This window comes from Duganella phyllosphaerae (genome assembly GCF_001758785.1).
Taxonomy (GTDB): Bacteria; Pseudomonadota; Gammaproteobacteria; order Burkholderiales; family Burkholderiaceae_D; genus Rugamonas; species Rugamonas phyllosphaerae.
In genome coordinates this window covers 1-83562 of the sequence record NZ_LROM01000081.1, presented here as the reverse complement: position 1 = coordinate 83562, position 83562 = coordinate 1, and the positions used below count along the sequence as shown (strand labels likewise).

Annotated in this window: 65 protein-coding genes; 23 read left to right on the top strand and 42 right to left on the bottom strand. The window is 64.7% G+C overall.

Going from position 1 to position 83562, the window contains the following annotated elements:
• The 7 genes from DUPY_RS11335 to DUPY_RS11305 form a co-directional block, all read right to left on the bottom strand.
• Positions 1 to 813 (bottom strand): FAD binding domain-containing protein (locus tag DUPY_RS11335; protein WP_070248064.1); only part of this gene is annotated, 813 nt, incomplete at its 3' end.
• Entirely contained in the window at positions 810 to 1460 is a 651-nt protein-coding gene (paoA, locus tag DUPY_RS11330) for an aldehyde dehydrogenase iron-sulfur subunit PaoA (protein WP_070248083.1), read from the bottom strand. The genes paoA (DUPY_RS11330) and DUPY_RS11335, both read right to left, overlap by 4 nt.
• Positions 1461 to 1472: 12 nt before the next feature.
• Entirely contained in the window at positions 1473 to 2681 is a 1209-nt protein-coding gene (locus tag DUPY_RS11325; protein WP_070248062.1) for an MFS transporter, read from the bottom strand.
• A 111-nt stretch (positions 2682 to 2792) separates the two neighbouring features.
• Entirely contained in the window at positions 2793 to 4055 is a 1263-nt protein-coding gene (gene pelA, locus DUPY_RS11320) for a pectate lyase (RefSeq protein ID WP_229255330.1), read from the bottom strand.
• Positions 4052 to 5662, bottom strand: coding sequence for a DUF5060 domain-containing protein (locus tag DUPY_RS11315; RefSeq protein ID WP_229255329.1), 1611 nt, complete (start codon positions 5660 to 5662; stop codon positions 4052 to 4054). The genes pelA and DUPY_RS11315 overlap by 4 nt, the downstream gene beginning before the upstream one ends.
• 2 nt (positions 5663 to 5664) lie before the next feature.
• Positions 5665 to 7494 (bottom strand): glycoside hydrolase family 28 protein, encoded by a 1830-nt coding sequence (locus DUPY_RS11310; RefSeq protein ID WP_070248057.1) that lies wholly within the window; start codon positions 7492 to 7494, stop codon positions 5665 to 5667.
• 5 nt (positions 7495 to 7499) lie between these two features.
• A complete protein-coding gene (locus DUPY_RS11305; RefSeq protein WP_070248055.1) occupies positions 7500 to 10361 on the bottom strand; it encodes a TonB-dependent receptor domain-containing protein in 2862 nt (953 codons plus the stop codon).
• 444 nt (positions 10362 to 10805) lie between these two features.
• On the opposite strand from DUPY_RS11305, the gene DUPY_RS11300 reads away from it, so the two are divergent.
• Positions 10806 to 14711: a beta-galactosidase gene (locus DUPY_RS11300; protein ID WP_229255328.1), complete on the top strand. Its 3906-nt coding sequence runs from the start codon at positions 10806 to 10808 to the stop codon at positions 14709 to 14711.
• A gap of 173 nt (positions 14712 to 14884) precedes the next feature.
• Here the strand turns inward: DUPY_RS11300 and DUPY_RS11295 are convergent, their stop codons facing one another.
• The 5 genes from DUPY_RS11295 to DUPY_RS11275 form a co-directional block, all read right to left on the bottom strand.
• Positions 14885 to 16435: a TerC family protein gene (locus DUPY_RS11295; protein ID WP_070248053.1), complete on the bottom strand. Its 1551-nt coding sequence runs from the start codon at positions 16433 to 16435 to the stop codon at positions 14885 to 14887.
• A gap of 201 nt (positions 16436 to 16636) precedes the next feature.
• Entirely contained in the window at positions 16637 to 18835 is a 2199-nt protein-coding gene (gene paoC / locus DUPY_RS11290; protein WP_070248051.1) for an aldehyde oxidoreductase molybdenum-binding subunit PaoC, read from the bottom strand.
• Between the two features lie 3 nt (positions 18836 to 18838).
• Positions 18839 to 19792, bottom strand: a complete 954-nt coding sequence (locus DUPY_RS11285) for an FAD binding domain-containing protein (RefSeq protein WP_070248049.1) — start codon at positions 19790 to 19792, stop codon at positions 18839 to 18841.
• Complete coding sequence (gene paoA, locus DUPY_RS11280; RefSeq protein ID WP_070248078.1) at positions 19789 to 20457, bottom strand: aldehyde dehydrogenase iron-sulfur subunit PaoA; 669 nt, start codon at positions 20455 to 20457, stop codon at positions 19789 to 19791. Before paoA (DUPY_RS11280) ends, DUPY_RS11285 begins: the two co-directional genes overlap by 4 nt.
• Positions 20458 to 20592: 135 nt before the next feature.
• Positions 20593 to 21441 carry a ferritin-like domain-containing protein gene (locus tag DUPY_RS11275; protein WP_070248047.1) on the bottom strand — a complete coding sequence of 283 codons (849 nt, stop codon included), beginning with the start codon at positions 21439 to 21441 and terminating at the stop codon, positions 20593 to 20595.
• Between the two features lie 207 nt (positions 21442 to 21648).
• Between DUPY_RS11275 and DUPY_RS11270 the strand changes: the two genes are divergently transcribed.
• The 6 genes from DUPY_RS11270 to DUPY_RS11245 all read left to right on the top strand — a co-directional run bounded on the left by DUPY_RS11270 (position 21649) and on the right by DUPY_RS11245 (position 26604).
• Positions 21649 to 22167 carry a PRC-barrel domain-containing protein gene (locus DUPY_RS11270; protein WP_070248045.1) on the top strand — a complete coding sequence of 173 codons (519 nt, stop codon included), beginning with the start codon at positions 21649 to 21651 and terminating at the stop codon, positions 22165 to 22167.
• A gap of 155 nt (positions 22168 to 22322) precedes the next feature.
• Positions 22323 to 23753: a circularly permuted type 2 ATP-grasp protein gene (locus tag DUPY_RS11265; protein ID WP_070248043.1), complete on the top strand. Its 1431-nt coding sequence runs from the start codon at positions 22323 to 22325 to the stop codon at positions 23751 to 23753.
• A 10-nt stretch (positions 23754 to 23763) separates the two neighbouring features.
• Positions 23764 to 24717: an alpha-E domain-containing protein gene (locus DUPY_RS11260; RefSeq protein WP_070248041.1), complete on the top strand. Its 954-nt coding sequence runs from the start codon at positions 23764 to 23766 to the stop codon at positions 24715 to 24717.
• A gap of 35 nt (positions 24718 to 24752) precedes the next feature.
• Positions 24753 to 25556: a transglutaminase family protein gene (locus DUPY_RS11255; protein ID WP_070248039.1), complete on the top strand. Its 804-nt coding sequence runs from the start codon at positions 24753 to 24755 to the stop codon at positions 25554 to 25556.
• Between the two features lie 101 nt (positions 25557 to 25657).
• Complete coding sequence (locus DUPY_RS11250; RefSeq protein WP_070248037.1) at positions 25658 to 26059, top strand: Hpt domain-containing protein; 402 nt, start codon at positions 25658 to 25660, stop codon at positions 26057 to 26059.
• 194 nt (positions 26060 to 26253) lie between these two features.
• Positions 26254 to 26604, top strand: a complete 351-nt coding sequence (locus tag DUPY_RS11245; protein WP_070248035.1) for a hypothetical protein — start codon at positions 26254 to 26256, stop codon at positions 26602 to 26604.
• 82 nt (positions 26605 to 26686) lie between these two features.
• Here the strand turns inward: DUPY_RS11245 and DUPY_RS11240 are convergent, their stop codons facing one another.
• Complete coding sequence (locus tag DUPY_RS11240) at positions 26687 to 27760, bottom strand: SDR family oxidoreductase (protein ID WP_070248033.1); 1074 nt, start codon at positions 27758 to 27760, stop codon at positions 26687 to 26689.
• A complete protein-coding gene (locus tag DUPY_RS11235) occupies positions 27760 to 29040 on the bottom strand; it encodes a nucleotide sugar dehydrogenase (RefSeq protein WP_070248031.1) in 1281 nt (426 codons plus the stop codon). Before DUPY_RS11235 ends, DUPY_RS11240 begins: the two co-directional genes overlap by 1 nt.
• 222 nt (positions 29041 to 29262) lie before the next feature.
• Between DUPY_RS11235 and prsT the strand changes: the two genes are divergently transcribed.
• Positions 29263 to 31971 (top strand): XrtA/PEP-CTERM system TPR-repeat protein PrsT, encoded by a 2709-nt coding sequence (gene prsT, locus DUPY_RS11230; RefSeq protein WP_070248030.1) that lies wholly within the window; start codon positions 29263 to 29265, stop codon positions 31969 to 31971.
• Entirely contained in the window at positions 31898 to 34057 is a 2160-nt protein-coding gene (locus tag DUPY_RS11225) for a hypothetical protein (protein ID WP_070248029.1), read from the top strand. Before prsT ends, DUPY_RS11225 begins: the two co-directional genes overlap by 74 nt.
• Here the strand turns inward: DUPY_RS11225 and DUPY_RS11220 are convergent.
• Both DUPY_RS11220 and DUPY_RS28640 read right to left on the bottom strand, forming a co-directional pair.
• Positions 33994 to 34701, bottom strand: a complete 708-nt coding sequence (locus DUPY_RS11220; RefSeq protein ID WP_229255327.1) for an N-acyl amino acid synthase FeeM domain-containing protein — start codon at positions 34699 to 34701, stop codon at positions 33994 to 33996. The genes DUPY_RS11225 and DUPY_RS11220 overlap by 64 nt on opposite strands.
• Before the next feature lie 126 nt (positions 34702 to 34827).
• Positions 34828 to 35361: an XrtA/PEP-CTERM system exopolysaccharide export protein gene (locus DUPY_RS28640; protein ID WP_229255332.1), complete on the bottom strand. Its 534-nt coding sequence runs from the start codon at positions 35359 to 35361 to the stop codon at positions 34828 to 34830.
• A gap of 1033 nt (positions 35362 to 36394) precedes the next feature.
• Between DUPY_RS28640 and nadB the strand changes: the two genes are divergently transcribed.
• Positions 36395 to 38008 (top strand): L-aspartate oxidase, encoded by a 1614-nt coding sequence (nadB, locus tag DUPY_RS11205; protein WP_070248027.1) that lies wholly within the window; start codon positions 36395 to 36397, stop codon positions 38006 to 38008.
• A 4-nt stretch (positions 38009 to 38012) separates the two neighbouring features.
• Positions 38013 to 38555 (top strand): GNAT family N-acetyltransferase, encoded by a 543-nt coding sequence (locus tag DUPY_RS11200; protein WP_070248026.1) that lies wholly within the window; start codon positions 38013 to 38015, stop codon positions 38553 to 38555.
• On the opposite strand, the gene nadC is transcribed toward DUPY_RS11200, so the two are convergent.
• The 4 genes from nadC to DUPY_RS11180 all read right to left on the bottom strand — a co-directional run bounded on the left by nadC (position 38552) and on the right by DUPY_RS11180 (position 42804).
• Entirely contained in the window at positions 38552 to 39418 is an 867-nt protein-coding gene (gene nadC, locus DUPY_RS11195) for a carboxylating nicotinate-nucleotide diphosphorylase (protein WP_070248025.1), read from the bottom strand. The two genes, DUPY_RS11200 and nadC, sit on opposite strands and share 4 nt — an antisense overlap.
• Positions 39418 to 40563 (bottom strand): quinolinate synthase NadA, encoded by a 1146-nt coding sequence (nadA, locus tag DUPY_RS11190; RefSeq protein WP_070248024.1) that lies wholly within the window; start codon positions 40561 to 40563, stop codon positions 39418 to 39420. The genes nadC and nadA overlap by 1 nt, the downstream gene beginning before the upstream one ends.
• A gap of 2 nt (positions 40564 to 40565) precedes the next feature.
• The gene (locus tag DUPY_RS11185; protein WP_070248023.1) at positions 40566 to 42167 is read right to left on the bottom strand and encodes an ABC-F family ATPase; all 1602 of its coding nucleotides are present in this window, start codon (positions 42165 to 42167) and stop codon (positions 40566 to 40568) included.
• 94 nt (positions 42168 to 42261) lie between these two features.
• Complete coding sequence (locus tag DUPY_RS11180) at positions 42262 to 42804, bottom strand: PEPxxWA-CTERM sorting domain-containing protein (protein WP_141749513.1); 543 nt, start codon at positions 42802 to 42804, stop codon at positions 42262 to 42264.
• 459 nt (positions 42805 to 43263) lie between these two features.
• Between DUPY_RS11180 and DUPY_RS11175 the strand changes: the two genes are divergently transcribed.
• Positions 43264 to 46998: a TonB-dependent receptor gene (locus tag DUPY_RS11175; RefSeq protein WP_084640660.1), complete on the top strand. Its 3735-nt coding sequence runs from the start codon at positions 43264 to 43266 to the stop codon at positions 46996 to 46998.
• Positions 46999 to 47140: 142 nt separating this feature from the next.
• A complete protein-coding gene (locus DUPY_RS11170) occupies positions 47141 to 47704 on the top strand; it encodes a hypothetical protein (RefSeq protein WP_070248020.1) in 564 nt (187 codons plus the stop codon).
• Here the strand turns inward: DUPY_RS11170 and DUPY_RS11165 are convergent, their stop codons facing one another.
• The 4 genes from DUPY_RS11165 to queE form a co-directional block, all read right to left on the bottom strand.
• Positions 47705 to 48625 (bottom strand): LD-carboxypeptidase, encoded by a 921-nt coding sequence (locus DUPY_RS11165; protein WP_070248018.1) that lies wholly within the window; start codon positions 48623 to 48625, stop codon positions 47705 to 47707.
• A gap of 101 nt (positions 48626 to 48726) precedes the next feature.
• On the bottom strand, positions 48727 to 49227 hold the full coding sequence (tadA, locus tag DUPY_RS11160) for a tRNA adenosine(34) deaminase TadA (protein WP_070248016.1): 501 nt from the start codon (positions 49225 to 49227) through the stop codon (positions 48727 to 48729).
• Positions 49220 to 49666: a 6-carboxytetrahydropterin synthase QueD gene (gene queD, locus DUPY_RS11155; RefSeq protein WP_070248014.1), complete on the bottom strand. Its 447-nt coding sequence runs from the start codon at positions 49664 to 49666 to the stop codon at positions 49220 to 49222. Before queD ends, tadA begins: the two co-directional genes overlap by 8 nt.
• Positions 49666 to 50301 (bottom strand): 7-carboxy-7-deazaguanine synthase, encoded by a 636-nt coding sequence (queE, locus tag DUPY_RS11150; protein WP_070248010.1) that lies wholly within the window; start codon positions 50299 to 50301, stop codon positions 49666 to 49668. The genes queD and queE overlap by 1 nt, the downstream gene beginning before the upstream one ends.
• Before the next feature lie 201 nt (positions 50302 to 50502).
• On the opposite strand from queE, the gene DUPY_RS11145 reads away from it, so the two are divergent.
• Positions 50503 to 51357 (top strand): sensor histidine kinase, encoded by an 855-nt coding sequence (locus DUPY_RS11145; RefSeq protein WP_070248008.1) that lies wholly within the window; start codon positions 50503 to 50505, stop codon positions 51355 to 51357.
• A 35-nt stretch (positions 51358 to 51392) separates the two neighbouring features.
• Positions 51393 to 52376, top strand: a complete 984-nt coding sequence (locus DUPY_RS11140; RefSeq protein ID WP_070248072.1) for a sensor domain-containing diguanylate cyclase — start codon at positions 51393 to 51395, stop codon at positions 52374 to 52376.
• Here DUPY_RS11140 and DUPY_RS11135 read toward each other — a convergent pair.
• From DUPY_RS11135 to DUPY_RS11125, 3 genes are all read right to left on the bottom strand, one after another.
• Positions 52373 to 52621, bottom strand: a complete 249-nt coding sequence (locus tag DUPY_RS11135; protein ID WP_070248007.1) for a hypothetical protein — start codon at positions 52619 to 52621, stop codon at positions 52373 to 52375. The two genes, DUPY_RS11140 and DUPY_RS11135, sit on opposite strands and share 4 nt — an antisense overlap.
• Complete coding sequence (locus DUPY_RS11130) at positions 52621 to 53406, bottom strand: DNA/RNA non-specific endonuclease (protein WP_070248006.1); 786 nt, start codon at positions 53404 to 53406, stop codon at positions 52621 to 52623. The genes DUPY_RS11135 and DUPY_RS11130 overlap by 1 nt, the downstream gene beginning before the upstream one ends.
• A gap of 80 nt (positions 53407 to 53486) precedes the next feature.
• Positions 53487 to 53705 (bottom strand): hypothetical protein, encoded by a 219-nt coding sequence (locus tag DUPY_RS11125; protein ID WP_070248005.1) that lies wholly within the window; start codon positions 53703 to 53705, stop codon positions 53487 to 53489.
• 198 nt (positions 53706 to 53903) lie between these two features.
• Here DUPY_RS11125 and DUPY_RS11120 point away from each other — a divergent pair, with 198 nt between their 5' ends.
• Complete coding sequence (locus DUPY_RS11120) at positions 53904 to 55850, top strand: diguanylate cyclase domain-containing protein (RefSeq protein ID WP_070248004.1); 1947 nt, start codon at positions 53904 to 53906, stop codon at positions 55848 to 55850.
• A gap of 70 nt (positions 55851 to 55920) precedes the next feature.
• Positions 55921 to 57225 (top strand): NCS2 family permease, encoded by a 1305-nt coding sequence (locus DUPY_RS11115; protein WP_070248002.1) that lies wholly within the window; start codon positions 55921 to 55923, stop codon positions 57223 to 57225.
• Here the strand turns inward: DUPY_RS11115 and DUPY_RS11110 are convergent.
• The gene (locus DUPY_RS11110; protein WP_070247999.1) at positions 57216 to 57464 is read right to left on the bottom strand and encodes a hypothetical protein; all 249 of its coding nucleotides are present in this window, start codon (positions 57462 to 57464) and stop codon (positions 57216 to 57218) included. The genes DUPY_RS11115 and DUPY_RS11110 overlap by 10 nt on opposite strands.
• Positions 57465 to 57589: 125 nt before the next feature.
• Here DUPY_RS11110 and DUPY_RS11105 point away from each other — a divergent pair, with 125 nt between their 5' ends.
• Complete coding sequence (locus DUPY_RS11105) at positions 57590 to 58048, top strand: Lrp/AsnC family transcriptional regulator (RefSeq protein WP_070247997.1); 459 nt, start codon at positions 57590 to 57592, stop codon at positions 58046 to 58048.
• A gap of 20 nt (positions 58049 to 58068) precedes the next feature.
• On the opposite strand, the gene DUPY_RS11100 is transcribed toward DUPY_RS11105, so the two are convergent.
• On the bottom strand, positions 58069 to 59085 hold the full coding sequence (locus tag DUPY_RS11100; protein WP_070247995.1) for an NAD(P)H-binding protein: 1017 nt from the start codon (positions 59083 to 59085) through the stop codon (positions 58069 to 58071).
• 91 nt (positions 59086 to 59176) lie between these two features.
• Here DUPY_RS11100 and DUPY_RS11095 point away from each other — a divergent pair, with 91 nt between their 5' ends.
• A complete protein-coding gene (locus tag DUPY_RS11095) occupies positions 59177 to 60100 on the top strand; it encodes a LysR family transcriptional regulator (RefSeq protein WP_070247993.1) in 924 nt (307 codons plus the stop codon).
• Here DUPY_RS11095 and DUPY_RS11090 read toward each other — a convergent pair.
• Positions 60090 to 60515, bottom strand: a complete 426-nt coding sequence (locus tag DUPY_RS11090) for a DUF4124 domain-containing protein (protein ID WP_070247991.1) — start codon at positions 60513 to 60515, stop codon at positions 60090 to 60092. The two genes, DUPY_RS11095 and DUPY_RS11090, sit on opposite strands and share 11 nt — an antisense overlap.
• A gap of 186 nt (positions 60516 to 60701) precedes the next feature.
• On the opposite strand from DUPY_RS11090, the gene DUPY_RS11085 reads away from it, so the two are divergent.
• Both DUPY_RS11085 and purT read left to right on the top strand, forming a co-directional pair.
• Positions 60702 to 61472 carry a DUF481 domain-containing protein gene (locus tag DUPY_RS11085; protein WP_229255326.1) on the top strand — a complete coding sequence of 257 codons (771 nt, stop codon included), beginning with the start codon at positions 60702 to 60704 and terminating at the stop codon, positions 61470 to 61472.
• A gap of 13 nt (positions 61473 to 61485) precedes the next feature.
• Positions 61486 to 62697 carry a formate-dependent phosphoribosylglycinamide formyltransferase gene (gene purT, locus DUPY_RS11080; protein WP_070247989.1) on the top strand — a complete coding sequence of 404 codons (1212 nt, stop codon included), beginning with the start codon at positions 61486 to 61488 and terminating at the stop codon, positions 62695 to 62697.
• A 3-nt stretch (positions 62698 to 62700) separates the two neighbouring features.
• On the opposite strand, the gene DUPY_RS11075 is transcribed toward purT, so the two are convergent.
• Genes DUPY_RS11075 through DUPY_RS11060 form a run of 4 tightly spaced genes read right to left on the bottom strand, consistent with a single transcriptional unit; the run spans position 62701 to position 66578 of the window.
• Positions 62701 to 63498, bottom strand: coding sequence for a LytR/AlgR family response regulator transcription factor (locus DUPY_RS11075; protein ID WP_070248068.1), 798 nt, complete (start codon positions 63496 to 63498; stop codon positions 62701 to 62703).
• A gap of 23 nt (positions 63499 to 63521) precedes the next feature.
• Positions 63522 to 64658 carry a sensor histidine kinase gene (locus DUPY_RS11070; RefSeq protein WP_070247987.1) on the bottom strand — a complete coding sequence of 379 codons (1137 nt, stop codon included), beginning with the start codon at positions 64656 to 64658 and terminating at the stop codon, positions 63522 to 63524.
• Positions 64655 to 66139: a carotenoid oxygenase family protein gene (locus DUPY_RS11065; RefSeq protein WP_070247985.1), complete on the bottom strand. Its 1485-nt coding sequence runs from the start codon at positions 66137 to 66139 to the stop codon at positions 64655 to 64657. Before DUPY_RS11065 ends, DUPY_RS11070 begins: the two co-directional genes overlap by 4 nt.
• A gap of 13 nt (positions 66140 to 66152) precedes the next feature.
• Entirely contained in the window at positions 66153 to 66578 is a 426-nt protein-coding gene (locus DUPY_RS11060) for a DUF2141 domain-containing protein (RefSeq protein ID WP_070247983.1), read from the bottom strand.
• Between the two features lie 161 nt (positions 66579 to 66739).
• Here DUPY_RS11060 and DUPY_RS11055 point away from each other — a divergent pair, with 161 nt between their 5' ends.
• Complete coding sequence (locus DUPY_RS11055) at positions 66740 to 70456, top strand: CHASE domain-containing protein (protein WP_070247981.1); 3717 nt, start codon at positions 66740 to 66742, stop codon at positions 70454 to 70456.
• On the opposite strand, the gene DUPY_RS11050 is transcribed toward DUPY_RS11055, so the two are convergent.
• Both DUPY_RS11050 and DUPY_RS11045 read right to left on the bottom strand, forming a co-directional pair.
• Positions 70433 to 72001: a methyl-accepting chemotaxis protein gene (locus DUPY_RS11050; RefSeq protein WP_084640664.1), complete on the bottom strand. Its 1569-nt coding sequence runs from the start codon at positions 71999 to 72001 to the stop codon at positions 70433 to 70435. The two genes, DUPY_RS11055 and DUPY_RS11050, sit on opposite strands and share 24 nt — an antisense overlap.
• 86 nt (positions 72002 to 72087) lie before the next feature.
• Positions 72088 to 73038, bottom strand: coding sequence for a 2-hydroxyacid dehydrogenase (locus DUPY_RS11045; protein WP_070247979.1), 951 nt, complete (start codon positions 73036 to 73038; stop codon positions 72088 to 72090).
• Between the two features lie 135 nt (positions 73039 to 73173).
• Here DUPY_RS11045 and DUPY_RS11040 point away from each other — a divergent pair, with 135 nt between their 5' ends.
• The gene (locus tag DUPY_RS11040) at positions 73174 to 78276 is read left to right on the top strand and encodes a response regulator (RefSeq protein ID WP_229255325.1); all 5103 of its coding nucleotides are present in this window, start codon (positions 73174 to 73176) and stop codon (positions 78274 to 78276) included.
• Between the two features lie 72 nt (positions 78277 to 78348).
• Here the strand turns inward: DUPY_RS11040 and DUPY_RS11035 are convergent, their stop codons facing one another.
• The 6 genes from DUPY_RS11035 to DUPY_RS11010 all read right to left on the bottom strand — a co-directional run.
• A complete protein-coding gene (locus DUPY_RS11035) occupies positions 78349 to 78915 on the bottom strand; it encodes a response regulator transcription factor (RefSeq protein WP_070247977.1) in 567 nt (188 codons plus the stop codon).
• The gene (locus DUPY_RS11030; protein WP_070247975.1) at positions 78905 to 80266 is read right to left on the bottom strand and encodes an ATP-binding protein; all 1362 of its coding nucleotides are present in this window, start codon (positions 80264 to 80266) and stop codon (positions 78905 to 78907) included. Before DUPY_RS11030 ends, DUPY_RS11035 begins: the two co-directional genes overlap by 11 nt.
• On the bottom strand, positions 80253 to 81080 hold the full coding sequence (locus DUPY_RS11025; RefSeq protein WP_070247973.1) for an SURF1 family protein: 828 nt from the start codon (positions 81078 to 81080) through the stop codon (positions 80253 to 80255). The genes DUPY_RS11030 and DUPY_RS11025 overlap by 14 nt, the downstream gene beginning before the upstream one ends.
• On the bottom strand, positions 81077 to 81484 hold the full coding sequence (gene cyoD / locus DUPY_RS11020) for a cytochrome o ubiquinol oxidase subunit IV (RefSeq protein ID WP_070247971.1): 408 nt from the start codon (positions 81482 to 81484) through the stop codon (positions 81077 to 81079). The genes DUPY_RS11025 and cyoD overlap by 4 nt, the downstream gene beginning before the upstream one ends.
• The gene (gene cyoC, locus DUPY_RS11015) at positions 81481 to 82110 is read right to left on the bottom strand and encodes a cytochrome o ubiquinol oxidase subunit III (protein ID WP_070247969.1); all 630 of its coding nucleotides are present in this window, start codon (positions 82108 to 82110) and stop codon (positions 81481 to 81483) included. Before cyoC ends, cyoD begins: the two co-directional genes overlap by 4 nt.
• Positions 82103 to 83562 (bottom strand): cbb3-type cytochrome c oxidase subunit I (locus tag DUPY_RS11010; protein WP_070247967.1); only part of this gene is annotated, 1460 nt, incomplete at its 5' end. The genes cyoC and DUPY_RS11010, both read right to left, overlap by 8 nt.

Genomic DNA, 83562 nt, shown 5'->3' with positions numbered 1-83562 from the left:
TCCGGCCGGCACGCGCCACGGCTGGTGCGCCACGCCGCCAACGGCCACACGGCCGGTGCCGTCCTGATGCACCACGGCCGCCACCGAGACCAGCGCGAATGCGTACGAGGCGCGGTCGCGCACCTTGCGGTACACATGGCGGCCGCCGAGCGGCTTGGGCAACGTCACGGCGGTGATCAGTTCCGCCGGGCGCAGGTTGGTGTCCAGGTTGGGCGTAGTGCCGGGCAGGCGATAGAAGTCGGCGATGGGAATGGCCCGGTTGGCGCCGTCCGGGTTGACCGTTTCCACCACCGCGTCCAGCAGCCGCATGGCCACGGCCATGTCGCTCGGGTGCGTGGCGATGCAGGCGTCGCTCTGGCCCACGATGGCGTGGCCACGGGTAAATCCGCCGAGGGCGGCGCAACCGGTGCCTGGCGCACGCTTGTTGCAGGCCTGGTTGGTATCGTAGAAATATGGACAGCGGGTGCGCTGCAGCAGGTTGCCGGCCGTGGTGGCCTTGTTGCGCAGCTGCGCGCTGGCGCCGGCCAGCAAGGCCCGCGACAGCACGCCGTAATCGCGCCGCACGGTGGCATCGGCCGCCAGGTCGGTATTGCGCACCAGGGCGCCGATGCGCAGGCCGCCCTCGGGCGTGGCTTCGATGCGGTCCAGGCCCAGGCCGTTGACGTCCACCAGGTGGGCCGGCGTTTCGATCTCGAGCTTCATCAGGTCGAGCAGGTTGGTGCCGCCTGCAATGAAGCGCGCGCCGGGAGTGCGGGCCGCGACGGCTGCCGCTTCGGCAACTGTGGCGGCGCGTTGATAGGTAAAGGCTCTCATGAACGGCTCCCTGCCACCTCGGTGATGGCGTCGATGATGTTGGAATAGGCGCCGCAGCGGCAGATATTGCCGCTCATCCGCTCACGTAGTTCATCCGAGGACAGCAACGGCTGCACCGTCAGGTCCGCGGTGACGTGGCTCGGTACGCCGCGTCGGATCTCGTCGATGGCCGCCACGGCCGAGCAAATCTGGCCGGGCGTGCAGTAGCCGCACTGGAATCCGTCGTGCTTGACGAACGCGGCCTGCATCGGATGCAGCTTCTCCGGCGTGCCCAGGCCTTCGATGGTGGTCACCTCCGCCCCTTCGTGCATCACCGCCAGCGACAGGCAGGAATTGATGCGGCGGCCATCGACGATCACCGTGCAGGCACCGCACTGACCGTGGTCGCAGCCCTTCTTGGTGCCGGTCAGGTGCAAGTGCTCGCGCAACGCGTCGAGCAAGGTAGTGCGGGTGTCCAGCGACAGCGTGTGCGGCTGGCCGTTGATGCGCATGGTGACGGTGGACTGCACCGGGGCGGGCGTGGTGGCGCTGTTTTCAACCGCTGCGCCCTGCCCCGCCGCCATGGCTGGCAGCGCGGCGGCAGTGGCCGTGAGTGCGCCGCCGATCAGGATTCCGCGCCGGGTGTTGTCGATCTCTTGGTCGTTCATGGTCATCCTTGTTTATTTGATTGAAGTGGCCAGCGCCACCGAAGTTTGTGCGCCGGCGCGCGCCGCCAGCACTGATGCGACACTCGCGACCACCAGGATCACGGCAGCGAGTTCGAACGTGCCGCGATAGCCGCTTGAGTCGAACACCAGGCCGCCCGCCATGGCGCCGAGCATGATTGCCAGCTGCACCACGGCCACCATCAGGCCGCCGCCGGCTTCCGCGTCTTGCGGCAACGTCCGGGCCAGCCAGGTCCACCAGCCGACCGGCGCCGAGGTGGCCAGCAAACCCCACAGCGCGAGCAGCACGGCGGTGGCGGCGACCGACGCGCCGAAGGTCATCAGCGCCAGGGCCACAGCGGCCATCAGCAGGGGAATGGCAACCAGGGTGCGGTACAGGTGATTGCCCAGCAGGCCGCCGATCAGCGCAGTGCCGGCAAAACCGGCCACGCCCAGCGTCAGCAACAGCAGCGACAGGGCCGAGACGCTGGCGTGGGTCACGGTTTCCAGGAACGGGCGCAGGTAGGTAAACAGCGCGAACTGCCCCATGAAGAACAGGCTCACGGCCAGCATGCCCAGCGCCACCTCGGGGCGCTTGAGCAGGCTGGGAAGGCTGGCCGGTTTGACGGTGGTATCGTTGCGCATGGGCGGCAGCGTCACCAGCTTCCACACGAATGCGATGAGCGCGACCGGGATCACGCACAGGAAAGCGCCGCGCCAGCCGATCAGGGAACCGAGAAAACTGCCGGCGGGCGCCGCAATCACCGTGGCCAGCGCGTTGCCGCCATTGAGGATGGCCAGCGCGCGCGCGATCTTGTCCGGCGCTACCAGCCGCATCACCGTGGCCGCCGACAGCGACCAGAAGCCGCCGATGGCCACCCCGATCAGCGCCCGGCCGACCATGAACACCAGGTAATTGGGGGCGAACGCCACCACGGTACCGGAGATGATCATCAACATCGACATCCCCAGCAGCAGCAACTTGCGGTCCATCTTGCCGGCCATGCTGGTGATGAACAGGCTGGTGAGCAGGGCAAACGCGCCGGAGATGGCGATGGCCTGGCCGGCCTGGCCTTCGGTGATGTGCAGGTCGGCGGCGATCGGCGTGAGCAGGCTGACCGGCATGAACTCGGAAGCGACCAGTGCGAACGCGCCCAGCGACATGGCCAGCACAGCGCCCCAGGACGATGCGCCAGCGGGGGCGCGACGAGATTTGATGGGCATAACAGGATCCTTTGACTGCACAACTCGGAGAGCCTGTATGCTAAATGCTCATTCATGCGGAAAACGGCATGAATATTTGATGCCCTTATGAGCTTAATTCATCAATTGCTGTTACTTGACTGCCGTCGAAACCTTGCCCGTCCACTTGGCATACTTGTCCAGCGTCGATGCCGGATTGTTCACGTACCACGCGTAGCCGGCGCGGCGCTCGGGCGAGAGTTCGTTGACGTCGGTGTGGATGGTGCGGTCGCGGTCACCAAAAATCGGGCGCATGGTGGCGACGTCGTAGAACCGCGCCCACAGGGGGCCGGCGCCCGCTTTCGGTGCCAGGCTGGCGCCTTCTTTTGTCCGCGTCCATTCCTGGTCATGGATGGCCACGCGCTTGAGCCAGGCCGCGCCGGCGTCCACCGCCGTGACGATGGCGCCATTGGGCGCCGGATCGCGCATCAGCACATTGAGCAGGCGTGCGCTCTCCACGCTGGTGAGCGCGATCGGCTCGAAGTTGCGCGCGCCGACCGGGGCCAGTGTCAAGGGGTCGTGCTGCTGGCACCAGGCGGTCAGTACGCCCCCCGCCTTGATCTGGCTGGCGACGATCACGCGCTCGGCCTGGTCGCGCGCCTGCGCGGCGCGCGCGGCCAGTTCCGGCGCCACGAAACCGTAGTCGCCCTGGCGCAGCGCCACGTCTTCGAGCAGGTCGGTGACATTGGCCAGCGCATTGTCGTTGTAGGTGATGGCGTCGTGGTAGCCGCCTGCCAGCGGATATACCTGCGGGAAGCCGCCATTGGGATACTGCGACGTGAACAGGTATTCCATGCCGCGCGCGAAGGCGGCCTTGTACTCGGCCTTGCGCGCGCCATGGCCGGCGGTGATCACCCGCGCCAGGAAACGCAGTTCCGTGATGGTGGCGTCATTGTCAATGGTGCCGACGTACGACCACCCCTCCGGCTTGCCGGCGTCGCCGTGCACGTACGCTTCGCCTTTCTGGCGCGGCGGACCGCTGCGGTTGACGTTCTTGCCCCAGCCGCCGGCCGGGGTCTGGTAGCTGACAATGTTGTCGGCCACGCGCAGCGCGTCGGCGGAGCCGTACCAGGGGGCCGGATTCTTGAGCGGCATGCCGTTGCCAGGTTTTGGCTCGGCAGCCGGCACGGCGGCCGAATCCACGCGTTCGGCCGCCAGCGCCGCCTTGTCGGCCGCCATCAGGCCGCGCGACCGATCGAGATACCCCTGCCACACCGCGCGCTGGTCGGGCGGGAGCGCCGTCAGGCGCGATTCGGTCAGCGCCTGCGGGGTTTCCATCTTGCCGATCACTTCGGCGTGAACCGTGCCGGTGGCCAGCACAATAGCAATGGCCGCAGCCAGCATCTGTCGTTTCATTTATCAGACTCCTCAGGGACGCGCACGATGCGCAGCGCCATGTACGGACGGCCCGGCAGCGCAACGCTGCGGCCATCCCTGTCGGCGAACGTGTAGTCGTCGCGTTTTTTAATCTCGAACACGCCAGCCACTGGCGTCACCGTCATGTTCCAGGTATCGATCACTTCCACCCTGAAGCGCATGCCATCCTTCAAACCGGTCTTGAACAGTGCAAACGGCCAGCTGGTCGGCTGCGCGTGGTTGAAGTACCCGAGATAATACTCGCCATGCTTGCCGGCGAACGGATAATCCTGCCACTTGTCGATCGGCTCCAGGCCCTCGGCCGGGCTGGCGGCCAGGATCTTGCGGAAGAACGCCAGCCGGGGCGCGCTCTGGCCGCGCAGCACGCCGCCCTTCCCCAGCCAGATTTCGCCCTTGCCGCTGGTGTCGGTATAGATCTCGCTGTGGCCCACGTAGGTGCCGGCGACCGCGCCATTCCAGAAGCGCAGCACCATTTCTTCGGGCGTGAGCTGGCCCCAGCGCTTGGTCCAGTTGCCTTCGTATTTCACTTCGTCGAACACCACCGGCTTGTTATACACGTCGCGCAGCAGCACTGCGCGCTCCGGGTCTTCGGTGGCGGCGCCGTGCTGGATGCTCACGTGCGTGACCCACGGCTTGTTGTGGTCGTAGAAGCGGAACGCGTTATGGATCGAGCGCAGGTGATTGTACGGATCGGCCGCCTGCACGATGCGGAAGTAGCGGTCCCAGTCGTCGGTCTTCTTCTCGGTGAGGAAATCGTACTCGTTGGCCATTGACCACCAGACGTTGCGGTACGCGGACAGGCGCGCCACCACGTAGCGCAAATAGCGGTCGTCGACCGCGGCCGGCATGCGGTCGAAACCCCAGCGGCCCTTGTCATAAGGGTGGAACAGGATCAGGTCCGCCTCGATGCCGAGCGCGCGCAACTGCGCCACGCGCTGATCGAGGTTGCGGAAGAAGACCGGATCGAAACGGCCAAAGTCCCAACCGTGCGGCGGTTTGCCGGCGAATGGAAAATGCTGGCCCGCCACCTGGTCGTCATTGTTGGGGAAGATCGCCATGCGGATCTTGTTGAATGGCGCCCCGGCCAGGGTTTTCAGGGTTTGTTCCTGCAATGCCGGGCTTTGGTGGGTCCAGGCATAGCTGGTGGTGCCCACCTGCCAGAACGGCGTACCGTCGGCGTAGCCGAAGTGGAAGGTGTTGCGCACCGTGACCGGGCCGTGGTTGCCCGGCGCCGGTTGCACCGCCGTGAACTCGCCGCGCTTGCCGTGCAGTGCGGGCGCGTTGGAGCGGGTAGCGTAGCGCCAGGCGCCCACCGTGTCGGGCATGAAGCGGATTTTATAGACGCCGTCCCCGTCGTAAAAGCCCGGCACCAGCAGTTCGCGCCCGTCCTGGCGGAATACGGCCGACAGTTCCACGTCCGTGAAAGGATTGCCGGTGGCGGGTCCGGTGAAGGACAGTTCGAGCGTCCCCCAGCGCTCCACCGGCCCGGCAGCCGGCGCCACGCCATATTGGTTGTCCGCTGCTGGCGCGGCGATAGCACCGGCGGCCAGCGCCGCCAAGAACATCATGCAAACACGTCGCTTCATGCCTACCCCGACAGGTTTTCGTCGTAACGCTTGTCGCCGATGACCACGTTGCGCAGCGCGATATTTTTGGCGTTATGGATGAACCACGGCTGCGCCGCATTGACCGGCGTGCCGAAGTCGCAATCGCTGATGGTCACGTCGGTGACCGGCAGGATCTGCTTGCTGTCCGGGCCGTTGTAGCTGTGCCCCACGGGACCCAGCACCACGAAGGCCTGGTAGCAGCCAAACGCGCCTTCGGCGGTTTTGACGTTGGTCACCCGGATTTCCGAGATGTGCACGTGCGAGACTTCCGGTGGCCGGCTGCGGATCAGGTCGAATGCCGGTGCGTAGTCGCAATCGAAGGTGATCACGGCGCCGCCACCGGTAGGCACGGTGCCCGCCTTGACCGGGCCGCCGGCAATCGGCTTGTAGAAGCCGGGTTTGAGGCGCACACCATTGGGCAGCTTGACGTCCCGAACGTAGAAATGGCGCAGGAAGCCGCCGCGGTTCATATTGGTTTTCAAGCGCACCACGGTGTTGAGCGGGTCGGTCTGCCAGTGCTGGTTGCGCACGTCCAGGTGCTGGGCGTACACGTGCTCGATCCCGGCCGACATTTCGCTGCCCAGGGTGACGGCGCCGTGGCCACTGTTCATCACCGAGTTCTGGATCACGACATTGCGGGTAGGCCCGTAATTGGTGTCGAGGTTCTTGCCCGCCTTGATGGCAATGCAGTCGTCGCCGGTATTGAACCAGCAGCCGTCCACCAGCACGGTGTCGCACGATTCCGGGTCGAAGCCATCGGAGTTCGGGCCGATGCTCTCCATGCGCACTTTGGAGAAATGCACGCGGCGGCAGTCAACCGGGTGGTGGATCCAGAATGGCGTGTTGATCACCTGGTAGCCCTGCATCAGCACATTGTCGCAGTCGATGAATTCGACCATGCACGGGCGCAGGTAGTGACCGAGGCCGAAGATGCGTCGTTCGACCGGCACGCCGGCTTCGGACAGCGCAGGCAGGAATTTTTCGTCGCTGCGCCAGTCGGGCGCATCGCCCTGGATGCGCGCCAGCACGGCGGCGTCCAGCTTCGGCGCCAGCTTCGCCAGCGATTCGGGATTGAGCGGGTTGTTGCGGCCCTGGTGCATGGCGTCGGGGTTCGGACCTTGCCGCGCACCTTTGGGGTTCATGCCCCACCAGCCGTTGCCGCTGCCGTCTTCGAACGGCACGCCGGCCTGGCCATCGAGTTCGCTGGTCCAGTCGGCGCCGGTAATGGCGATATTGCGTTGGCCGCGCGCGTACACGAGCGGCGAGAAATTGAGGCAGTCGTTGCCCTGCCAGCGCGACAGCACCAATTTACCATTGGCGCCGCAGTCGTAGTCGCCATCGCGTGCGTAGTCGCGCGGATCGGCGGAAAAACGCACCCGCGCCCTGGCCGCCAGGTGCACGCACACGTTCGACAGCAGCACGATCGGGCCCTTGCAGTACCAGTCGCCGGCAGGTACCAGCACGGTGCCGCCGCCGGCCCGGTGCACGGCCGCAATGGCAGCACGCAGCGCTGGGTAGCAGTCGTGGGAACCTGGTACGGGGGTGAGGACTTTGCCTTTGGCGTCGATGGTGGGAAAGCCATCGACCGCATGCAGCTGGCACGGCTTGGCGCCGTGACTGGTGATGGAAACTTCGCGCTGCGAAAAATCGAGCGGCCTGGAAAATTGATCGATGATGCCCTGGGCATAAGCCCAGGGATCCGCGGGGGCCGACCTGGCGGCTGACGGCGCGCCCGCCACCGAAGCGGCGGCCATGGCGGCCGCCCCTTTCAGCAAACGGCGCCGTCCCTGGTATGGAGACGGTTGATTCATGATGCTTAGAACTTGTATTCCACCGACATGCGGTAAACACGGCCCAACATGTCGGCCATACTCGTCACGTAACCGCCGCTATAGGTGCTATTGGAGGTCAGTGGCGGGAATTCCTTGGTGATGTTGTTCACACCGAGGGTGATGGTAGCGTTGGCAATGCCGGTGTAACGCACGTTCATATTGAACTGGCTATAAGCATCGACCTTGGTCAGGGTCGAACCAAGACGCGGCGTCAGGTCGCGCACGCTGGTGTTATAGCGGTGCGACAGCGTGGTGCGGAAGTCGCCATAACCCCAGCCGATCGACGCCGTGTGCTTCCAGCGTGGATTGATCTGTGGCAGACCGGCCAGGCCGGCGTTCGGACCAGCGCTGCCGTAACGGCCGTCGTTGGTGATCACGCCGACGTTCTGCAGCCAGACGCCGTCTTTCTCGCCCTGGAATTCGTTCTTCTGGTACCAGGTGCCATCGAGCTTGGCGTCGAACGTGCCGGCGGCCGTTTTCGGGAACCGGTAATTGGCCGAAATGTCGGCGCCGCGAATGCGGGCCATGCCACGGTTGGCCTGGCTGGCGACGATGTGATCGATCAGGCCATCGGGACCGCGCAGGATCTGGTCCTGGTACTTGCCCGGATTTTGCTGGATTTCGGCGATCGACACGGCGCCCAGCACGTCACGCATTTTCAGGCCCCAGTAATCGACGGTGATCGACAGGTTCTTGATCGGTTCCAGCGCGAAGCCGTACGAGAACCCACGCGATTTTTCCGGTTTCAGGAAGCTGTTGTTCGGCGACTTGGTCCAGTAGCTGGTCAGCACGTTACACACCTGGTCGGCGGAACGGCCTGCTACCGGCGTGCCGGTGCCCGCAACGGTCGGCTGCGCGCTCGGGCACAGGACCGGATCGTCCATCTGCTGGGTGCGCACTTCGGCGGTCGGGTTCTGGATGTCCATGATCGACGGCGCCCGGAAACCGGTCGACACCGAACCACGCAGCACCAGCGGCTGGTATGGCTGCCAGCGTGCGGCCAGCTTCGGATTGATGGTGGTCGTATCGAGGTCGTCGTACTTGTCGGCACGGACGGCGGCGTTCAGCAGGAAGGTGTCGGTCAGTGGCGCATCGACTTCGGCCAGGATCGAGGAGATCTTGCGCTTGAGCTTTTTGGCCACGCCTTGCGGCACTTCGCCAACCAGGTCTTGCTGCAGCACGTTACCGGCGGCGTCGAGGTTGTAGGTGCCATCGGCGCGGCGGGACACGTAGTCGAGCGGCGCATTGAACGTGCGGGCGCTGTCTTCGCGCAGTTCGCCGGAGACGGCCAGCGTCAGGTCGCCGCCACCGAGCTTGTACAGGCCCTTGGACAGGGTCAGGTCGATGCTCTTGTTGTAGGCCTTGTTCAGGCGGTACGTGTAGTCCTTGGCGACGGTACTTTGCAGGTAAGCGGCGCCGGCTGCATCCTGGGCGCCGAACGGATTGATGATGCCACGGTTGATGCCGTCCTGTACCTTCGAATACAGGACGTAGCCGTCACCGGCCATGGTGTTACGCTCGGCCACGCCGTAGTTGGCGCCGGCGCGGTAGTCCCAGCCCAGCACTTCGCCTTCGGCCGTGAGCACCAGCCGCTTGTTGGTCTGCTTGTCGTTGCGGTAGGCCGAACCGAGTTCCGCCGGACCCCACTGGAAGTAGATCGGACGGTTGGCCATGTTCAGGTTGGCGACGGTGCCCGGCGTTTTGGACTGGTCGATATACATGGTCGGGGTGCCGGTGGCGCCGTTGTTGCTGCCCGCTGCATTCAGTACTACCGGAACGTTCGGCGTGATGCCGCGGCCAGGATAGAAACGGCTGGTCGATGGCATCGAATACGTGGTGAACGGATTGGTTGAACCCGGAACCTGCATTCCGCGGAACTTCTGCACGGTGAACTCGGAGTTCAGCACGTCCATGTCGATCTTGTGGCCGCCGGACAGGTTGAAGCTCAGGCGACCGGACATGGTGGTGATCTTGCTGCCGTCGGTGACCGCGTTGAAGTACAGCGGATTGCGGTAGCAGCCAGGCGCGTAGGTCGGCGCTGCGGCGGTGCTGAGGTTGCCCAGCGTTGGCAGCGAGGCAGGCGAGTTACAGCCCGAGGCATACGCGGGGTTGTAGTTCGAGTTGGCAGCGCGGGTGAAGCCGAAGTTGGCCAGCGGATTGGCGTTGCGGCCTTCCGGCTGGATGCCCAGGCCCAGCGACCGCAGGATTTCCGGATCGTGCTGCTCGGGACGGTCGCCCTGCATCAGCGCCGATTTTTCCTGGTGGTCGATGGCGAAGTAGGCATTGAAACCATCCTGGCCCAAGTCGCCGAAGCCGCCGATGGCGCCGAACGACTTGGTGGTGCCGCCGCCGTGCATTTGCGGTGCGGCGAATTCGCCCTTGAGCGCCAGGCCTTTGTAGCCGCGCTTGGTCCAGAAATTCTGCACGCCGCCGATGGCGTCGGCGCCATAGATCGACGCGGCGCCGCCGGACAGGGTTTCCACGCGATCGAGCGCCATGCGCGGAATCACGTTGACCGAGACGTACTGGTCCTGCAGCGGTTCATTGGCCAGGCGGCGGCCGTTGAGCAGGGTCAGGGTACGCATCGGGCCCAGGCCGCGCAGGTTGGTGACCGGGCCGGCCGCGCCGGTGTTGGTGCCCAGCGACAGCGACTGCGGCTGTTCGAGGACCAGGTCTTTCAATTCGGTGTGGCCGCGTGCTTCCATTTCGGCCGACTTGATGGTGGTCAAAGGGGTGGCGCCTTCGTCCGCAACGCGGCGGATCAGCGAGCCGGTCACGACGACCGCTTGTACCTGCGCCGCCGGGGCTTCGGCTGGAACGGTCTGGGCGTAGGCCTGGCCGCTCATTTGAAGCAGTGCTACAGAAATGCAAACTGCCATCGTCGCCCGACGCAGTGGTGGGGTGGATTGATACTGCATGTGTCTCCTCCGTCCTGGATTTTATAAATTGGTTGGATCGGTTTAATCTTCTGGTAAACCAATCTTAGAATTGGTCGGACCAGTTTTTTTAGTATGCACGTAGTTGCTCAATAGGTCATTAGTCTTTGCAAGGTTGTTGTGGAAATGCATCACTAAATTGGAAAACGATTAACCCAGTGCGCTGCCGTGGCGTGTCTGGCGTAATTCGGGCTGGAGATGAAATACGTTTTTCACGGATTTTTACTATCTTCCGGGTAGTTACCGGTTGGGCTGGCTGTTCAAATCACTCAACTAATTGATCGGCGGGCCAATTTTTCATGCTCTGTAACCATTTATCATGAGCGCTCGGTATCTATCACTATCACAGGATCCATGCTCATACTTCCTCCACGCTTTTCCGGACGTCGCGTCCCCGTCTCCCGGCTGTTCCATACCGGCCTGACCGCCCTCGGCGGCATGTCGCTCGCACTTGGCTGCATGGCGCAGGAACTCGGCATTCCGCAGGCATCGGATGCCAACCGCCCGGCCAACGCCGCCAGCACCACTGCCAGCACCACCGTCCAGGCCGCCAACGCCCAGGCGTTCGTGCTGGCCGCCGTCAACCTGGCTTCGAACAATGCGCTGAGCATATTTTCATCGAACGACGGCGTGACCTTCACCTCGCTCGCTTCCGAGGCGTTCCAGCCCGGCCAGGGCGCCGGTGGGGCCAGCAGCGCCACGCTGCGCGATCCGGCCATCGTGCGCCACAGCGACGGCTATTATTACGTGGTGTATGCCACCGGCAGCGGACTGGCCCTCACCCGCTCGCAGGATTTGAAGCGCTGGCAGTTTGTGCGCGACTTGCCGGGCACCGCCGGCACGACGCGCTGGTTGCGCGACAAGGATGGCGCCCTCAAGCTGGTAGCCACCTCCGGCACGGGCAAGGTACAACTGCTGAGCGCCAATGCCGACCTGTCGCAATGGTCGGCCCCGGCCCCGCTGGCGGGCTTGCCGGCTGCCAGCGATGCGGTGGTCGTGGCGACGGACGACGGTTATGCGGCCCTGCTGCGCGATGACAAGACCGGCTTGCTGCGGCTGGCCACGGCCAAGGTACTGGCCGGCCCCTGGACCGTGGTTTCGCTAGCCGACGCCGAGAGCTGGGGCGGTACGGCAGGCGGCCAGTCGCTGGTCAGGCTGGCCAACGGCAACTGGCGCGTGTATTTTACCGACGCGGTCGGAGCCAAATTGTGGTACGCCGACAGCGCCGACGGCCTGCGCACCTGGACCCCGAAGAAGGAGCTGGGCGGCGTCTCCAGCCTGCTGAGCAAGACCGCCGTGATGGCCGAAGACGGCAAGCAGTTCGCCGCGGCGACCAGGCCGAAAGGCCAGCCTAAAAAAATAAGCTGGGACGAGCATTCGATGATGGTCGATGGCAAGCGCATCGTGGTGTGGTCGGGCGAGATCCACCCGTTCCGCCTGCCCAATCCGTCGCTGTGGCGCGACGTCATCCAGAAGATGAAGGCGCTCGGTTTTAACGGCGTCGCCTTCTATTTCGACTGGGGCTACCACTCGTCGGCGCCGGGCGTGTACGATTTTTCCAATGTCCGCAACGTCGAGCGCGCGCTCGAGATCGCCGAAGAGGAAGGCATGTTCGTGATCGCCCGCACCGGCCCGTACGTCAATGCCGAACTGACCGGCGGCGGTTACCCGGGCTGGATGTTCCGCAACCGCGCCGAGGCCCGCACCGACGACCCCGTGTACCTGGCTGCCGTCGATGAATGGATGACCCAGATTAACGCCATCATCAACCGCCACCAGGCCACGACCGGCGGCGGCAACGTCATCGCCTACCAGCTCGAGAACGAACTGGGCAAGGTGGAACCGAAGCACGTGCGCCAGATGGAGCACCTGGCGAAAAAAGCCCGCGCCGACGGTTTGACGGTGCCGTTCTTCCACAACTCGGCCGGCCGCCTGCCCGACTGGACGCCGAAGAATTCCACCGCGCCATGGGCCAATCCCGGCCCCACCGATATGTATGCGTTCGACGGCTATCCGGGCGGCACCTGCAATGTGTTTGCCAGCGCGGCCGGTCCCAACCGCGCGCCCGACTGGGGCATCTACGGCAAGAATTCGCCGAAGATCGGCTCGCTGTCGTCGCCGAAGACGCCGGGTTTCGCGGCCGAACTCGGCGGCGGCTGGTTCGATTACTGGGGTTCCAACGGCACGTATCACTGCACCGCCGAGCGCCAGGGCACCGGCTACCAGCGCGTGTTCTACGGCACCAACCTGATCAACCGCATTACCATCCACAACGTGTACATGACCTTTGGCGGCACCTCGTGGGGCTGGCTGGCAGGCCCGGTGGTGTACACGTCCTACGATTACGGCGCGCCGATTTCCGAGGACCGCGGCTTGCGCGCCAAGGCGCTGTCGCTCAAGCAGCAAGGCATGTTCGTGCAGGCGGCCGAGCAGGCGCTGGCCAAGATGGACAAGGGGCCGGACATCAAGACCTCTTCGAACAAGGCCAAGGTCTATCACAACATCAACCCGGACCTGGGCACGCACGTGCTGTTCGCCGTGCACAGCCCGTCCGATCTCACCACCGACGACAGTTTTACCTTCGACCTGTCCACGGTTGACGGCAAGTACCAGGTGCCGCTGCGCCTCAATGGCCAGGACGCCAAGATGCTGCTGGCGAACTACCAGCTCGAGCGCCAGCACCTGGTGTATTCCACCTCGGAAATCCAGACCCATTTCGCCAACGGCGAGCGCGATATCGCGCTGCTGCACGGCCGCGATGGCGAAGCCGGTGAAACCGTGCTGCGTTTCAAGGGCGAGCCGAAGGTGGAAGTGCTGGCCGGCCAGGTGGTGTCTCGCTTCGACGCCGCCACGGGCGACCTCAAGCTGACCTACACCCACGACGGCCTGGCGCGCGTGCGCATCACTGGCGGTGGCCGCGCGCCGCTGCTGTTACTGCTGGCCGATAACCGCCACAGCCTGCAGTTCTGGACCCAGAAAACCCCGGCCGGCCAGGTCTTGCAGCTGACGCCAGCGATGGTGCGCACCGCCACGCTGGCGGACGGCAAGCTGGCCCTGACCGGCGACACCGCCGCCGCCAGCGAGTTGACCGTGTGGGGCCCGGCCTTTACCGCCGCCAGTTTCAATGGCGAAACCCTGGCGCTGGCGCCGCAGCCCGATGGCAGCATCAAGGCTGGCGCCCTGGCCGGTCCGGCAACGATCAAGCTGCCGGACCTGGCCGCCCTGCCCTGGTCGCGCCGGGTGGATAGCCTGGAAGCCCAGCCCGCTTTCGACGACAGCCAGTGGGCCAAGGTGGACAACCGCCCTTCTGCCGCGCAAACCTGGACCATGCCCGAGCGCGGTCAGCCAACCCTGGCGATGAGCGATTACGGTTTTCACCACGGCGACGTCTGGTATCGCGGCCGTGTCAACATCGTGGACCCGAAAACCAACCAGCTCGAACTGTTCTACGGGGCCGGCGGGGCGGGCATGGTGCAGGTGTGGGTCGATGGCAAGTTTATCGGCCAGGACGAGATGGACGTCGGCCGTTCGTTCCCGGAGACCACCGACAGCGTCAAGCTGTCGCTCGGCGACAAGTTAACGAAGGGTGAGCACATCATCGCGGTGATGGTGCGCAACAACTCGCACAACTGGAACCTGATGGCCGACGATTACCACCGCGAAGCGCGCGGGCTGATCGCCGCCTCCTTGACCAGGCGCGGCGGCCAGCGCTTCGGCGTGCCGATCGCGTGGCGCATCCAGGGCAACCTGGGCGGCGAACAGATCGCCGACGTGGTGCGCGGTCCGATGAACAACGGCGGCCTGTACGGGGAGCGGGCCGGATGGTACCGTCCGCTGTGGGAGCAGCAGGACAGCAAGACCGGCTGGGCGGCAGCCAGGCCGACCGCCGCGCCACCGGCTGCGGGCACCTACTGGCTGCGCACGTCGTTCGATCTCGATTTGCCGAAGGACCATGATGTGCAGCTGGGCCTGGCGTTCGGCGATACGACCGTACCGCGCTCGGAACGCGAGAACCGCGCGCTGATTTTTGTTAATGGCTGGAATATGGGGCAGTTCATTGCCCACATCGGCCCGCAACGGGTGTTCGTGGTGCCGCCTGGCATCTTGAACCCTAACGGCGCCAACACGATTGCATTGGCGGTGACTACCGATGGCAAGCCTGGCAATGCGCTGGAGCCGGTCAAGCTGGTGAATTTGCGGACGGTGCGCGGTGGCGTGAAGCTGGAAGTGGTGCCGGGGTCGATGGCGCCGGCGAAGTAATCACAGTTAAGGGTTGTATACCCGTGGTACCCGCGAAGGCGGGTACCCAGGTTCCGTACAACGCGTCGAGATGCGTGCAAAATTGGATCCCCGCCTGCGCGGGGACGACGTTTTCAGCCTCAACGACGTTTTCAGGCTCACCGCACTCGGCGGCGATTTTCTTGCATGACAGTTCAGGCGGTTTCGCCTTGCGGATCGACACGGGTCACCAGCACCATCGCAATCCTGCGCTCCGACAACTCCGCCACCTCGAACCGCAAGCCATCGACCTCGATGGCCTGGCCCAGTTCCGGCAGCGTGCCGAATTGCTCCAGCATGAAGCCGCCCAGCGACGAGTAGTCGTCGGTTTCGCTGACCAGGGCATCGGTTTCCAGCACTTGCTGCAGGTGGTGCAGGTCGGCGCTGCCGGCCACGCGCCAGCGGCCCGGGCCTTCCACTTGCACTTCCGGCTGCTCGTCTTCGTCCGGGAACTCGCCGGCGATCGCCTCCAGGATGTCGATCGGCGTGACCAGGCCCACGATGGTGCCGTACTCGTCGGCGATCAGCACCAGCTGGCGCGAGCGCTTGAGCGTTTCCATCACTTTCAGCACGCCGCCGGCTTCCGGCATGATGATCGGCGCGCGCACGTATTCGTCGGTGATGTCCTGACCGGCGGCCAGGCAGGCCACCAGGTCCTTGGCGCGGACGATGCCGACCACGTTGTCCAGCTGGCCACGGCTGACCGGGAAAAAGCTGTGCGGCGTTTCCAGCAACTGGCCCTGGATGGTGGCGCTGTCCTGATCGAGGTCGATCCACGAAATGTCCGAGCGGTTGGTCATCACCGAACGAATCGAGCGTTGCGACAGGCTCAGCACGCCACTGACCATATTGCGTTCCTGCTCCTCGAACGCCGGCAATTCGACCGTGTCGCTGGTCGCTTCCGGCTCTTCACCGGCGACAGCGCGCTTTTTGCTGCCCAACAGGCGCAGCACGGTGTCTGCGGTACGGTCGCGCAGCGGCATGTGGGCATCCTTGCGCAGGAAGTTGCGGCGAGCCAGCTGGTTGAGGAATTCGATCACGACCGAGAAACCGATGGCAGCGTACAAATAACCTTTAGGAATGTGGAAGCCCAGGCCTTCGGCGATCAGGCTCAAGCCCACCATCAGCAGGAAGCTCAGGCACAGCACCACGACGGTCGGGTGGGCGTTGACGAAGCGCGTCAGCGGCTTCGAGGCCAGCACCATCACCGCCATCGAGATCACCACGGCAGCCATCATCACGGCCAGGTTGTCGACCATGCCGACGGCAGTGATCACGGCGTCGAGCGAGAACACGGCATCGAGCACGACGATTTGCGCCACGACCGCGCCAAAGCCGGCGTATTCGCGGTTGCCGGTGTGGACGTGGACCTTGCCCTCGACCCGTTCGTGCAGCTCGGTGGTGGCCTTGAACAGCAGGAACAGGCCGCCAAGCAGCAGGATCAGGTCACGGCCGGAGAATGGTTGCGAGGCGATATGGAATAGCGGCTCGGTCAGGGTGACCAGCCAGGACATGACAGACAGCAAGCCGAGGCGCATGACCATCGCCAGGCTCAAACCGATCAGCCTTGCCTTGTCGCGCTGCTCGGGCGCGAGTTTGTCCGCGAGAATTGCTATGAAGATCAGATTATCGATACCGAGGACGATTTCGAGTACGATCAGTGCGAACAAGCCGACCCAAATATTTGGGTCGAATAGCCATTCCATGCCTTGCCTTCCAGAGTTAAGAGGAGGCCATTGTAAACGATTCTGTCGGTACCACTACTTGTACCGGGTGCATGAAGGTCAGGAGATTGCTTTGAAAATCCTTAAATTTCACGCGTTCGGTCGCCAACTCTCCTTCAACTGACCCAGTTGAAAGAAAAATGGCGAGCCCCGAGGCTCGCCATCATGCGGACACCGCTGCGATCAGGCTTGCTGCGGCAGCTTGTCGATCAGCTTGTCCAGCGTGATCGGGTAGTCGCGCACGCGCACGCCGGTGGCGTTGTAGATGGCGTTGGCGATTGCCGCGCCGACGCCGCAAATACCGAGCTCGCCCACGCCCTTGGCTTTCATCGGCGACGAGATCGGATCGGTCTCGTCGAGGAAGATCACGTCCTGGTGCGGAATGTCGGCGTGCACCGGCACTTCGTAACCGGCCAGGTCGTGGTTGACGAAGAAGCCACGGCGCTTGTCCACCACCAAGTGTTCCATCAATGCCGCCCCGGCGCCCATGGTCATGGCGCCGATCACCTGACTGCGGGCCGATTTGGGGTTGAGGATGCGGCCGGCAGCACAGACTGCCAGCATGCGGCGGATGCGGGTCTCGCCGGTGTCGGCATCGACGCCCACTTCGACGAAGTGCGCGCCGAACGTCGATTGCTGGAATTTTTTGTCGAGGTCGCCGTATTCCATGGTGTCTTCGGCCATGATGTCGCCGCCTTCGGCTGCCTTGGCCAGGGAGGCGGTCTTGCCGCCGCCGCGCACGGCGCCGTCGATGAATTCCGCATCAGCCGGCAAGCCCAGTTTTTGCGCCACCGCCTCGCGCAGCTTGACGCAGGCGGCATACACGCCGGCGGTGGAGCTGTTGGCGCCCCACTGCCCGCCCGAACCGGCCGACACCGGGAAGTCGGAGTCGCCGAGCTTGACCACCACCTTGTCGATGGTCACGCCCATCATTTCGGCTGCGGTCTGGGCGATGATGGTGTAGCTGCCGGTGCCGATGTCGGTCATGTCGGTTTCCACCGTGACGATACCCTTGCTGTCGAGTTTGACGCGCGCGCCCGACTTCATGACCATGTTGTTGCGGAAGGCTGAGGCCACGCCATAACCGACCAGCCAGCGGCCGTCACGGACCTGGCCCGGTTGCGCATTGCGCTTGTTCCAGCCAAAGCGTTCGGAACCCACGCGCATGCACTCGACGAAACGGCGCTGCGAGAACTTGCGCTCGCGCTTGGCCGGGTCGTGGGTGATGTCGTTGATGATGCGGAAACGCACCGGGTCCATCTTCAGCTTTTCGGCCAGCTCGTCGATCGCAATTTCCAGCGCCATCAGGCCAGGCGCCTCGCCCGGCGCGCGCATGGCGTTACCTTCGGGCAGGTTCAGGACAGCCAGGCGCATCTTGGTCATGCGATTGGGGCCTGCATACAGCAGCTTGGTCTGGGCGGTGGCGGTTTCCGGCTGGCCGTCCGGCAGGTCACCGGACCAGCTTTCGTGGCCGATGGCGGTGATCTTGCCTTCGCGGCTGGCGCCGATGCGCAGGCGCTGGATGGTGGCCGGACGGTGGGTGGTGTTGTTCATCATGAACGGGCGCGGCAAGGTCAGCTTGACCGGACGGCCGGCCGCCCTGGCGCCAAGCGCAGCCAGTACGGCTTCGCAGCGCACGAACAGCTTGCCGCCGAAGCCGCCGCCGATGTACGGCGACACCAGCCGTACCTTGTCTTTCGCCAGTCCCAGCGTTTTGGCAACGTCGCCCTGGCCCCAGGCGATCATCTGGTTCGAGGTCCAGATGGTGACCTTGTCGCCATCCCATTTGGCGATCGACGCGTGTGGTTCCATCATCGCATGCGACTGGTCGGGCGTGGTGTAGGTCAGGTCGATGGACACCGGCGCGGCCTTGAAGGCGCCGTCGAAGTCGCCGACCTTGCTGTCGGCGTTGTCTTTGCCCGATGGCAGCTTGGCGCTGTCCTTGACCTTGGCCAGGTCATAGTCGCCCGCAGTTTCAGCGTATTTGACTTGCACCAGCTGGGCGGCGGCGCGCGCCTGCTCCCAGGTGTCGGCCACGACCACGGCCACGGCCTGGTGGTAGTGCTCGACGTCGGGACCGGCCAGCAGGTGGGCGGTGTTCATCTTGCCTTTGCCCAGCTTGCCGGCGTTTTCGTACGTGACGATGGCCAGCACGCCCGGCGACTTGCGGGCGGCAGCCAGGTCGATCGACGTGATCTTGCCCTTGGCGATGGCGGCGCCAACCACGTAGCCGTAGGCGGCATTCGGCGCCACCGCGTGCTGCTCGTAGGCATACGGCGCGGTGCCGGTGGTTTTCATGGGGCCGTCGATACGGTCGAGCGGCTTGCCGACGACCTTCATCTGGTCGATCGGGTTGGTGGTGGCGGGAGTGGTAAATTTCATGGCTTAGGCTTTCTTCGCTTCCGCCAGCACCGACGTAATCGTGCGCTGGACCAGGGTGATCTTGAAGGCGTTGTCTTCGGTGGTGCGGGCGCCGGCCAGCAGCTGGTCGGCCACCGCCTTGCCGCCTTGCGCCACGCTGGCGTCGCCGGCTGGCAAGCGCCACGGCTTGTGCGCCACGCCGCCCAGCGCCACGCGGCCGGTGCCGTCCGGCAGCACCACGGCCGCCACGGAAATCAGGGCGAACGCGTACGACGAGCGGTCGCGCACCTTGCGGTAGTAGTGCTTGCCGCCCAGGGGCTTGGGCAAGGTCACTGCGGTGATCAGCTCACCCGGTTCCAGTGCGGTTTCGATGTGCGGGGTCTTGCCCGGCAGGCGGTGGAAGTCGGCCATGGCGATGGTGCGCGTGGCGCCGTCGGCTTTCATGGTTTCTATCCGGGCGTCGAGCAATTGCATGGCAACGGCCATGTCGCTCGGGTGGGTGGCGATGCAGGCGTCGCTGGTACCGACGATCGCGTGCTGGCGGGAAAAGCCGCCGATGGCCGAGCAGCCGCTACCGGGCTGGCGCTTGTTGCACGCCTGGTTGGTGTCGTAAAAGTACGGGCAACGCGTGCGTTGCAGCAGGTTGCCGGCAGTGGTGGCCTTGTTGCGCAGTTGCGCCGAGGCGCCCGACAGCAAGGCGCGCGACAGCACCGCGTAGTCGCGCCGCACGCGCTGGTCGGCAGCCAGGTCGGTGTTGCGCACCAGGGCGCCAATGCGCAGGCCCCCTTCCGGCGTGACCTCGATTTTGTCGAAGCCGATGCCATTGACGTCCACCAGGTGGGTGGGCGCTTCGATTTCCAGCTTCATCAGGTCCAGCAGATTGGTACCACCGGCGATGAATTTCGCAGTCGGATGGCGGGCGATGGCCTTGGCGGCGTCGGCCGGCGTTTTAACGCGTTCGTAGCTGAAGGCTTTCATGCGCGGCTCCCGGCAACGTCGTTGATGGCGTCGATGATGTTCGAGTAGGCGCCGCAGCGACAGATATTGCCGCTCATCCGTTCACGCAGTTCTTCGCTGCTGAGCAGTGGCTTGGTGTTGAGGTCGGCGGTGACGTGGCTCGGGATGCCCTGCTTGATTTCCTCGAGCGCCGAGACGGCCGAACAGATCTGCCCGGGAGTACAGTAGCCGCACTGGTAGCCGTCGTGTTTCACGAACGCTGCCTGCATCGGGTGCAGTTTGTCTGGCGTGCCGAGGCCTTCGATGGTAGTGATCTTGTCGCCGTCGTGCATCACCGCCAGCGACAGGCAGGAATTGATGCGCCGGCCTTCGACGATGACGGTGCAGGCGCCGCACTGGCCGTGGTCGCAGCCCTTCTTGGTGCCGGTCAGGTGCATGTTTTCGCGCAGCACATCGAGCAAGGTGGTGCGGGTATCGACCTCCACCGCACGCGACTGGCCGTTGACGATCAGCGTGACCTTGTTCATCACCGGCGCAGCTGCTGCCGGGGCTGGGGCGCCAGCGCCGCCGCCGTTGCTGTTGTTTTGGGCGCCAGCCACCGAGGGTACGGCGGCCGTGGTGGCGGAAATGGCGCCTGCGATCAGCAGATCGCGCCGGGTGATTTTTACATCGCTGAGGTCGTTCATCATCGATTCGTCCTGTGGCTAGAGTGTGTTGGTGGTTCATCGACGACTTGTGGCCGGATGAGTCAAAACATCTTAATCGCATTGCCAGGACGACATCCGCACTATTGACTTGCGGTTGGTGCGACCTACGTAGAATTACTTGTTCGCGCAAAGGTCGGCGATTTCTTCCTCGGTAAAACCGGCCAGACGGCGCGCTTCGATGTTGAACGGTCCGCGCGGCACCGGCGCCCAGTATTCTTCGCACAGGGCGGCAAAGGTCGCGCGCGGTGCCAGCCCGCGCTGCGCACACAGGTGGCGGTACCAGCGGTTGCCGACCTCGACGTGGCCGATTTCGTCGCGCAGGATGATGTCGAGAATGGCTGCGGCCTGGTGGTCGCCGGCCTGGGCAATCTTGGCGCGCATCGGCGGGGTGGCGTCCAGGCCGCGCGCTTCCAGCACGCGCGGCACCAGGGCCATGCGGGCCAGCGCGTCGCCGGTGGTCTTGGCTACCATTTCCCACAGGCTGCCGTGGGCGGTGAAGTCGCCGTAGGCATAGCCGAGCGTGACCAGGTGCGCGGCCACCAGCGAAAAATGCAGGGACTCTTCTTCTGCCACCTTCAGCCAGTCGGTGTAGTAGGCGGCGGGCAGACCGGGAAAGCGCCATAGCGCGTCGAGCGCCAGGTTGATGGCGTTGAATTCGATGTGGGCCAATGCGTGGATCAGCATGGCGCGCCCCTCGACCGTGTTCATCGAGCGCTTGCCCAGGGCCGAGGGCAGCACCAGTTGCGGCAGGTCTGGCCGGCCCGGGATTGGACGGTCTTGCGGCGCTTGCAACTGCGCCGAAGGATCGGGTGTGCAGGCGTTGGCGCGCACGGCGTCCGCCATGGCGTTGACGGCGGCAACCTTCTCGAACGGGTCGGATTCCAGCAAGCACAGCAAGGCGCGGGCGCGCAGTTCGCCGCTGGCGGCGTGGGCGGCCTGGTATGCGTTGGATAGGGAGGGCATGGAGAGGCGAAGAGACAAAGCCGCGAGTGTAGCATCTTGCTATGTGCCGCAGTTACTCATCCTGGTCCTACAAGTCTGCCGCGCGTGCACCTATAGCCGATTGGGCAAGCGCGCCGCATCATAGGTCCTGTGCTGCGCTAAACATCGGCGAACAACGCCGAAGCCAGTGTGACTTCCCCCCCATCATCAGGACACCAGGAGACCACCATGAGCTACCTCGACCGCGACACCTATGGCATCTACAACACCGACTATGCCGACGCCGACAACGGCCCCGGCCCGCGCCTGATGGGCGCCGACACGCTGATCGGCGAAGACGTGTATAACCTGCAGGAAGAAGACCTGGGCGACATCAAGGAAATCATGCTCGATATGCGCCAGGGTAACGTGGCTTATGCCGTGTTGTCGTTCGGCGGCTGGCTGGGCATGGGCGACAAGCTGTTTGCCGTTCCATGGCAGGCGCTGCAACTGGACACCGTCAACAAGCGCTTCCTGCTAAATGTTTCCAAAGACCATCTGAAGAACGCCCCTGGTTTCGACAAGGACAATTGGCCCGATATGGCCAGCGCCGAATTTTCGACGCAAATCCATGACTTCTACGGTACCCAGCAAGCAATGCCAGGCAGCCGCACGGCCAGCGGCAGCGTGATGAGCGCTGGTACCGGCAGCCTGCAAAGCGATCCTGGCTACTCGAGCAGCCGTGGTACCGGGTTAGGCAACCTTTAAATCTCGGTCTGCCCATATAAAAGCACGCGTTATTCGCGTGCTTTTTTTTACTTTATGTACGCGCGGGTGGCATACTCTTCGTTTGCACCATAATTGTGCGGGACCTCTGGCATGTTTCTTGATATAACTGCTCCCAACACGGGAGAAGTTATATTATGGGAAAATTTTTTAATGAAATGACGGCCGATGGCCTGGCGCACAATGCCAGCGCCGAAGTGCGCGAGCATTACCGCGAGTTTTGTGGCTGGCTGCAACGGCAATCGCCCGACACGATCGAACGCAAGCGGGCCGAGGCCGATCTGACCTTCCGCCGGGTGGGCATTACCTTTGCGGTGTATGGCGACGACGCCGGCACCGAGCGCCTGATTCCGTTCGATACCATTCCGCGCATTATCACTGCTGCCGAATGGAAGCAGATGGAAGCCGGTCTGGTACAGCGTGTCAAAGCGCTCAATATGTTTATCCATGATATTTATCACGACCAGAATATCGTCAAGGCCGGGCTGATTCCGGCCGAGCAAATCTACAAGAACGCCCAATATCGACCGGAAATGCAAGGCATTAACGTTGCCTCCGACATCTATGCCCATATTGCCGGCGTCGATATCGTGCGTGCCGGCGAAGGCGAGTTTTACGTTTTGGAAGACAATTTGCGGGTGCCGTCCGGCGTGTCTTACATGCTGGAAGACCGCAAGATGATGATGCGGCTGTTCCCTGAGTTGTTTGCGCGCAACAAGATCGCCCCGGTCGATCACTACCCCGACATGTTGCTCGATAACCTGCGTTCGGTCGCACCGATGGGCATTACCGACCCGGTCGTGGTGGTGATGACACCCGGTATGTACAACTCGGCCTATTTCGAACACGCTTTCCTGGCCCAGCAAATGGGCGTGGAACTGGTCGAGGGCAAGGATTTGTTTGTCAGCGATAACACGGTATTCATGCGTACCACGCGCGGACCCAAGCGGGTCGACGTGATTTATCGCCGCCTCGATGACGATTTCCTCGATCCGCTGGCGTTCCGTCCCGATTCGTCGCTGGGCGTGCCGGGCTTGCTGTCGGTCTATCGCGCGGGCCGCGTCACGCTGGCCAATGCCATCGGCACCGGCGTGGCGGACGACAAGTCGATCTACCCGTTCGTGCCCGACATGATCAAGTTCTACCTGTCGGAAGAGCCGATCCTCAACAACGTGCCCACGTACCAGTGCCGGAAGAAGGAAGATCTGGCTTACACGCTGGCCAACCTGCCCGACCTGGTGGTGAAGGAAGTCCACGGCGCCGGCGGTTACGGCATGCTGGTGGGACCTGCATCGACCAAGCAGCAGATCGAAGACTTCCGCGCCCGCCTGCTCGCCAATCCCAACGGCTATATCGCCCAGCCCACGCTGGCCCTGTCGGCCTGCCCCACGTACGTCGAGAATGGCATCGCGCCGCGCCACATCGACTTGCGGCCGTTCGTGTTGTCCGGCAAGACCATCTCGATGGTGCCGGGCGGACTGACGCGCGTGGCACTGCAGGAAGGCTCGCTGGTGGTGAACTCGTCGCAAGGCGGCGGCACCAAGGATACCTGGATTTTGGAACGCTAAGGAGACACCCATGTTAAGCCGCACCGCCGATCACCTGTTCTGGATGGCGCGCTACACCGAGCGCGCAGAGAACACTGCCCGCATGCTGGACGTCAATGTGCAGACCTGCATGTTGCCGCAGTCCGATGAAGAAAACGCCCAGGTCTGGCGCGCCCTGCTCGGCATTTCGGAGCTGGAAGACCGCTTCGCCGAGCACTACGACACCCTGGCCGCGCGCGAAGTCATCGACTTCATGGTGCGCGACCCGGCCAATCCGTCGTCGGTGGTCTCGTGCCTGACCGAAGCGCGCGAAAATGCCCGCGCCGTGCGCGGCACCCTCACCACCGAGGTCTGGGAAACCCAGAACCAGACCTGGCTCGATATGCAGAAGCTGCTCAAGGGTAATATGCTGGAGGACGATCCCAGCAAATTCTTCGAGTGGGTCAAGTACCGCTCGCACCTCTCGCGCGGCGTCACCTTGGGCACCATGTTGCGTGACGAAGCGGTGCATTTCATCCGCCTGGGTACGTTTTTGGAGCGCGCCGACAACACGGCGCGCATCCTCGATGTGAAATTCCACAGCGGCACTGCGGCCCCGGCCGCGCGCGACGCCATGAACCAGCGCGATTTTTACTATTGGGGCGCGCTGCTGCGCTCGGTCTCGGGCTTCGAGATCTATCGCAAGGTGTACCGCGATGTGATCACTCCCGCGCGCATCGCCGAATTGCTGATGTTGCGTGCCGACATGCCGCGTTCGCTGCTGGCGTGCATGGACGAAGTGGTGCAGAACCTGGCCGAGGTACGCAACGATGTCTCGGCCGACACCGAGCGCCTGGCGGGCCGCCTGCGCGCAGCGCTGCAATTTGCCAAGATCGACGACATCCTCGAGGCGGGCCTGCACGACACCCTCACCCGTTTCCTGGCCGACATCAACCAGCTGGGCAATCGCGTCAGCCGCGATTTCCTGGTGCCACTGGCGGCCTGAGTGGCGAAAAAGGCGAAAAAAGCGAAAGGCAAGCAATGCAACTGACCATACGGCACGAAACGCGCTACCTCTACACGGCGCCGCTGGCTTACACCATCGAGCAACTGCACATGACGCCGCGCAAGGAACCGCAGCAACAGGTGCAGTCCTGGCACCTGAATGTGCCCGGTCATGTGCACGCTTATACCGATGCTTTCGGCAACCTCTCGCACATGATGACCATGGATGTGCCGCACCGTGGTCTCGATATTGTCGCGTCAGGCATCGTCGAGACCACGGCGCCGCTCAAGGGCCGGGTGCCGAACGGCGACGCGTTGTCGCCGCTATTATTTACCGCGCCTACCCGGTTGACCGGGGCCACGCCGGGTATTCTCGAGCTGGCGGCCTCGTGCCTGCCGGACGGCCGCGCGCAATCGCGCGACCTCATGAGTTTAGCCGAGCACATCTTTGGTGCGGTCCGGTATCAAAGCGGTGCAACGGCGGTGACCACCACTGCCAGCGACGCGTTGGCGCTGGGCCAGGGTGTGTGCCAGGATCATGCCCACCTGTTCCTGGCTTGTTGTCACGCCCATGGTATTGCGGCGCGCTATGTTTCCGGCTACATCGACCCGGAAGAGAGCGACCACGCGGCCAGCCATGCCTGGGTAGATGCGTGGGTGGAAGACAAGGATTACCACGGCTGGATCAGCATCGACGTCACCCACGCGCGCCTGATGACCGATGCCTATTGCCGCTTGGCTATCGGCCGCGATTATGACGGTGCAGCGCCGATACGCGGTGTGCGACGCGGTGGCGGTATCGAGTCGATGGAGGTGAAGGTCGATATTTCCGCGCGCTAGCCGGTGGCAAAGGCCATTAATTTGTAACAATGTGTGCGCGGCTGGCCGTCGCAGCTGCGGTTAGCCGGGGTATACTGGGCTTTCAACCTCTGGAGTGACGCATGTCCGATACCCCCCGGTCACACGCCGATGAAAACGTATTCTCGGTTACCACTTTGCTCAAGTACATGGGCAACGACGACAAGGCGCTGGCCATCGTCACCAAGATCGTACGCGATGCCTGCGCGCCGCGCCGGACTCCGCTCGACCAGGCCCGCGCCGCCATCGAAGACGGTCGCCTGACTGAGGCCGGCAAGGTGTTTCACGGCCTGCGCGGCTCGGTGGGAAGCCTCGGCGCCAAGCGCCTGGTCGCTGCCGCGCTGGCGCTCGAGCAGGCACTTGGCGCGCACGACGCCGCCAATATCCCTGCCCTTCTGAGCACTGTCGAGGCCGAATACGATGCCGTGATGGCAGCGGCCGACGACTGGCTTGCTCAGCAACACCCCCCGCTCGCACCCGGTTGACGGGGCTAACGACTGGTTACAATTGTTACCGCCGGCCATGCTTGAAATGGCCAAAGTTGATTAATCTGCATGCTACTATCGCCATCGCTGATCACCGATGGCTTGCTCTTTTATTGCGCCAGACGTGCGACGCCGCAGTGCACCCGATTGTAAGATCGGGAAATCGAATGGCAAGCAAGGGGGTAGTCGAGCGTATGGATTTATTCAACAAGTCTGGAGTGCTGGTGGCGTCGGTACTGGTGATGGTCGGTACCGCTATAGGCTGGCAGGCACAGGATAGCCCGATACCCGCTCCGACCGAGATTGAAGCCGTGGCCACCCGCATTGGCGACGCCGGCCACGTGGCTGCCGAACGCCGTTTGCAGGAATGGGCCGACCTGGGTTCCCCGGTGGCCCAGCGCGAACTGGCGCTGCGTTACCTGTCCGATCCCGCCAAACGGGATCAAGCGATGGTCTTGTTCCAGCGCGCCGCCAACGGTGGCGACGCGCGTGCGGCCGGCCTGGTCGGGCTGGTGCGTGGCGGTTCCAGCCACATGCCGCGCTGATTGTCTTACCCGGCCCCCTACTTCCACCTGCTTCCCCCGAGTTCTCCGCTACGCGTGCCTGACCGGCACTGCCGTTCGGGTCTCAGGCGCGCCGGCCATGGTCGAGCTGTTCGATGTACCAGCGCAGCGCCTGGCGCAGTCCGCGCCGCAAGTCGTGAGTAGGTGCGTAGCCAAGCAACTCGCAGGCCTTGGCAATGTCGGCCTGAGAATGGCGCACGTCACCTGGACGGAAATCTGCGTACACCGGCTGGAAATCACGCAGGTGGCCGTAGCGGTCCACCAATAATTCCTGCAGTAATAAATACACTTCGTTGAGACTGGTGCGCGCCCCCAGCGCGACGTTGTACACCTGGTTGGCGGCGGCCGGCTGGTCGCCCAGCGCGGCCAGCAAGTTGGCCTGGACCACGTTGGCCACGTAGCAAAAATCGCGGCTGCTCTCGCCATCGCCGTGGATCACCACCTGGCGCTGCGCGATCATGGCGGCGATCCATTGGGGAATGACGGCGGCGTAGGCGCCGCACGGGTCCTGGCGCGGGCCAAACACATTGAAATACCGCAACCCGATCGACTGCTGGCCGTAGCTGCGCGCATACACTGCCGCGTACAACTCGTTGACATGCTTGCTCACCGCGTACGGCGACAGCGCCCGGCCGATATGCGGCTCCTGCTTGGGCAACGCCGGATGATCGCCGTAGGTGGCGCTGGACGCCGCATACACCACGCGCCGCACGCCGGCCAGCCGCGCCGCATCGAGCACATTGAGAAAGCCGCCGACGTTGATATCGTTGGTAAGCAGCGGATCGTCAAGCGAGCGCGCCACCGAACCGAGCGCCGCCTGGTGCAGTACGACATCGGCCCGCTCGCAGGCGCGGCGGCACGCCAGCGCGTCGCGGATATCGCCTTCGACCAGTTCGAAATTGCGCCAGATCGCCGGGCCCACCTGCTCGCGCACCTGCTCGAGGTTGTGGCGATAGCCGGTCAGAAAGTTATCCAAGCCGACCACCCGCTGCCCCAGCTCCAGCAACGCTTGCAGCAGGTTGGAGCCGATAAACCCGGCCGCGCCGGTGACCACCCAGCGGTATTGCTGCTGTGCCAGCTGTTCGCGCACGTGCTGGTAGGCGCCGGAGGCCGGCGTGCCATTCTCGTAGGCAATCATCACAGCCTCCAGACCGACAGGCCGCTGGCGCGCAGCGCCGCCTCATCGAACTGCGACTTGAGATCGATGAAGCAGCCGGCCGGGGCGACCTTGTCGCGCACCTGGGCCAGCGGCCGCGCGCACAGCTCGCGGTGGGCCACGGCGGCAATCAGCGCCTCGGCGCACGGCAGTTCGTCCCAGCTCGACAGTTTGACGCCGTATTCGTGCATGGCTTCGCCGGCGTCGGCCACCGGGTCGTGTACGTGCACTTGCAGGCCGTACGATTCGAGCTCGTGGATCATGTCGGCCACCTTGGAGTTGCGCAGGTCGGGGCAGTTTTCCTTGAAGGTCAGACCCAGCACGTTGACCCGGCAGCCCTTGAGCTTGAAGCCGGCCTGCACCATCTGCTTGACGGTCTTTTCCGCCACGAACTTGGCCATGCCGTCGTTGATGCGGCGCCCGGCCAGGATCACGTGCGGATGGTAGCCGAGCATTTCGGCCTTGTGCGTGAGGTAATACGGATCGACGCCGATGCAGTGGCCGCCCACCAGGCCCGGGCGGAACGGCAGGAAATTCCACTTGGTACCGGCCGCTTGCAACACTTCCAGGGTGTCGATGTGGAGCCGGTCGAAGATGATGGCGAGCTCGTTCATCAAGGCGATATTGAGGTCGCGCTGGGTGTTTTCGATGATCTTGGCCGCTTCGGCCACCTTGATGCTCGAGGCCCGGTGCACGCCGGCATCGACCACCTGCTCGTACAGCTGCGCCACGCGTTCCAAGGTGGCGTCGTCGTCGCCGGAAACCACCTTGCGGATCGAGGCCAGCGTGTGTTCCTTGTCGCCGGGGTTAATCCGTTCGGGCGAAAAGCCCACGTGAAAATCGCGCTTCCAGGTCAGCCCGGAATGGTGTTCCAGCAGCGGGATGCAGATTTCCTCGGTGGCGCCCGGGTACACGGTCGATTCATAGACCACCACCGCACCCGGCTTCATGTAGCGCCCGACCGACTCGCTGGCCCCGACCAGCGCCGAAAAATCGGGGTTGTGGGCGCTGTCCACCGGCGTGGGCACGGCCACGATAATCACATCGGCCGCGCCGATGGTCGCCGGGTCGCACCCCATTTCCAGCCAGCGCGAGGCCTGGAACTGCGCGGCGGTCACTTCGCCGGCGGGGTCGACGCCCATCCGGTAGCTGGCGACCTTGCGCTCCGATAAATCGACACCGATGGTGCGCCGGCTGGCGCCGAATGCCACCGCCAGCGACAAGCCCACGTATCCCAATCCCACCACTGCGACCACTTCCATTTGGCACCTCGTCTGTAGAACGTTGGCCGGACTGTCCCGGCTTACCCGCGTCTGGCCGATTCTACGGAGGGGTGCTGACCCACCATTGAGGTGGCACAAACGGCCCGTCCATTGCCCCGACGGCGCCCACGATCGCCACATCGGGCGCAATCTTGCGTGACATCAACGAAGCGCTTGCGCAAGCTCCTACGCTGGAAGGTCCCATCCGCCCAGGAGTGCGCCATGCCCAAGCTGCCCCCGATGTTGTGTGCGTTGTTGTTGTCCGTGCTGTTGCCTGCGTTGTTGGCCGGCTGCGGCAGCAAGTCCAGTCATGACCAGATGCTGACCGAAGCGCGTCAGCTCGAAGCGCGCGGCGAAACCAGGTCGGCCATCATCATGCTGAAAAACCTGGTGCGCGACGCGCCCAAGGACGCGGGCGCCCGGATGAACCTGGGACGCCTGTACCTGGACACCGGCGACATCCTGTCGGCGGAAAAGGAAATGCGACGCGCGCTGGAACTGGGCATGCCTGCCACCGAAGTCATGCCATGGCTGGGCAAAGCCATGTTGCTGCAGGGGCAGTTCGACCAGATGCTGGCGCAACTCGGCGCCGATCCGCGACAACCACGGCTGCTGGCCCTGCGCGGCCACGCCCTGCTGGGGCTGCAACGCAACAACGAGGCGGCCAGGCTGTTCGCACAAATACTGGTCGATCATCCCGAACACCCGGCGGCCCTGGTCGGCCAGGCGCGCATCGCCCTGCAAGCGCCGGACCAGGTGCTGGCTCTGGCCCTGGTCGAGCGGGCGCTGGTGGGTTTTCCCGATGACGTCGATGCCTGGCGCCTGAAAGGCGACCTGCTGCGGCTCAAGGGCGACAACCCCGGTGCGCTGGCAGCGTACCGGCGCGCACTGGCGTTGCACCCGGCGCTGGTGCAGGCCCATGTCGATATTGCCAGCCTGCACATTCAGTCGGGCCAGTTCGACCAGGCCGGCAAGGAGTTGGCGATTGCCCGCAACGTCTCGCCAAGCAGCCTGATGCTGATCTATACGCAAGCCTTGCTCGACTTCCGCCAGGGCAGGCTGGAAGCGGCGCGCGAACAGTTGCAACTGGTATTGCGCGCCGCGCCCGAGCACCTGCCCAGCCATTTATTGATGGGCGTGGTGATGCGCGGTGTGGGTTCTTACCCGCAGGCGGAGCAGCACCTGCGAAAATTTCTCGAAGCCAACCCGGGCCATGCCTACGCCAGCAAATTGCTGGCCTCGGTATTACTGCATGGCGGCGACGTCAAACAGGCGCTGGCGGTGATCGCACCGCTGTTGCCGCAAAATGAGAACGACGGCGAACTGCAGGCGCTGGCTGGTGAATTGTCGTTGCGGCTGCGGCGCTACGACCAGGCCGCCGCGTATTTCGACAAGGCCAGCGCGCTGGCGCCCAACACCACGATGCTGCGCACGGCGCTGGCCATGAGCCACCTGGGACAGGGCGACAGCACACGCGCCGTTGCCCAGCTTGAGCAGGCGGTGAGCCTGGACGAAAAATCGTCGCGCACTGGCGTATTGCTGGTGCTCACGCAACTGCGCAGCAAGGACTACGATGGCGCACTGGCAACGGTCAAGCGCATGGAAGCACACCATGTTGACAATCCCATGGTGCAAAACCTCAAGGGCGGCGTACTGCTGATACAGCGCGACAACGCGGGCGCACGCGCCAGCTTCGAGCGGGCCTTGAAAGCCGATCCGCTGTTCCTGCCGGCATACGACAACCTGACCCGGCTCGATCTCATCGACAAGCAGCCGGAGCGGGCGCGCAAACGGCTGGAGGCCACACTGGCGCGCGACCCACGCAACCTCGACTTGATGGTATCGCTGACCAACCTGGCGCTCTCGACCAAACAGCCGGCGCTGGCGCTGACCTGGCTCGAGCGGGCGGTGCGCGAGTATCCCGAGGATGTCGATGCGAGCTTGCGGCTGGCGCGTTTCCTGGCGCGCGGCGACACCCTGCCCCGCGCCCTCCTGTTACTGGAAAAACTGGCGGCCACACATCCTGCCAACTCGCAAGTACTGGGCCAGCTGGCGCAGTTGCAGGAGCGCAGCGGCAAAACCGACGAGGCGCTCGACAACTGGGTGCGCTTGTCCATCGTGCAGCCGAACGCGGCAGACGTGCAACTGCGCATCGCCGACCTGCGCATGCTTGCCGGCGACTTCGACGGCGCCCACAAGGCGCTCAACAAGGTATTGGCGCCCGGCGCCATGGCCGCCACGGCGCCAGTGCGCGCCAGAGCGCAAGTCGCGCAAGTACGGCTGCTGATACGGCAGCGGTCGTGGGGACCAGCGCTGCAAGTGGTGCACGGTTTGCAGAAGGCCCGGCCCGCCGACGCACTGGGCTACCGGCTCGAAGCCGATATCGCGCTGGCGCGCAAGCAATTGGTGCCGGCCACCAAGCTGTACCAGAAGGCGTACGACCTGCAACCGGGCGCGCCGATGCTGATTCCGCTGTACAGCGCCCTGGTGCAAGCGGGCCAACCCGATCAAGCCCGGCAACGGATGCAGCAATGGCTGACCAGCCACGACGACGACCATACCACCCGCCTGTACTACGCCAACAGCCTGCTGGCCGAAAAGGATTTCGTTGCCAGCATCGCCCAGTTCGCGCACCTACACCGGCAAATGCCCGGCCAAGCGCTGGTGCTCAACAACCTGGCCTGGTTGTACCAGCAAGTACAAGACCCTCGGGCCCTGGCAACCGCCGAGCAGGCCTACGCGCTGGCGCCCGACAACCCGGTGGTGCTCGACACCCTGGGCGCGCTCCTGTCCGGACAAGGCCAGCACGGCCGCGCCATCGGCGTTCTGAAACGCGCGGCCGTGCTGGCGCCAAACAATGCCGACATCCGCCGACACCTGGAGGCGGCGCAAGCCGGGGCCGGCGCGCCCGGTGCCGTCGCCAACCGCTAGCGTGGGCACTGGCGTGGGCATCAAAGGCAGGTTGCTGGCGCGCGGGACCACGTGGCCAACCGCTGGCGAGGGCCTCAAAGGCAGGTTGCTGCTGCGGTCGATGGTCGCGGCATTGGCGCTGGCCGCGCTGGTGGCAGCCCTGGCTGTCTATCCGCTGCGCGGGCATTGGCTGGCGCCGCTGCTGCTGTGCTACGTCGGCTTGCTGTGCTGGCGTCCGGCGCTGTGGCTGTTGCTGCTGCCGGCACTGCTGCCTGCCGTGGACCTGGCGCCGGTCACCGGCTGGTTCTTCCTCGAAGAAATCGACCTGCTGTTGCTGGCGACGGTGGCCTGTTGTACAGTCCGCTTGCCGCATGAAGAATCCGCCTTGCCCGCCTGGGCGCCGTGGTTTCGCTTCGGTATGGTGCTGATGACGATCGCCTGTCTGGCCGGCCTGTGGCGCGGCCTGCAGCCGTGGCCCAGCCTGGCCGCGCTGCACGATCCCAATGCCTTCAGCCAGTATGTGAGTCCGTTCAGTGCCGTACGCATCGCCAAGGCCTGGCTGTGGACGCTGCTGCTGTTGCCGTTGCTGCGTCGCACCGCCGGCCCTCAACTGCAACGCTTGGCGAGCCACTTCGTGCCCGGCATGCTGGCCGGGTTGCTGCTGGTTTCTGGCGCGGCGGTGCAGGAGCGGGTGCTATTCCCCGGCTTGCTCAATCTGTCTACCGATTACCGTATCACCGCGCCATTCTCTGCAATGCACACGGGCGGCGCGGCGCTCGATGGCTACCTGGCGCTGTGCACGCCGCTGGCGGCGCTCTGGTTGCACCAGGCCAGGCGCTGGTGGCAGGCGCTGGCGGGGCTCGGGCTGCTGGGACTGGCCCTGTACGCGGGACTGGCGACGTTTTCACGTGGCCTGTATGCGGCGTACGCGGTATCGCTGCTGGTCGTGGCGGCCGGCTGGCGGCTGGCGACGCCGCCCATGCCAGGCCGGTCCCGCCGGCTTACGGCCGCGTTCGCCCTTTTGCTGGTGGCAGCAGCGGCCGCAGCCTTTCACGACAGCTATTACGTCGAGCAGCGCTTTGCCTCTACCGCCGCCGATGTCGATCATCGCCGCCAGCATTGGCGCGAGGTGCTGGCCATGATGGATGACGACGACGTGACCACCGCGCTGGGCATGGGCCTCGGCAAATTTCCCTCCGTCTATTACTGGCGCAATCACGGCCAGGAAACCCCGCCCGGCTACCAGTATCTGGACAAGGAGGACGACCGTTACCTGGAAGCCAGCAATCGCGGCGGGAACGTCCCCGGCGACCGTGTTCACGGCGACCGCTTCCACGGCGGCCGCTTCCTCCGCCTGTCCGCCGGTCAATACAATGCGGGGTTCGGCGAGCTGCTGCGGATCTGGCAAACCGTGCCGCTGATCGCCGGCCGCGAGTACCAGCTGGCGGTGGACGTGCGCACAGCGTCACCGATGGCGTTCCTGCACCTGCGCCTGTGCGAACGGCAGCTGCTGTACCCGATCCACTGCATCGCCGTGCCGCTGCGGCGGCTGTCGGCTCGGCCGGACTGGCAGCAGCTGCGCCTGAATTTCAACGCTGGCAAACTCGGCAGCCGCAGGGCGCCGGTCCGGCTGGAACTGGCCGCAGAAGGCCAGCACGCCGTGGTCGATGTCGATAACGTCAGCCTGCGCCTGATGCCGGACGACCGCGAACTGCTGCGCAATGGCGACTTTACCGAGGCCAACGATTACTGGTTCTTTAGCAGCGACCGCCATCACCTGCCCTGGCATATCAAGAACCTGGCGCTCAATGTCTATTTCGAGATGGGCTGGTTGGGACTGCTGGCTGTTGCAGCGCTGGCGCTGGGCACCAGCGCCCTGTTGCTCGGCCGCGCCTTGAACCGGCCGCGCGCCTTCGATGCAGCGGCCTGGCTGGCAGCGCTGATCGGATTGCAGGTCGTGGGCCTGTTCGACAGCCTGGTCGATGTGCCGCGCATCGCCCTGTTGACCATGCTGGTGCTGGGGGCGGCGTCGCTGCGCCCGTCTCACGTCTTGCCTTCTACCAGGCGGCCGGTAATGCCGGGTTCGTCCCAGCGCGGGAAAAAATAGGGGTAGAACGAGCGCTCGGCGGCGTCGTGCTGTTCCATCTGGCCGCCGAACTTGCGGATTTGCTCGCCCATGTAGTCGAGCTCTAACCGTAACAGCACCGCTGGCGCACCCACCCGGGTGCAATCGCGCTGGCCGCCAAAGTTGCGGAAACCCAGCATGCGCTTGTAAAACATGACGTGGCGTGGATTGACCTCGATGATGTAGTCGGTATAGCCGTGAATGTTGTGGGCATAGATGTAGGAAATGTGGATCAGCGCGGCAAACACGCGCTTGGAAACGCCCTTGTCGATGGCCAAACGCGACGGCTCGCACAGGCGCCGTTGCTCGCTGCGCAGTTCGTCGAGCTTGTCGCGGTAGTTTTCGTCGGCAGGCAGGCCCATCCCGGTGCTGTCGAGGCACAGCGACATGGTGCCGACGGTATTGCCACCGGTTTCCGCGAACAGGGTGATCTTGTTCGGCGAGGGTATGGTGCCGGGCTCGACGCTATACCCGCGCCAGCCATACATTTTTTTCAGCAGTAGGCTGGCCGCTTCGCGCCGCCCTGCCGAGTTGGCCATGCGGATATGAAACACCTGCTGGTCCAGCTGGTGGTCGAGCAGGGCTTCGCCTTTGCCTTCTCCCACCACCATGTCGCGCAGGTCCATGCCAGCTTCGAAAGATATGATTGCATCGTCATCGTGCACTTTGGCTCCCGTCTGATCTCCAAACATGGTTCAGACAGAACTACTTTCAAAAAGTTCCCTTAAATTAAAAAATATAGTTCGAACTTTTTAGAACCAGCCTTCCGGGATTACCAATATGTCGCCCGGCAAGACGATTACGTTGGCTGAAATGTCGCCGTTGCGCAGCAAATCGTGCAGGCGGACCGGCAGCGCCAGCCGCTGGCCATCGACGGTGCGGATGATGTTGGCCTTGTTGCCTGCGGCAAAGTCGGTGATGCCACCAACCGAGATCAGCACATCCATCAGCGACATGCCTTGCCGGTAGGCCAGTGCCTGCGGCCGCGCGGCCTGGCCGATCACGCGGATCTGCTGGGCATAGGGGCCGACAAAGCTGGTAACGATCACGGTCACCAGCGGTTGCTGGATGTATTTTTCCAGCGATTTTTCGATGTCGCGCGCCAACTGGGTAGAGGTCTTGCCAGCGGCTTGCAGGTCTTCCACCAGCGGCGTGGTGATCTTGCCGTCGGGCCGCACCGGCACGCTGATCGACACTTCCGGGTTGCGCCATACATTGATGTTGAGCACGTCGCCTGCACCGATCTGGTACGCCACGTGAGCAGCGATCGGCTGCGGTTCCAGCAGCGATGGCGCACTGCCGCACCCTGCCAGGTTAGACAAGTAGATGAATCCCCCCACAAGCTTCAGATAGCTCGGTTGCAGCGAGTCGAGCCGAATCTGGCATGCCTCGCGCTCGAAAAAAGTGGCGGCGTCGGTGATGCGCACGCCGCCGACTGCGCATTCGAGCAGCTGGCGCACCGGGAACGCGCCGTTGCGGCGATCCGCCACCGAGACGATGATTTCCTCGGCTGCGTAGCGCCGCGCCAGGATCAGCAGCGATACGTCCGGTGTCAGCACCATGGCAGGCGGCACGCGCCGGTCTTCGCCATCGACGGGCACGCAGCCCACCACCCGAAATCGGTGAAAGCCGCCACCGCTGGCCAAGTCCAGGCATTCGCGCGCGGTGGGGCCGTCGCCCACGATCATCAGGCGTTTTTCCAGCATGCGCGAGCCGGCCGACGTGAACACCACCAGCCGCGCCAGCAGCACCGCTGCGCCGCCCAGCACGAACACCATGCTGCCCAGGCGTCCGAACTGCGGCGCCGGCAGCAGCATCGCCAGGAGGCTGAACAGGCAAAAGCCCAGCAAAAAAGATGGCAAGATACGGCGCAGGGTATTGTGCAGATCTTCGCGCGCCTGCTGGTGCTGGTACATGCCCAATGCCCCCATCGAAAACACCAGCACCAACGCGAATGCGGCAGCCGGCAGGTAAAGGGAATCGGGCATAGGCGCTTGCCCGGGCAGCAGCATGGGCGCGCTGGCCAGAGCAGCGGTGACCAGTAGCAGCACTTCCATCAGCAGCAGCAGGAAGGCCATTTTCGATACATAGTGATGAAAAATACGGATCACGGTCGGCTCCCTGGCAGGCAAAAACGCGCAAGCCTCCATGATCGCAAGAACGAGTCCGCCTGCTTTTGCGCCGCCACAATGGCCGCCAGGCGCAATCACGACGGTGAGCGAAGCAGCGCAAAGCCTGTGTAAATAGCAGGGGTATATGACCAAACTGTGACAAATCGACTATAGTCATGGTTCCCTACTGCATTCAGCCATGTAAATCATGAAATTTGATGTTGCCATCGTCGGCAGCGGACTGGCCGGCCTCTCGGTCGCGCTGCACCTCGCCGAAACCCGTACTGTCGCCATTATTTCCAAACGTGCCTTGAGAGATGGCGCCAGCAACTGGGCCCAGGGCGGCATCGCCGCAGTGCTCGATTCCGGCGACAGCCACCACCAGCACATCGACGACACCCTGGTCGCCGGCGGCGGCCTGTGCGACGAAAGCGCCACGCGCTTCATCGTCGAACACGGCCGCGAAGCGATCGAATGGCTGATCGCGCAAGGCGTGCCCTTTACCCGCGACGCCACCGCCGAAATGGGCTTCCATCTCACTCGCGAGGGTGGCCACAGCCAGCGCCGCATCATCCACGCGGCCGACGCCACCGGCCACGCGGTGCAGGTCACGCTGGAAGAGAAGGTGCGCGCGCATCCGAACATTTCGCTGTTCGAACACCACTGCGCGATCGACCTGATCACCTCCGACAAGGTCAACCCGGATGCAAAAGGCCACTCGCAACCGAAATGCCACGGCCTGTACGTGCAGGACGAACGCAGCGGCCAGGTACATACGTTTGCGGCCGAGCACACGGTGCTGGCCACCGGCGGCGCCGGCAAGGTGTACCTGTACACCACCAACCCGGACACCGCCAGTGGCGACGGCATCGCCATGGCCTGGCGCGCCGGCTGCCGTATCTCCAACATGGAGTTCATCCAGTTCCATCCGACCTGCCTGTACCACCCGTACGCGAAATCGTTCCTGATCACCGAAGCGATTCGCGGCGAAGGCGGTTTGCTCAAGCTGCCGCCCGAGGCCGGCGCCGCCGCCGGCACCCGCTTCATGCTGGCGCACGACGACCGCGCCGAACTGGCGCCACGCGACGTGGTGGCCCGCGCGATCGACTTCGAGATCAAGAAGCGCGGCCTCGATTACGTTCACCTCGACATCAGCCACAAGCCGGCCGACTGGCTGATCGAGCATTTCCCCACCATTTACGCGCGCTGCCTGGAGCTGGGCATCGACATCACCCGGGAGCCGATCCCGATCGTGCCGGCCGCGCACTACACCTGCGGCGGCGTGGTCACCGACCTGCAAGGCCGCACCGACCTGCCGGGCCTTTACGCAGTGGGCGAAACCGCCTGCACCGGCCTGCACGGCGCCAACCGCCTGGCCAGCAATTCGCTGCTCGAATGCGTGGTGGTGGGCAGCGCCTGCGCACGCGACATCGCCGCCAAGGAAAAGGGCGAGATCCCGTACCTGCCCGACTGGGACGAAAGCCGCGTGACCGACGCCGACGAGGAAGTGGTGATCGCCCACAACTGGGACGAACTGCGCCGCTTCATGTGGAACTACGTGGGCATCGTGCGCACCACCAAGCGCCTCGAACGCGCCCAGCACCGCATTGCGCTCCTCAAGGAAGAAATCGACGAGTACTACCGCAACTTCCGTATCACCCACGACCTGCTGGAGCTGCGCAACCTGGTGGACGTGGCGAGCCTGATCGTCAACAGCGCGCTGCAGCGGCGCGAGAGCCGTGGCCTGCACTTCAGCCGCGACTATCCCGAGACCTTGCCCAAGGCGCTGCCAAGCATCCTCACGCCGCCGCACCGCAAGTAAGGCCATGCCAACCGTCCGCGCCGCCGTTCACGACGACATCGCTGCGATGGAAGCGCTGATTTGCCGCTCGGGCATCGACCTGAGCGCAGGTTTTTACACGCCCGAACAGGCGCGCGCGATCACCGACCACGTATTCGGCGTCGATACCCAGCTGGTCACGGACCGGACGTACTTTATCGTGGAAGAAGCAGGAAAGATGGTGGCGTGCGGGGGTTGGAGCCGCCGCGCCACGCTGTTTGGCGCCGACCGCATCAAGCAGCAGGCCGATCCCCTGCTCGACCCGGCAATCGAACCGGCGCGCATCCGCGCCTTCTTTGTCGAGCCGTGGGCAGCGCGGCGCGGTTACGGCAGGCTGCTGCTGACCTGGTGCACCGAGGCTGCCGCCGCTGGCGGCTTTACCACGCTGGAACTGGCAGCCACACTGCCAGGGGTGCCGCTCTATGCTGCGTGCGGCTTCGAGAAGGTGGAGAATATCGACATCACGCTGCCCGGACCGGCGAACCGGCCATTGCAGGTGCCGCTGGTACGGATGCGCAAAACGATTTAACCAATTATCCGCAACGAGAAATCGGTCGCCCGAATATCCTTGGTCAGGCTGCCGATAGAGATGCGGTCAACGCCGGTTTCCGCAATCGCCCGCACGGTATCGAAGTTGATGCCGCCAGACGCTTCCAGCAGCGCCCTGCCCGCATTCATCGCCACCGCTTCGCGCATCAAGTCGGTGCTGAAGTTGTCGAGCAGGACCGAGACCGCGCCGGCGTCCAGCGCCTCTTTCAGCTCGGCCAGATTTTCAACTTCCACCTGGATCGTCACGCCCGCGTCGAGGCGTTTGGCTGCCAGCACCGCGTTGGTGACGCCGCCGGCTGCTGCGATATGGTTTTCCTTGATCAGGATGCCGTCGTACAGCGCCAGGCGCTGGTTCTGGCCCCCGCCCACACGCACCGCGTACTTTTGCGCCAGCCGCAGGCCGGGCAAGGTTTTGCGGGTGTCGAGGATGGCGGCGCGGGTGCCGGCAATCACGTCCACGTATTTGCGGGTGGCAGTGGCCACGCTTGAGAGCAGTTGCAGGAAGTTCAGCGCAGAACGTTCGGCCGTGAGCAGCGCGCGCGCAGGCCCGGTCAGGGTGCAGACCACGCTGTCGGCCGTCATCAGGTCGCCTTCGGCGTACTGCCAGTCGATCTCGATGCCGGCCTGCAGGCAGTTCATCACGCCCTCGAACCACGGGGCGCCGCACAGCACGGCGTCTTCGCGCACGATCACGCGGGCCGTCACGCTCCCGCCGTCCGGCACCAGCAGGCCGGTCAGATCGCCGGTGCCCACGTCTTCCAGCAAAGCTGCCAGCAGGTTGGCCTCGAAAGCGGTGCGCAGGGCGTCGTCGAACGGCGCAAAGGTATTCTTGAGGGTGCTCATCATGCCGGTCCAATTCCCGAAAACAGTTGCGCTTCCTGGCCCAGGTCCGGGCCCGGCTGCACCTTGGCTTTTTTGGCTGCCGCAAAGTCCAGCATGCGGTTGATCGCCACCACGGCCTGCTGGCCGATTTCAGCGTCAACGAAGATTTCGTTCGAGGTCACGGTGTCCATGTTCTCCAGCAGGTCGGCCAGATTTTGCAGACCGTTCATCGCCATCCACGGACAATGTGCGCAGCTCTTGCACGTGGCGCTATTGCCGGCCGTGGGCGCGACGATGAATTTTTTACCTGGCGCGGCGGCCTGCATCTTGTGCAGGATGCCGTTGTCGGTGGCGACGATGAAGGTGTCGGCGTCCATCTCCACGGCAGCGTTGATGATCTGCGTGGTGGAACCGACCACGTCGGCCAGCGCTACCACGTTGGCCGGCGACTCCGGGTGCACCAGCACTTTCGCGTCCGGGTACTGCTCCTTGAGCAGGTCCAGTTCCACGCCCTTGAACTCATCGTGCACCAGGCAGGAGCCCTGCCACAGCAGCATGTCGGCGCCGGTTTCTTTCTGAATGTAGCCGCCCAGGTGTTTGTCTGGCGCCCACAGGATTTTCTTGCCCTGCGCATGCAGGTGCTTGACGATATCGAGGCCGATCGATGACGTCACCATCCAGTCGGCGCGCGCCTTGACGGCCGCACTGGTGTTGGCGTACACCACCACCGTGCGGTCCGGGTGCTGGTCGCAGAACGCCGTGAACTCGTCCACCGGGCAGCCCAGGTCGAGCGAACAGGTGGCGTCGAGGTCCGGCATCAGGATGCGTTTTTCAGGGCTGAGGATCTTGGCGGTTTCGCCCATGAAGCGCACGCCGGCCACGATCAGCGTCCTGGCGGCATGATCACGGCCGAAGCGCGCCATCTCCAGCGAATCGGACACGCAGCCGCCGGTTTCCTCGGCCAGGTCCTGCAGGTCGGCATCGACATAGTAATGCGCGACCAGCACCGCTTCGCGCTCGACCAGCAGCTGCTTGATGCGGGCCTTGAGCGCGGTGCGCTGGTCGGCCGTGGGAGTGGCTGGCGTACGGGCCCAGGCATGGGCCACGCAGCTGGCGCCGTCTTGCGGATGCTCGTACTCGACCGGTTTGATTTCCAGGGTTTGCATGATCAGTCGATGCCCTGGCTGGTCAGGTACTCCTCGTAGTTGCCACGGAAGTCGACAACTTCGTTTTCCTTGATTTCGATGATGCGGTTGGCCAGCGACGACACGAATTCGCGGTCGTGCGAAACGAAGATCAGCGTGCCCGCATATTTTTCCAGCGCGATGTTGAGCGACTCGATCGATTCCATGTCCATGTGATTGGTCGGTTCATCGAGCAGCAGCACGTTGTGGCGGCCCAGCATCAGCTTGCCGTACATCATGCGGCCCTTCTCGCCACCGGACAGCACCTTTACCGATTTTTTCACCTCGTCGCCGCCGAACAGCAGGCGACCCAGGATCGAGCGCACGGCCTGGTCGTCGTCGCCCTCTTGGGTCCAGTTGCCCATCCAGTCGGTCAGCGTAATGTCTTTGGCAAATTCTTCGGTCGGGTCTTGCGGCATGTAGCCGACGTTGGCGTTTTCCGCCCACTTGACCATGCCGTGGTCCGCGTGCAGGTGGGCGATGTCGTCGCCGCCAATGCAGCGCAGCATGGTGGTTTTACCGGCGCCGTTGGCGCCGATGATGGCGATGCGTTCGCCTGCTTCGACCATGATGCTGAAGTTGTTGAACAGCGTGCGGTCGTAGGTCTTGGAGATGCTGTCCACCTCGACTGCCAGGCGGTGCAGCTTTTTCTCGCCGTCGAAGCGCACGAACGGATAGGCGCGCGACGATGGCTTGATGTCGTCGACCTTGATCTTGTCGATCTGCTTGGCGCGCGACGTGGCCTGGCGGGCCTTGGACTTGTTGGCAGCGAAGCGGCGCACGAAGTCTTGCAGCTCGGCGACCTTTTCCTTGGCCTTGGCATTGTTGGCCAGTTGCTGGTTGCGCGCCTGGGTGGAGGCGAACATGTACTCGTCGTAGTTGCCCGGGTAGATTTTCAGCGTGCCGTAATCCATGTCGGCCACGTGGGTGCACACCTGGTTGAGGAAGTGGCGATCGTGGGAAATGATGATCATGGTGGAGTTGCGCTCGTTGAGCACGTCTTCCAGCCAGCGAATCGTGTTGATGTCCAGGTTGTTGGTCGGTTCGTCGAGCAGCAAAATGTCCGGGTTCGAGAACAGCGCCTGCGCCAGCAGCACGCGCAGCTTCCAGCCTGGCGATACATTGCTCATCGGTCCCTGGTGCAGCTCGATCGCCACGCCGGCGCCCAGCAGCAGTTCGCCGGCACGCGACTCGGCCGTGTAGCCGTCGTACTCGGACACTTTGCCTTCCAGTTCGGCGGCCTTCATGTAGTCGTCGTCGGTCGCTTCCAGGTTGGCGTAGATGGCGTCGCGCTCCTGCATTGCCGCCCACATCTCGGTGTGGCCCATCATCACTACGTCGAGCACGCGCATGTCTTCAAAGGCAAACTGGTCCTGGCGCAGCTTGCCCAGGCGTTCGTTGGTGTCGAGCATGACGTTGCCGCCGGACGGGTCGAGATCGCCGCCGAGGATTTTCATGAACGTCGATTTGCCGCAGCCGTTGGCGCCGATCAGGCCATAACGGTTGCCATCGCCGAACTTGACGGAGATGTTTTCAAACAACGGCTTGGCGCCGAACTGCATCGTGATATTGGCTGTAGAGAGCATCTGTAATGAGGTTTTTCTATTGAAATCATGCCGTTAGGCGGAATGCCATGATTATACAGCACCCGCCCCCTGCGCTATGTCCGCAGCCCCGGCCTCAGCCCGGTCGGCGCCGACGTGCTGCCAAGCCCAACAGTGCGAGGCCGCCCACCATCATGGCCCACGCATGCGGCTCGGGGACCACGCCAAGATTTACCACCACGCGCGTACCCTGATCGAAGCTCAATCCCTGCCAGTTGATGCGCAGTGTATTGCCCGAGATGACGACGTTGTCAGCGCCGAAGCCCGCCATATTGGTTGCTGGAGCGACCGAAAACACGGGCGTAAAACTGTCGCTCAGGTTGGCGACGACCAGTCCATTGAATGCGGCAGGCAACCAGAATGCGGAAAAATTGAAGTCGGTGGCGATTATCTGCGTATCGGTCACGCGCAGGGTGAACACACCGCGCGGGTCGACGAAGTCGGTGCCGGCGCCGGAAATGACCGATGTGCCGAAATCGGTAGCGGGCGTATCCAGGTCGGGATAGAAATACGTAATCCTGACCGCATCGCCAGCCAAACCGGCGCGGGCCGGATTGATGGCGGCTAGCGCCAATACAAAAACAATCATCAGGTTCCTTGCAACGCGGAGCATGTTCATGATGTATCCCTCTGTGTGGAAGTTGAGCTTGGAATCACGCCGAATCAGCTGCGGCGATCACGCTGCCACAGTCAACAAAAGAATATCATTAAGATAATTCCAGGACCCCTACTCCGGCACTGACGGCGGCATGCCGAATCCGCTCGATGTCGCCTATGCGGGACGCCGCATCATGCTCGGCAGGCACGACCGCAACTAAATAAGCACACCAGGTCAATAAACAATCAACGCAGTGCGCGATCGCCGGGCGATTTTTTTGCGCCGCAATACAGAGCGATATCAAAATGCCGCAGGTAATTCGCGCATTTGCGTTAAAGCGACAGTACTGATCACGCCGGTGATTCTTTCTCTTCTTGCAATCCACTGCCCAAATTTCGACACTAGACTACTACTCAAATATCAGCGGGCGATCACAGCCGCATATCAAAACAGGCCATATGGCCACTCAGGGAGACAGACATGATCATCACCGATTACGGCACCCGCCGTAAGCCGCTCAGCTACGCCATTTCGATTGCACTCGCTTCGTTCTTTGCCAGCGGTTATGCCGCTGCGCAGGATATGCAACCGACGCAACCGACCCAGCCAGCGCAGGGCGCCGTAGCTCCAGCTTCCGCCGAAGGCGAAGTCAAGAAAGTCGTGGTGCAAGGCACCCGCGCTTCGCAGCAGTCCGCCATCGAACGCAAGAAGAACGCCGCCACCGCAATGGATTCCATCGTCGCGGAAGACGTCGGTTCCTTCCCTGACCGTAACATCGGCGAAGCGATTTCGCGTATCTCCGGCGTGGCGCTCGATCGCGGCGATTTCGGTGAAGGCGTCAGCGTGGCGATTCGCGGCAACTCGGCCGATCTGACCCGGGTCGAGATCGACGGCCAGGGCGTGCAATCGGCAGGCGGTACCGACATGAACGGTGGCGGCAGCGGCCGTGGCACCGAGTTCCGTTCGCTGTCGGCCGACCTGATCAAGAGCGTCGATGTGGTCAAGGGTTCGACTGCCGACATGACCGAAGGTTCGCTCGGTGGCGGCATCATCATCAAGACCCGCACCAGCCTCGATTTCAAGGAGCCGTTCGTCTCGCTGCGCGTGGCCGGCTCGCAAAGCTCGATCAACGAGAAATGGACCCCCGACGCCAACCTGATTGCCACCAAAAAGTTCCTGGACAACCGCCTGGGCGTGATGGTCAATGCCTCGACCTCGCGCGTGGTCAACGAGTCGCACTCTTCCCAGATCGCCACGTCCGGCAATGCCGGCTATGCGCGCGCGATCGACTTCGACAATTCGCCGAACAAGACCTTCACGTACCAGCCGGGAACCTTGTCGCGCAACGACGTGTCAGTCAACCAGCCTACCTTGCAGTCGGGCCTGAACGGCGGCGGCTTCTTCAACGCGTCGACGCCGATGGAACTGCTGACCAAATCGGCGGCCGCCAAAACCAAGGCCGACTGCTATGCAGCCTTCCCCAACCTGACGACCGCGCAGCGCAACTCCATCGTCTCCAACTCGGTTAACGCTGCGGTCAACCATCGTGGCAACGAGCTGCTGTCGTGCCTGAACCAATGGAATGACTACACGCCATCACTGGTGCGTTTCATTCAAAAGCGCCAGGAAGACGAACGCAAGAACATCGACCTGCGGTTCGACTTCAAGGTCAACAACGAGTTGAGCGTATATGGCAAGGTCAACTACTCCAAGCGCGAGGTGGACGATACCTTCATGACCTACGGCCTGGGCGGACTCAATGTCAATCCGACGCTCACCAACAGCCCGACCTATAACAATATCGCCTTCCGGGATACGGTCACCGGCGTCAACGGCATCCGCCGCCCGGTCGCCGGCTCCGGCTACTACCTGTACGACAACGCCAGCTTTGTCACCAACGCCTATCCGTACCAGGGTGCGGTGGCGAACGTCGATCCTCGCTCGGTGGTGGTGGACGCCAACCACCACGTCACGCAAATGACGATCACCGACGGCAATGTCAATACCGACCAGATTTTCAATGCGATGGAAACGTCGACGCGCTACCTGCAAACGGGCGGTACCTACCGCAACGGTGGCTTCACCGCCGAATTCTTCGTCGGCGACTCCAAGTCGGACTGGCGCCGTGGCGACAAGCGCACCAACTGGAGCTACAACTACGGACCAGCCACCATGAAGGTCTTGCCGAACGGTTTGTGGACTTATGAATTCGCGCCGGGCAGCACTTTCAATCAGGCAGATCCGAGTATTTACTCAGTCGCACGTCCCACCATCAATGGCACCGCAGCAGTTCCTGCCGGACCGAACAATCCGGTGGCCACTCCGGCCTACACCGCTGGGCAATTGCCGGCCGTCACCCAATCGCCGCAAATTACTTTCAGCCCCAAGATGGCGGAAACCGAAGAGAAAACCGCCAAGGCAGACTTCAGCTACGCCCTCGGCGAGGCGATTCCTTTCTTCAACCGCATCAAAGCAGGCTTTAACTTGCGCAATACCTCGGGCAGCACCTGGGGCGGCGGCGGCAACACCGTGCAGAGTGCGGTGGGCGAATTCGGCAAGGCCGGCTATGTCCCAGCGGTGATACTCCCGAGCGCCAATGTGCGCAGCTTCTTCACCGGCTGCACCAACACTGCGGGCTCGCTGGGCGCGGGCGGCAGGCCTTGCCAGACCGGTTACGTGGCCAGCACCAACCCGGCGTCGGCCAATTCCGGCACGACGTACATGTCCCAGCAACAGTTCCAGGACATCATCGCGCAATCGATGAAAGCGCCAAACTCGACGTTCTTCAATGGCATGCCGGACCGGCCTGCCGGCATTATCAACGGCTGGAACCAGATCGACGTGGAAAAAGTGTTCAAGCTGGTGGGGTCGCCAAATGTCAATTTCGACTGCGTCAAGGAATGCATGGCCAGCGACGGCAAGGTCTATGCGCAGCCGGTCAACAAGTTCAAGGAAAAAGTCACTTCCGGCTACCTGATGACCGACTTTAGCATGAGCGAAATCCCTTTCACCAACTGGTCGCTGCCTTTTGGCATGGAGCTTGACGGCAATTTCGGCTACCGCATGGTGCGCACCAAGATCACCGCCACCGGCAACATGGGACTGACCTCGGTCTTGATCGTGCCTGGCGTCTACAACAAGGAACGGCCTAACGAACAGGGCGGTACAGTGTCGGCTACCACGCGCAAACCCACCACGTTCCACGCCAAGACCACCGATTACCTGCCGGTGCTGAACCTGTCGATGTGGCTGGTGCCGGACCAGGTGGTACTGCGCTACAACCGCGCCAAGACCGTGGCACGGCCACCGGTAGGCGCGCTGATCCCGGTCGGTGAATGCACCTACGACCAGCGTAAGCTGGCCGACGATGGTACCGAGGCTCAGGACCAGACTTGCAGTGGCACCATCGGCAATCCGGCGCTGCGTGCACAAACCAACAAGAACCAGAATCTGGCGCTCGAATGGTATCCGAACAATGACACTAACCTGTCGATCGCCGGCTTCCGCCAGGTCGGCGTTGTAGGTGGTAACACCGTGGTTGGCCGCAGCGATGTGCGCATCTTCGACGGCACCGGCATCGTCGATCCGCAAACCGGTCGTCCGGTCGACAATCTCGACTTCGACTATCGCACCTACGAAAACGGCCCGACTATCACCCGCAAGGGAGTGGAAGTGGGCGGCAAGACGGCCTTCACGTTCCTGCCATGGCTGCTGCGCTACACCGGTTTCGACTTCAACTACACCAAGCTGAAATCGAGCAATACCACGGCGCGCGTGGTTGACCTGCTGACCGGCGAAGAACTGCCGCCGATGGGCGAGTCGAAGTACACCTATAACGCCGCCCTCTGGTACGACGACGGCAAGTTCTCGGCGCGGATTGCATTGCAGGCAGTGGGCCAGAAGTTCAACTGCATCGCCGCCTGCGGCCAGAACTCGGTCAACAACTATCCGAGCGAAGGCGGCGGTCGCACCACCTTCATTCCCTACAACCCGGGCTCGCCAACCTTCAAGGACGCCACCCGCTACGTGGACGCCAAGATCTCGTACCGCATCAACCAGAACCTCGAGATCTTTGCCGAAGGCCGCAACCTGAACCTGTCGTCCACCTCGAACAGCCAGGCACACTATGCGCCGTTTGCCGACGGCACGCCGAACCTGCTCGACTCCGCGTACGCCGGCCGCCGCATCATGATCGGCCTGAATCTACGCAACTAAGTTACGCAAACAATTCACGTGCAACTCCACGGAGGGTGGCAACATCCTCCATGTCTTTTGGCCCGGCCGCGCAAGCGCTCCGGGCTGTTTTTTTTCCTGCGAGAACCGATATAATCAGCCAACTCAACCTGGAAAGCGCCCCATGAAAGCCCTGTTTGCCCTGTCTGCCGTATTCGCGTCCATCGCCACCCACGCCATGGCCGCCGACGCCGATCTGCTGCGTTGCCGGGCACTGGCCGCCGCCAGCGCCAAGCTGGCCTGCTACGACGCCATTCCGGTCGGTGCAGCCGCAGCAGGCGGTCCGGCCGCAACAGCAGCGGCGGTAACAGCATCGGCGCCAGCGACTGGCAGGAACCCCGGCCCGGAGGCGGCCATGGCAACCATGCCAGCCACGCCAGCCACGCCACCAACGGCGTCTGCCACGCGCACACAGGATGCCACGTTCGGCCTCACCGCGGGCCAGCTGCGCAAGTCCGACCAACAGGATGGCGTGGAAAGCACGCTGGTCGGTACCTTCAGCGGCTGGAGCCCGACCACGACGTTCCGCCTGGCCAACGGCCAGGCCTGGCGCGTGGTGGACGACAGTTCGGCCTCGCTCTACAGCAGGGAGACGCCCAAGGTCGCCATCAAGCGCAACTTCTTCGGCACGTATTTTCTGGAAGTGGAAGGCGTGAACCAGGCGCCGCGCGTGCGCCGCCTGGAGTAATTACAGGGTGGGATAGCCGTCGATGGTCAGCGTAAAGGCGCGCGCGGTCGAGGCCAGGCGCGCCATGCCGCCGAACGGCAGCGTGGCGTGGCGCCGTACATGGCCCAGCGGCAGCCCGGTCAGCACCGGCAGCGGCAGCGTGGCGCGCAAGTACGCCAGCATGGCCGCGAAGTCGTAGCCGTTCTCGAAGTTGCCCAGCTTGTAGCCGGTAAATTCGCCGAACACCACGGCGCGCTGGCGGTCGAGCACGCCGGCGTACAGCAGTTGCAGCAGCATCCGTTCCACCCGGTACGGGTGCTCGCCGACGTCTTCCAGGTACAGGATGCCGTCGGCTATGGTCGGGAAATACGGCGTACCCAGCAAGCTGACCAGCATCGCCAGGTTGCCGCCCCACAGCGGCCCCGCCACCTCGAGTTCTGGATTATCTGGCCCACCGTCGGCCACCGCGCCCAGCACCTGGTGCTGCGGGCCGCGCAGGCAGTCGAAGAACTGGCCGATGGTGTAGTCGTCCAGCTCGGCAGGAGTGAAGTCGGCGCAGAACAGCGGGCCGGCAAAGCTGATGCGGCCGGTGGCCTGCATCAAAGCCATCTGGAACGCGGTGAAATCGCTGTAGCCGACGAACAGCTTGCCGCTGTCGGCCAGCAGCTGATAATCGATATGCGGCAGCAGCCGGGTCATCCCGTAGGAGCCGCGCAAGGCCATCACCACCTGCACCGCCGGGTCGGCGGCAGCGGCGTGCAGTTGCGCCACGCGCGCCGCGTCGGTGCCGCCGAAGCGCTGGTGGCGCGCGTCGTGATCGTAGTAATTGTGGACAATAAAGCCCTGCTGTTCCAGGCGGGCGATGCCGGCGTTCAGGGCGTCGAGGTCGGGCGCAAAGCCGCCCGGCGCAACAATGGCGATGCCTGTCGGTGATTGTTTCAAGATGCCTCGGATGGTGACGGGATGGCCGCCGCCGCAGGGCGCGGCCGGCGGGAAGTATCCGCCGCCATCTTACCAAGCAGCCGCTTGCCGGGCAAGGCAGCCTAGGGTAAGGCCGCCAGGGCGGCGCGGCGCGCGGCAGCGGCTTGCGCGCGGCGGTCGGCAAAGAAGCGCTTGAGCAGGTCGGCGCAGGCCTCGGCCAGCACGCCGCCGGTCACTTGCGCGTGGTGATTGAGCTGGTCGTGCTCGAACAGGTTGACCACCGAGCCGCAGGCGCCGGTCTTGGGGTCGGGCGCGCCGTAGACGATTTTCGCCAGGCGCGCGTGCATCATGGCGCCCGAGCACATCACGCACGGCTCGAGCGTGACATACAGCTCGCAGCCAGGCAGCCGGTAGTTGCCCAGCACCTCGGCGGCCGCGCGCAGCGCGACGATCTCGGCGTGCGCGGTGGGGTCGTGGCGGCCGATCGGCTGGTTGTAGCCGGTGGCGATCACCACGCCGTCCCTGACCACGACCGCGCCCACCGGCACCTCGCCCAGATCCCATGCGTGCTGCGCCTGTTCGAGCGCGCGCTGCATGAAATCTTCCGGTTGGGCGTCAGGCATCGGTGATCTCGGCCCAGCAGTTGGGGGTTTCGTGCAGTACCAGCTTGTGCAGGCGCAGGCCGGTGCCGAAACGGTCGGTAAATGCCGCCTTGAGGATGCCAAACGCCACGTACGCCAGGTTTTCCACGGTAGGAATGCGGTCGATCACCACGGTTTTATGGTCGGGCAGGCTGGCCAGGAACTCGCGCACCGCCGTGTCCTTCTCATAAACGATAAAGGCGTGGTCCCACACGTCGACCAGGTGCTGCTTGGCCAGCGTCTTGACGTCTGAAAAGTCCATGATCATGCCGTTGTCGGAATTGCCTTCGGCCGTGATGATCTCGCCGGTCAGGGTGATTTCCAGCGTGTAGCGGTGGCCGTGCAGGTTGCGGCACTGGCTCTTGTGGTCGGGAATACGGTGGCCGGCGTCGAACTCCAGCTTGCGGGTAATGGTCAGCATTATGGTATCTGTAAAAGTTTATGGGTTTGCAAGCTCAGCTTCCATTTCGGGTTGCGCTTGCAGGTCTCGATGGCCAGCGTGGTGTTGAAGGCGGCCAGCGGGCCATCCATCGCCTGCACGTAGAAATGCTCGAAATCGAGGTGTTCGTACGCAGCCAGGTCCTGGCCGGTTTGCGGAATCACCACCTTCAGCTCGCTGCCCTTGGCCACCACCAGGGTAGAGCCCATCTTGGGGCTGACGCAAATCCAGTCCACGCCGTCGGGGACCGGCAAGGTGCCGTTGGTTTCGATGGCAATCGTAAAGCCCTGGTCGTGCATGGCGTCGATCAGCGCCGCGTCGAGCTGCAGCAGCGGCTCGCCGCCGGTAAACACCACGTATTTGCTGGCAGCATGGCTGGCTGGCCATAGCGCGTTGATGGTGGCGGCGAGCTCCTGCGGCGACTTGAACTTGCCGCCGCCCTCGCCGTCGGTGCCGACGAAGTCGGTATCGCAAAACTGGCAGACGGCGCTGGCGCGATCGGACTCACGCCCGGTCCACAGGTTACACCCGGAAAAGCGGCAAAACACCGCCGGCCGCCCGGCATGCGCGCCCTCGCCCTGCAAGGTGTAGAAAATTTCTTTGATGCTGTAAGTCACGATAGTTCCTGATTGGACAACCCTCGATTATATCGCACCCGTCGGCACCTGTCCGGACCTGTCCCATTTTTCGTGCATTGCAGCATAAGTTGACCTAACACAAACATGCATTTAGACAAGCACGTTATTTTCGTTCCAACGCGTCCTGCTTTTGTGCAAGCAATTTATCACCTGAACAACATTTTGAAGGAGACCCCGAGCATGGAAACCGCAGCATTGCTGTTCGAAACAGAACTCCTCGTTGCCGGCCTGTGCCTGCTGGCCGGGCTGAGCCTGTTCATGTACTGGCGCCAGCGGCACCAGTACATGGCACTGCATCGCCTGCAAGCGCGGCTGGGTCGCGAACGCGCCACGCGCGAGCAGGCCGAACAGGCGCTGGCCGACACCCGGCGCCAGGTATGCCACCTGAGCGCCAGCCAGCAATCGCTGCGCGACGCCGAACGGCGCCGCATCGCCCGCGACCTGCATGACGACCTGGGCCAGCACCTGCTGACCCTGGGCCTGGAACTGCGCGCACTGGGCGCCAGCCAGCCGGCCCTCGGAGAAATAGTGGACCGGATCGACGGCCATGTCCAGCACACCTTGCGCGCCATGCGCTGCGTGGTACGCGACCTGCAGCCCGAGGCCCTGGAAAACGGCCTGGAGGCGGCGGTCAACGGTCAACTGGCGCAGTTTTCGCGCCTGTCCGGCATACCGTGCCAGCTCGACGCCCGCCCGGACGCGTTCACGGCTGCCCAAGACTGCCGCGACGCCGGCGTGGACAAGATGGTGTACCGCATCTTGCAAGAGTCGCTCAGCAACATCGCCCGCCACGCCCATGCCACCCAGGTCTCGGTGGCGATCGCCCGCGCCGCCGGTCGCCTCGACCTGACCGTGCAAGACAACGGCGTTGGCTGCCAGCAGTCGCCACAGCCCACCGATCGGACCGGCGCCAGCACCGGCTTGCGCGGCATCGCCGAGCGGGTTGCCGAAGCCGGTGGCCGCTTCGATGTGGCCAGCGCGCCCGGCCAGGGCACGGCGCTGACCATGTCGCTCCCGCTCACCACCTTGCACTGAAGATGCCCACCACCCGCCTACCAGCAAAGGCCGTCATGAACCGACCGCACCCGACTTTTCAACCGATATTGCACACCACCGAATTCCCCCACGCAAAAGAGCAGCACGGTTTCGCACTCAATATGCTGCAATCGCTGGTGATCCCCACCTTCGTGATCGATATCGACGGCAAGGTCATCCTCTGGAACGCCGCCTGCGAACGCCTGACCGGCGTGCTGGCGCGCGAAGTACTGGGCACCGACAACCACTGGCAAGCGTTTTACGAAGAGCGCCGGCCCACCCTGGCCGACCTGGTGATCGAAGGCAGCCGCCGGCCGGTCGATGCCGACGCCAGCCTGGAGTCGCAAAACTGGTGCGAGATGCCGCGCGTGGGACGGCGCTGCTTCCTGGCCGCCGACGCCAGCCCCATCCGAGACGCCAGCGGCAAGTTGCTGGCGGTGGTGGAAACCCTGCGCGACGTCACCGACGAAAAGCGCGCCCAGATCGCGCTCGAACAGCTGGCCACGCGCGACGGCCTGACCGGCCTGGCCAACCGCCGCTGCTTCGACGACACCCTGCACGCCGAGTGGCAACGCGCGCTGCGCCAGCAGCAGCCGCTGTCGCTGCTGATGGTCGACGTGGACAATTTCAAGCAATACAACGACGCCTACGGCCACCTCGGCGGCGACGAGTGCCTGCAACGGATCGCCACGGCCGTGGCCAACGAGATGCGCACCAACGACCTGGTGGCGCGCTATGGCGGTGAAGAGTTCGCGGTGATACTGCCCAACCAGTCATTGAAAGGCGCGGCCATCGTCGCCGAACGGATCCGCTGCCGGGTCGAACAACTGCACCTGCCCAACCTGGGCAGCCAGCCGCACGTGGTCACGGTGAGCATTGGCGCCGCCACCGCCCTGCCCTCGCACGACACCGAGCCCAGCCAGCTGGTGGCGACGGCCGACTCGGCGCTGTACCGCGCCAAGCACATGGGCCGCAACCGCATCAGCCTGCCCAATACCGACCTGCCCGGGAAGGCTTAAGCGAACGGGTTGTCCACCGTCTCCACGGCCGGCGGCGGCAACTGCTGCGGCAGATCTTTGTGCGCCTCCAGTTGCTTGACCACGTCGCCCAGCAGCCGGTGCAACGCGCGGGCATGGGCCAGCCCCGCCTGGTCGGCGGTCAGGTCGATGTCGCCGCTGACGGTAATGCGGTCGAGCCGGTTCTCGATGGTGAGGCCGCCGATGGTGAGCACATCGGCTTCGTTGGCATACGGGATGAAGTTCATTATTTATTCCGTTCCTTGCGTTGACGCACATTGGGCAGGCGCAGCATGACTTGTTTTTCACGCGGCGTCAGCGACGGTAGCAGATTGATGCCAACGCGGCTTTCCAGTTGCGCCACGGTCAGGGTCTCGTAGGTGGCGCCGGCCTTGTTCTCGACAAAGTACGCGCCGCCGGCACGCTGGCGCGGGCTGTACACCAGCTTGTACAAGTGGGTGGGCACCAGCACCCTGCCGACTTTTTGCAAGTTGCCGCCGATAAAGGCCGGCCCGGTCAGCACGTACAGATTGCCTTCTTTTTTCGCCATGCCGCGCACCACGCCTTCGATACCGGCCCACAGGTGGCGGTTGATCTCGCTGTCCTGCGGCACCATGTTCGCCAGCGTAAAGCTTTCGCGCTGGGTGGCGCGGTCGGGCATGTCGGCGTTGGGCGCCATGTGGCCACGGTCGTAGCCGCTGCGTGCATAGTCGGCCAGCTCGGCCCGGCCATTGGCCGGCAACCGCTGTTCAGCGTGAAAAGAATTCTCGCGTGACAAGTCCTTGGCGTCGGCCAGGTTATCGACGGTCAAATGTTCTGCCGACCACAACGGGGTGCGGGTGACGCCGGAATGCATGACGCCGAACACGCCGTAGCAAAGCTCGGTGGTGGCGGCTTCCATCTTGGGGTTGAGAATGTCGGGCGCGCGGCCATCGACATAGTGGGCGGGGCACTGGCTGGCAGCGGCCAGGCCGGCGGCCAGCAGGCCACCGGCAATGAACACGGCGGCGGCCGAACGCTGAATCAAATTCATTGGTACTTTGAGAAATATCGTGGGGGCACGATACTAGCAAAAAAATAGCCGGACTCCACAGGGAACCGGCTATTTTTTTATCACGAGGCTTTGGCGCGTCTCACTGTATTTCTGCGCCGATAGCCGGTACCGGTGCGGCCGCCCTGCGGCTCCCGGGTTTCACCGGCGTCCGCGCGCTGCTGGTTGACGATGCGCGCGGCGACTTCTTCCTCGCGGCCCGGATAGCGGCCTTCCTGCTTGAATTTCTGCTGCAGTTCCTTGAATTCGCGCTCGCGCTTGGGGTTGGCACCTCTGGGCATGTCGTACTCCTTAAACAATTACATGGCTTATCCTAATGAATGCTGAGCGCGGAAGTCGCACGACTGCGAACCGTATTGCCACAGTACATCAACACTTACTGGTCTAAGTCTGTCTGCTATGCAATACTGGCAACAGCCCCCCATAAAAAGCGCACCATGGCCGTATCTGTCTCACTTCCACGGAGCCTGAAGTTCCGTATGACCCTGGTGGTCATTTTACTGGTGCTGGTCGCCACCATGATCGTGACCTGGGTTGCGTTGCTGCTGGCCGAGCGCGACATGAAAGCCGTGATCGGGGACCAGCAGTTTGCCCTGCTCTCCTCCTCGGCCGCCCAGCTTGACGCCCAGCTCAATGCCAAGAAACTGCTGCTGGCCAGCCTGGCCGAAGCCGTGCCGCAGTCGGCCGGGGCCAGCGCGGCCGGTATGCTGGAGTTTGTCAGGCAGCATCCGATCGCCCGCCGCGAGTTCCGCAACCTGGCCCTCTATAACCGGCAAGGCGACCTGCTGCACACCCAGGGCGACGCCATCGCCACGCTCGACGCCCCCGCCCGGTTGCGCGCGTACCTGGACCAGGTGCGCGCTGGCGGCAAGGCAGTCGTCTCGCCGCCGTTCAAGAGTTTTCTGACCGGGGCGGCTGCGGTGGTGATCATGCAACCGGTGACCGACGCCGATGGCCGCACCACCATGCTGCTCGGCGGCAGCCTCGACCTGGCCGATTCCAGCATGCTGGAACAAGTGGCCGGACAACGCTCGGGAAAAACCGGCTATTCCTTCATCTTCACGAAGGACGGCGTGGTGGTCCAGCATCCTGACCGCTCCCTGCTGCTGGGCAACCTGACCGAACGCGCCAACCCCAACCTCGCCACCCGGCGCGCGCTGGCCGGCTTCGAAGGCTGGACCGAAGCGGTCGGCAAGGATGGCACGCTGTCCATCTATTCTTACAAGCGCTTGCAGGGCGCCGACTGGATCGTCGGCGCGCGCTACCCGGTGGCGGAGGCGTTTGCACCGATGATCGCCATGCGCCACCAGGGCATGATCGCTGCGGCCGTGTTCGCGGCAGTGGCCGGCTTCATGACCTGGCTGGCGATCTGCGCCATGTTACGGCCACTGAACCTGCTGCGCCAGCATATCGGCGAAATTCGCAACGGCAGCGCCGAGATCGCCGTGCTGCAACGCTCGCGGCCCGACGAGATCGGCGAGCTCAGCGGCGCCTTTCACCAGCTGATGGCCGAACGCGAGGCGGCGCAACAGGCCATCCGCGACAGCGAGGCTTTGATCAGCAGCATCCTCGAACGGGCGCCCGACGCCTTCGTCAGCTGCGCGGCCGACGGCGCCATCACCAACTGGAACGCCGCCGCCGAACGCACCTTCGGCTGGCGCCGCGCCGACGTGCTGGGCCGCGACATCGCCGAGCTGATCGTGCCGCCAGCCATGCGCGGCGCCCACCAGGCGGGCATGCGCGCGTTTGGCGAAGGCAATATGGGCCGCCTGATGAACGCCCGGGTACGCATCAGTGCCGTGCACCGCGACGGCCACGAAGTGCCGGTGGAATTGTCGCTGGGCTCGATCCGCCATGCGGGCGAGTACTATGCCACCGCGTTTTTGCACGACATCACCGAACGGCTGGCGTTCGAGGCGCAGCTCACCCAGCTGGCGCGCATCGATCCGCTGACCGGCATCGCCAATCGGCTGTGCTTCGAGGAAACACTGCAGCAAGCCGTGCTGCGGGCCCGCCGCAACCGCGTGCCGCTGGCGCTGGCCTACCTCGACATCGATCGTTTCAAAGCCATCAACGACAGCCTGGGCCACGCTGCCGGCGACCAGGTACTGTGCGAATTCGCTGCCCGCCTGGGCGCCAACGTGCGCGCTGCCGACACCGTGGCGCGCATTGCCGGCGACGAATTCGTGATCATTTTCGAACAGGTGGGCCAGGCCGACGAAGCGGCCCGGCTGGCTGACAAGATCGTCGCGGCGATCCGCGCGCCGTTCACCGTGGCCGGTTCACCCCGGCAAGTGACCACCAGCATCGGCATCGCCCTGCTCGACGGCGACGACCTGACCCCGGCCGCGCTGGTGGCCCGCGCCGACGCCGCGCTGTACCAGGCCAAGCACCAGGGCCGCGACGGCTATGCGCTGGCGCCGTAAAGAAACAAAGCGCCCATCCGTGCTATTGTTCGCCCTCGCAAAAAAACGCCGTTCACCGCAGGAGCCCCCCGTGTCCTCTCATCAGTCGCCGATTTCCCGATTTTTCCAGCTGCCCGAGCATGGCAGCAATGTCCGCACCGAAGTGGTGGCCGGCCTGACCACCTTCCTGACGATGGCCTACATCATCTTCGTCAACCCCACCATTCTCGGCGACGCCGGCATGCCGCGCGACGCGGTCTTCGTGGCCACCTGCGTGGCAGCCGCGATTGGCAGCCTGATCATGGGCCTGTATGCCAACTACCCGATCGGCATGGCGCCCGGCATGGGCCTGAACGCATATTTTGCCTACGCCGTGGTGCTGGGCATGGGCGTGCCGTGGCAATCGGCGCTGGGCGCGGTGTTCATCTCCGGCTGCCTGTTCTTCCTGGTCAGCATCTTCAAGGTGCGCGAGCACATCGTCAACGGCATCCCGCATTCGCTGCGGGTGGCCATTACCGTGGGCCTGGGGCTCTTCCTGGCGCTGATCGCCATGAAGAGTTCGGGCCTGGTAATAGGCAGCCCAGCCACCCTGGTCACGGTGGGCGACATGCACAACCCGCACACCATTATGGCCGTGTTCGGTTTCCTGCTGATCGTCACGCTCGACCGACTGAAGGTGCCGGGCGCGCTGTTGATCGGCATCGTTGCCGTCACGGTGCTCAGCTTCTTCTTCGGTGGCAATACCTTCAAGGGCTTCATGTCGCTGCCGCCGTCGATCGCACCGACCTTCTTCCACCTCGACCTGTCGGGCGCGCTGTCGATCGGCCTGTTTAACGTGGTGCTGGTGTTTTTCCTGGTGGAACTATTCGACGCCACCGGCACCCTGATGGGCGTGGCCAGCCGCGCCGGTCTGCTGGTCGGCGGCAAGATGGCGCGCCTGAACAAGGCGCTGATGGCCGACAGCGGCGCCATCCTGGCCGGCTCCATGCTGGGCACGTCCAGCACCACGGCTTACCTGGAAAGCGCCGCCGGCGTCCAGGCAGGGGGCCGTACCGGGCTGACCGCCGTGGTGGTGGCCGCGCTGTTCCTGGCCGCGCTGTTCTTCGCGCCGATCGCCGGCGTGGTGCCAGCCTACGCTACCGCGCCGGCGCTGCTGTTCGTCGCCTGCCTGATGCTGCGCGACCTGGTCGACGTGGACTGGACCGAAACCACCGAAAGCGTACCGGCCGCGATTACCGCGCTGGTAATCCCCTTCACGTATTCGATCGCCCACGGCATCGCCTTCGGCTTCATCACCTATGCCGGCCTCAAGCTGCTCACCGGCCAGGCGCGCCAGGTCAAGCCGGTAGTCTGGATCATTGCCGCGGTGTTCCTGGTCAAGTATAGCTACACCTGACTTTCGCGGATCGGCAGCACGCCGACCAGGTTGTGCAGCCGCATCCGGCACAGGGTCAGTGGCTCCGGCTCCATGCTGGCCAACCGCAGCAGCACTTCCACGCCGCCCGGCGTAGCCGTGGTGCGCAGCGCCTGCAAGTCGAGATCGAGCCGGCGCACGATGGCCAGCACCTGCTCCAGCGTGGCGATGGGAGCGTCGGGCTCGAGGCAAAAACGGTAGCTTTTTTCGGTAGGTTTCATGCCATTCAGAATAGCGCCTGCACCCGGGAATAGGCTCCCTGGTTTTCTGCATTGAACGGTGTTTGGCGGAAGGTTCTGCTGTGGCTAGTAAAATACCTGGAATAAACTTCTTTTCAGGATTGATCATGGAAATCGATGAGATCGACCGCCGCATCCTGCGCGCGCTGCGGCGCGACGGCCGCCTGTCCAACACCAAGCTGGCCGAACTGGTCGGATTGTCCACCACGCCGTGCTGGAACCGGGTACGCGCGCTCGAGCAGGCCGGCCTGATCGAGGGCTACACCGCCCTGCTCAACCAGACCGGGCTGGGCTACCCCGACACGGTGATCATCGAAGTCACGCTCGACCGCCACGACGACGAGATCTTCGATAAATTCGGCCAGGCCCTGGCCGAACTGCCCGAGGTGATGGAAGCGTACCTGCTCACCGGCGACTACGACTACCTGATCAAGGTGGCGGTGGCCGGCACTGCCGGCTACGAGGAATTTCTGCGCCGCAAACTCTACAAATTGCCAGGACTCAAGCATAGCCGCTCGACGTTCGTGCTGCGCTGCCTGAAAAAGACCCACTCGGTCGAACCCTGACGCTGGCCTGCAGCGCTCCCTTATCGTTGCGCCGCTGCGTGACTGGAAGCACCGGCAGTATCGGCAGCATTGCTGGGAATCGGCAGGCAGCCCAGGCCCGCCAGCGTGGCGTGCACGGCCACGTCCAGCGGTGTGTGCGGTTCGTGGCCCAGCAGCTCGAGCAAGCGCGCGTTGGGCATGCGTACCGGCTGTCGCCATAAATACGCCATTTCGCGCATCTCGCGCATCAGCGGCACGAACGGCGCCGCCAGCGTGGCCAGCCACCACGGAAACGACCGTGTCCGCAGGCCGGGGCGCCCCGCTGCGCGGGCGATGGCGGCAATCATTTGCGTGCCATCGGCGTCCCAATGGCCCGCCATGTGAAAGCACGCGAAGGTGTCCAGCCGCGCTTCCTGCTCCAGCAACCGCAGCATGGTTTCCGCGACGTCGGGCAGGTATGCCCATTGGTGGCCGACGCCAGGGCGGCCCGGATAGCTGATCGCCGTCACCGGCAGCCCCGGTTTGACCAGGCCCTGGGCGAACCAACTGTTACCAGCATCGGGCCCGAAGAAGTCGCCGGCGCGCACGATCAGGGTGCGTACGCCATCGGCCGCCGCCGCTTGCAGCCGCGTCTCGAGCGCCACCCGGATCCCGCCCTTGCGCGTAACCGGGTGCTGCGGCGCGTCTTCGGCAATCCCGGGCAAGGCGTCCGGACCGAAGTTGTACACCGTGCCCGGGAGCAAGATGCGCGCGCCACCGGCCCGCGCCGCCGCAATGGTGTTGTCAATCATCGGCAGCACCAGTTTGTCCCAATCGCGGTAGCCGGGCGGGTTGACCGCATGGACAATCAGCGCGGCGCCTTGTGCCGCCGCCACTACGTCCTGGCGCTGCATGGCGTCGCCGTGCAGCCATTCGAAGCCGTCGCCGCTGCGCTGCACCTGCGCTGGCTCCCGGTGCAGCGCCCGCACGCGCCAACCGCGCGCCACCAGCAACCGTGCCACCGCGCCGCCAATGCCGCCGGTGGCGCCCAATACCAATGCCGTTTTTTGCTGTTCCATCATGGTCTCCCGGTAAATGATGGAGCCAGTGTGCGCTCGACGGCGTCAAAAGAAAATCGACCAAGACTGTATAGCTGCTATACAATTTAGTATGACTGAATTTGATCCGGGCTGGAATTTATATCGCACCCTGCTGGCCGTGTTGCGCGAAGGTTCGTTGTCCGGCGCGGCGCGGGCGCTGGGCCTGACACAGCCTACGGTTGGCCGGCATATCGACGCGCTGGAGCAGGCGCTCGGCCTGACCCTGTTCGTGCGTTCTCCCGCCGGGTTTGCCGGCACCGAAGCGGCGCAGGCGCTGCGCCCATACGCGGAGACGCTGGCGGCCACGTCGGCCGCGATGTTGCGCGCCGCCTCGAACCTGGGCGCCGGTCCGGACATTACCGGCACGGTGAGGTTGACGGCCAGCGAGGTGATCGGAGTGGAAGTGTTGCCGCCAATCCTGGCGGCGCTGGCGCGCAGGCATCCCGGCATCACCGTGGAGCTGGCGTTATCGAACCGGATTGAAAACCTGCTGCGCCGGGACGCCGACATTGCCGTGCGCATGCAGCGCCCGGACCAGGACGCGCTGGTGGCGCGCCGGCTGGGCGTGATCGAGGTGGGATGGCATGCGCGACGCGACTATCTCGAGCGAAGCGGAACCCCGCAAACGTACGAAGACCTGGCGCACCACGCGCTGATCGGCGTGGACACGCACAACGCCTTTACCCGCAAGCTGATGGAGCAGATGGCGCCGCTGAACGAGGCCCACTATGCGCTGCGCAGCAACAGCGACCTGGTGCACCTGGCGGCGATCCGCGCCGGGTTGGGTGTGGGCATCTGCCAGGTGCGCCTGGCGCAGCGCGATCCCGCGCTGGTGCGAGTCTTGCCCGACTTGTTGACGATACCGCTGGAAACATGGTTGGCCATGCATGAAAACCTGCGCGGCAATTCTGCCTGCATGGCCGCCTTTGGCGCCCTGGCCGAAGGGTTAAGCGCCTATATCAACAGCGCTGCCGACGAGAAACTTAACGGTTAGCGATGGAACGGTTCTGGCGCCGCAGTTCGTCCTGCATCAGCATGGTGGTACGCGCGCTTTGCAGGGTAGCGGCGTCGGTGCCGACGGTTTTGCGCGTCAGCGGGCGCGGCAGGTCGGCCCAGCGGCTGCGCGTCAGACCGGTAACCACAGGGGCAGGTTCCGGCGGATAAGCGGCATCGGCCAGGTGCGCGGATTGGGCGCCAGTGGTAACCACCAGTCCGACCGCGCCGCTGTCGCTGACGTCGTCTTTGACGGCGCGGCTATTGCCGGGGCACGGTTCGTCGGTAAGCGTGACCCGTCCGCCGGCATCGACGCAACGATTCACCTGGGCTTGCGCGCTGCCGGCAACTGCGGCCAGTGCGGCGCAAAGCAGGACGGCGACGGTCGCGCCCGTGATCGGATGGTTGGTGTTCATGGCCGCCTCCTGGCGTGTTCTGTAACGATGCGCCATGTTCGCCGAAGGACCGCATGAAATCTGTACGGAACCACACGCAAGGAGTCGTCAGGTACAATAGCACCTCATCCGTAAACCTTTAGCAATGTTGCCTGGCGCGCGCTTATTGAGCCAATAACCCGATAGGCCATCAAGCCATCAAGCGCCATGAACCTGCTCACCATGCCCATGAAATCTTCCCTGCTCGTTACCCCGCTCGCCCTGACCCTGCTGTGCGGCAATGCCGCCGCATTCGACACGCCGCCGCCGTATGGCTGGAGCACCTCGGCCGAACTGGGCGCCATTTCCACTTCCGGCAACACCGTCGGTACCTCGGTGACCGGCAAGATCGATGCCAAACAGGAGTTGCCGGACTTTAGCAACGAATACGTGCTGTCCGGCTTCTTCAAGGATGAGCAGGTCACCAACGACGACGGCAGCAAATCGCGCGAACGCTCGGCGCAGCGCTACGCGGTATCCGGCAAGACCGCCTACAAGCTGTTGGAAGACAACGACCGGCTGTTTGCGCTGGCCACCCACGTCAACGATAAATTCGGCGCTTACACCAAGTATTCGACCGTTGGCGTCGGTTACGGTACCCGCCTGTATGGCGCGGAAAACCTGACACTCGACGGTGAACTCGGTCCGGGCTATTTCCGTGGCGAGCGCTCCACTGGCGAGACCGAAAACGGCATGACGGTGCGCGCTGCCGCCAACCTGAAATGGCGCCTGAGCGAATCGGCCTTGTTCAGCCAGCTGGTCACGGTGGAACGCGGCACGTCGAACACCCACTCCACCGCCGAGACCTCGCTGGCCACCAAGATCAACAGCACCATGCAGATGAAGGCGGCGTTCAGCGTGCGCAACGACACCAGTGTCCCGGACGACAAGAAAAACACCGATACCCAGACCTCGGTCACCCTGGTCTATTCGTTCTGATATTTTTACAACCATGAACACTGCACGCATTATCGGCACGCCGCTCTCGCCGTCGGCCACCAAGGTCATGCTGCTCGGCTCCGGCGAGCTGGGCAAGGAAGTCATCATCGCCCTGCAACGGCTGGGTGTGGAGACCATCGCGGTGGACCGCTACCCCAACGCGCCCGGCCACCAGGTGGCGCACCGCTCCCACGTGATCGACATGACCGACGGCGCCGCGCTGGCCGCGCTGATCGAACGCGAGCAGCCGCACCTGGTGGTGCCTGAAATCGAGGCCATCGCCACCGACACACTGGCCGCGCTCGAGCAGGCCGGCAAGATCACCTGCATCCCCACCGCGCGCGCCGCCCAGCTGACCATGAACCGCGAAGGCATCCGCGTGCTGGCCGCCGAGACGCTGGGCCTGGCCACGTCGCCGTACCGCTTTGCCAGCAGCCTGGCCGAGCTGGAACAGGCCACCGCGCAGATCGGTTTTCCGTGCGTGATCAAGCCGGTGATGTCGTCGTCGGGCAAGGGCCAGTCGAAAATCGACAGCGCCGCCGAAGTGGCAGCCGCCTGGGACCATGCCGCCGCCGGCAGCCGGGTCGATGCGGGCCGGGTGATCGTCGAAGGCTTCATCGATTTCGACTACGAGATCACGCTGCTGACGGTGCGCTCGGTCGATCAACACGGCCAGGTGACCACGCAGTTCTGCGCGCCGATCGGCCACGTGCAGGTGCAAGGCGACTACGTGGAATCGTGGCAGCCGTGCGCCATGCATCCGCTGGCGCTCGAACGGGCGCAGGACATCGCCGCCAAGGTCACTGGCGACCTCGGTGGCCTGGGCCTGTTCGGCGTGGAGCTGTTCGTCAAGGGCGACATGGTGTGGTTCTCGGAAGTGAGCCCGCGCCCGCACGACACCGGCATGGTCACCATGGCTACCCAGACCCAGAGCGAATTCGAGATCCACGCCCGCGCCATCCTCGGCCTGCCGGTCGATGTGTCGCTGCGCGCACCCGGCGCGTCCGCCGTGATCTACGGCCGGCACGAGGCACAAGGCATCGCTTTCGACGGCCTGGCCGACGCACTGCGGGTGCCCGGTGCGGACGTGCGCCTGTTCGGCAAGCCGGAGTCGTTTGCAAGGCGGCGCATGGGCGTGGCGCTGGCGACCGCTTCGGACACCGACCTTGCGCGCGAACGCGCCAAACTGGCCGCGTCGAAAGTAACGCCGGTCATTGCCTCCTGACCGTCACATCTGCCTGAACAGGTCCGCGTAAGCGCGGCTCACCACGAGCTGCTCGGCGCGGTCCTTCAGCTGCACCATCAACCTGCCCCGAAAATCGTGGCGCGTGCCCGCCACGTGGCGCGCCGCCACGATCACGCTGCGATGGATCTGCCAGAACTGCTGCGCATCGAGCTGCTCGCGCAGCTTGCTGATCGGCGTGCGGATCAGGCATTCGCCCTCGGCCAGCACCACGCTGGTGTACTTGTCGTTACTCTGGAAGTACACCACCTCGTCCACCGCGATCAGGCGGGTTTGTTCGCCTTGCGAGGCGCGTATCCATTGCAGCGGCGCCGGTGCCGCTGCCGGCGCGGGTACGACCACAGTCCCCATCTGGGCCAGCAAGGCGCGCAGCGCATCGACCGGCGGCGCCGCCGCTGCGCTGGGGGCCGCCAGCGCAGCCTTGAGCTTGGCCACGGTTTTTGCCAGGCGCTCGAGCGACGCCGGCTTGAGCAGGTAGTCGAGCGCCGAATGCTCGAACGCCTGCACTGCGTACTGGTCATAGGCGGTCACGAACACCATGTGCGGCGGCCGGCCGGCTTCCACCAGCCGCGCCGCCACGTCCAGCCCCGTCATGCCGGGCATGCGGATGTCGAGGAAAACCACGTCGGGCGCCTCCTCGTCGATCAGGCGCAGCGCTTCGATGCCGTTGGCAGCGCGGCCGGCCACGCGCAGTTCCGGCCATGCGCCGGCCAGTTGCTGCTCCAGGTAGTCCCGCAGGTGGGCTTCGTCGTCGGCGATGACCGCGCGCGGGCAATTGTTCATGGTAGCGATGTGATCCTCGTTGTTCAAGACGGCAGCGGCAGCGCAATGCGCACCACTACGCCGCACGGTTGATTTTCCAGCAGCTCCACCCTGGCAGCAGCGCCGTGCAGGGTGCGCAGGCGTTCGCGCAGGTTGCCCAGGCCCACTCCGCCCCCGGGCTTGTGCGACTGCGTGCCGGACAGACCCACGCCGGTGTCGGTGATCGTGATGCACAGCAGGCCGTCGGCAATGCCGGCGGCGATCGTCACCTCGCCGCCGTCCACCTTCGGCTCGAGGCCGTGGGCAATCGCGTTTTCCACCACCGGCTGCAACAGCATCGGGGCGATGGTGACGCCTTTCAGTTCGGCCGGCACGTTGATCCGGTAACGCAGGCGCGGCCCCATGCGCACGGCCAGCACGTCGAGGTAGGCGGCCAGCAGGCGGGCCTCGTCGCCGAGCGTGGTGGCCTCGCTGCGACTCGTGTCCAGGCTGGCGCGCAGGTAATCGATGAAGCGCTCGAGCATGTAGCGCGCCTGGCCCGGCTGGGTGCCTATCAGGCTCACCACGTTGGCCAGCGTGTTGTACAGGAAGTGCGGCTCGATCTGCGCCTGCAGGGCGCGCAGGCGCGCTTCGGCCAGCAGGCGCGCAGTCGCTGCCGCCGCCTCCTGCTGGCGCGCCTGGTCCATGGCTGCCTGCACGCGCCGCTCGGCGCCGCGCCGCACCAGCAGCATGAAGCCGGCGATGACCGCCGCGATCAGCGTATACTCGACGATCGCGGCCGGCCGCGCCAGCACGCGCAGCGCCGGCGCGCCGCTCAGCAGCAGGTTGGCCAGCGCAATGGCCGCCATCACGCTGGCTACGCTGAACCCCACGTGCAGCGCTACCCGGGGCAAGCCGCGCAGGCGGCGCGGCCAGTCGTTGAAGCAGTAATTGAACAGCAGCATGCCGCCGTGGATGAACAGTCCGCACAGGTTGGCCACCAGCAGCATGTGCAGCAGGTAGCGCCCCGCCGGCGGGCCGCCATCCGAGAACAGCGTGCGCCCGGCCGTCAGCACCACCGCGATCAGGGAGCTGAAAACGGCGGTATAGACGATGTTGCGCGAGCGCGAGGCGGGCCAGCGGTCAAAGCCGGGAATGAGCTCGAGCGGATGGGCGGAGACGACGGTGGCGTGATTCTTCATGTGGCCAGAAAGTTACCATGAAAACATACCGGAGCGCGATAGCCGAGCCGCGCCAGCGCCACCGGGCCGTCCTTGACGTTGCGCGCATCGAACACCGTGAGCACAGTCTGGCTGCGCCGCGTGTCCTGCGCCACGCCCACCACGTAGCCGTCCGTTTCGGTTCCGGCGCCGGCGCGCGGCACCAGCACGTGCTCCTCGACCTGCCAGCCGGGGCCGAAGCGGTAGCCATCGACCTGGCCGCTGTCGGTGTCGACCAGGTTGACCGAGTCAAGCACCTGCGCCGCGCTGGCTGGGCTCACGCCGAGTACCAGCAGCTTGCGATGGCGGCGCGCCACCACCTGCGGCGCCACGCGCGGAAACTCGCTGACGCCGAACAGCCGCGCCTCGCGTGCCTGGCCGCTGGCCAAATCGAGCGTGATCTGCACCGCGCTGCTGCGCTGCGCCTGGTACGGCCGCATTTCTCCGCGCATCGGTAGCGCCGGCTCCGGCACGATATCGCCCTGGTGCAGCACGGCGTCGAGCCGGATACAGGCGCCATCGTCCCACGCGTTACCGAGGTGGAAGACCGAGCGCGCCGGCAGCTCGAACACCTGGCGCACCGTGAGCGTGGCCTTGTCCACCACCACCGCGCGCAGCGGCCGTTCGCCGCCCTGCCAGCGCAGCCGCTCGGCCAGGCTCTTGCCGGGCTGATCCAGCGCGTACGGCGGCACCAGGAACACCAGGTGCCGCGCGCTCACCACGAAGTCGTGCACCATGTTCAAATGCGGCACCGGCAGCAGCGCCGTGCGGGTCACCGCACCGCGGGCGTCGAGCCGGTACACGATCAGCTGGTCGGCGCCGGGCAGGTTACCGAAATTCCACAGGCCGCCGTCCGGATCCGCCTTGGGATGGGCGGAAAACGGCATCGCCTTCAGGTCCGGGCGCCAGGTCTTGATGCCGCGCGTGGCCAGGGTCTCGGGATCGAGCTCGGTGGCCGAGCCGCCTTCCCACAGCGCATACACGGCGCCATTGAACGGCAGCAGGTTGGTATTGGCGACGTTGACGACGTCGTTGCTGCGGACCGGGGCGCGGTCGATGCTGGTGCCGAACGCGCTGTAGAGGAAACGGCCGGCCCGGCTCTCCTGCTCGAACTTGTGGGTGGCCACGAACCGGCCGCGATGGGCGACCTTGCCGTCGGCAATCGCCCAGCGCTGGGCAAAGCCGTCGCCGTCGAACCCATGGTGGTAGCGCTCGCCGCCGAGCTCGAAGCGGCCCGGTCCGTTACGGTAGAACACCCCGGACAGGTCGCGCGGCAGGCGGCCCAGCACGGTGGCCTCGCCGGTCAGTTCGCCCGCGAAGTCGGCGTACACGCCGAGCCGGGCATCGCGCTCGAGGGCGGCGTGAAAACTGCGGTACCTGGCGCTATCGGCCAGCGCCTGGCCGGAGGCGCCCAGGGCGGCAAGGCCGGCGCAGCGGCCGAAAAAGTGGCGGCGTGATGGCATGGCAGTCTCCCGGTCAGCGCAGGTTGACGGTGACGATGGCGCCGGCGGCCGACAGCGCAAAGCGCGCGGCGTCGAAACCGGGCGCGCCACCCTGCCCCATGGCGTTGTTGCTGAAGGCGAAGTCCTCGACTGGCATGCCGACCGCGTTCATGTCCAGCGCGTTGTTGGCGTTGGCATCGTGGTACACGACATACGCATAGTCGCCGGGCGCCAGGTCCTTCGCGTCCAGGCGCACGGTGCCGACGGCAGCCGGCGCTACCAGTGCGCGCACCGGCTTGCGGCGGAAGGTTGCGGCCGAATCGAACAGAGCCACCATCACGCGGCCATCGGCGCTGGCCACGCCTTCGACCACGATCGCCAGGTCGGCGGCGTTGGCGACAGGGGTGACGGCGGCAACGAGGGTGACGAACAAGGCGGCAAACAGGTTTTGGCAGGGCATATTGTGCTCCGTATGGTGAGAATGACCACACTGTAGGGAAACGGCAGGTGTTGCGTGGTGCGCTGCGACGAACGGCGTCCTGGCGGCGCCAGTTGCACCGTGGTGGCGCCAGTTGCGGCGGTAAGTTATAGTCACTCCAGAAACAAACCACGAGAGCTGCCATGCCCGCAGTGCCACCTTCCGTTACCGCGCACGCTGCTGCAGCCGCGACGTCCGATTTCGATCCCCTGCCACCGCAGGCACCGGGCCACGACCACCACCCCGGCGCGGCCGTCCTGCTCCTGCTCACCGCTGGTTACGCCGTGGTGGCGTGCCTGAGCCTGCAACTGGGTTTTGCCCACACCAACGCCACGCCGCTGTGGCCACCTTCGGGCATCGCGCTCGCAGCTATCATATTGTTAGGCTATCGCGCCTGGCCGGCCATCGTGCTGGGCGCCTTCCTCGCCAACCTGGTCACCTTCACGATCAACGGCCAGCCGCCGTCGGCCACGCTGGTGCTGGTATCGACTGTGATCGGCTGCGGCAATGCGCTCGAGGCGCTGGCTGGCGCCTGGATGATGCGCCGCTACACCGACGGCAGGCAGCCGCTGGGGCAGCTGCAAAACGTCTACAAGTTCGCGCTGGTGGCCATGGTCATGAGCCTGGTGGGGGCCGGCATCGGCGCCGGCGCACTGGCGGCGGCCGCGATGGCGCCGCCCGGATCTTTTGGCACGGTATTGCTCACCTGGTGGGTGGGCGACACCGCTGGCGTGCTGCTGGTGGCGCCGGCCATCGTGATCTGGCGCCTGCGCCCGCCCCCGGGCTGGCAGGAGCGCGGCGCGCTGTGGGTGGCGCTGGAGGTGGCGCTGGGACTGGCGCTGCTGGCGGCGCTGGGCGCGGCGATTTTCATGCGCAGCTACACCGGCGGCGACGCGCTGGGCTGGCTGCCGTACCTGTTCGTGCCGTGCGTGGCCGTGGCGGCCCACCGCTATGGCCTGCGCGGCGCCAGCGCGGTATGCCTGCTGGCGGCCGGCGCCGCAGTAACCGCGACCGTCAACGGCAAGGGACCGTTCGTGGCCGGCACCCTCAACGACGCCCTGATCGCGCTCGACACCTTTGTCGTGCTGTGCAGCCTGATCGGCATGGTGCTCAGCGCCGACGCCGCCGAGCGCCGGCGCCTGCAGGCGGGCGTGCTCCAGCACAGCGCGGTGCAGTGGGCCACGCTGCTGCTGGGCGTGGGATTGACGGTGCTGGTGTGGCACCTGGTGACGGTGGGCACCGAGCGGCGCGCGCGCGAACACTTCGAATCCGACAGCCGCGACATCGCCGAGCGCATCGCGCGCCGCATCTCGCTCTACGAATCGGGACTGCGTGCGGCGCAGGCGCTGTTCCAGGCCGAGCAGCAGCCGAGCCGCGAGCAGTGGCGCAGCTTTGCCGCCGGGATGGACTTGCAGCACAATTTCCCAGGCGTGATGGGACTGGGCTACGCCGCCTATATCAGCAAGGATCAACGCACCGCGCTCGAAGCCCAGGTAGCGCGCGAGGGGTATCCCGATTTCCGCATCTGGTCGCGTGAGGGCGTGGGCGACATCGGCATGCACGTGCCGGTGTACTACCTCGAACCGTTCACCGGCCGTAACGTGATCGCCTTCGGCTACGATATGCTGTCCGAGCCGGTGCGCAGGGTGGCGCTGCTCAAGGCCGCCCGCAACGGCAAGCCCGCGCTCACCGACACCGTGGTGCTGATCCAGGATGCGCAAGGCGGTGGCCAGCCGGGCTTTTTGATGTATTTCCCGGTGTACCGGCGCCATACCGGACTGGCGCCGAACGCCACGCCGGCACAGCGCATGGCGGCCTTGCAGGGCTTTGCCTACAGCCCGATCCGCGCGGCCGACCTGATGGCCGGCCTGCTGGGCACCGGCGCCCACGATATCCGCCTCGAAGTATTCGACGGCGATGTCGCCGCACCCGAGAAGCGCCTGTACGCCAGCGCTCCCGACCGCAGTGCAGCCGACCAGCTGCAATATCCGAATCCGTACCAGGGCGTGCTGCCGCTGGACCTGTTGCAGCACCGCTGGACGCTGCGCTTCACGTCGCTGCCGGCCTTCGAGCGCGCCATTGACCGCCAGAAGTCGCACATCGTACTGCTGGCGGGGATGGTCATCAGCCTGCTGTTCTTCGGCGTGGTGCGCGCGCTCACCGCGCGCCACCTGTACGCCACCGGCCTGGCGCGCCAGATGACGGCGGCGCTGCGCGAATCGCAGCAGTCGCTGATCGTGGCCCGCGACCAGGCCGAAGCGGCCAGCCGCGCCAAGTCCGAATTCGTCGCCAACATGAGCCACGAGATCCGCACGCCGCTCAACGCGGTGCTGGGCATGGCCCACCTGCTCGACCAAACCGCGCTGGCCCCCGCACAGCGCCAGTACGTGGGCATGATACGGTCGTCGGGCGGCTCGCTGCTCACCATCCTCAACGACGTGCTGGACTTTTCCAAGATCGAGGCCGGCCACATGGAGCTGGAACCGGCGCCTTTCGCGCTGGCGCAGGTGCTCGAAGCGGTAGCCACCATCATGAGCGTCAACGCCGGCGAGAAGAACCTGCACCTGGCCATCGCGGTCGAGGCGGATGTGCCGGCGCAGCTGGTCGGCGACAGTTACCGGCTCCAGCAAATCCTGGTCAACCTGGCCGGCAATGCCATCAAATTTACCGAAACGGGGTCGGTGGTGCTGCTGGTGGAGCAGGCCCCAGCCGCCACTCGTGCCAGCGACCGCGTGCAATTGCGCTTTACCGTGCGTGATACCGGCATCGGCATCGAACCCAATCGCCTGGCGCAGCTGTTCGCACCGTTCGCCCAGGCCGATGCCTCGATGACCCGGCGCTTCGGCGGCACCGGCCTGGGGCTGACCATTTCACGGCGCCTGGCGGCGCTGATGGGCGGCGCCATCGACGTGCGCAGCAGTCCTGGCGCCGGCAGTGATTTCATTTTCAGCGTGCCGCTGCAGCGCGTGGCCGGGGCGGCGGACGATGGTGCTCCTGTCGTCGCCGACACGGAGGCGCTGCACCTGCTGCTGATCGGCGACCAGGGCCCCGGCGCCGGTTACCTCGGGCAAACGGTGGCATCGTGCGGCTGGACCTCCACCCTGGCAGCCGGCGGCGACCACGCGCTGCAACTGCTGGGCGAACCGGGACAGCGCTACCACGCGGTGCTGCTGGACTGGAACATGCCGGGCCTGTGCGGCCGCGCTATCCTGCGCCAGTTGCGCGCCGATGCCAGGCTGGCCGGCACGCCGGTGGTCGTGATGGTCAACGCCTACGAGCAGGGCCGCCTGCTGCTGGCCGACGGCGCACAGGAAGCAGACGGCGTGCTGTTAAAACCGGTCACTGCGGCGCGCCTGCGCGAAGCGCTGAGGACGGCGCTGCACCAGCCGTCGTCCGCGCCATCCGCGCCGGCCGCAGCGGGCGATAGTGGCGCAGCGCAGCACATGCGCCTGGACGGCGCGCACCTGCTGCTGGTCGAGGACAATCAGATCAACCAGCTGGTGGCCCGCAGCATGCTCGAACACGCGGGGGCCCGCATCACCGCCGTGGACAACGGCCGCGCCGCCCTCGACGCACTGCGTGCCGGCGCTGGCGCAGGTGACATCGACCTGGTGCTGATGGACGTGCAGATGCCGGAAATGGACGGCTTCACCGCTACGGGCCTGATCCGCACCGAACTGGGTTTGACGCTGCCGGTGCTGGCCATGACCGCCGGCGTGATGGCGTCGGAACGCGAGCAGTGCATCGCCTCGGGCATGAACGACTTCATCGCCAAGCCGATCGATGTGGAACAGATGCTGACCGTTATACGGCACCACTTGCAGCACCGGCGCCAGTCAGCAAGCCCGCCACGCGCCTGAGCGCCGGCCGCGCCCGTGCCGGTGCGGTCGCCTGGACCGGTTCTGCGGCATGGCGTCGGCGGCGGCTGCCGCTTCCTCCACCAGCGCCGCATTTTGCTGGGTGACGCCGTCCATCTCGCCGATCGCCCGTCCCACCTGTTCGATGCCGGCTTCCTGCTCGCTGCTGGCCTGCGAGATGGCGCCGATGATGGCGGTGACCTGGCCCACGCTGGTGACGATATCGTCCATGGTCGCGCCGGCCGCCTGCGCTTGTGCACCGCCGCTGGCGATGCGCTCGGCCGAGGCGTTGATCAGCTTCTTGATTTCGCGCGCGGCATCGGCCGAGCGCTGCGCCAGCGACCGCACTTCGGACGCCACCACCGCAAAGCCGCGTCCCTGCTCGCCGGCGCGCGCCGCTTCCACGGCGGCATTCAGCGCCAGGATATTGGTCTGGAAAGCGATACCGTCGATCACGCCGGTGATGTCGGAGATCTTGCCGGCGTCGTCGTTGATGCCGGCCATGGTATCGACCATCTCGCGCACCGCGTGGCCGCCCTTGCCGGCCACGCCGGAGGCCGATACCGCCAGCAGGTTGGCCTGGCGCGCATTGCCGCTGTTTTGTTTGACCGCCGACGTCAGCTCCACCATCGCCGACGCGGTCTCCTGCAGGGCGCCAGCCTGGTGCTCGGTGCGGCGCGACAGATCGAGGTTGCCGTTGGCGATTTCGCGCGAGGCCGCGTCGATGGCGACGGCGCCATCGCGCACCCGGCCCACCGTGTCGGCCAGGCGCGCGGTCATGTGGCTGAGCGCATCGAACAGCTGGCCGATTTCGTCGCGGCGGCCGTGGACGATGGCCGCGTGCAGTTCGCCGGCGGCCACCTGCTCGGCCAGCGCCACGGCGCGCGTGAGCGGCTGCACCACGCTGCGGGTAAGCATCCAGGCCAGTACGATGCCGATCGCCAGCGCCGCCGCGCCAAGGGCGGCCAGCAGCAGTCGGCTGTTGCGGAACTGCTGGTCGGAGACCGCCGCCAGCGCGGTCGCCTCCCGCGTCTGCCACGCGAGCAGTTGATCGAGTGCGCCGGTGTACTGCTTGAAGGCGGCGCCCAGGCGCGTGTCGAGCAGGCTCTCGACATCCTGGATGCGGCCCATGTCCTTGAACTTGAACAGGTCGGCGCGCAGCGCCAGGTAAGCCGCTTTTTTAGCCGCCACCGCTTGCAGCAGTGCGGCTTCGGCAGCTTCGGCCGGCAGCGCCGCCAGTTTGCGCTGCATGGCTTCGGCCTGGCGGTCGCCAGCCACCAGCTGCGCCATGAACAGGTCGGACACTTCCAGGCTGTCGCTGCGGGCTACCGAGATCGCCCGCAGGCCATTGAGTTCGGCCGCGCCGAGCAGCTCGGACGTGAGCTGTTCGCGGGCCAGCTTGTCGTGCACCAGGTTGGCGGTGGTGTCGTTGGCCGATTGCAGGCGCCAGAGCGCCACCGCCGACATGCAGGCCATCAGCAATAACAGCGCCGCAAACGACGCCACCACGCGCATGCCGGTGGTCAGTTGGGGGAGTCTCGCGCGCATCATATAAGTTCCAATAGGCAAGCAATATTGCTCCAATGATAGTGAGCATACCGCGCCTATGTGACTTGCCGATGACGTCCCGATGATTAGTTCACTGGAGTCAACAATGGGTTGCCGGCGAAATGCGCCAGCAGGTTATCGACCACCAGCTGGCCCATGGCGTGGCGGGTTTCCACCGTCAGGCTGCCCACGTGCGGCGTGAGAATGGCGTTATCGCGTTCGCGCAGCGCAGCTGGCACGCGCGGCTCGTCGGCAAACACGTCGAGCGCCGCCATGCCCAGCGCGCCGTCGCGCAGCGCCGCCACCAGGGCCGCTTCGTCCACTAGCGCGCCGCGCGAAATATTGACCAGGGTGCCGTCAGCGCCCAGCGCGGCCATCACCTCGGCATTGATGGCATGGCGCGTGGCCGGCGTGCCGGGCGCGCAGACCACCAGGTAGTCGCTGGCCTGCGCCAGGTCCAGCAGCGACGCCGCGCGCGGCGTGGCCACGTCCTCGATGGCACGCGGCTGGAAGTACTGCGTGCGCATGCCGAATGCTGCCGCACGGGCCGCCACCGCCTGGCCGATGCGGCCGAATCCAAAGATGCCGCAGGTCTTGCCGCGCAGAGCGCGGGTGGGCTGGAGTGGCTTGCCGTCTTCCCAGCAGCCTGCGCGCACGTAGCGGTCCAGCGCCGGCAGGCGGCGCGCGGCCGCCAGCAGCAAGGTCAGTGCGTGATCGGCCACATCGTCGGTCAGTACGCCAGGCGTATTGCTGACGGCCAGGCGACGGGCGCGGGTCAGGTCGAGCGGAATGGCATCGAGGCCGATGCCGTTGATGGCAATCATTTCCAGCACGGGCAACTGGTCGAGCAGGGCCTGGTCCACGCCGATGGCGGCCGTGGTGAGCACTGCGCGCACGCCAGGCGCCACCGAGGCGATGAACGCTGCGCGCTCTGCCTGCGGCTGGCGCCACGCGTGGTGGCAGTGGAAATGCCGGTCGAGTTGCTCCATCACGGCGGCGGACGGGCTGGCGGCAAGTACCAGGATTTCAGGTTTCATCGAGATTCCATGTGTTGTAAAGACCGGTAGCGATTGTAACGGCCAATGGCATTTTGCGCTGGTACCCGTGGACTTTCCCAGGGGTATTCCGTATGCTCTTAGCAATAGATTTGCCTGACGGGAGTGTTTGTTCAGTTGAATATCCAGCTCGGTTTTCTGCAAGTCACGCTGGCCGCATTCCGACGGCTGGCCTCGCTCGTCCTCGTCACGATGGCTTGGTCCGCCATGATGGCGGCGCCGTTGCCAGCATCGGCCGGCCAGGAGCGCTGGGACCAGCTGGCCACGCCGCTGTTCGAGCACCTGGGCATGGATCAGGGTCTGCCCAATCCGGTCGCTACGGCGCTGGCACAGGATGGCGACGGCTATATCTGGGTGGGCACCCGCAGCGGCCTGGCGCGCTGGAACGGCTATCGCTTCCGCAGTTTTGTCCACGCCCCCTCCGACCTGGGGTCGCTGCCGGGCGACACCATCCTGGCGCTGCATGTGGACCAGGGTGGTCGCCTATGGGTGGGCACCGCCAGCGCCGGACTGGCCCGGTTCGACCCGCGCACCGAACGCTTCGTGCGCGTCGCCGACGAGTTGAATCACGGCGCCATCAATGCCATTGCCGGTGATGGCCGGGGTAACCTGTGGCTCGCTACCCCCACCGCGCTCAAGTTCTACGATGCGGTCCAGGGCACGGTACGCAGCTACACCCGCGACAACGCGCCCGGCCTGCCGGCCAGCGACATCCGCGCGCTGCTGCTGGACCGCGCCGGCACGCTGTGGATCGGCACCACCGGCGGCCTGGCCCGGCTGCGTCCCGGTGGCGCCATCGAACCGGTGCCGGTGGCGGTTGCGGGCCTGGGCGTATGGCAGGACGCCGTACTGGCGCTGGGCGAGAACCGGCAAGGACAAATCGCCATCGGCACCATGCGCAGCGGGATCGGCGTGGTGGAGACGCGGGGCACGAGCGCAGTGCTGGTCAAGCCGACCGGCGTGCGCGACCTCGACGCGCACATGGTGCAGGGGATCGTCGAAATCGCGCCGGGCCGCTGGTGGGCCACCACGTACGGCAACGGCATCGTGGAATACCGAACCGACCACCGCGCCAGCACCCTCATCGTGCATCAGCCGGCGGTTCAGGCCAGCCTCGCCCATGACCGTACCGGCGCCATGCTGCGCGACCGCAGCGGCATGATCTGGGTGGCCACCGAGCGCGGCGTGGACAGCTACGATCCGCACACCGAAGCGATCGACTCGGTGTTCGGCGCCGAAGGACAGCTGGAAGCCGGCATTACCGCGCTGCTCAACGATGTTCATAACGACGTCTGGATCGCCCTGGGCGACCGTGGGCTCGACCTGGTGGATCCGGCCGGTCACCGCCGCGCCCTGCTGCGTCCCGACCCGCACCAGCCCGAGACTGCCCTGCCCAACCGCATGATCCTGGCGCTGGCCGAGGCCACGCCGGGCGAAGCCTGGATCGGCACCGAACTGGGACTCTACCTCACCAGCGGCCATGGCGCCCGGGTGCGCCGGGTGGCGCTGCCGCAGGATAATCCGACGCCGCGCGTGACCACCATCCTGCCGCACGACGGCAAGCTGTGGCTGGGCACCTCCGAAGGACTGCTGCGCTACGACAGCGCCATCGGCATCGTGCGCCGCTACGTGCAGGGTGCGGCCAACACCGGCGGACTGACCGACAACCGCATTCACGCCATGGCGGTGGACGCCTACGGCGCGCTATGGATAGCCACCGGCAACGGGTTGAATCGCCTGGAACCGGACACCGGCGCCGTCGAACAGATCCTGGCCGCGCCCAATATCTCGACCGAATTGCCGGAGGCGCAGATCGGCGCGCTGGTCTTCGATGGCCGCGGGCGGCTGTGGGTAGGCACGCAGGGCGGCGGCGTGTGCGTGCTGACGGGCCGCGATGCACACGGCAAGCCGGTCTTCCAGCGGGTGGCGCCAACGATCGGTCTGCCGGGACTGGCCACCAGCACCATCATGAGCCTGCAAGCCGACCAGGCGGGCCGGGTATGGGCCGCCACCGGCGACAGCATCGTCATCATCGACGCCAGCACCTTCAAGGCGCGCGCTCTCACGCGCGCCGACGGCCTGGCCTTCCGCACTTTTTACCCGGGCGCCAGCACGGTTTCCGACCGCGACCTGATCTTCGGCGCGGCCACCGGCATGGCGGTGATCTATCCCGACCAGCTGGCGGACTGGAACCACCGCCCGCCGGTGGTGGTGAGCGCAGTGCGCATCGACCAGCGGCAGCTGACTGCCGCCGAAGTCAATACCGCCGAGGGCCCGGCCATCAGCCTGCGCGCCGACAGCCAGGGCTTCGACGTGGAACTGGCGGCGCTCGACTATTCGGCGCCGCAGCGCAACCGCTATGCCTACCTGCTGGAAGGCTTCGACCGCGGCTGGATCGAGGTCGATGCCAGCCGCCGCATCGCCAGCTACACCCACCTGCCGGCCGGCGACTATGTGCTGCGCATGCGCGGCAGTAATCGCGAAGGCGCGTGGAGCACGGAGGAACTGGCGCTGCAGGTGAAGGTGCTGCCGCCGTGGCACCAGACCTGGTGGGCTTGGCTTTCTTACGGCGTGGCGTGCTGCCTGCTGGCCTGGGGCATGGTGCGCTGGCGCCTGCGCCAGCTGCACCTGAAAGGAGAGAATTTGCAGGCGCTCGTGTATTCGCGCACCCAGCACCTGGAAAAGCTCAACGCCATCGTCCGCTCGATCAACGAGCAGCTCGACTTCGACGCGCTGCTGCACACCATCTTGCAGGAGTCGACCGCCGTCCACGGTGTCGATTCGGCGCTGGCGCTGGTGCGCGAGGACGGCCGCGACATGCTCGGCCTGCGCGCGGCTTGGGGCCGCATCGACGTCGTCGATGACGCTTACCGGATCGACCTGCGCCAGGCCGAGGCGCTGTATGCGCCGGCCGGCTGCGAAATCGCGCCCGACATCTTTGAAATCCACCACCAGCACGCGCTGCCTGGCGACGTCCATGCGCTGCTGTCGGTGCGGGTGGTGATCGACGGCCAGGTGGAGGGCTACCTGATCTTCGAGAACTTCCAGTACCAGGTGTCGTTCAATGCCAGTGACATCGAGCTGCTCAAGGCGCTCAAGGAGCCGTTCGTCTCGGCCTATCAGAAAGCGCGGGCGCTGCGGGCGATCGAACGCGCGCGCCTGAACGCCGAAGCGGCCACCCGCGCCAAGAGCGAATTCCTGGCCAATATCAGCCACGAAATCCGCACGCCGATGAACGCCATCCTCGGCTTCGCGGGGCTGGGCACGCACCTCGACATCGGCCCGCAGCCGCTCGACTACTTCCGCAAGATCGGCCGGGCGGGCCAGAGCCTGCTCGAGATCATCAACGACGTGCTCGATTTTTCCAAGATCGAATCGGGCAAGCTGGAACTGGAAGCGCTGCCGTTCGACCTGCTCGACACCCTCAACCAGCTGGCCGACCTGTTCGCATGGCGGGCGTCGGAGCAGGGACTGGAACTGGTGATCTCGGCCACGCCCGAGGTGCCGGCCAATCTGCTGGGCGACCCGCTGCGGCTGTCCCAGATCCTGGTCAACCTGGTGGGCAACGCCCTGAAATTCACGGCCAGCGGCCAGATCGAAGTACGGGTGGAACGGGCCGTCCCGGCGCCCGAACAGCCGGTGCCCGATGGCATGGTGGCGCTGCGCTTCGCGGTCGAAGACAGTGGCCTCGGTATCAGCCCCGAGCAGCAGTCGCGCCTGTTCCAGGCCTTTGCCCAGGCCGATGCCAGCACCACCCGCCTGTACGGCGGCACCGGCCTGGGACTGGCGATCTCGCAGCAGCTGGTGCGCAAGATGGGCGGCGTGATCACGGTCGACAGCGAACCGAACGTGGGCAGCAGTTTCAGCTTCACGGTGCAGATGCAAACCGGCCCCGCCCATAGCCAGCGCCAGGCGCCGGTGCCCGAGGCAGCGCTGGGCAAGCGCGTATTGATCGTCGACGACAACAACTCGGTGCGCCACAAGCTCAAGGTACAGCTGGCGGCATGGGGCCTGAAACCGGCGGCGGTGGCGTCGGGCGCGGCGGCCGTGGCGGCGATGCAGTTGAACCAGTACGACTTGCTGCTGATCGACGCCGAGATGCCCGACATCGACGGCATCGAGACCTTGCAACGGATCGCCGAAGACAGTGAGCTGGCGGCGGTGCCGCCGGTGCTGATGGTGAGCGCCTACGCGCGCGAGCACCGGTTCCAGGGCGCCGAACTGCTGCGCACCACGCCATTCATCGACAAGCCGGTCAACCCGTACCTGCTGCGCAGCGCGGTGCTGACGGCGCTCGGACTGGAAGTGGGCCAGGCCACGGCCAAGCTGGCGCCGCCGCCATCGTTCGCGGTGCAGCGCATTCGTGGTGCGCACGTGCTGGTGGTCGATGACAACAGCATCAACCTGCAGGTGGCCAGCGAAATCCTGCAACGCGCCGGCGTGCGCTCGGACCTGGCGGCAAGCGGCGACGAAGCGGCGCGCATGATCAACCAGCGCAAGTACGACGCCGTGCTGATGGACATCCAGATGCCGGACATGGACGGCTACCAGGCCACGGCCTTGATACGCGCCGACGAACGCCACGCCAGCCTGCCGATCATCGCCATGACCGCGCACGCGGTGGCCGGCTACCGCGAACGGTGCCTGAACATGGACATGAACGATTACGTGACCAAGCCGATCAACCCGGAAACGCTGTACACGGTGCTGGCAGCCTGGGTGGCGCCGGACCAGTCCAGCGTGGCGGAGATGGCGCTCACCGCGCAATTCCTGCCAGCGCCGCCAGCAGGCACAGCCGCAATAGCCGCAATAACCGCAACAACAACCGCAACCGCAGCAGCAGCAACCGCAGCAGCAGCCGAAATCATCCTGCCCGGCATCGACGTGCCGGCCGCAATGGAGCGTCTGGGCGGTAACGCGACCTTGCTCAAGCGCCTGCTGGCGATGTTTGCCAAGGACTTCGAACAGGCGCCCCGGATGATCGAGGAAGCCATCGCGGCCGGCCGCTGGTTCGATGCAGCCGACCTGGTCCACAAAGTACGCGGCGCCGCCGGCAACCTCTCCGCCACCGAACTGCACGAAACCGCCACCGCCCTCGAAGACCGCCTGCGCGCCCAACACGAAGACCTGCAAGGCTTGCTGGACGCATTCAACCACGCCCTCAACATCCTACTTCGGGGTCAGTGCCGACATTCGGACACGAGCCCATCGCTAGAGTGACCAACACCGCACCATGTAGTTCCAAAATGTCCGAATGTCGGCACTGACCCCGAAGCGCTGAACCTGAAGCGGTTACTTGACGCGCTGTTTTTCGAGTTTGCGGGCCAGGGTGCGGCGGTGCATGCCGAGGCGACGGGCCGCTTCCGAGATGTTGAAGTCGGTCTCGGCCAGCACGGTGTGGATGTGCTCCCATTCCAGGGTTTTTACCGACGTGGCGCGGTTGGTCACTTCCACTTCGGCGGTGCCGGCCACGTGGTCGAACGCCGCTTCGATGTCATCGGTGTTCGACGGCTTGGCCAGGTACTGGCAGGCGCCCAGCTTGATCGCCTCCACTGCGGTGTTGATGCTGGCAAAGCCCGTCAGCACGACGATCAGCATCTCCGGGTCGTGCTGGTGCAGCATTTGCACACAGGCCAGCCCCGACGAATTGCCCTTGAGTTTCAGGTCCACCACGGCATAGCCGGGCGAGTTGTCGATCAGCGCCGCGCTGGCTTCGTCGACATTTTCCGCCAGCAGCACGCGGTAGCCGCGCCGCTCGAACGAGCGGCCCAGGGTGCGGGCGAAGGCGGCGTCGTCTTCCACCAGGAGCAGCACGCGTTCGTTCGATACAGCTTCATCAAGCACGGCTTCAGTAGTCATGGGTTGCTTCCGGTTGTATGGCGATGGCCGACAGCGGCAGGTGGACGCGCACCACCGCCCCGCCCTCTTCACGATTGCTGGCAGTCACTGTGCCGCCCAGGGTGCGCGCCACGTTTACCACCAGGAACAGTCCGAGTCCGCCGCCCGGCCGTCCTTTGCTTGAATTATACGGTTTGCCAAATTGCGCCAGGATCGCTTCGGCGAAACCGGGGCCGGAATCGGTCACGGTCAGCACCAGCGCCTTGTCTTCGATGACGGCATCGAGCCGCAGCCAGCGCGGCGATGCTTCCAGTGCGTTGTCGAGCAGGTTGCTGATCATCTGCTTGACGGTCGAGTCGGCTACCACCGGCAAGTCCACTTCCACCCGGTTGTCGAATTCGAACAGCTGCACCGGCCGGCCGATACGCCATGCGGCCACCACGTCGTACAGGAAATCGTCGAGCGTGGTCGCTTCCGACGATTCGCCCCGGGTCTCGCCCGCTGACAACAGGATGCCGCTGACGATGGACTTGCAGCGTTGCAGCTGGGTCTGCATTTCCTGGACTTCCTCCAGCAATTCCGGATTGCCCTTGAACTCGGGCATGTGCTTCCAGTCGCCGAGGATCACGGCCAGCGTGGCCAGCGGCGTACCCAGCTCGTGCGCGGCGCCGCTGGCCAGCAGGCCCATGCGCACGATATGTTCTTCTTCCGCCGCGCGCTGGCGCAGGTCGGCCAGCTTGCTGGCGGTGGTGCGCATATTGCGCATGATGCGGTTGACGAAGACCACCAGCAGCGCGGCGTCGATGATGAAGCACAGCAGCATGCCCTGCACGTACAGGCTCATGATGCCGCGCTCCTGGTCCAGCGGCAGCCGCAGCGGTTCCGAAAACAGCGCCAGGCCGGCAATGCAGAAGCCGGTCACGCCGGCGATGGTCCAGGTCGACCACGCTTCGAGCAGCACGGCTGCCAAAATCACGTGCAGCAGATACAGGAAAACGAAAGGATTGGTGGCGCCACCCGACAGGTACAGTTGCGCCGTCAGGCTGGCCACGTCCACCGTCAACGCCAGCAGCAGCTCGCTGTTGGAGACCACCTGGTTTTCCTGCCAGCGCAAGGTGCTGGCGATATTGAAGGCGATCAGGCAGGCCAGCACGTTGAGCATGGCCGGCATCGGCAACTGCACGTCGAGCAGCATCGAGGCCACGGCAATCGTCGCCATTTGCCCGACCACGGCAATCCAGCGCAGCTGGATCAGCTGCTGCATGTTCTTGTGGCCGGCCGCGTGGGTGATCGAGTTGGCAGCTGCCAGCGGCTCGATCACCGGCGTGGGCCGGCTGCCATGGTCGAACGGGTTCTTGTTAGCTTTCGCCATTCACGCCTTCTGCTTTGCTCTTGCGCGCATCACGCACCACCCATACCGCTGCGGCAATCACCATCAACGCCAGGCCATACCAGGTCAGCGCATACACCAGGTGGTTGTTAACGAACGATACCACCGTCAATCCACCGACCGGTTTCGCAGTCTCGCCGGGCACCGGCAGGTTCGCTGCTGCCGCCGATGCGGCGTCGGCGTCGATGAAGTATGGCGCCACGGCCGGCAGGCCACGCGCCTCGGCAATCGCGCGGGTATCGCGGGTGTACCAGTAGTTGCGCGCCGGTTCGTTCTTGCGCAGCGAACTGGCAATCTCGCTCATGCGCAACAAGCCCGACACGGTGACCATTGGTGAAGACGATTCAGCCAGCGCACCGCAGGCATCGGCTTGCGCCTTCGGCGGCGCCGGTTGCGCGCGCCAGCCGCCCGCCCCGGCCGGCACGAAACCGCGATTGATCATGACAATACCGCCGTCGGCCGTGCACAGGGGCGTGAGCACCCAGTAGCCGATGCCACGGTCGAGCGAGGCCAGGGTCAGGGTGTCCGAGCCCGGCAGGACCATGCCGGTGATGCGCACGTGGCGGTACTCGTCCGATTCGGCGGTGACCTGCGGCCACTGCGCCACCGCCGGTGCGGCGATGGGGGGTGCGTGCACGCGCTGGTCAACCCTTTCGATCAGGGCCAGCTTCCATTGCAGGCGATAGACTTGCCAGGTTCCCAAAGCAAAAAACCCTGCAAACATCAACCCGGCCAGAATGGCCAGGCTGATGCGCAGGGTGCGGGAACGCTGGCGCTGTTCAGCGCCGCCCGTCATTTCATCTCATGCATGTTGTGCACGTCGTCACCCATGGACGGCATCATGTTGATGTTCATGTGGTACATGACCCAGATCGAACCGGCCAGCACAATGATCAACAGGATCAGGGTAAACAGCGTGGACAGCAGGGTCCAGCCGCCTTCGTTCTTGCCGTTCATGTGCAGGAAGTAGACCATGTGGACCACGACCTGGACTGCAGCAAAGCCGAGGATGACGAAGGCGGTGGTGCTCGACTTGTCGAACACCTTGGCCATCACCAGCCAGAACGGAATCGCGGTCAGGATAACGGACAGCACGAAGCCGATCGCGTATTCCTTCATCGTGCCGTGGTTGCCATCGTCCTGCTCATGGTGACCATGGTCGTCGTGGCCGTGGCCATGTTGATTAATTGGCGCGCTCAAGGCAGAACTCCCATCAGATAAACAAAGGTAAACACACCGATCCAGATCACGTCCAGGAAGTGCCAGAACATCGACAGGCACATCAGGCGGCGACGGTTTTCAACGGTCAGGCCGTGCTTTTTCACCTGGAAGATCAGGGTGATCAGCCAGATGATACCGAACGTCACGTGCAGGCCGTGGGTACCGACCAGTGCAAAGAACGAGCTCAGGAACGCGCTGCGCTGCGGACCGGCACCGAGGTGGATCAGGTGCATGAACTCTTCGATTTCCAGGAACAGGAAGGCCGCGCCGAACAGGCCGGTCACCGCCAGCCAGCCGATCACCGCGCCGACGTTGCGGCGTTGGGCGGCGATCATGGCGAAGCCGTACGTGATCGACGACAGCAGCAGGAACGCGGTGTTGAGCGCGATCGTGCCCAGTTCGAACAGCTCGGCGCCGGTCGGGCCGCCAGCATAATTGCGGCCCAGCACGGCGTAGGTTGCGAACAGGCCGGCAAACAGCAGGCAGTCGCTCATCAGGTACAACCAGAAGCCCAGCAGCGTGCTGTTCTCCGGGTGGTGGTCGCGCGTCCAGTAACGCGCGCTTGGGTCGGCGCTCGCGGCGCCGTTAGCGGTAATTTCAGACATGGCGTTCCAGCAGACGAGTATGGGCTTCTTCGGTACGAGTTACTTCTTCCGCAGGGATGTAGTAATCGCGCTTGTAGTTAAAGGTGTGCTTGACGATGGCAGCCAACATCACCACGAAGCTCACGGCGGCAACGAGCCACATGTGCCAGATCAGGGCGAAACCGAGCACGAAGCTGATGGCCGCGATGATGAAGCCCATTTCCGTGTTCTTCGGCATGTGGATGGCGACGAAGCCGGTCAGAGGACGGGTGTACTTGTTGTCCTTCATGTCGGCCCAGCTGTCACTGTCGTGCACCACTGGCGTGAACGCGAAGTTGTAGTCTGGCGGTGGCGACGAAGTCGCCCACTCCAGGGTACGGCCGCCCCATGGGTCGCCGGTCACGTCGCGCAGCTTTTCGCGGTTCATGAAGCTGACGAACAGCTGGATCAGGAAGGCGCCGATACCGGCTGCGATGATCAAGGCGCCAATGGCAGCGATGATGAACCATTTTTGCAGCGAAGGATCGTCGAAGTGGTTCATGCGGCGGGTAACGCCCATGAAGCCCATCACGTACAGCGGCGTGAACGCCACCCAGAAACCAACCAGCCAGCACCAGAACGATACCTTGCCCCAGAAATCGTCGAGCTTGTAGCCGAACGCTTTCGGGAACCAGAAGTTAATCGCCGCGAACACACCGAACACCACGCCGCCGATAATCACGTTGTGGAAGTGGGCGATCAGGAACAGCGAGTTGTGCAGCACGAAGTCAGCTGGTGGCACTGCCAGCATCACGCCGGTCATACCGCCGATGACGAAGGTCAGCATGAAGCCGATGGTCCACAGCATCGGTACTTCGAAACGGATGCGGCCCTTGTACATGGTAAACAGCCAGTTGAAGATCTTCGCGCCCGTCGGGATCGAGATAATCATCGTGGTGATACCGAAGAACGAGTTGACGCTGGCGCCCGAACCCATGGTGAAGAAGTGGTGCAGCCATACCAGGTACGACAGGATGGTGATGACGACGGTGGCATATACCATCGAGGTGTAGCCGAACAGGCGCTTGCCCGAGAAGGTCGAGACGATTTCCGAGAACACGCCAAACACTGGCAGGATCAGGATGTACACCTCCGGGTGGCCCCAGATCCAGATCAGGTTCACGTACAACATCGGGTTACCGCCGAGTTCGTTCGTGAAGAAGTTGGTGCCGATGGTACGGTCCAGCGACAGCAGCGCCAGCGTGACGGTCAGGATCGGGAACGAGGCGACGATCAGTGCATTGGTGCACAGCGAAGTCCAGGTAAATACCGGCATCTTCATCAGGTCCATGCCTGGTGCGCGCATCTTGACGATGGTGGCGATCAGGTTGACGCCGGACAGTGTTGTTCCCACCCCGGCCACCTGTAATGACCAGATATAGTAATCAACCCCCACGTCCGGACTGGCCAGTACGCCCGACAGTGGCGGGGACG

Bases quoted from the DNA above. Each gene is read 5' to 3' on its own strand.
- DUPY_RS11050 (WP_084640664.1), bottom strand. From the start codon at position 72,001: ATGCGCGCGAGACTCCCCCAACTGACCACCGGCATGCGCGTGGTGGCG.
- DUPY_RS11100 (WP_070247995.1), bottom strand. From the start codon at position 59,085: ATGGAACAGCAAAAAACGGCATTGGTATTGGGCGCCACCGGCGGCATT.
- prsT (WP_070248030.1), top strand. From the start codon at position 29,263: ATGCCCAAGCTGCCCCCGATGTTGTGTGCGTTGTTGTTGTCCGTGCTG.
- DUPY_RS11300 (WP_229255328.1), top strand. From the start codon at position 10,806: ATGCTCATACTTCCTCCACGCTTTTCCGGACGTCGCGTCCCCGTCTCC.
- DUPY_RS11065 (WP_070247985.1), bottom strand. From the start codon at position 66,139: ATGCCATCACGCCGCCACTTTTTCGGCCGCTGCGCCGGCCTTGCCGCC.
- DUPY_RS11135 (WP_070248007.1), bottom strand. From the start codon at position 52,621: ATGAACTTCATCCCGTATGCCAACGAAGCCGATGTGCTCACCATCGGC.
- DUPY_RS11285 (WP_070248049.1), bottom strand. From the start codon at position 19,792: ATGAAAGCCTTCAGCTACGAACGCGTTAAAACGCCGGCCGACGCCGCC.
- DUPY_RS11315 (WP_229255329.1), bottom strand. From the start codon at position 5,662: ATGAAGCGACGTGTTTGCATGATGTTCTTGGCGGCGCTGGCCGCCGGT.
- DUPY_RS11045 (WP_070247979.1), bottom strand. From the start codon at position 73,038: ATGAAACCTGAAATCCTGGTACTTGCCGCCAGCCCGTCCGCCGCCGTG.
- DUPY_RS11105 (WP_070247997.1), top strand. From the start codon at position 57,590: ATGGAAATCGATGAGATCGACCGCCGCATCCTGCGCGCGCTGCGGCGC.
- DUPY_RS11060 (WP_070247983.1), bottom strand. From the start codon at position 66,578: ATGCCCTGCCAAAACCTGTTTGCCGCCTTGTTCGTCACCCTCGTTGCC.
- DUPY_RS11225 (WP_070248029.1), top strand. From the start codon at position 31,898: ATGCCGACATCCGCCGACACCTGGAGGCGGCGCAAGCCGGGGCCGGCG.
- DUPY_RS11305 (WP_070248055.1), bottom strand. From the start codon at position 10,361: ATGAGCGGCCAGGCCTACGCCCAGACCGTTCCAGCCGAAGCCCCGGCG.
- DUPY_RS11240 (WP_070248033.1), bottom strand. From the start codon at position 27,760: ATGATTGCCTACGAGAATGGCACGCCGGCCTCCGGCGCCTACCAGCAC.
- paoA (WP_070248083.1), bottom strand. From the start codon at position 1,460: ATGAACGACCAAGAGATCGACAACACCCGGCGCGGAATCCTGATCGGC.
- DUPY_RS11125 (WP_070248005.1), bottom strand. From the start codon at position 53,705: ATGCCCAGAGGTGCCAACCCCAAGCGCGAGCGCGAATTCAAGGAACTG.
- DUPY_RS11270 (WP_070248045.1), top strand. From the start codon at position 21,649: ATGAGCTACCTCGACCGCGACACCTATGGCATCTACAACACCGACTAT.
- DUPY_RS11030 (WP_070247975.1), bottom strand. From the start codon at position 80,266: ATGGCGAAAGCTAACAAGAACCCGTTCGACCATGGCAGCCGGCCCACG.
- DUPY_RS11075 (WP_070248068.1), bottom strand. From the start codon at position 63,498: ATGAACAATTGCCCGCGCGCGGTCATCGCCGACGACGAAGCCCACCTG.
- DUPY_RS11325 (WP_070248062.1), bottom strand. From the start codon at position 2,681: ATGCCCATCAAATCTCGTCGCGCCCCCGCTGGCGCATCGTCCTGGGGC.
- DUPY_RS11070 (WP_070247987.1), bottom strand. From the start codon at position 64,658: ATGAAGAATCACGCCACCGTCGTCTCCGCCCATCCGCTCGAGCTCATT.
- DUPY_RS11170 (WP_070248020.1), top strand. From the start codon at position 47,141: ATGAAAGCCCTGTTTGCCCTGTCTGCCGTATTCGCGTCCATCGCCACC.
- DUPY_RS11140 (WP_070248072.1), top strand. From the start codon at position 51,393: ATGAACCGACCGCACCCGACTTTTCAACCGATATTGCACACCACCGAA.
- nadA (WP_070248024.1), bottom strand. From the start codon at position 40,563: ATGCAAACCCTGGAAATCAAACCGGTCGAGTACGAGCATCCGCAAGAC.
- DUPY_RS11180 (WP_141749513.1), bottom strand. From the start codon at position 42,804: ATGAACATGCTCCGCGTTGCAAGGAACCTGATGATTGTTTTTGTATTG.
- purT (WP_070247989.1), top strand. From the start codon at position 61,486: ATGAACACTGCACGCATTATCGGCACGCCGCTCTCGCCGTCGGCCACC.
- paoA (WP_070248078.1), bottom strand. From the start codon at position 20,457: ATGAACGACCTCAGCGATGTAAAAATCACCCGGCGCGATCTGCTGATC.
- DUPY_RS11255 (WP_070248039.1), top strand. From the start codon at position 24,753: ATGCAACTGACCATACGGCACGAAACGCGCTACCTCTACACGGCGCCG.
- pelA (WP_229255330.1), bottom strand. From the start codon at position 4,055: ATGAAACGACAGATGCTGGCTGCGGCCATTGCTATTGTGCTGGCCACC.
- DUPY_RS11275 (WP_070248047.1), bottom strand. From the start codon at position 21,441: ATGCCCTCCCTATCCAACGCATACCAGGCCGCCCACGCCGCCAGCGGC.
- DUPY_RS11055 (WP_070247981.1), top strand. From the start codon at position 66,740: ATGCCCGCAGTGCCACCTTCCGTTACCGCGCACGCTGCTGCAGCCGCG.
- DUPY_RS11145 (WP_070248008.1), top strand. From the start codon at position 50,503: ATGGAAACCGCAGCATTGCTGTTCGAAACAGAACTCCTCGTTGCCGGC.
- paoC (WP_070248051.1), bottom strand. From the start codon at position 18,835: ATGAAATTTACCACTCCCGCCACCACCAACCCGATCGACCAGATGAAG.
- queD (WP_070248014.1), bottom strand. From the start codon at position 49,666: ATGCTGACCATTACCCGCAAGCTGGAGTTCGACGCCGGCCACCGTATT.
- DUPY_RS11265 (WP_070248043.1), top strand. From the start codon at position 22,323: ATGGGAAAATTTTTTAATGAAATGACGGCCGATGGCCTGGCGCACAAT.
- DUPY_RS11260 (WP_070248041.1), top strand. From the start codon at position 23,764: ATGTTAAGCCGCACCGCCGATCACCTGTTCTGGATGGCGCGCTACACC.
- DUPY_RS11245 (WP_070248035.1), top strand. From the start codon at position 26,254: ATGGATTTATTCAACAAGTCTGGAGTGCTGGTGGCGTCGGTACTGGTG.
- DUPY_RS11185 (WP_070248023.1), bottom strand. From the start codon at position 42,167: ATGCTCTCTACAGCCAATATCACGATGCAGTTCGGCGCCAAGCCGTTG.
- DUPY_RS11035 (WP_070247977.1), bottom strand. From the start codon at position 78,915: ATGACTACTGAAGCCGTGCTTGATGAAGCTGTATCGAACGAACGCGTG.
- DUPY_RS11235 (WP_070248031.1), bottom strand. From the start codon at position 29,040: ATGGAAGTGGTCGCAGTGGTGGGATTGGGATACGTGGGCTTGTCGCTG.
- DUPY_RS11250 (WP_070248037.1), top strand. From the start codon at position 25,658: ATGTCCGATACCCCCCGGTCACACGCCGATGAAAACGTATTCTCGGTT.
- DUPY_RS11130 (WP_070248006.1), bottom strand. From the start codon at position 53,406: ATGAATTTGATTCAGCGTTCGGCCGCCGCCGTGTTCATTGCCGGTGGC.
- DUPY_RS11025 (WP_070247973.1), bottom strand. From the start codon at position 81,080: ATGACGGGCGGCGCTGAACAGCGCCAGCGTTCCCGCACCCTGCGCATC.
- nadC (WP_070248025.1), bottom strand. From the start codon at position 39,418: ATGAGCACCCTCAAGAATACCTTTGCGCCGTTCGACGACGCCCTGCGC.
- DUPY_RS11220 (WP_229255327.1), bottom strand. From the start codon at position 34,701: ATGGACCTGCGCGACATGGTGGTGGGAGAAGGCAAAGGCGAAGCCCTG.
- cyoC (WP_070247969.1), bottom strand. From the start codon at position 82,110: ATGTCTGAAATTACCGCTAACGGCGCCGCGAGCGCCGACCCAAGCGCG.
- DUPY_RS11090 (WP_070247991.1), bottom strand. From the start codon at position 60,515: ATGAACACCAACCATCCGATCACGGGCGCGACCGTCGCCGTCCTGCTT.
- DUPY_RS11095 (WP_070247993.1), top strand. From the start codon at position 59,177: ATGACTGAATTTGATCCGGGCTGGAATTTATATCGCACCCTGCTGGCC.
- DUPY_RS11085 (WP_229255326.1), top strand. From the start codon at position 60,702: ATGAACCTGCTCACCATGCCCATGAAATCTTCCCTGCTCGTTACCCCG.
- DUPY_RS11175 (WP_084640660.1), top strand. From the start codon at position 43,264: ATGATCATCACCGATTACGGCACCCGCCGTAAGCCGCTCAGCTACGCC.
- DUPY_RS11310 (WP_070248057.1), bottom strand. From the start codon at position 7,494: ATGAATCAACCGTCTCCATACCAGGGACGGCGCCGTTTGCTGAAAGGG.
- DUPY_RS11295 (WP_070248053.1), bottom strand. From the start codon at position 16,435: ATGGAATGGCTATTCGACCCAAATATTTGGGTCGGCTTGTTCGCACTG.
- nadB (WP_070248027.1), top strand. From the start codon at position 36,395: ATGAAATTTGATGTTGCCATCGTCGGCAGCGGACTGGCCGGCCTCTCG.
- tadA (WP_070248016.1), bottom strand. From the start codon at position 49,227: ATGCCTGACGCCCAACCGGAAGATTTCATGCAGCGCGCGCTCGAACAG.
- DUPY_RS11200 (WP_070248026.1), top strand. From the start codon at position 38,013: ATGCCAACCGTCCGCGCCGCCGTTCACGACGACATCGCTGCGATGGAA.
- DUPY_RS11110 (WP_070247999.1), bottom strand. From the start codon at position 57,464: ATGAAACCTACCGAAAAAAGCTACCGTTTTTGCCTCGAGCCCGACGCT.
- DUPY_RS11120 (WP_070248004.1), top strand. From the start codon at position 53,904: ATGACCCTGGTGGTCATTTTACTGGTGCTGGTCGCCACCATGATCGTG.